The following is a 114,206-nucleotide window of genomic DNA, read 5'->3' as shown; positions in this document are numbered from 1 at the left end:
GCTGAGCCGAAGCCGGTCGGCCGGTCGGCCGGTGAGGTGATGTACGCAGTCCTCGAGCTCGAGGACTCCGAGCTCGCGCACGTAATGACCCAGGTAGCGGGAAAGGTGCCCCAAGCCCTCGGGTGCGGCCGGTCCCCGACGAGCAGCGCGTCGCTGCCGCCCATGTGTCCGGGATGCACCATGATGGCGCGCACGTTCTCCTCATGGCCGACGTGCTGCAAAATCGTGGTGGCAAACAGATCCCGGCGCAGCAGGTCGAAGAACACGGCCACCGGCGCGACGCCGCTCTCGTCGGCGATCTGATCGATGGTCTTGCCGACGTACCGGTCCAGTTCCACGTTGGCGACGCCGCTGATCTGAATGGTCTCCCACTCGACGGTAACGCCGTGGCAGCCGTCGGAGCCGTTCACATCGACGTCGAGGGCGATTCGGGCGCGCAGCGCTGGGTCGTCGATCCTGGCCAGTGCCGCGTCCGGTCCACCGGACATGGCCCAGCTCGGCAGCAGCGCGGACAGCGTCGTCGCGCCGGGCAGATATGGGTAGGTGTCCAGCGTGATGTCGCAGCCTTCGGCACGAGCGGCGTCGACCAGCGCGAGAAACTCCGGTGCCCGACCACGATTGACGCCGAAGTTCATGGTGGCGTGGGTGAGATGCAGCGCGCAGCCGGTGCTGCGCGCCAGCTCGATCATTTCCGAGTACGCCTCGAGTGCGCCCGCACCGTAGGAGCGGGTATGCGGGGCATAGAACCCACCGAAGTCCGCGACGACCTCGCACAGCGCGGCCAATTCACCGGTGTCGGCATACATTCCCGGGGTGTAGGTGAGCCCGCTCGACATGCCGACCGCACCCTCGCGCAGACCCTGCGCGAGCAGCTCCTGCATCCGGCGGACTTCGGCCACGGTCGCCGCACGCTGCTCACTGCCGACGACGAGCAGCCGCAGCGTGCCCTGCGGCACCAGGTAGGCGACATTGGGCGTGATGCCCTGGTCCAGGCGCTCCAGATACTCGGCCACGCTGCGCCAGGAGAAGTCCAGATTCGCGGGATTGCCATTCCACCCGGCGATCTGACGCCGCAGCACCGCCAGGGTGGCATCGTCGATCGGGGCGTAGGACAACCCGTCCTGTCCGAGGACCTCGGTGGTGACGCCCTGGCTGATCTTCGGGAAGTGATCGGGGTCGGTCAGCAGATGCAGATCCGAGTGCGCGTGCATGTCGATGAAGCCGGGGGCAAGCACCGATCCCGGTGCGGCGTCGACGATCCGGGCGGCGTTGAGCGTGCGCGGCCCGGCGATCTTGGCGATCCGGCCCCGATCGATGAGCACGTCACCGCGGAAACGTGGTGCGCCGGTGCCGTCGACGATGTCGATATCGCGAAACAGTAAGTCGGTCATGGGCATCAGAAGAATGTGTGCAGGAGGTCGACGACCCGCGGACGTTCGGCGTCGGCATCGTCGATCACCGGAATGAGCCGCCATTTGTCGAAGGCGGTGCACGGATGCGAGAGGCCGAGGCGCACCACACTGCCGACGGGCACCTCCGCTGCGGTGCTGCCGGGCAACCGCAGGAAGGCGTGCTGATCGTTGAGCGCCGACACCGTCGCGGCCGGATTCAGTGAGCCCTCCTGTCCCGCAACGTGTTGCGGGACAGGAAGCCCCTCATCGAAGGGAAGATCGCGCTTCCCCGCGTCCAGTAGCGCGAGCTCCGGCTCCGGTCGCGACACGGTGCGCGCCCAGCCGTGCATCGCCGAACGCAGCGGCCGCTCGCTTCGCGGTACGGCCAGCGGTGAAATGCCTGCGTAGAAGCCGTCGTCATGGATGATGTAGGCGCCGGAGCGCAGCACAATGGTGGTCGGAATACCCTGTGCACCTTGCTCATCGGCTAATCCGGCCAGGCACTCGACAACCAGGTCGGGGTAGGCGCTGCCACCCGCGGTGATGATCGCGCCGTCGCGGTAAAGGCCGTCGGCGGCGAGTTCGCGGTGCAGTTTTGCGAGTTCGTCGAGATAGTGGCGGACGGCCGTAACAGCGTCCGGGGCGCGGTCGTGAGCAAGCGCGCCCTCGTAGCCGCCGACGCCCGCCAGGGCGAGCCGGGCCGAGCGGTCCACCGCAACGGCGATGGCCTTGGCTTCCGCCACTGTCCGCGCACCGGTGCGGCCATGCGGACCACCGAGTTCGACGATCACCCGGATCTCGGCCTGCCCCGGTGCCGAGCGCAGGTGCTCGTCCATCAGCGTGACCGTCTCGACGCTGTCGGCCCAGCAGACGAACTCGAAGGACGGGTCTTGCGCCAATTCCGCGGCGAGCCAAGGTAAGCCGACCGGATCGACGAGGGCGTTGGCGAGCACGATGCGACCGACGCCGAAGAAGCGCGCGAGCTGGACCTGCCACACGGTGGCCAGCGTGATGCCCCAGCTGCCCGCCACCAGCTGCTGCGCCCACAGTTGCGGAGCCATGGTGGTCTTGCCGTGCGGAGCCAGGCGCACGCCCGCGGCCTGCGCCCAGTCGGCCATCACCGCGACATTTTCGGCGACCGCCGCCCGATCCACCGTCAGCACCGGCGTCTCGAACTCGTCGAGATGTGGACCCGAGTCGAGAAACTCCCGGACCGTCCGGCCCCACGCCGCGGGCGGCAGACTCTTGTGCTCTGGACCGAGCACTCGATCTTCCAGTGCGGCAACGGCTTTCTCGTCGATCGTCACGGCATTCCTTCCCTCGGACGGGGTCCGCAGTTCATGCCCCCGAGTTCGCGCTCATTTCATACCATTCGCGCATTGCATATTTTGCAACGCATGTTGCATATCCTGTTCAGTGTGGTTATTCTGCACGGGATGACCATTGGCCGCAAGAGCAGAAAGGAGATCGATGTGATGTGGCGTACATCGACCCGCTCGCGGGCGGTGACCATCGGAGAAGGGCTTGCCGTCCTGGTGGCGCGACCCGGCCCGCTCGAGGACTCGGACATCTTCGAGCGCACCGCGGGCGGTGCCGAGTCGAATGTGGCCACTGTGCTGACCCAGCTGGGCATCGACGCCGCGTGGATCTCCCGAGTGGGCGATGACGGGTTCGGCCGGTATCTGGTAGGGCATCTCGCGGATCGCGGCGTGGACGTGTCCGCGGTCGTCACCGATCCGACCCGCCCGACTGCGGTCTATGTCAAGGAACGCGGCAGTGGTTCGGGCAAGGCGACAGATCTCGCCGAGCGAGCCAGCCGGATGCTGTACTACCGCACCGGGTCCGCGGCCAGCGCGCTGTCCACGGCCGATCTCGCGGCCACCGCCGCGACCCGCGTGCTCGACACCTGCGAGATCGTGCACTTCACCGGGATCACCACCGCACTGTCGGAGTCGGCTACCGAGCTCACCGAGGCGCTGATCGCGATGCCGCGCCACGGCAGACTGGTCAGCTTCGACCTGAATTTCCGACCGGCACTATGGGCCGGGCGGCTCGAGCGGGCGGCGGATGTGCTCGCTGGGCACGTGCGCGGCAGCGACGTGGCCTTCCTCGGCGCCGACGAGGCAGGCGAGGTGTTCGATGTCGACGACGCGGACCGATTGCGCGCCCTGTTCCCAGAGCCCGAGCACCTGGTGGTCAAGAACAACGAGCACTCGGTGACCGGATTCTCCGGCCACGAGCGGGTGGAGGTGCCCGCGCTCGGACTCGACATCACCGAGCGGATCGGAGCGGGCGACGCGTTCGCGGGTGGGTACCTGGCGGCACTGCTGCAAGGGCGTCCACTCGCCCAGCGGCTGCGGTTCGGGCATCTGTGCGCAGCCGCGGCATTGACCGGCACCGGCGATGTCGCGGAACTACCGCCGCCCGAGGTACTGCAGTCGCTGGCGATTCTCGACGAGACCGCCTGGGCCGGAGTGCATTACGCCGACGCGGTCGTGGCCCACAATGTGGCGTTATGAGCGTTAGGGCAAAGTCATGAGCCAGAGTCTGTTACGTGCGTTGACCATTCTGCTGTCACTCGGGGAGGATTCGCGCTCGCTCGAGCAGTTGGCGACCGAGCTCGGCGTGCACAAGTCGACGGTGTTGCGCCTGCTGCAGACCATGGAGTCGCAGCGCTTCGTCACTCATGACAGCCGGCATCAGTACGTCTTGGGCTCGAGGCTGTTCGAGTTGGCCAATCGGGCGTTGGAACAACGTGACGTCCGTACCATCGCACGTCCGCACCTGAGCGCACTGAATTCGGCTACGGGTCAGACGATTCACCTCGCCACCTACGAATCGGGCGAGGCGATATACATCGACAAGTTCGATGCGATTCAGAGCGTGCGCATGTACTCCCGGATCGGGCGGCCCGCTCCACTGCACTGCACAGCCGTCGGCAAGGTGCTCGTCGCCGCGCAGCCGCGGGCGGAATGGCGGGCCATCGCGGAGCGCCTCGACTACCGCGCGTTCACCGAGCGCACCATCCGCACTTCCGAGCAGTACCTCACGGAGCTGGAACTCGTTGCCGCGCAAGAGTATGCCGAAGACCACGAGGAGCACGAGAGCTTCGTCAACTGCATCGGGGTTCCGGTGCGTAATGGCACCGGCGCGGTGGTCGCCGCGGTATCGATGTCGGTGCCCGACATGCTGCTCGACCACGATCAGGTGCTTGCCGAACTGCCGCGGCTGCGGGCAGCGGCAGCAGCCATTTCCACCGAGCTCGGCTGGTCCGCCGGCCGGGTCGCCACCCCCATCTGAGACCACTACAGGAGAGGCAGACCATGAGCGACAAGATCGCCATTCGTACCACCGAAGCGCCCGCCCCCGCGCACACCTTCTCCCAGGGTGTCCGCAAGGGACCGTTCGTCCAGGTCTCGGGCCAGGGACCGGTGGACCCGGTGACCAACGAATATCTGTTCCCCGGTGATGTTGCGGCACAGACCATTCGGACGCTGCAGAACGTGAAGGCGATCATCGATGCCGGCGGCGCCACCTTCGACGACGTGGTGATGCTGCGCGTCTACCTCACCACCCGCGACGACTTCGCCGCCATGAACGACGCCTACGGCGAATTCGTCACCGCCAACACCACCGGCGATGCGCTGCCCAGCCGCACCACTGTCTTTACGGGGCTGCCGCGTGCCGAGATGCTCGTCGAAATCGACGCTCTTGCCATCGTCACCGAATAGGCACGACCAGAGCCTCTTTCGAAGTCGAACCGCAACAACACCTCGTGTGATCTCGAAATCCGTACGCCGCCACAGCCAGTCCTCACGCTGGGTACCTGACGTCACGCCGCGAACTGAATCTCTACAACGCCACTACAGCCGGTCCGCACGCCGGAAACCGACACCACGCAGCCCAAATCGAATCCCGAAACACCACCACAATCGATCCGCACGCCAGTAGCCGACGCTACCTCCCTCGAGTTGAATCCCTGCAACGCCACCACAGCCAGTCCTCACGCCGGAAGCCGTGTGCCTGCCTACCCAGGTTGCGGAAGAGAAAGCCGGGTACGGCACACGACGTGCCCAGCACTGCCCTGAGAACCACCCCAACGCAACCTGCGCACCCGAACCGGGCCCGAGCGGGGTGCGTTCCGGGAACCAACCCACCACGATGCCGTCCTGGAAAGATGTGCCTACCCGGGTGCTACCGGGCAGTGCTGGGCACGACGGGTACCGTCCCCGACTTACCTCCCGCAGCCAGGTGCGCGGTGTCGAGTTCCGGCGTGGTCATGTGGCTGTGGTGCCGTTCTCGAGAACCCCTTCTCGAACGAGCGTAGTCAAATGGTGGTCGGAGCTGGGAGTACGAACCACCATTTCACTACGCTCACCGTTTGGTATCGGGTGTTGGAATATCGACCCGCTAGCCGGAGTTGCGTAGGGCGGTGGCCAGGCCGTTCATGGTTAGTAGGATGCCGCGTTTTACCAATTCCGAGTCGTCGCCGGCGCGGATGCGGCGCAGCAGCTCTACCTGCATTTGGTTCAGTGGTTCCAGGTATGGGAAGCGGTTGTGGATGGACTCCGCCAGGCTCGGGTTGTCGGCGAGCAAGTGGTTGTTGCCGGTGATGGCGGCGTGCATGCGGATGGTTCGGGTGTGCTCGTCGCGGATCATGCCGAAGATCTGCTCGCGCAGGGCGGCGTCGTCGACCAGTTCGGCATAGCGGGCGGCGATGTCGAGGTCGCTCTTGGCCAGCACCTGGGCCAGGTTCGACAGCACGGTGCGGAAGAACGGCCAGCGGCGGTAGAGGTCGGCAAGGGTGGCCAGGCGGTCGGGGTCGCCGCCGATCCAATCCTCCAACGCCGATCCGGTGCCGTACCAGCCGGGCAGCATCACACGCGCTTGGCTCCATGACATCACCCAGGGGATGGCGCGCAGATCGGAGACCGAATTCGTCGGTTTGCGCGAGGCGGGCCTGCTGCCGATATTCAGGTCGGCAACCTCGGCCACCGGCGTCGACTGGCGGAAATACTCCACGAAGCCCGGTGTTTCGTGCACCAGACGCGAGTATGCGGCGCGGGCGCGGGCAGCCAAGTCGTCCATGAGCTCGTAGGAGGGCTCGGCTTCGGTGCCCAGGCCCTCGACGTCGAGCAGCGTCGATTCCAGCGTGCCCGCAATGAGCGATTCCAGATTGCGGTGCGCGGCACCGGGTTCCGCGTATTTGGCGGCGATGACTTCACCCTGCTCGGTCAGCCGCAACGAACCGTGCACCGCGCCCGCGGGCTGGGCCAGAATGGCGTCGTAACTGCGCCCGCCGCCACGACCGACGGTCCCGCCGCGACCGTGGAAGAGCCGCAGGCGAATTCCGGACTTGCGCGCCACTTCGACCAGGTCGAGTTCCGCGCGGTACAGCGCCCAGTTGGCGGCCAGGTACCCACCGTCCTTGTTGGAATCGGAATAGCCGAGCATCACCTCCTGCCGCATTCCCTTGGCGGACACCAGCTCTCGATAGACCGGAACGTCCAGCGCGGCGGCCAGGGTCGCCGCACCCGCGCCGAGGTCCTCGATGGTTTCGAACAGCGGCACGATGCCCACCGAGCAGCTCGGCGGCCCGTCCGGCTCGCCGGGATCGAGCAGCCCACCCTCCTTCAGCAGCAGCGCAGCCTCCAGCATGTCGCTGACCGAGGTGCACATGCTGATGATGTAGTTCGGCACCGCCTCCGTGCCGAGGGTCTGCACCACATTCCGTGCGGCACGAACGATGCCGATCTCCTTGGTCGCGAGCTCACTGAGCCGGGCGTGCGGGCCGAGTAGGGGGCGGCGGGTGCGCAGCTCGGCGGCCAGCAGATCAACCCGCTCGGCTTCGGACAGGCTCGGATAGTCCGGATGCACACCGGCCCAGGCCAGCAGCTCCGCGACGACCTGTTCGTGCACCTCCGAGTTCTGGCGCATGTCCAGGCCCTGCAGATGGAAGCCGAAGGTTTCGATCGCATACCGCAATGCGGCGAGCCGATCATCGGCGAGCAGGCCGTCACCGCTGGCACGCAGCGATGCGTCGATCGCATCCAGGTCGTCCAGTACCGCTTGCGGCGTCGGATACGGCTGCGCGGCAACGGCTGCCGCGCTACTCGCCACACTCGATGACGGTCCCACAGCGCCGACGACCCGGGCCGCGCTCGACCGGGCTCCACCCTGCGACAGGTCCCCTGACCCCTCGACCGATTCGTCCGGCACCACACCGAGCGCGTGTCTTGCCGTTGCGGCCACACGCAACCGAATCCCGTGCAGGGCACGGCGATACGGTTCATCCGCGTGCGTTGCCGGGTCGGGATAGCCGGTCGCGGCGAGCGCGGCCACCTCCGGTGTCACCGGGACCAGACGCGCAGACTGCGACAGCGACTTCTCCAACTCCACCAGTTCGCGCAGGTACCGACCGAATGCGACGGACGCGGCCTGGTGCGCCGCAGTGCCGACCACTTCCGCTGTCACATAAGGGTTTCCGTCGCGGTCACCACCGATCCACGAACCGGGACGCAGGATCGGCCGCGGCAAGAGCTCGACACCGGGCCAGCGCGACCGCAGCGCCGCCCGCACCTCGGCGTTTATCGCCGGGATGACATCGAACAGCGTGAGCTCGTAGTAACGCAGCCCGACCGCGATCTCGTCCTGAATCCGCAAGCGCTGCAATCGGATCAGCGCGGTCCGCCACAGGGTGAGCACCTGGCGGCGGATCTTCAGCTCGAATGCGGTGCGCTCGCGTTCGGTCTCGGTGTAGCGCTGCCGCAACCGCATCAGTTCGGTGATGCGGGTCTGTACGTCGAAAACGGTGCGGCGACGGGTTTCGGTCGGATGCGCGGTGATCACCGGCGACACCAGCGCATCGGCGAGCAATCCGGCGACTTCGGCGCCGTCCAGCGCAGCCGCGTCGAGTTTGCGATAGGTGGCTGCCAGCGACGAATCCTGCGGCGGCTCCCCCGCCGCCTCGTGCACGGCCCGGCGACGGTCGCGCTGGATGTCCTCGGCCAGATTGGCCAGCAGCACGAAATAGCTGAACGCGCGGATCAGCGGGAGCGCGACAGCGATGTCGACGCCGTCGAGCATCTCGGCGACCGCGCTGCGTTCGACCTCCTCGCGACGCACCCGAAAGGCCTCGATGCGCACCCGCTCGATGAGATCGAATACCTCGGGCCCCTCATGATCACGAATGGTGTCGCCGAGGACGCCACCGAGAAACCGGATGTCGTCCCGCAGCGGCCGGGTCGCGTCCTGCTCCGTCTCGATCCGCGCTTCGCTCATGAACCTGACACTACTGCGCCGACATCAGCGCATTGCGGTGATGTCGGCCGCACTCTTCCCGGGCTCCAAGCTGCCCATCACGGTGCTGACTCGCGCTATCGGCTGAGCAGCGTCCGCGTTCGGTTCCCAGCACCGCCGAGTACTGATGGCAGCGACGGGAACCGACCCGCGCGTCGTACCGGTGGCTCAGCCCCGAAGCTGGGAGAACCGGAGATGGTTGCCCCACGGGTCACGGAAACCGCAGTCCCGCACACCGTACGGCTGGGTGATCGGCTCCTGGGTGACCTCGACGCCGGCGTCACGCAGGCGGGCGAAGGTGTCGTCGACGGCCTCGGTGGTGAAGATCAGCGTGCCTTGCGCGCCGCTGGCCAGTCGGGCACGGGCAGCCGCGGCGGCCGCCTCGTCCGGCACCATGTCGGGGACCTCCAACAGGAATTCGATGCTCGGCTGCGACGCGGGCCCGACGGTCAGCCAGCGGACGCCGCCGAACGGCAGGTCCTGGCGCACTTCGAGGCCGATGACATCACGGTAGAACTCCAGCGCCTTCTCCTGGTCCGCGACCAGCACCGCGACGTGGGTGAGTGCGAGATCTTTACCGTTGCTCATGGGTTTCGCCTTTCCGTCGAACTCATGGGGACAGTACTGATGACGAACTCTCGATCAAAAAGTAATCGGTGTCGCTGCTGATGTCCGGCTAGCGCTTCGGCCAGTGCCAGGACGGCTCCGCCACTATCCCCTGCCCGGCGACCGCGGTCGCTGCGGACTCCTCGACCAATTCGATGGTGCGGGCATCGCAGGCCCCGTCGGACAGTGCGGTCACCGACGTCTGTGGCCGGCACAGCTAGCCGACGTCGCGAGCCTGGAGTCGAGGGGCCGACACGCGGTGCAGGAGGACCTGTTCGAGGAGTGCCACCAGGACTGCTTTGACCGATTCACGTTGGCGGGCATCACATTCCAGAACCGGGATCCAGTCGTCGAGATCGAGCGCCTCGCGGACCTCGTCGAGGTCGAACTGGTCGCCGTGCTCGAATCGGTTGACCACGACGACGAACGGGGTGCGGTGCTCCTCGAAGTAGTCGAGAACCGGGTAACAGTCTTCGACTCGGCCGGTGTCCACCACGATCACCGCGCCGATTGCGCCGTCGACCAGGTCGTCCCACAGGAACACGAAGCGATCCTGGCCCGGGGTACCGAACAGATAGAGGATCAGCGAGCTGTCCAGGGTGATCCGACCGAAGTCGAGAGCGACGGTGGTCTGTGTTTTGTCCGCACTCCTGCCGGGATCGTCGACGCCGACCGCGACCTCGGTCATCGCGGCCTCGGTTACCAGCGGCTCGATCTCGGAGATGGCGCCGATGAAGGTTGTTTTGCCGACACCGAATCCGCCGCTGATCACGATCTTCACCGACGAGGGCATCCGCCCGGCGGTGGCTGGTGTCCGAACTTCAGAGTGCCCGTACAAGGTCCCTTATCCTCTCGATGGCTGCGGTGGACAGTTCCGGGGCGTCGCGCACCGCGACATGGCCGGCCGCCGCGAGATCGCTGACAATGACTTTCGCGACGCCGACCGGCACGTGCAGTGCGGTGCCGATCTCGGCGATGGAGTGAGGTCGTTGACACAGCCGCACCACGGTGCGCTGCTCGAATTGCAGTGGCGCGGAAAGGGCGGCGGGCGGAGCGTGCACAAGGGTCTCGATGCGCAACCCGTCCAGCAACGGTGTGGTGCGCCCTGCGGTGACGACGAAAGGGCGGACGAAGCGGTCGGCGTTCTGATCCTGGGCGACTGCTTCGTCGGTACGATCCCGCGGCTGGTCCGGTGCGAACCAGCCGACGAACCGATTCACCGGGATCATCCTCGGGTCCGGCAGCCGCGGCCGGTCTGGATCTCTCATCTGCGCAACGTCTCACGCAATTCCGAGATCAGGACCGGGTCCAGTAGCGCGCCCGCACGCTCCGCCAGCACCGCCATCTCGTAGCCGACGAGACCGATATCGCAACCGCCGTCCGCGATCACGCCGAGGCAGCTGCCGTCACCGAGGGCGGAGACCAGCAGGAACCCGCGCTTCATCTCGATCATGATCAGCTCGAGGCCGTCGAAGGAATAGCTGCGCGACGCACTGCGCGCCAGGCTGGACAGGCCCGAAACCATCGCGGCAAGCCGGTCGGCACCGGGCCGGTCCAAGCCGTCGGACATCGCGATGAGCAGTCCGTCCGAGGACACCGCGACGGTGTCGCGGACACCGTCGGTGTCGCGGACGAAGTTGGCCAGCATCCAGTTGAAGGTGTGCGGGTCGGCGCTCTGCATGTGGGTGGTCACCGAATCTCCTCTGCGGTGGTTGTGGCGGAACCTGAGGTCTGCACCAGATCCGTGGCGCGCGTGTCGGTATCGGGAAATCCGGCAACGTGGGCGTGCGGCGAAACGGAGTGCGCCGAGTCCGGCCCGCCCCGCTGATGGCCGGCGCGGAACGACGACAGCATGCTGCGAACCTCGTCGGGCGAACGCTCCGTCACCGGCGCGCTCGGCTGCGCCGATCCGCTGCGCGGTGCGCTGCCTGCCGTTTCGGACGCGCGAGTTCGCTTGTTGCGCTTGACCAGTCCGTTGCGCGTGCGCCGCACGCCCGCTACCTCGACAGGCGGTTCGCCGGATTCGACGGACGTGTCGCCGGTTTCGGGGATCAGCCACATCGACTGCTCCGACGCAGGCAGCAGGTCCGCGGGCGCACCCGCCTCGAGACCGTCCTGCGCATGCCCATTCGTAGCGGCATCTCCTGACGATCCGGCGATCCCGGCCGCGGAGCCGTTGGCGGCAGGCATCGACGCGTGCATCACGGAGGCATCGGATGCGGACAGCAAGTGCGTGAACGGCGCAGGCGCAGGTCTCGGCGATCCTGATCCCACCCTGGGATGAGCGGGGCCCGTCATTCCCGGGGTGCGGCTTCCCGCTGAGCCGGTGAGCGTACTCCGGTCGGTGTCGCGCGCAGATCCCGATCGGCTGATCATGTTTATCTGCGCACCAGCTACTTCGGGCGCTGTGTGCGTGGGCAACCGCCCTGTCATCGCGGCGACAGCGGCGCCATTGTGTCCTGCGCCGGACTCCGACCACGAACCGGCGACTGCGGCGGCAATAGCCTGTGCACCCGTCGTCGCGGTGACCTGCTCGGATGCCGCCGGTTTCGCGACCGTCCGTCCCGCGGGCGGCGCAGGATGCCGATCCTTGTCGCCGGCAAGAATATTCGCGGGCAGCAGCAAGCGGGCAACGATCCCGCTGACCGGCGACACAATGAGTTCGACATCGATGCCTAGCCGCTGCGCCAACCGCCCGACCACGTAATGCCCGAGGTAGCGCGTCGGCGCGACAACGAAGTCCTGCTCACCGCGCAGCCTGGCGTTGGCCGCGGCCAACTGCGGCACCGGCATGCCGACGCCGTGGTCCACCACGGCGAGCAGATAGCCGCCGGGCAGCTTGCGCCCGTAGATCTCCACCTCGAGATCCGGTGGGGAGAAGGCGAGTCCGTTCTCGATCAGTTCGGCGAGCATGTGCGCGAGCTCGCTGACCACCGCGCCGGTGATGGCGATGTCGTCCACCCGGCGCAGCACGACGCGGCGGTAGTCGTCCACCTCCGACAGTCCGGCCCGGATCACGTCGGTGAGCGGGATCGGCTCGGCCCAGCGCCGCGGGCTCACCTCACCGACGAGGACGAGCAGGCTTTCGGCGTTGCGACGCATGCGGGTTGCGAGGTGGTCGAGCTCGAACAGGTTCGACAGCGCCTTGGGATCGAGTTCTTCTCTTTCGAATTCGCTGATCAGACCGAGCTGGCGGCGCACCAGATTCTGGTTGCGGCGCGCCAGGTTGGCCATCGACTCGGTGGTGTTGCGGCGGACGAGCGCCTGCTCGGAGGCGAGTTCGAAGGCAGTGCTCTGCACCCGGTCCAGTGCGCCTGCCACGGCCGCGATCTCGATGGTCGCGCCGCGCGGTGTGCGCACCGGCGGCGGCGGATCGGGCGATGTATCACCGGAAACCTGCCAAGCCGCAATGACATCGGGCAACCGTCGGGTCGCCACCTCGTCGGCCTCGGCCGCCAGCGCGCCCAGTGGGCGCACGATGGCTCTGACGCTGGTGATCACCAGCATGACCTCCGCGAGAATGGCGAGCAGTGCGGCGAGCAAAAATCCGCCGAGGGTCAGCGCGGCGTTCTTGCGCAACACGGCGGCGCGCTGCCGGACATCGTCACCGACCGTCTGCTGCACCGCGCGCTGCTCATCGATGACGCCGGTCATCTGCGACCACCAGGTGATCGGATCGACCGATCGCACCAGCGGACCCCTGCTGGACGCGATCGCGATATTTTCTGATTCCATTGCTCTGGTGGCGTTTTCGCTGCGCATCGCGGCCTCGAGGAGCGTCTGCTCGGCCGCGGTGGCATCACGCGCAAAGGCAGCAAGACCGGCAACCTTGGCGGCGCGGATGTCGAGGAACTGCACGTACTCGCCGGGACCGAATTCATCGGCGGCGAAAACGCCATTGAGGAATCCGCGTTCCTTGGCTGTGTGCTCCTTGGCGTCGCCCAGCGCGTACAGCGCTTGCAAGCCATGGCGGACCTGCGGGTCACCGGCCTGATCGAGGCCGAGCGCAAGGCGATTCAGTGCGGCGATGCCATCGGTGTAGAACTGGAAGGCGGCTTGCCGGGTGGTCCGCCGGGTGTCGACCTGCGTGCGGGTCGCGGCGAGCGCACCGAACTGTCCGACCGCCGAATGCACCTGGGCCGCACCGGGCGGACCTCCGGCCAACGCGTCATCGAGCAGCCTCAATGACCGGTCGGTGCGGGCGCGTTGCTCGGCGACGGGCTGCTGCAGCCGGGTGTCGCCGCTGAGCAGGCCGTTGCTCAGCCCGCGTTCACGCTGCGCTTCCTGCACCACGTCCTGCACCGCGAGCGCCAGCGACACCGCACGCACCGTGTCGCCACTACGCCGGAAGGCATCGATTTCGCGGGCGATGGTGATGCCGAGCAGTGCGAGCACCAAAGTCAATGAGAGAGCGAGGATTCGGGCCAATTGCCCCCGAATGGTGCGTGCCCGCACCATTCGACTGCTCGACACCTGCCGTTCATCTCTCGTCTCGGTTCGGGTGAGTTCCGGTGTGCCGCCGGATAATTCCGGTCGTCGACGTACACGCACCACCCTGCTCCTCCGCTGCCGGCCGTGCCAGCTCCACGGCGAGCACACGGAAAGTCAGGAGCAAGCTTCCCCAGGGCGCATCGCGGTGTCAACGCGAAAACTCGACAAATCGGACATCGGGCACATTTGTATACATGCTGGTAATCAACCGTTTCCGAGGTGTCGGTCCGCTCACACGCCGACCCAGAGCACTGTGACTTCGCGCGAGCGGAAACCGACGGTCCACCACTTTCGAATCCGAGACCGCGGCGGTCGATCGGCGACAGCAAAAACCGCGCCGGACACACCGGCGCGGTTCGAGAAATGCCGAGTCAGTTCGTGGCTTCGGCGAGAATGCCGAGCACCACATCGGAGGTGTAGAAGGGCTCGAGGCGCTCGCGGATCAGCTTGCCGAGCACGCCGTTGCGCTTGGCGCCCTCGATCACCGCGGGACCGTAGCGCAGGATCTCGGTGGCGATGTCGTCGCCGGACAGGCCGAGCTCGGGCAGCATCGCCGCGAGGGTGTAGTCGCCGTACTTGGTGAAGAACACCTCGACGCATTCGTCGACGAGCAGGCCGAAGTACTCCTTTTCCCGCGTAGTGATCGCGATCTCATAGCAGATCAGCACCAGCTCGTTGAGGTCCTTCTGAGTGAGGTAGTCGCGCAGGCCGCTGACCGGCTCGTCGGCGTGCAGATCCCAGAATTCCATCGCGGCCGAATGCACCGGCGCATCACGGAGCATTTCGCGAATGGCGTTATTGGTCCGCTTGAGGGCGAACATGGCGCCCTTGCCCGCCAGATCACCGACGAAGGTGCCGTCGGCGGCCTTCTTGGCGCGGTTGGCCGCGGACTGCCCCAGCGACATCAGCGAGGAGACACCGGGGATCTTCTCGGCGCGCTCCCGATTGGCCTGCATGAAGTCGTTGATCAGCTTGTCGACGAACTTCGAGGCGACGGTGGCGACCAGTGGACTCTCGGTGAGGCGGTCCAGGATGCGCTCCTGCGCCTGATGCATCCCGAAGATCTTCTCCAGCAGCGCCTCGACCGGCTCCCGATCGACCACCTGGCCGAGGGTGTAGTCGTTATTGGTCGCGATGTGGTCGTAGATCGAATCGGCGAACACCCCGACCATATCGGCGATGACGGGGCTACCACCGATCAGGTCGATGATCGTGGCCACCGTCTGTTTGGCCTGGTCGAGCTCGACCACGTCCCGGAAGACGAGGGTGTCGGCAACACCGATGACCGCCTCCACATCGCGGGCGATCACTTCCGCGAAGCGGTCGCCGGTCACCTCGGCCAGTAGAAATTCCACCTGGGCGTCCAGTAGTCGGTCGGCGATCTCTCGCGGCTGGCTCATCGAGTTGCACCCTCACATATTCGTTGTCTACTACGCCCGGCAGACTACGGCTCTGTTGTTTCGATGTCGTTGCCGTGCAACGACTTCCGTATCCGATCCAGACGCTCGCGCGCGGCTTTCTCGCGCGCTTCCCACTGTTCGTCCGCGCTGCGGCCCGCCGGGGTCTGCCGGTCGAGCTCGCTCATCCCCTGCGCGGTACCGAAGCGCTGCTCGACCTTATCGCGAACTGACTCGAAAGTAGGGACTCCCTCGGGCGAATATCCACCCACCGCCGCCGACGGCGGGATACCGGTCGGCGGTACCGGTACCGCGGGTACCGCAGAAAGCCCTCCGACCTGCCCGGATGCGCCGAGGTTCGCCGGAGACTCATGCGAGGGCGATGGATCGGTGTCGGGAGTCACATCGACAATGGCATCATCGGTTGCCGCTGCCGTACCGAGAACCGCATGCACCCCGGTTAGCGTCGGATGTTCGGCCGTCGCGGCGCGTAGCACGGCCAGCAGCTCGTCATCCGACAATGCCGCCAACCGGGCGACAATCTCGCTGATATCGCTCATACGGCCAGGTTACGCAGCGTGGCGTCGACTAAGGCTGCCCCGAACCGATCCCAACCGGAACAGGCTGTCGGTCCAGCAGGTCATCCACGGGATTCGGCTCCGACGGCGGCACCGCGCTCGCCTCCTGCGCGGTCTCCTCGCGCTCCTTGACGACCTCGATCCGATAACCGATCAGGATCGAACCGACCAGCGCCGCCGAGATGATGCCCTCGGCGATGAAGAAGGAAGCGAAGTCGATGATCGAGCCGATCGGCGGGGCGCTCGGCACGGCGTTGCGCAGCGGAATGAGCGCGAACAGCAGCGCACCCATCATCGAGCAGGCCGGGAATATCAGGCCGCGGCGGCCATCGACCAGGTAGTAGGTCGCGACCGCGGCCGCGATTGCGATGGCGAGCATCAACACCATGATGAACAGCGCAAAGACCAGCGAGGGTGTGGACCGGGTGGCATGCAGAGTGAGGTCGACGCCGTCGATCTGGCTGTCAACCGCCTCAGGGGCCTCCGAGACCGCGAAGAAAGTGTCACCGCTGGACACGGCGGCCGCGACGGGAACGTGCTTGTCCCCACTGATCATGTCGAAAGCGAGTACGGCCTCGTACTTGTCGAACGGGTAATCGGTGAACGTCCCCGACATGGCGATCTTCACCTCCGCGGCCGAGATCGGTTCGCCCGCCTTGATGGTGATCGGTTCAGACTTCATCCCGGAGGTATAGAGGATGGCGTCGCCGGCGAAGAAACCGAGCCGATCGGCATAGACGCCGTGCGGCCGCGCCGTCACCTCCACCGACACCGCTTGTGCGGCTGGATCGATCTTGCCGATCCACACTCCGAGATCGACCCGATCGGACTTGTCGACGTCACCGAAGGGGTGCACCGCCGCCGTTCGAGCCTTGCCTGCCTCGTACATCGACAGGCTCACGGCCAGCACCACCATCAGTGCGATCACCGCCACCAGCGCGGGCAACACCGCGCCGCGCTTCTTTTTCACATTTTGTCCCACACACCAAAAATACTGGGGCCCAATCACCTTCGATTTCGCCACCACGGGAAGCTACGTCGAGACTATGCCTGCGGCATCGGCCCAGTCGCGAATGGTGCCCGCCCAATCCCAGCCGCACTGCATGATGAGGTCGTTGTGCCCGGCACCCGGCACGACCAGCAGCCGCTTCGGTTCCGGGGCCGCGGCATACAGTCGCTCGGCGTGGCGCAGCGGTAGCAGTTCATCCTGGTCACCGTGTATGAGCAGCACGGGCGCGCGCAGCGTCGATATCCGCCGCAGACTCGGGTAGGCGTCGGGGACCAACGGCCGAGGCAGGAACGGGTACACCGACCTTGCCGCATCACGGATGCCGGTGAAGGTAGACATCAGGATCAGCCCGGCGGGTGGATGCGCGGTCGACAGCTCGAGCATGACCGCGCCGCCGAGCGACTTCCCCAGATACAGCACCCGATCGGCGTCGACACCCGGCTGCTCGAACAGAACGCGCCGCGCCGCGCGGGAATCGAGGTAGGTGCCATGCTCCGTGGGCCGCCCGGTGCTGCGCCCGTAGCCCCGGTAGTCGAACGCGAGCACATCGAAACCGGCCTCCGTGAGCAGCGCGAATATCGGCACCCGGTCACCGATATTGCCGGCGTTCCCATGCGCGAACAGCACATGCCCGATCGACCGGCGAGCAGGCACCCACCAGCCGTGCAGCGTCTCGCCGTCAGCGGTCGCGATGGACAGCTCGGTGTACTCCAGCCCCAGAACGGCCGGAGTCTGCGCGATCTCCCGTTGGGGCAGGTAGGTCAGCGCGTGCAGGATAGGGCTCGCAGGATGCCGCATGCAGCCCTTCTTACTCGCTGCCCACGTGGCGCTGCGCTCGGGCCTCGTCGATGACCGGCTTCGGGCCGCACGCCCGCACGGCGGGCCCGATGACGCCGCTGCGCAGTTCGATCGCGATGTTCGGGAAACTGGCTCGCCTGCACAAAATCCGCGGATCGCGAGGCAGCCGCACGACGATGACGAATTCGACGAGCTCACCGATCGTCAAACACTGAACACGTCGAGACCGCGCGGCCACGATGACCGCGCGGTCTCGACGTCGGAACGGTCAGGCGCGCAGGACCGCGCCGACGGCATCCGCCGCGGCCGCTACCGCAGCGTCGCGGGCGGCGCTGGCCTCGTCCTCGGTGAGGGTGCGGTCGGTGGCGCGGAAGCGCAGAGCGTAGGTGAGAGACTTGCGGCCCTCGCCGGCTTGGGCACCCTCGTAGACATCGAAAAGGGCGATGTCTTCGAGCAATTCGCCACCGCCGGAACGCAGTGCCGATTCCACCGATGCGGCGGCCACCGCCTTCTCGACACTCACCGATACGTCCTGCAAGACGGCAGGGAACGGGGAAACCACCGGTACCGGGCGGGATTCGCGCAGCGGCAATGCGTCGAGGTCGAGTTCGACGGCGCAGGTGCGCGGCGGCAGGCCTGCGCGTTCCAGCACGGCGGGGTGCAGTTCACCCGCGTGGCCGACGATCTCGCCGTCGACGAGCAGTTCGGCGCAACGCCCGGGATGCCACGGCAGGTGCGCAGCGGCCTTGCGTTCGATGGTCACGCCCGCCGCGTCGGCGACGGCGTCGGCGAGGGCGAAGGCGTCGGCGGCCTCCACCGCACGACCGGGGCCCCACGGACCGCGCGGGTCGCGGCGACCGGTGAGCACGGCGGCCACATGCACCGGCTGCGCGGGCAGCGAGCCGATCAGTTCCGCGATCTGCTCGTCGGTCGGGCGGCGGTCCACCGGCAGCGCTGCGATCGGCGCGACGTTCGCGCCGGTCAGCACCACCTGGGCGATGCCGTAGACCGCAAGGTCACGCGCACCGCGCGAGATGTTGCGGGCGGCAACTTCCAGCAGGCCGGGCAGCAATGTGGTCGCCAGTTCGGGACGCTCCGCATCGAGCGGGTTCAGCACCCGGGTGGTGGCGCGGCGCGGGTCGTCGGCGTCCAGGCCCCAGGTGTCGAACACACCCGGCGGCAGGAACACCGGCGGCGGCACCTCCACACAACCGGCGAAGGCAAGCGCCCTGCTCACCGCGCGACGGCGGCGCTGGGTCGGGGTGAGTCCACGTCCGGCGGGTGCGGTCGGGATCACCGAGGGGATCTGCTCGAGCCCCTCCAGCCGCAGCACCTCCTCCACCAGGTCGGCGGGCTGGGCCAGGTCGGGCCGCCAGCTCGGTGGGGTGACGACCAACTGGCCGTGCCCGGCCTCGCTGACGCCGACATCCACCTTGGCGCCGATCTGGGCCAGGCGCCGCGCCGAGGTACCGGTCGGGTAGGTGACGCCCGCGACACGATCGGCCAGATCGATATCCATCCGGATCGGGTCGGCGGCCGGCACCGGCACTCGAACATCGGTGAGCACGGATTCGACAGTGCCACCGGCGATTTCGGCAAGCAGCGTGGCGGCGCGATCCAACGCGATGACATTGATCTCGGGATCGACAACCCGCTCGTAGCGCTTACCCGCCTCCGAGGAGAGCTTGTGGCGCCGCGAGGTGCGGTAGACGAGCAACGGATTCCAGGTGGCGGCCTCGAGCACGATATCGGTCGACGCGGCGCCGACTTCCGTTGTCGCACCGCCCATGACGCCCGCCAAGGAGATGACGCCCGAATCGTCGGCGATCACCACATCCTCGGCATCGAGCACGCGCTCGGTCTCGTCGAGGGTGCGCAGTGTCTCGCCGGTGTTGGCGGTGCGCACCACCAGGCCGCCGGTGAGCTTGGCCGCGTCGAAGGCATGCAGCGGCTGGCCGAGTTCGAGCATGACGTAGTTGGTGACGTCGACAGCGGGCGAGATCGGGCGCACGCCGGCCAGCAGCAGCCTGCGCTGCAACCACCAGGGGCTCACCGCGTTCGGGTCGATGCCGGTGACCCGGCGGACCGCGAAACGCGTGCACTTCGAGTCCGGTTCGAGCCGAACCGGCCAGGCATCCTGCTCGTCGTCGGGCAAGGTCCGCACGGCGGGGTCGGCGTATTCGAGGTCGTAACCACACGTCAGTTCGCGAGCGAGACCGCGTACCGAGAAGCAGTAGCCGCGATCCGGAGTGATGTTCAGCTCGATGATGGTGTCGTCGAGGCCGAGCAGCTCGTTGGCGTCGGTCCCGGGCTCGGCGGTGCCCGGCTCGAGCACCAGGATGCCCGAATGGTCCTTGCCGATACCGAGTTCGGCCACCGAGCAGATCATGCCGTTGGAGATATGCCCGTAGGTCTTGCGCGAGGCAATGGCGAAACCGCCGGGCAGCACCGCGCCGGGCAGCACCACGACGACCAGATCACCGACAGCGAAATTGGTTGCGCCGCAGACGATCTCCTGCAGATCAGGATTGCCGACATCCACTTTGCAGAACCGGATCGGCTTCTTGAACTCGGTCAGCTCGGTGATCTCGGCGACCCGGCCGACTACGAGCGGCTTCTCGATATCACCGGTCACCCGCTCGAGCTTGTCGACCTCTTCGACCTCCAGCCCGACACGGACGAACCCTGCGTCGAGCTCCTCCGGCGTCACCGACCACTCGGGGGTGGTCCGCCGGATGATTTCCGTCAGCCAGGACTGCGCTACTCGCACTTGACGTTTCGCTCTCTCGATCGAAGGAAGTTCTTGAATCGCCCAGCTCAGGACCGGATACCGAAGGGCAGCGTGAAACGCACGTCACCCTCGACGATGTCCCGCATGTCCGGAATGCCGTTGCGGAACTGCAGCGTCCGCTCCAGACCCATACCGAACGCGAACCCGCTGTACACCTCGGGGTCGATCCCGCTGGCGATCAGTACCTTCGGGTTCACCATGCCGCAGCCGCCCCATTCGACCCAGCCCGCGCCGCCCTTCTTGTCCGGGAACCACACGTCGACCTCGGCCGACGGCTCGGTGAACGGGAAGTAGTTGGGGCGCATGCGGGTTCGGGTCTCGGGCCCGAACAAAGCCCGCGCGAACGCGTCCAGAGTGCCGCGCAGGTGCGCCATGGTCAGGCCCTTGTCCACGGCCAGCCCCTCCACCTGGGAGAACACCGGAGTGTGGGTGGCATCGAGTTCATCGGTGCGGAACGTGCGGCCCGGGCACACGACATAGATCGGTACCTCGCGCTCCAGCATCGAACGCACCTGCACCGGCGAGGTGTGCGTGCGCAACACCTGCCGCGAACCCTCCGGCGCGATGTGGAAGGTGTCCTGCATGGTCCGGGCCGGATGGTCGGGCAGGAAATTCAGCGCGTCGAAGTTGAAGTGCTCGGTTTCGACCTCGGGCCCCTCGGCGACCTCCCAGCCCATCGCGACGAAGACATCGGCGATCTGCTCGGAGATAACGGTGATCGGGTGGCGCGCGCCGACCTGATGCCTGCCCGCGGGCAATGTGACGTCGATCGCCTCCGCGACGAGCACCGCGGCATCACGCTCGGCCAGCAGCACCGCACGTCGCGCTTCGAACGCCTCGGAGACCCGCGCCCGCGCGATATTGACCCGTTTGCCCGCGTCGGCCTTCTCGGCCTTCGGCAGGCCGCCCAGCGCACGCTGCGCGAGGGCGAGCGGCGCTTTGCCGCCGAGATGCTCGGTTTTCGCGACGGCGAGCGCATCGAGGTCGGCGGCAGCGGCAAACGCCTTCTCGGCCGCCGCAGCGGCGGCGGCCAGTGCCTCCTCGGTGAGCACCGCGCTCTGCTCGGCTGCTGCGTCGTTGTCGTCGGCCACGATCGTTCGACTCTCCCCTGGGGATCGGTTCGAGGGTCCGCATGATTGCCTACCCACATTGCTGCTGGTCGAATCGTATTCGATCCGGCATGGCCGATTCACCCGGATTACCGCTCCCCCGCTTGCCGGGCGTGTGCTAGCGGCCGACTTCGCATGCCGGGGAGGCGAACGCGGCGATGCCACATCGACCGGATCAGCACCGAGGCCGGTCTCGGCCGCCGCCGGAATACCGCGATGACGTGCTGCGTCCGGTGCGATGGCAGGCAGGGCATACGAACAGCTGTGCCCCCTGCTCCGATCAGAAACCGGAGCAGGGGGCACACCCATACCGCTCAGCGAACCTGAGTGATCTTCCCGGGCAGCAGCCACGCAACCACCGCGCCGACCGCGACAATGCCTGCCCCGACCCACACCGCGGGCACCATGCCGTCGACGAAACTCTGCGGGCTCAGGTAGGAGCCATGTGAGGCGAATACCGACGCCAGCACTGCGACACCCATCGCGACACCCACCTCGCGAATGGTGTTGTTGGTGCCGGAAGCCATCGCCCGATCCTCGGGTGCGGCGCTGGCCATCACGACCGTTGCGCCGGGCGCAAAGGTCAGGCCCATACCGATGCCACCGAGCAGGAACGGCCCGATGAACGATCCGTAGCTCGCGTCGACCGTGGCGATCGCCGCCATCCAGGCCAGCGCAACAGCCAGCGCGGCCTGTCCCGTGGCGAGCAGTGTGCGGGCGCCGACCCGATCGACGATCAGGCCCGCGAGCGGCGCGACCACCATCGGCGCCAGCGTCCACGGCATGGTGCGAATGCCCGATTGCAAGGGGCCATAGCCCTGCACGACCTGGAAATACTGCGCCAGCAGGAAGATCGAACCGAAGACTCCGACCGAGAAGGTGAACACCGTCGTGTTGCTCACCCGGAAGGCGCGGGATCGGAACAACCGCAACGGCAGCATCGGGTCCGGAGTCTTCAGCTCCCAGGCGATCAGGCAGCCGAGCAGCACCGCGCCCCCGAGCAGCGCGGACAGCACACCAGTGGAGGTCCAGCCGTCGTCGGCGCCGTACACCACACCCCACACCACCGCGAGCACACCGCTCGCCGACAGCGCGAGCCCGAGCGGATCCAACCGCCGCTTACCTCCGTAGGACTCGGCCAGCACCCGCGCCGCGAAGGGCACCACCAACACGCCGATGGGCACGTTGATCCAGAAGATCCACTGCCAGCTCAGACCCTCCACCACAGCACCGCCGATGAGCGGACCGAGCGCAACGCCGAGGCCCGAGATTCCGCCCCAGATGCCGATCGCGGCGCTGCGCATCTTCTCCGGTACCGCCGAGGACAGCAGGGTCAACGACAGCGGCATCACCGCGGCCGCGCCGAAACCTTGAATTGCCCTGGCGGCGATCAACATCCACGGATCGGCGGCCAGTGCGCAGGCCGCGGACGCGACCGTGAAGAGCGCGATTCCGGAGAGGAATACGCGGCGGCGGCCGAGCCGGTCACCGATGGCTGTCGCGGTGAGCAGCAGCGAGGCGAAGGCGAGCGTGTAGGCGTTGACGAACCATTGCAGGTCGCCGAGCGAGGCGCCGAGCTCGGTGCGGATCACCGGCAGTGCATTGGTCACCACGAGGTTGTCCAGCGTGACCATGAACATCGGGATCCCGACAGCGGCCAATACGGCGGCGAGGGGTCGGTCGTGGCCCGGACTCCCCGGTGCCGCGACGGGTGCCGACGGATCGGCGACTTCAAGAATCTCGTTCATGTCCAGCCCTTGTTGTAATCGACTGATAACTAACACGATCAAAAGTATGCATCGACTGATAACATGTCAAGGGACGGTCAGATTTGGTAGACAAACCATCGACGGGGACGCCAAGGAGGACGACATGAGTACCGGCACCAGGCTGACCGCCGCGCAACGGAGCGAAGAAGTACTGAACGCCGCCATCACCGCCTTTGCCGAGGGCGGCTACGCGGGCACCAAGACCGACGAAATCGCCCGGCTCGCCGGCGTCTCTCAGCCCTACGTGATCCGACTGTTCGGCACCAAGCAACACTTGTTCCTGGCCGCACTGCACCGGGTCTGCGATCGCATCGAAGAGGCCTTTCGCGCGGCCGACGCCGAACGCACCGATCGCGATGCACCCCCCACGGAGGCATTACGCCAACTCGGCCGCGGCTACAACGTCTTCCTGGCCGAGCGAGAACTCCTGCAGGTGTTCATGCACGGCATCGCATCGAGCTCCGACCCGGTGATCGGCGACGAGGTACGTGCGCGGTTCGGCCAGATCTTCGCGCTGGTGCGCGAGCTCACCGACGCGCCACTGACCGAGGCCCGCCGCTTCATCGCCACCGGGATGCTGCTGACCGTGATGAGCGCCATGCAGGTCGCGGGACCCGACGCCATCCCGGCCGGCTGGGCCGAGGAAATCCTCGAAAACCTGTCCACCGAAGGGCATTAGGCCACTTCACAGCGCGACACAACAGCACTCGGGCGGCGGGAGCTACTTCGCGTGCTGCACGCGTGCACTCGCGTACAGGCAGATGGCCGCGGCGGCAGCGAGGTTCAGGCTCTCCGCGCGACCGTGGATGGGGATGCGCACCCGGTGATCGGCTCGGGCCGCGACCGCGGGGTCGAGTCCGTGCGCCTCATTGCCGAACAGCCAGGCGACCGGACCGGAGAGCAGAGCGTCGACGTCGTCCAGGTCGACCTCACCGTCGGCCGCGGTGGCCAGAATCGTGATACCTGCCGCCGCAATCGCATCCAAGGTCTCGGCGATATCCCGACACCGTGCGATGGGCACGTGGAACAGGCTGCCCGCGCTGGCGCGCACGCATTTGCCGTTGTGTGGGTCGACGGTCTCCCCCGCCAACACCACACCCTGGGCGCCGACCGCGTCGGCAACCCGGATCAGCGTGCCCGCGTTGCCCGGTTCGGCGATCTCGACCGGCACCGCCAACATCAGGGGATTCGCGGCGAGCACCTCGGCGAGCGGCACATCGATCAGCTCGCACACTGCGACGAGCCCTGGCGCGGTGACGGTTTCACCGAGCATCTGCGCGGCCCGGTCGCTCACCAGCGTGGTCCGCACACCACTGCCCGCGGCACCGGCCACCAGTTCGTGCTCGCGCGCCGCGGCGCCCGCCGAATAGAAAAGCTCCTGCACCCGCCCCGTATCAAGGGCCGCCGCAACCGAATTGGCGCCCTCGGCGAGGAACTGACCGGTCTTGCGACGGTTCGCGGCGCGATGGAGCTTGACAGCGGAAACGACCCGCGGATTGCGCTCGGAGAGCGCATCCACGGGTCGCTCCGAAAGGTCTGTCACGTAACCCGAGCTCAGGCAGCCGGGGCGTTGACGTCCTGCGGGAGGGCGGCCTTGGCCACCGCGACCAGGCCGGCGAACGCCTCGGCATCGGAGACGGCAAGCTCGGCGAGGATCTTGCGGTCGACCTCGACACCGGCAGCCTTCAGGCCCTGGATGAAGCGGTTGTAGGTGATGTCGTTGAGGCGCGCCGCGGCGTTGATGCGGGCGATCCACAGCTTGCGGAAGTCACCCTTGCGCGCCCGGCGGTCCCGGTAGGCGTAGGTGAGCGAGTGCAGCTGCTGTTCCTTGGCCTTGCGGTACAGGCGCGAGCGCTGTCCGCGGTAGCCCTTGGAGGCCTCGAGGATGGAACGACGCTTCTTCTGAGCGTTGACGGCCCTTTTGACGCGTGCCATGGGTCAGTCCTTTGTCGATCTAGGGGGCGTCTGCGTGCGCCCCGGAGTTGGTCGGTGGTCGGCGTCCGGAATCCGGATCGCGGATGCTACTGGTCTCAGAGACCGAGCAGCCGCTTGACGCGGGGGACGTCAACGGACGCGACGGACTCCGTGCCATCCAGACGACGAGTCCGACGAGTGGACTTGTGCTCGAGCAGGTGGCGACGGTTGGCCTGCTGGCGCAGCAGCTTGCCGCGACCGCTCACCTTGAACCGCTTCGACGCGCCGCTGTGGCTCTTCATCTTCGGCATGGATTCCTCTATCTGTGTCGTACCGGCGGTCCTGCGCGGACCGCCGGTGCTGATCGTTGTTACTGCGACTCGGCCGACTCGGCCGGTGCCGCGGGGGCCGCCGCTGCAGGAGCGGCTTGCGTGTCTGCGGCAGGCGCAGCGGCGCGCGGGGCAGGCTGCGACCGGGCCGCCGACTCTTCCTGCGCCTTCACACGCGTCTTCGCACCCTTGTGGGGCGCGAGGACCATGGTCATATTGCGACCGTCCTGCTTGGCGGAAGTCTCGACGAAACCGAGCTCGGCGACGTCGGAGGCCAACCGCTGCAGCAGTCGGAAGCCCAGCTCGGGGCGCGACTGCTCACGGCCACGGAACATGATCGTCACCTTGACCTTGGAACCGGCCTCGAGGAAGCGCACAACGTTGCGCTTCTTGGTCTCGTAGTCGTGGTCGTCGATCTTGGGGCGGAGCTTCTGCTCCTTGATGACGGTCTGCACCTGGTTCTTCCGAGACTCGCGCGCCTTCTGCGCCGTCTCGTACTTGAACTTGCCGTAGTCCATGATCTTGCAGACCGGTGGACGAGCGTCTGGAGCCACCTCGACCAGATCAAGATCGGCCTCGAGGGCGACGCGTAGTGCATCTTCAACACGCACGATCCCAACCTGTTCACCGCCGGGTCCGATGAGTCGAACCTCGGGAACACGGATGCGATCGTTGATGCGGGTCTCAGTGCTGATGGGGCCTCCTAGGTCAAGCGATATCGTCTGACAACCGCGTGCACAACCCCTTGTTCAACACAAAAGCCCCGGTGCGGTATTTCTCCGCAACGGGGCCCGAGTCGACCGGCCACCGACATCGCGCGCCAACGGCGCTCGCGTCGACCCCTGTGCTCATCAGCTCCTCCGCGGCGAATCGCTCTCCGCGCAAAGCATCCCTGCACAAGAAACCCGCCCAGGAAGGGCGGGTGACCGGACCGTATGACCTGTACGATTGCTCGTCGGCAACGGTGGGAGTCGGGCTCCACTTATCAGCCCAAGGCAAGCCGAGGGCGGTCGTCGGCGAGAAGTCTAACATTCCCGCTCGCTATCGCCGAATCGCCCCGTTGATCACTTGCCCGCGTCCAGCCGTCGTGCCGCAGCGTCTCGACGTGGAGTTCCCTCAGCGACCAGGCCATTGCCGTGGCTACGCGGCCTGCGCACGGACTGGCTCGGCGTACCGAGCAGGCCCACAGAGCGACTTGGACAAGCCCTCCGCGTATCCATGGCCCGTCGACGCGGCGCTGACAATGGCACATCCGGCCGGCTGGGTGAACGCCGAACCGATGAAGAACGCCGCCGAGATCGGCCAGCTCCGACTGCTGCGGACAGCCTCGCTAGCCTGATCCCATGACTGAACAGCCCGACACCACCGTCCGCGAACTGGCCGACATTCCGGCGGTCGAGGTGATCAGCCGCGCCGCGATGATGCTGATGAGTGCGGCGGCGGAGAAGCTCGGGCTCGGCGACGCGGACCCGGACACCAGCCCGCACCGCGATCTGGACGAGGCCCGCCGTCTGATCACCGCCCTCGCCGGCCTGGTCACCTCCTCCGTCGAGTACTTCGGCCCGCACGCCGGCCCCTACCGCGACGGCCTGCAGTCTTTGCAGCGCGCCTTCCGGGAATCCTCTGCGCATCCCGACGAGCCGGGCAAAGGGCCCGGCGAGAAGTACACCGGCCCGGTTTACTGATCCAGCACCTCAATAATTTTGCCCGACGGGAAATTTTGCCCGTCGGGCACTTTTATCGGTATGCTGATGTCATGCCGGAGGAACAGGTACTCGGTCTGCGAGAGCGCAAGAAGCTCGATACCCGCAAAGCATTGAGCGACGCCGCGCTCGAGCTGGCGATGGAGCGTGGCCTCGGGAACGTGACGCGCGACGACATCGCGGCACGAGCGGGGGTGTCGGTGCGCACCTTCAACAACTACTTCACCGGCAAGTATGAGGCGCTGGCCTATCGGCAGGTCGAGCGGATCCAGCGCAGCCTGATCGCGCTGCGGAATCGTCCTGCGGGCGAACCACTCTGGAGCGCGATCGGCGCGGCAGTGTTGGAGCCGTTGGAGGCCGACGGTGTCGGGGCCGCGCCCCCGACCACCGAACAACTATCGATGGTTCGTGAACTGCTCGATGCACCGGAGACCCGAATCGCGGTGTCCAAAGGCGTATTCGACGACTGGGTCGAGGTGATCGCGGAGCGCACCGGCACCGATCCCGAGCGTGACCTCTATCCGCGGTTGGTTGCGGGCGTGCTCGGCGGCGTCTATCAGGCCGCGACGGAGACATACATACACGCCGATCCACCGCTGCTGCTCACCACCCTCCTACGCCGCGCCATCGAACAGGTCGCCGCCGGACTACCCGAACCTGCTGTCCACGGCTGACCGCGCCGCACAGCAAGAACCGCAACACACAAATTCAGTGACAAAGAGGTGTATTCGTCATGCCCGAAATATCTGTCGACGTTGTTGTTTCCGGTGCCGGACCGAACGGGCTCATGCTCGCGTGTGAGCTCGCCTTGGCCGGTGTGCGCCCGATCGTGCTCGACAAACTCACCGAGCCGAGCGCCGAGCCGAAGGCCAACGGCCTTGTCGGCCAGGTGATTCGGCTACTCGACATGCGCGGCCTGTACCACGAGTTCGGCGGTGCGCCCGGCGCGCCGCAGCCGATTCCCGGATATGGATTCAGCGGCATACCGATTTCCTTTGCCACGCTGCAAGACAATCCGATGTACGCGATGCTGCTCCCCCAGCCCAGGCTGGTGCGGCTACTGGAAAAGCGGGCGCTCGGGCTCGGCGTGGACATCAGGTGGGGGCATGAACTGACCGAGCTGACCCAACAGGACGGCCGCGTCACGGTCGGCGTGGCCGGCCCCGAGGGTCACTACGAGCTGACAACCGCATTTTTGATCGGGGCCGACGGCGGCAAGAGCTTTGTGCGCAAGTGCACCGGAATCGATTTCCCCGGAACCACATTCGCCACCACACTGACCCGGTTGGCGCATGTGAGCCTGCCTGCGGAGCTGCGCTCGGCCGACGGTGGCCTCGAGGTTCCCGGATTCGGCCGACTGCCGGTCGGACACAACCGCCTCGAGCGCGGCGGGTTCGTCTTCGCCGAGCTCGACCCTGGCAGGCCGCTCATCGCAACCATGGAGTTCGACACCGAGCCGGTCCAGGAGAACACCCCGATGACGCTGGATGAGCTGCGTGCGAGCACGCGCCGAGTCCTCGGTGTCGACCTACCGATCCAACCGCCCATCGGTGCCGGCCCGCACGCGCTGCGCAGGATGGACGGTCAGAACACCCGCCAAGCCGACCGCTACCGCGACGGGAATGTATTCCTGGTCGGCGATTCCGCCCATGTGCACTCCGCCATGGGCGGGCCGGGGCTCAATCTCGGACTTCAGGACGCGGCCAATCTCGGCTGGAAACTCGCCGGACACATCAACGGCTGGGCCCCATCAGGTCTGCTCGACAGCTACCAGACCGAGCGCTACCCGGTCGGCGAACGTGTCATGATGCAGTCGCTCGCCCAAACCACCTTGATGGCGCCCGGCCCCGAGATCACCGCGCTGCGCACGCTGCTCGGCGAACTGCTCGAATCGCCCGACAACATCGCACACCTCGCCCAACTACTCGCCGGATCCGACGTCCGCTACGACGTGGGCGACGGTCATCACCTCGCCGGACGAATGGTCCCGGAGCTGGTCATCGAAACATCGCACGGCAGTACGCGAGTCGCCGACCTACTGCACAAAGCGCGCCCCGTGCTGCTCGACCTGACCGCTGGCACCGAGTTCGCCGACGCCGCGCACGGCTGGGCCGACCGGGTCGACATCGTCGCCGCAACCGGTCTCGACGCCCCTTCGGCACTGTTGATCCGACCGGATGGATACGTCGCCTGGGTCGCGAACGAGGCCGGACGCGGCAACGCGGATCGCCTGCGTGACGCGCTGCTTCGGTGGTTCGGTTCGCCGCGACACCCCTGATACAGCGGGCGGTTTCCGAACCGGCCACCATCGCCGCGGTGCCGCCGAAGCTCAGCAAACGCACCGAACGTCTTGCCATCGCCTCGTCGCTGATCTGCCGTAGCTTCACCGCTGCCGTCGGCGACCAGATGCGTGATGCGGACGCGCCTACAATGCTCGACGAGCGCGTCCGCATCGGTGCCGACTAACTCGAACTGCCGACCGGCCACTGGCCGATGTGGTCGAAGCACAAGGAACTCGCCGACCTGATCCATACCGTCGCAAACCGCTGATCTTGCTCGTCCGCCACTGGTGCCGGTTGGAGGGTCGTGAAATTGTGGCTCGGAGCAAGACTCGTTGCCAGCATTTCACTGTCCTCGGACTGCCCGATCGTCAGCGCAGTGCGGCAGCCTTGCGCGAGGCGCGTTTGGCGGCGGCGCTCGGGGCGGCGATCTTGGTTGTTGTGGTTTTGGCCGGCGCGGCTTTGCTCGACGCTTCCTTGGCCGCGGCGGCCTTGGTCGGTGCTTTCCTCGCGGCCTTCTTGGCCGGAGTCTTCGGCGCCGTCGCGTCGGTCAGCGCGTGCTGCAGGAACTGCCCGGTGTAGCTGTCGGTAACGGCCGCAACATCTTCCGGAGTCCCTTCGGCCACTACGGTGCCGCCACCGGAGCCACCCTCCGGGCCCATGTCGATCACCCAGTCCGAAGTCTTGATGACGTCCAGGTTGTGTTCGATGACGATGACGGTATTGCCCTTGTCGACCAGGCCGTTGATGACGAGCAGCAGCTTGCGGATGTCTTCGAAGTGCAGGCCGGTGGTCGGCTCGTCGAGGATGTAGACGGTGCGACCGGTGGAACGCTTCTGCAGCTCGGCGGCCAACTTCACCCGCTGTGCCTCACCGCCGGACAGGGTGGGCGCGGACTGGCCGAGACGGACGTAGCCGAGGCCCACGTCCACCAGTGTCTTGAGGTAGCGGTGGATCGAGGTGATCGGCTCGAAGAATTCGGCGCCCTCCTCGATGGACATGTCCAGCACTTCGGCGATGGTCTTGCCCTTGTAATGAACCTCGAGGGTTTCGCGGTTGTAGCGCGCCCCGTGGCACACCTCGCACGGCACATACACATCCGGCAGGAAGTTCATCTCGATCTTCAGCGTGCCGTCACCCGAGCACGCCTCGCAGCGACCGCCCTTGACGTTGAAGGAGAATCGGCCCGGCTGGTAGCCGCGCACCTTCGCCTCGGTGGTCGCCGCGAACAACGTCCTGATCTTGTCGAACACGCCCGTGTAGGTGGCCGGGTTCGAGCGCGGCGTGCGGCCGATCGGCGACTGGTCCACCTGCACCAGTTTGTCCAACTCGTCGAGACCATTGATCCTGGTGTGCCGGCCCGGCACCTGTCGCGCACCATTGAGCTTGTTCGCGAGCACGGTCGCCATGATGTCGTTGACCAGGGTGGACTTGCCGGAGCCCGACACCCCGGTCACCGAGGTGAGCACGCCGAGCGGGAAGCTGACGTCGATCCCCCGCAGGTTGTGCTCGTTCGCACCGACCACGGTGAGCTGACGCTTCTTGCTGACCGGGCGCCGCACCAGCGGCACCTCGATCCGCTCCCGGCCCGAAAGGTAGGCGCCGGTCAGCGAATTCGGCTCGGTGAGCAGTTCCTGGTACGGACCGCTGTGCACTACCGTGCCACCGTGTTCGCCCGCCAGCGGACCGATGTCGACCACCCAGTCCGAGGCACGGATGGTGTCCTCGTCGTGTTCGACCACGATGAGGGTGTTGCCGAGATTGCGCAGCCGCGTGAGGGTTTCGATGAGCCGACGATTGTCGCGCTGGTGCAGTCCGATCGAGGGCTCGTCGAGCACGTAGAGCACACCGACGAGGCCGGAACCGATCTGGGTCGCCAGCCGAATGCGCTGCGCCTCACCACCGGAGAGCGTGGCCGCCGCCCGCGACAGCGACAGGTACTGCAACCCGACATCGAGCAGGAACCCGAGCCGTGCCTGCACCTCCTTGAGCACCTGCCCGGCGATCGCGGTCTCCCGCTCACCGAGGGTCAGCGAATTCAGGAAGTCGGCGCAGTCGGCGATGGACAACTCGCTGACATCCGCGATGGACTTCCGCTCGCCGCCCGCGGCGATGGTGACCGCGAGGATCTCCGGGCGCAGCCGGGCGCCGTTGCAGACCGGGCACGGCACATCGCGCATGTACCCGTCGTAGTGCTCCTTCATCTGCTCGGACTCGGTACTCTCCATGCGCCGCTGCAGGAACGGCATCACGCCCTCGAAATCGGCGTAGTACGAACGCTTCCTGCCGTAGCGGTTGGTGTAGGAGACGTGCACCTGATCCGAGCTGCCCTCCAGCACCGCCTTGCGCGCCTTGAGCGGCAGGTCCTGCCACGGCGTGTCCATGGAGAAGCCGACGGATTCGGCCAGGCCCGACAGCAGCCTGTTGAAATATTCGGCGGTCTGGCCGCGCGACCACGGCGCGATCGCACCGTCGGCCAGGCTCAGCTCCGGGTCCGGCACCACCAGATCCGGGTCGACCTCCTTGCGGATGCCGAGACCGGTGCAGTCCGGGCAGGCGCCGTAGGGCGAGTTGAACGAGAACGACCTCGGCTCCAGGTCCTCGATATCGAGCGGATGCCCGTTGGGGCAGGCCAGGCGTTCGGAGAAGCGGCGCTCGCGGTCGTGTGCGTGCTCGTCGCGATCGACGAAATCGAGCACCACGATGCCGTCGGCGAGCCGCAGCGCCGTCTCGATCGAATCGGTCAGCCGCTGCTTGGAATTCGGCTTGACCGAGAGCCGGTCGACCACGACCTCGACATCGTGCTTCTCCTGCTTCTTCAGCTTCGGCGGATCCGACAGCGGATGGACAACACCGTCGACCCGGACCCGGGAGTAGCCCTGGGTGTTCAACTGATCGAACAGGTCGACGAATTCGCCCTTGCGGGTGCGCACCACCGGCGCGAGGACCTGGAACTTGATGCCCTCTTCCATGGCGAGCACCTGGTCGACGATCTGCTGTGGCGACTGCTTGGCGATGAGCTCGCCGCATACCGGGCAGTGCGGAGTGCCCGCACGCGCGTAGAGCAGGCGCAGGTAGTCGTAGACCTCGGTAATGGTGCCGACGGTCGAGCGCGGGTTGCGGTTGGTCGACTTCTGGTCGATGGACACCGCGGGTGAGAGACCCTCGATGAAGTCGACATCCGGCTTGTCCATCTGCCCGAGGAACTGGCGAGCGTAAGCGGACAGCGACTCCACGTACCGGCGCTGGCCCTCGGCGAAGATCGTGTCGAAGGCCAGGCTCGATTTGCCCGAGCCCGACAGTCCGGTGAACACGATGAGACTGTCGCGGGGCAAGTCGAGGTCGACCCCCTTCAGGTTGTGCTCCCGAGCTCCGCGCACAGTGAGGCGTTCCGCCACCAGGTGTCCCTTCTCCGTGTTCAGACGTGTTCAGACGTGCCCCCGCCGCCATGCTAGGCCCGCCCACCGACAAGTTTCGCCGAGCGCCGGACCGGGGCCGGTTCCCACCCAGCTCAGCGCCCTGATCGAGGCCGCTCGCCGGACAGTCCGAGCAACTGCCAGCCATCCCTGTCGACGGTGACCGTCAGCACATCCGAGCCCACGCGCAGCCCGTTGACCCGCAGCGGCAGGTACCGGTCCGGCACCGCGGGCGCGATCGAGGCCGGGCCCGGTCCGGTCGAACCACCACTGCCCGGCTCCAGTCGCAACATGCTGCGCAGAAACAGCAGCGGCGCCGCGGCCGCCCATGCCTGCGGCGAGCACGATGTCGGATAGGGCACCGGCGCCGCGAACTCGGTGCGATCGAAGCCACAGAACAACTCGGGCAGCCGATGCCCGAACCGGCTCGACGCATCCAGCATCCCATCGATCACCCGGTTCGCCTGCTCGGTGTACCCGTAGCGCATCAGCCCGGCGGCGCAGATGGCGTTGTCGTGCGGCCATACCGAGCCGTTGTGGTAGCTGACCGGGTTGTATGCACCCATGGTCGTTGCCAGCGTCCGGATGCCCCAACCGGTGAACATTTCGGGCGCGAGCAGGCGGTCGGCGACCAGGCCCGCCTTGTCGTCATCAACGATCCCGGTCCACAGGCAGTGTCCGATATTGGAGGTCAGCGCATCGATCGGCCGCTTGTCCCGATCGAGCCCGATCGCATACCAGCCGTGTTCCGGCAGCCAGAATGCCTTGTTGAAGGCGGCTTTCAAGCGGCCTGCCTTCGCGCGGAGTCGATCCGCGGTGGCGTGGTCGCCCGCGTCGAGCGCCAGCTCCGCCCGTGCCAGGTAGGCCGCATAGACATACCCCTGCACCTCGGCAAGCGCGATGGGCGCATCGGGCAGGGTGCCGTCGATGAAGTTCACGCCGTCCCACGAGTCTTTCCAGCCCTGGTTGGCCAGCCCGTGTTCGGCGGACCGCTGATATTCGACGAAACCGTCTCCGTCGGCGTCGCCGTAGTCGTCGATCCAGTCCAGCGCCCGATCGGCGTGCGGCAGCAGCTCAGCGCGGGTCCCGGCATCGAGCCCCCAGCGATGCAGCTCGCCGAGCAGCATGACGAACAGCGGCGTGGCGTCGGCGGTGCCGTAGTAGACGGTGTCACCACCGAGCAGCAGTGTCGACGCCCGCCCGAACCGCACCTCGTGCGGAATCCGGCCGGGCTGTTCCTCGGTGGCCGAACGAATCTCGTTGCCCTGCAAGCCCGCCAGGCTCTGTAGGGTGCCAACGGCGAGCCTGCGATCCAGCGGCAGCACCATCCACGAGGTGAGCAGCGAGTCGCGGCCGAACAGCGCCATGAACCAGGGCGCGCCCGCGGCGACCACAGCCCGCTGGGGATGGCCGGGATCGAAGATACGCAAGGCCCCGAGATCGGTGACGGCGCGCTGCAACACCGCGGCGAGGGTTTCGTCGTCGGTGTGCACGGTGGGTGAATTCTCATACCAGTCGCGTAAGCGCTGCGCGGGCTCGCTGAGCGAGACGGAACTGCCGCACACATACCGCGGCGTCACCGGGTCCGCGCCGAGCGCGGGCCGGTACTGGATGCACGCGGTCCATTCGCCACGCCCGGGAAGGTCCACCTGCCAGCGCAATTCGCGATTGCGCGCGGTTGCTCCCGCCGCGGCGACGGTGACACCCACCTGCAGATCGGCCCTGGTGATCTCGATCGCTCCGTCGACGGCGCTGCTGCTGGTGACCACGCCGTCACCGGTCCTGCCATCCTTCACCTCGAACAGGTCCGCGAAATCGGCGTCGACTTCCAGCGCCACCACGCAGCGGACGGGTTCGCCGGACAGGTTGCGCACAGTCAGGTCATCGCGCATGCCGTCGCCGACGTGGCGCCCGACGATCACCAACGCCGTGCTGTCGGCGCGGCCCGGGCTCGGCGCCGTCCTGGCCAGGATGGTCGCGCTGTAGGGGTCGGCATACTGAACGGTGAGCGGCTGTGGCAGCACCCCATCGATCGTGAGCCGCCACCGCGACAACACCCTGGTGTCGCGGACGAACAATCCCTCCTGACGATGCGGGCTTATGCTGCCACCGGTTTCGCTGATACAGAATGTCGAGCCCTCGACGAGGGTGACGCCTGCCTCGACCGCCCCGGGCTCACCCGGACCCGCACCTTCCCCCCAGGGGCTGCTCACACCTACAGCCTACCGATGCTCGGCTTCGTGCGGCGGGCAGACAGCGGATCCGCTGTCTGCGCCCCGCTCATGAGTAGCGGCGCCGTTGGCCGAATATTGCTGAAATCCAGTGTCGCCGAATTGCGCTCCGCTATCCCAACGCGCGCCCGGCGAGTTACCTTGAGCAGGTGGCACAACGGGGCGCGCAGGCCCCGCCGAGCAGGGCGCGGGAAATCCCGCGAGCGAGGGAGGAGGCGGCGTGATCAAGGTGTTCCTCGTCGACGACCACGAGATCGTCCGCCGCGGCCTCATCGACCTGTTGGACAGCGACCCCGAGCTCACGGTCATCGGCGAGGCGGGCGATGTCGCGCAGGCCATGATCGGCATCCCCGCGCTACGGCCGGACGTCGCGGTGCTCGACATGCGGCTGCCCGACGGCAACGGCATCGAACTGTGCCGCGATCTGCTCGCCGATGTCGAGGGCCTGCGCTGCCTGATCCTCACCTCCTACACCGACGAGCACGCCATGCTCGACGCGATTCTCGCCGGCGCGAGCGGATACGTCGTCAAGAACATCAAGGGTATGGAATTGGCCGCGGCCATCAAGGAAGTCGGCGCGGGCCGCTCGCTGCTGGATAACCGCGCAGCCGCCGCGCTCAAAGCGCGCTTGCACAGCAGCACCGAGAACGATGGGCCGCTCGCCGGACTCACCGAACAAGAACGCAGACTGCTCGCACTGCTCGGCGAAGGGTTGACCAATCGCCAGATCGCGGCGCGAATGTTCCTGGCGGAGAAGACCGTCAAGAATTACGTTTCCCGACTACTGGCCAAACTCGGCATGGAACGCCGCACCCAGGCCGCGGTGCTGGCCACCAAACTGCGCGACAGCTAGGCGAAGACCTACCCGGCTACTCGGTGCCCGCCGGGACCACAATCGTGAGGTCGCCATCGTATCGGCGATAGAGCAGTCGGCCACGGCCGCTACCCGGATCGGTGAAGAACAGGAACGGCAGTCCCCCTCGACACAACCGCGCCGCCGCCTTGTCCTCGCTCAGTGCGGGCGCCGGTTCCGAATGCACGGTGAGCGGAAGGGAATTCACCGTCAATGCCACCTCTGCCGCTGCCTGCGGCGCAGCCGTCCCGTACTGTCGCGACAGCCGCACGCCCAGCGACTCCTCCCAGTGCACGATCGCGTCCTCACCGGTTTCCGAATCGGTGAACAGGTAGGCGTCGTAGTCCATTGCGTCCAGCACTGCCGTCGCCTCGGCCGGGGTTCCGGTCAAAAGCGCGCAGAACTTCCTGCGAACGATCGGGCGCAGCTCGGTAACCCTGGCCAGTGGTGGACGAGCCGGATCGGGGAAAGGGCGCGCCTGACTGGTCGCCAGCCGGGCGATCTGCCGGTCCAGCCGTTCGACGGCGAAGGTGACGGCGAACCCGCGCGGTCCGGTGACCTGCACCCGGGTCGGAGTGTCGTGGAAGCGGATGTTCGCCTGTACCAGTGTCGGTTCGGTGACATCGGGCGGCACCGTGACCCGCACCCGCGCCGCCGAATCGACGTGATGGCGGCGCAACACCCGGCCGATCGCCCGCACCGCCCGTGTCACGTCTGCTGGGGGCACCGCACCACACGTCGTCACCGCGAGTTCCGGGTCGGCCGCGGTCGCCCACAGCTCGGTCGAACGCAACAGCTCGGTCCTGCCGAACATCTTCGACCCGCCGACCGATTTCGGCCCGCCCATGAGCTCCGGAACACCGACCAACTCGGTCTCGCCCACCAATTCCGACGCTCTCACCAGCTCCGACGAATTCATAGGACATCCCTACTTTCTATTCCCGGTGCGCCCACCTCATCACCGTAAGGTCACGGTGAACAGAGCCGAAAGTCCTCGATCGGCCAACTAGACTGAGAAAAGCGCTGTGACGCGCCCGCACGGACAGGAAGCCGAGATGACCGAAGAAAACGGCAGCGGCCCGTATTCGGTGCGCGACACGTTGTCGCAACTTCGGCTCCGGGAGCTGCTCTCCGAGGTCAGGGAACGCGTCGAGTTGATCATCGATTCGCGCGACCGGATGGACGGTCTTGTCGAGGCGATGCTCGCCGTCACCTCCGGACTCGATCTCGACGAAACCCTGCGCACCATCGTGCACACGGCAACCAGCCTCGTCGACGCCCGCTACGGTGCGCTCGCGGTGCGCGGCCACGACCAGCAGGTGACCCAGTTCATCGATGAGGGCATGGACGACGAAACCCGCGACCGGATCGGCAGGCTGCCCGCCGGGCACGGTGTGCTCGGCGTCGTGTTCAACCAGCCGAGACCGCTTCGCCTCGACGAATTGTCGAATCATCTTGCGTCGGTGGGGTTTCCGCCACACCACCCGCCGATGCACACCTTCCTCGGCGTCCCCGTGCGCATCCGCGACGAGATCTTCGGCAGCCTGTACCTCACCGAGAAAGCGGGCGGACATCCGTTCACCGAGGATGACGATGTGCTCGTCCAGGCCCTGGCTGCCGCGGCGGGCATCGCGGTGGATAACGCCAGGCTCTACGAATCCGCCCGCACCCGGCAGGCGTGGATCGAGGCGACCAGAGACATCGCCACCGAATTTCTGGCCGGGACCGAACCCGATCTGGTCCTCGCCCATGTGGTCGACCACGCCCGCACCCTCACCGGCTCACACCAGTCCTTCCTGGCCAGCGCCGGGAGGGCCGACGGCAGGCTCGGCGAGGTCACCGAGTTGTCGATCACGCAGTGGTCCGGGCCGAGTGCGGGCCACGACGGATGGACCGTGCACACCGAGGGCACCGCGCTCGGCGAGGCCTTCACTCGGCGCACGCCGCTGCGCTTCGACGATGCCGCGCAGGTCGATCTCGGCGCGCCACTGCCCGATGTCGGCCCTGCGCTGATCCTGCCGTTGTGCACGCCTGATGCCACTCTCGGCGCGTTGGTCACCGTGCGCCCGGCGGGCTCCGCGCCGTACCCGGACGAATTGGTCGAGCTGACCGCCGCATTCACCGATCAGGCGGCGCTGGCCATGCAACTGGCCGACACTCAGCGCCGCATGCGTGATCTCGACATCCTCGCTGACCGCGACCGCATCGCGCGCGACCTGCACGACCACGTGATCCAGCGGCTCTTCGCGATCGGGCTCACTCTGCAGGGCGCGGTGCCACGGACCGAGGCTCCAGGCGTGCGCGAGCGTCTGGCAAACGTGATCAACGATCTGCAGGAGGTCGTCCAAGAGATCCGCACCTCGATCTTCGACCTGCACGGCGGCGGCCAGAGCACCGGGCTGCAGCAGCGGATCGAAGCGGCGATCCGGCAGCAGACCGCCGACACCGAACTGCGGGCGACCATTCAGGTGACCGGACCGCTGTCGGTGTTGGAAGCCGAGCTCGCCGATCACGCCGAGGCGGTGGTGCGGGAAGCGGTGACCAACGCGGTGCGGCATTCCGGCGGCGATCTGGTCGCGGTGGAAATCGGTGTGGCCGACGATCTGACCATCGTGGTGACCGACAACGGTTGGGGCATACCGAATCACGTGATCCGCAGCGGGCTGCGCAGTCTGGAGCAGCGGGCCGAGAAGTCGGACGGACAGTTCACCATCGGGCCCGATATCCGCCGCGCCGACGATCCGGATGACCGGCTACCGGGGACCCGCCTCAGCTGGTCGGTGCCACTGCCATGAGCCGGGCTCACACCGGCCCGAGCACCACCATCGAATTGTTGCCGCCCATGCCGAGCGACAACTTCACCGTGACACCACTCTCGAACTCCGTCGGGCCGTCGAGCAACCGCTCGTACGCGGACGCGACGATCGGCGCGGCGGGCACGACGCCCCGCTCGTATCCCAGCGCCGCCGCGGCCACCTCGACCGCCGCCGCCGCGCCCTGACAGTGGCCCGCGAGTGGTTTCACCGCATAGACGTGCGGGCGGTCGCCGAACAGGTGTGTCAGCAGATGCCGCTCGGCGACATCGCATTGTTTGGTCCCGGTGCCGTGCGCGTTGAAATACCGGACATCCGCGGGGGCGACATCGGCGGCGGCCAACGCCATGCGTGCGCAGTCGAAGATCTGATCGTGGCCGGGGTCCACCGAAACCACGTGGTACGCGTCGTTGGTCATCCCCCCGCCCAGCATCGCCGCGTACGGGCGCCGCACCGAACGGCTCAGCACGAACGCCACCGACGCCTCACCCATGCTGAAACCGCGGCTACCCGTCTGGAAGGGACGGCAGGCATCCAGCGGTTCGGCATCGCCGACCGCGGCGCCGAGGCGGACGAAGTGCTCGAGCATGTCGGGCGTCGCGGACATATCGGTGGCAATGCAGATCACGTCGTCCGCTACGCCCGCGTCCAACCACAGCTTCGCGGTGATCAGCGCGACATTCGCCGAGCTGCACGCCGCCGAGATATTCATCGCAGGACCGTGGAAGCCGAATTCCTGCTGCAATACCGAGATCGGAGTCGAGGGAAGTAGTCGCATGTAGTCGCGGGAGCGGCGATGGCCGTGGTCGACAAGGTAGAAGTCACGCCAGTTCGTGACGTCGCCGAGCACGATCGCGTGCAGCACGCCGACGGTGCGGCCCGGCCGCCAGCCACGCGCGTGCGCATCGGCGATCGCCTCGCGCGCCGACTCGTGTATGGCGCGCCCGTAGCGGCTGTTACTGACCGTGTAGTCGCCGCCGTCGGGCACCAGCGACGCCCAGGCGTGCTCGTCACGGTCGAGACCGTAACCGGGTTGCAGGTTCGCTGCCGACTTGCCGCTGAGCAACCCCTCCCACAGAGTCTCGCGGCCCCAGCCGTACCCGCTGACCGCCCCGATTCCGGCGATCGTCATATGATCTTGGTATTGCGCTTCGGTCTGCGCGACTGAGCCAGGCATAGCTTCGCTCCTTCGCCGGTCCTCCGGTCCGACCAGCATGTCGGCTCGAGATGTGCGCGGAGAATCGGGTTTGTAATGATCATCAGATAAGGCCCGATGAAGTGCCCGAACTGTGATCGAAGCAATAGCGTCGACGGTGTGATCTTGTACACCTCGAGGTCAGAATAATCCCATGTTCCAATGGCCATGATTGGGTCGACGATCGGGGGTTCGAGTGGGTGAGAACAAGGCAGACGGCGCAGTAGCGGCCGAGCAGCTGGCGCAGCGCTACCAGTCCCTGGTCGAGCACACCCCGGACGGCATCTGTGTGCACGCACGTGGCACCGTCGTCTACGTCAACCGGGCCATGGCGCGGATGCTCGCAGCCGGCAGCATCGACGATGTGATCGGCAAACCGCTCACGCAGTTCGTCCATCCACACTCGGTGCTCGGCATGATCGAGCGGATCAGCACGCTGACCAACTCCGGCGACGCCTCCGATCGCGCCGAGATGACGCTGATACGTCTCGACGGCGGCACCGTCCCCGTCGAAACGATCTCCGTACTCACCGCCTGGTACGACCATCTCGCCTACCAGGTAGTCGTACACGATCTGACCGCACAGCGCGCCGCAGAGGACGCGCAGCGGCGCGCCGAGCAGTACTTCACCACCGTCGTCTCCCAACTGGAGGAGGGCGTGGTGGTGATCGACCGCCACGGCCGCATCGAATCGGCCAATCCGGCGGCCCGGCGGATCTTCGGCACCGACGAACGCGCCCGCGATCTCATCGGCGCGACGATCGACGAACTGCCGCTGCTGCTGCTGGATGCCAACGCACAGCCACTGCCCGCGACCCGCCACCCGATCGCGCGGACCCTCGCCACCGGCGAAACCATCACCGGCTACGTCTTCGGCGTCGACCGCCACGACGGACAGCGGCGCTGGTTGTCCGGAAGCAGCCGGCTGCTCAACCCCGGCGACCCGGCCTCCCCGGCCGTATCCTCCTTCGCCGACATCACCGATTTCCGCGCCAGCAGAAGGCAACTGGAGTACCAGGCCACGCACGACTCCCTGACCGGACTTGCCAACCGCTCGCTGATCCTCTCCCAGCTCGCAGGCGCGCTCGCCACCAGCGAGACACTTCCGGTATCGACCGTGCTGTTCATCGACCTGGACGGGTTCAAGGCGATCAACGACACCCTCGGCCACGCGATCGGCGACACCGTGCTGCAGATCGTCGCGCAGCGGCTGCAGCGCGCACTGCGCGGCGATGACCTGGTCGGCAGGCTCGGCGGCGACGAGTTCCTCGTGCTGCTTTCCGGACCGGCGCGGCGGGTCGACATCGACACGCTGGTGACTCGGCTGCGCTCGTCCATGGCCGAGCCGATCATCGCGCGCGGACACCGCATCGAGGTGAACGCCTCGATCGGCGCCACCGAGCTCAGCCCCGGCGACCACCGCACACCGGAGGCGGTCCTGCACGACGCGGACCTTGCGATGTACCGCGCCAAGCCGGCCGGGCACCGGGACAGCGGCACCCCCCTCGGCCGCATGCCGAACAACACCCACGCCTCTTGAAGGTCATCGATGATTCTCGAACACGCGCTGCTTTCCGTCCGTCCCGAACAGGCCCAAGACTTCGAGGCCGCCTTCGCCGAGGCGAAGCCGATCATCTCGACCATGCCGGGATTTCGGTCGCTCTCGCTCTCGCGCGGTATCGAGACGCCCGACACGTATCTGCTCCTGGTGGAATGGGAGCGACTGGCGGACCACGTCGAAGGATTTCGCGGCTCCGCGGGGTATCAGCGCTGGCAGCAGCTGTTACACCACTTCTATGACCCCTTCCCGGTTGTGCAGCACTTCGCCCCGATAGTGGGCGACGCGACATCAGATACCCCACCTGCGGTTACGGCGAGCACACCGAACCGGCAGTAGACTCGACAACTCTGTTTTCTACAGAGTTCGCGTGCACTCGTCCGCTGCGGGTGCGCAGGTTCATCGCGGTGACTAAGGAGTTCAGTTTGCCCGACCGTCTCACTCAGGATCGTGCCGCGCACGACGGCGCATCCGAGCGAAACCGCGAAATCGAGCAGGAGCAGGCCTACCTGTCTGTGCTCTACGACCGGCTCGACGGCATGCGCGACTATGCCAACAACCGCTTGCGCACGGTGCTGCTGGAAACCGGCGGCACCCCGCAGGCACGCAGCGAGCGGGAATCGTTCAGCGCGCTCTACCACGAGGACCTTGCCAAGTACGACGCCGCCGAACACGGCCTGTGTTTCGGCCGGATCGACCTCGATGGCGATCAGGACGGCGAATACCGCTACATCGGCAGGCTCGGAATCCTCGACGAAAAAGACGACTACGAGACGCTGCTGCTGGATTGGCGCGCACCGCTTGCCCGGCCGTTCTATTTGGCCACCACCGCGACGCCCGACGGGGTGACCCGCCGCCGTCACATCCGCTCGCGCAATCGCACAGTCACCGCGGTCAACGACGAATACCTCGATCTGGAAGCGGCGCACCAGGCCGGCGTCACCGGCGCGGACGGCGGCGTCGGCAGTGAGAGCGCGCTGCTCGCGGCGCTCAATGCCGCGCGCACCGGCCACATGAACGACATCGTCGAGACCATCCAACACGAGCAGGATGCGATCATCCGCTCCGAGCACAAGAGCGTGCTGGTGGTGCAGGGCGGTCCCGGCACCGGCAAGACCGCTGTGGCACTGCACCGCGCGGCCTTCCTGCTCTACACCTACCGGCAGCAGCTGGCCAAGTCCGGCGTGCTGATCATCGGCCCGAACGCCACTTTCCTCGACTACATCGGCCAGGTGCTGCCCTCGCTGGGCGAGACCGGCGTGCTGCTGTCCACCATCGGCGACCTGTATCCCGGGGTGAAAGCCACTCGGGAGGACTCGCTGCGGGCCGGCGAGATCAAGGGCTCGCTCGCCATCGTCGAGGTGCTCAAGCAGGCGGTGCGCGATCGGCAGGAGATACCCGCCGAGCCGATCCGCCTGACCTTCGACGGCTACCCGGTGATCCTGGATCGCAAGATCACCACCCGCGCCCGCGGCCGGGCCCGCTCCTCGCGCCGCCCGCACAACCTGGCCAGGCCGATCTTCGCAAGCTCGGTGCTGGACGCACTGACCGATCAGCTGGCCCAGACCATGGGCGCCGACCTGTCCGGCGGCCAAAGTCTGCTCAGCCGAACCGATCTCGCTGAAATCCGCGACGAGATGCGCACCGATCCCGCGATTCAGGCCGCGATCGGTCGGCTCTGGCCGATCCTGTCGCCACAGGACGTACTCGCCGACCTGCTCGCCGACCCCAAGCGGCTCGATCGCGTGGCCGGCAGCCTCGATCCTGCCGACCGTGCCGAGCTGGTGCGGTCGGATAATGGCGAATACAGCGCGGCCGACGCACCACTGCTCGACGAGCTCGCCGAGTTGCTCGGTGTCGACGACGCCGAGGAACGCGAACGCGCACGGCGCCGCTGGCGGGCCCAGCTGGCCGAGGCGCAGGACGCGCTCGACATCCTGACCGGTTCGGCGCCACAGGATCTGGAAGACGAGCTCGATCCCGAGATCCTGATGGCCTATGACCTGATCGATGCCGGCCAGCTCGCCGAACGCCAGAATGTGCGCGCCAGTCAGACCACCGCCGAACGCGCCGCGGGCGACCGCACCTGGACCTACGGTCACGTGATCGTGGACGAGGCGCAGGAGCTTTCGGAAATGGCGTGGCGAATGGTGATGCGCCGCATCCCGAATCGCTGGATCACCGTCGTCGGCGACGTAGCGCAGACCGGCGACCCCGCGGGCGCTTCGTCGTGGCAGGCGATGCTGGAACCGTATGTGGCCAAACGCTGGAAGCTGACCGAGCTCACGGTGAACTACCGGACCCCGGCCGAGATCATGGACGTCGCCGCCGGCGTGCTGAGCGCGATCGACCCCACCGCGGCGGCGCCGCGATCGGTGCGGGAGTCCGGGCAGCCACCACGCGCCTACGCGGTCACCGCGAACCGATTGCGTAGCGAGGTCGAGCGATTGGTGGGCACCGAGACCGGACCGGGCACCACCGCGGTGATCGCTCCGCACGACCTGGTCCCGGATTTCGCCGAGCTGGCAGGCGAATCGGTGCGCGTGCTGACCGTGCACGACGTGAAGGGCCTCGAGTTCGACGCGGTGTATCTGGTCGAACCCGCGCAGATTCTCGCGGAGTCTCCGCGCGGCCTCAACGATCTGTATGTCGCGCTGACCCGCGCGACCCAGCGCCTCGGCGTCATCCACATCGGAGAGCTGCCGCCGGTGCTGCACGCACTGGCATAGGGCACACATGAGAAACCCCGTCGTTGCGGCTTCGGCCGGAACGACGGGGTCGGGTCTGTCGACACGAACTGCCCGGAGCGGGCGAGGTTCGCGTTGCGCGGGACTACCTTCAGCGCACGGTGTGCACGATCAGGACGTCGGAGCGCGATTTGCGGGCGACATCGGAAGGCACCGAGCCGAGCAGGCGGCCCGCCAGGGTGTTCAGACCCCGGTTGCCGACGACGAGCAGATCGGCCTCCACCTCCTTGACGAGAGCGAGCAGCGATTCGACCGGCTCGCCGACGATGGAGCGCTCGACAATGTTCTTGGCGCCGACGGCGGCGGCCTTGTCCCTGGCGGTGCGCAGGATCTCGTTGGTCGGCGCGGAGCCGCGCACCTGGTAGGCCTCGTCCTTGAGCACATCGGCCGCAGCCGCGACATCGCGATCGTCGGTCGGGTAGTACGCGCAGGCCACAACCAGCGTCGTTTCCCCCTCGCCCGCCAGCGCGGCGGCCTTTTCGACGGCGACATACGACGAGTCCGAGCCATCGGTACCGACGACAATGGTCCGGTAGGCGGTCATCTCTCCTCCAACTATGCGGTGGTCGGGTGCCTACGTCCGGCACCACCATCAGTCGTGGCACCGGCGCGGCGACTGGGCTCGACCCTAGCGGCAAAACCGTCGGAAATATCAGAAATCGCAACACATCACACTCGGGGTGTTCGGGCATTCCGAACACCGGTTCGCTCGGCGAATGCTCGATGACCTTACCGACCAGGGCAGATTCAATTTCTCGACCCGAGTTCTGTGATCGATCACAACTCCTGCGAACGTTCTTGTGTGCGTGGGAGATTCATCACAGTCATCCGAGATGGAATAGCGGCCCGGTGATGGTCAATCCGAGTTCGTCGACATGCGCGAAGAAAGCGAACAGCATCAGCGACGCACCGGCGAGGGCGAGATCCTTGTTGAAGTGGATCATCTCGCCCTGTTTTGTCTCCGGATCGGTCTCCGACCAGAACCGATGCATCAGGAACGCGGTCGGCAGCAGCACGATCACCAGCAGCAGCGCACCCAGATCCGCCCAAATCCCCAGCAGCACACTCGCCGCACCGAGCGCCATCAGCACACCCGCGGCGAGCACACCGGCCTTCGGCGCCGGCACGCCGCGGCTCTGCGCGTAACCCGTCATCGCCTCGGTCTGCGTGAAATGCCCGACTGCCGAGCCGAAGAACAACACGACGAAAAGCACCCGCCCGATCAAAACCACGACGTCCATGTCCTGCTCCCTCGTTGGCGATGGGTACACGAGGTCTTATTCGATTGCCGGCACTGCGGCTATTTCTCGGTAGGAAGAACTTTCGAAGTGACCTCGTTGCGCGAGCGTATCGAATTCTTGGCATATTCCAGCGGAGCCATTCCGACCTCAGCGGCGAACTCACGAGAGAAATGCGCCTGATCGAAGTAGCCGAGCTCCGCGGCGAGCGCAGCCAGGTCTTCGATGTGGCCGCGCGCAAGTAGATCGGCGCCGTCCTGCAGGCGATAGCGGCGCAGCACCCATTTCGGTCCGGCCCCGATGTATCTGCGAAACATCCGCTGCAGGGTGCGGATCGGCACGTCGAACCGCTCGGTGACCTGATCGACCCTGGTCAATTCCGGGTCGTGCTCCATCGCCTCGACGATGCGCAGCACCAGTCGATAGGTCGGGTCGTCGTCGGTCTCGCGGCCGGCGAAGAAATCCTCGATGATGGTACGGCGCTGGAGATCCGACGACACCGCGAGCACGCGCTCGGTCAGCCCATCGGCCTCCGGCAGCACCTGGGCCAGTGGCACGGCCGCGTCACGGAACGAGCCGACGTTCAGGCCCGTGAAAGCACCGAAGCCGCCCGCACGGAAGCGAACCCCGAACGTCTCCCCCATCTCGCTGAGCTCACGGATGTATCTGGTCGTGGAGACGCCGTTGACGAAACCGCCGGTGCGAGTTGCGGTCTGCTCGAAGGTGACATTCACGCACGGATACGACAGCACCTCGGCGTAGTACGGCGGACGGCCACGCAGATCCCAGCGGACCGACCAATACCACTCGACGAACCGGCCGATCTCGGGTCCGGCGGGTAGCCGGGCCAGCGATCGATGCCTGGCCTGCTCGTCCGGGTGCAGGATCCCCTTCACGTCGTCGAGGGCAGGAGCACCTGCCGGTTCCGGTCCTGCCACCACCTGGTCAGTACCCACGGGCATGGTGTCGCTTTCTTACAAGACCCTGGTCGCGCGATCGACGAGGGTAGTCGGCATGAGCGAAACAGTGAACCCCATCGCCGACGGCTACCACTCGATCACCTGCTTTCTCGCGGTGTCCGACGGCAATAAAGCAATCGACTTCTACACGGCGGTATTCGGCGCAGAAGTGGTCGGCCGCAGTGACCTGCCCGACGGCCAGCCCGCGCACGCCGAACTGAAGATCGGCGACTCGACCCTGCAAGTGGGCATGCCCATCCCCGACAACAACGTGCTCGCCCCGAACGGCGACTGGGTGCACACCTCGATCGTGCACTACTGCCCGGACGTCGACGCAGTCATCGAACGCGCCATCGCGCACGGCGCCCGCAGTGCCGAACAGCCGCAGACCTTCGTCACCGGCGACCGGTTCGGTGTCGTGATCGATCCGTTCGGTCACCGGTGGGCAGTGATCACCAAGGTCGAAAACGTCTCCCGCGAGGAAGCCGAGCGCCGCGTCAACGAATGGATGGCGACACAGTCCTGAGCCCGCCGCGGCCGAGCTGCCGGACACCGCCGGGCCCGGCCTCAACTCAACCCGGCGGCGTCCATGCCGCGCAGTTCCTTCTTGAGATCGGCGATTTCGTCGCGTAGTCGTCCGGCCAGCTCGAACTGCAGATCCCGTGCCGCACTCATCATCTGCGCGGTGAGTTCCTTCACCAGGTCCGCGAGCTCGGCACGCGGCATCGATTTGACGTCGCGGCCCTCGTAGATGCCCGCGCTCACCGCGCGACCCGGCTCACCCTGGGCCCTGCGGCCACGACTGGCGTTACGACCGGAACCGCCGACGGCGACCTCGCTGTCGTCGGCCTCCTGGTACACCTGATCCAGGATGTCGGCAATCTTCTTGCGCAGCGGCTGTGGGTCGATGCCCATTTCTTCGTTGTAGGCAACCTGTTTGGCCCGGCGCCGCTCGGTCTCGCTGATGGCGAACTGCATCGAGTCGGTGATCTTGTCGGCGTACATGTGCACCTCGCCCGACACATTGCGCGCAGCACGGCCGATGGTCTGGATCAGCGCGGTCGTGCTGCGCAGGAAGCCTTCCTTGTCGGCGTCGAGGATCGCAACCAGCGACACCTCCGGCAGGTCGAGGCCCTCACGCAGCAGGTTGATGCCGACGAGCACGTCGTACTCGCCGAGCCGCAGCTGCCGCAGCAGTTCCACGCGCCGCAGCGTGTCGATCTCGGAGTGCAGGTAGCGCACCCGGATGCCGAGGCCGAGCAGGTAGTCGGTCAGATCCTCGGACATCTTCTTGGTGAGGGTGGTGACCAGCACGCGTTCGTCGCGCTCGGTACGCTGGCGGATTTCGTGGATCAGGTCGTCGATCTGTCCCTTGGTCGGCTTGACCACGACCTTCGGATCGACGAGCCCGGTCGGGCGGATCACCTGCTCGACGACCTCACCGCCGGCCTGCCCGAGCTCGTAGGGACCCGGCGTGGCCGACAGGTACACCGTCTGCCCGATTCGATCGGCGAATTCCTCCCAGGTGAGCGGTCGGTTGTCGACCGCGGACGGCAGCCGGAAGCCGTATTCGACGAGGTTGCGCTTGCGCGACATATCGCCCTCGTACATGCCGCCGATCTGCGGCACGGTGTTGTGCGACTCATCGATGACGAGCAGGAAGTCTTCGGGGAAATAGTCGATCAGCGTGGCAGGCGCGGTGCCGGCCGCACGGCCATCGATGTGGCGCGAGTAGTTCTCGATGCCGGAGCAGAACCCGACCTGCCGAATCATCTCCAGGTCGTACTGGGTGCGCATGCGTAGCCGTTGCGCCTCGAGCAGCTTGCCCTGCCGTTCCAGCTCGGCAAGCCGCTGCTCCAGCTCCATCTCGATATCGCCGACCGCGCGCTCCATGCGCTCCGGACCCGCCACGTAGTGGGTGGCCGGGAAGATCCGCACCGTGTCGACCTGTCGGACCACATCACCGGTCAGCGGGTGCAGGTAGTACAGCGCCTCGATCTCGTCACCGAAGAACTCGATGCGCACCGCGAGCTCCTCGTAGGAGGGAATGATCTCGACGGTGTCGCCGCGCACCCGGAACGAGCCACGGGTGAACGACATGTCGTTGCGGGTGTATTGCACGTCGACCAGCAGTCGCAGGAACGCGTCGCGGTCGAGCTCGGTGCCCACCTCCAACTGCACCGACCGATCCAGGTACGACTGTGGTGTGCCGAGGCCGTAGATGCACGACACCGACGCGACCACCACCACGTCCCGGCGCGAGAGCAGGCTCGAGGTGGCCGAGTGGCGCAGCCGCTCGACATCGTCGTTGATCGAGCTGTCCTTCTCGATATAGGTGTCGGTCTGCGCGATGTACGCCTCGGGCTGGTAGTAGTCGTAGTACGAGACGAAGTACTCGACGGCATTGTTGGGCAACATCTCTCGCAGCTCGTTGGCCAGCTGCGCGGCGAGGGTCTTGTTCGGCGCCATTACCAGCGTCGGGCGCTGCAGCCTCTCGATCAGCCAGGCGGTGGTCGCCGACTTGCCGGTGCCGGTGGCGCCGAGCAGCACCACGTCGCGCTCGCCCGCCCTGATCCGGCGCTCCAGCTCTTCGATGGCTGCAGGCTGGTCACCGGCGGGCTTGTGATCGCTGACCACGTCGAACCGGCCGTCAGCCCGCTCGATCTCGCCGACCGGCCTGAACTCGGAATGCGCGAGCGGCGTCCCACCGGCCCTGTCCTCGAAGCCTTCCGCTGGGATTTCGGTTGCGAATGCCATGCTCATCAGCCTAAGCCCAGCCACCGACAGATTCCCGGCGGCAGTATTTCAGCGGGAAAGCGCCGGGTCGAGGACCGTGGTCATGACCTTGTGGACAGCAGCGGTCTCCGGCGGCGTGCCCTCCCGGCCCGCGAACAGCAGGTGCCCGGTCCCGATCACCATGAGCGCGAGGGTGTCCACGTCGGCGTCGGCCGCGATGCGGCCGAGGTCGCGCTCGGCGGTCAGGTAGGAGGCGATCATGGCCGCAGCCTCCGTCACTACCGGGACGCCGGGTGGCCGGACCCGGCGCAGCCGGGTGCGCAACTCGTCGCGGAAGGTGACGAGGCTGATGATCGCCACCGCGACCGACTCGAACAGAGTCGTCAGCGCGCCGGTGACGTTCTCGGCGACGGTGCCGGTTCCCGCGGATTCGCGCAGCGCGACGGCCTGATTGTCGATCCGGCCGATGCGGTCGAGCACGAGCTCGGCGAGGAAACCGTCGAAGTCGGCGAAATGCCGGTGCAGGACCCCCTTGGCACAGCCTGCCTCGGTGGTGACCGCCCGGCTGGTCAGCGCGGTCGGTCCGGCACGGAGCAGGATGCGCTCTGCTGCGTCGAACAGCTGTTCGCGCACGTCACGCAGGGCAATGCCGGTCGGCATACCGCGAATCCTTCCCTCGCCCAGCCCTTCTCGATTTACGAGTGGGCATGTGCCCACTATAGTGGGCACATGCCCACTATACCGTCGGAGCAACCGCCCCTTTCCGAGCCCGAGCCGCGCGAGGCGCATCGGGCCCGACACATAGCCGAGTCGTTCGGCTCTGACGCCGAACGCTATGACCGAACCCGGCCGCGTTACCCGGACGCCCTGGTGGCGCGGATAGTCGCCGAGAGCCCCGGCCGCGACGTGCTCGATGTCGGGACCGGCACCGGCATCGCGGCCAGGCAGTTCCAGGCGGCAGGCAGCCGGGTGCTCGGAGTCGAACCCGACTCGCGGATGGCCGAGTTCGCGCGCCGCAGCGGCGTCGAGGTCGAGGTGTCGACGTTCGAAGCCTGGGATACCGCGGGCCGGACGTTCGACGCGGTCGTCGCCGGGCAGACCTGGCATTGGGTCGACCCGGTCGTGGGAGCAGCCAAAGCGGCGCGAGTGCTGCGCCCCGGCGGGCGACTGGCCGTGTTCTGGTACGTATTCCAACCACCGTCGGAACTGGCCGCAGCCTTCGCCACGGTCTACCGCAGGATGCTGCCCGGCTCGCCTTTCGACCGCGCGACGATGCCCGGCCTGGACACCTACTCCACGTTCTTCACCAAGGCGAGCACGGGAATACAGCAGGCCGGCGCGTTCGGCGACGCGGCGCAATGGCGGTTCGACTGGGAGCAGTCCTGCACCCGCGACGAGTGGCTGGAGCAGGTGCCGACCTTCGGCGGTCACAGCCAATTCCCGGCGGACAAGCTGGAAGCACTACTGGATGGCATCGGCGCAGCCATCGACGCGGCAGGGGGCGGCTTCACGATGCACTACACCGCAGTGGCGGTCACAGCGGTGCGAACCGACACCGACCGACCTCCGACAATCGGGTAAGCCCGGAAACCACCCGGAGCGGCCGAACCCACCCGACGTCGCATCCGTGGCCGCCCGGCGCGCCATCGGAGTTCCCGCGAACCGCCACCGGCGAGCGGCAGTGCACGACTTGTTACTTGCCCGAAATGTCCGTTGCCGCAACGATATTCATCACATTCCTAGACAAAGCGCGCAACTCCCGACGGGTGTAGCCTGATTTGGTTATCGATACAGGGTGTTATCGGTACAGGGTGAAGGAAGACTCCATGAGCGCTCTGATTCCATTGCTCGCCGCAGTGCCTGCAATGACCGGGATAGCCGGATACGTCGCCAGGGACATGCGCGGGGTCGCACCAGGTCAACTGACCGCCAGACTCGCGACAGCACCACCGCGACCGCTCGCCGCGACCGCTCCCGCCAAACCGAAGGTCGAGTATTTCAATCTCGCCGATCTGACCAATACCGACGCACGAGGCTTCGTCCGGTCGGTGGAGCGCTATCACGTCGAGCCGTGGGGCCTGTATATGGCCAGGACGGTCAGCGGGCCGGAGTTCCACTACGTCGAGTCATGGCTGGTGCCGGAACTGTCGATCCGCGCGACGATCACCCACCGCAGTCCAGCGCATCACCGAGGGCAGGATTACTGCCTGGACATCGGCGAATTCACGAAGGTCGAACCGAAGCGCTGGAAAGCGATCGACCACTACCTCGACATCATGGTGCAGGGTGGGCGCAAGTCCGAGCTGCGCGGAGTCGAAGACCTACTGGCCGCCCACGCGGCCGGTTTGATCGACACGACGCAGGCACACCGCGCCTTCGAGCGGGCCACCACCGCGATGGACGGCCTTGCCGCGCACGACCACGATGTCGAACGCTGGCTCGCCTCGCATGGCATCGCGCTGAGCTGGATGTAGCGGACGCCACCGCTACAGCACTCGACGCAGGCCCGGCGGCGGTAGATTCTGTGTGCATGACACAGGCACCGTCAGTGGACGTGCATCGCCCGAAGGTGGAGTACTTCGACCTCGCGGCGCAGACCAACACGGATCCGAAGGGTTTCGTCAGGCCGGTCGAGCAGTTCCGCGCGGAGCCATGGGGCCTGTACATGGCGCGTGTTTCCGACCATCCGCAGTTCCACTACATCGAGTCGTGGCTGCTACCCGAGCTTTCCATCCGCGTCACCGTCTTCCACTACCACCCCGAACACAAGCGCGATCAGGACTACTACGTCGATCTCGGTGAGTTCACCCAGGTCGGGCCGAACACCTGGAAGTCGGTGGACCACTACCTGGACATCGTGGTGCGCACCGGCCGCGACACCGAGCTGCTCGACGTGGACGAGCTGCTCGCCGCCCATGCCGCAGGACTGATCGGCTTCGGCGAGACCCAGGCCGCAATCGAGTACGCCGCCGCAACGATCGAGGGCATCGCCGCCAACGGCCACTCCCTCGAGGGCTGGCTCGCCACCCTCGGCATCACGCTCACCTGGCGGTAGCTCCTTTCTCGAGCACCTCTTGACAACGGCCTGCGCTGGCCTTTACTGCCGCCGACGGCACCCCTGACCCGCTGAGTCCAGCGGACGGAGCGCGCGAAGGCTGGGGTCAGTCTGTGGAACGGCTGGGGACCCTGCTGTCGGCAACGCGTCAGCGCTGACGTCGAGCTCACCAAGGTCTGTGCCGGGTCGCGCCCGATTTACCCGTCGCGTTCGCGCCAGGCGCGAACTCGCTCGTACGCGGCGTCGAACCACGGCTCCTTGACCTCGAGGTAAGCGAGCGTCGCCTCCTCGCCGGTCAGCCCGGTCGCCTTGGCTTCGCCTGCCCGTTTCATCTCGAGGTACTCGGCGCGGACTGCGGCATCCGACCGCAGCCAGTCCCGGAAGTCGAGCGCGAACCGCTGCCCAGGCGAACCGGCAACGCGGACATGGACATTGGCGAGCCGGCCGGGGTCGGCGTTGGAATGCAGCCGCTTGGCCCACCGGCCGATATCCGTCCCGGCCGGGTCCGCGCTCGTCGGTTTGGGATTGTCGTGCGTGGCATGTGGTTTCACGGGGAAGCCCGCCGCGCCGAGCGCATCGCGCAACCCATCGGCCGTCGCCATATCGGCGACCGTGATCTGCACGTCGATCACGTCCTTGGCGGGTAGGTCCGGCACGGCGGTCGAGCCGATGTGGTCGATCTGTGATGCGGCCGGACCACAGGCCACCCACAGCCGCGCAATGAGCCGCTGCGCCTGAACCGGCCACTGCGGGTTCGGTGCGACGACACGCACATCCGGCCGCCGCGCGGGCGTCCCGGTGCGCAGGTTGCGCTCGAACGGCACCAGGCGCTCGTCCCACAGCCGGTGCACGATCGGAACGATGTCGTCTGCGGCGCCGCTGTTGTCGAGCAGCACGTCGGCCACCGCGCGCCGCTGTTCGTCGGTGGCCTGGGCGGCAATTCGCGCCCGCGCATCGGCCTCGGAAACACCGCGGAATTCGACAAGTCGCCGAATTCGAATTTCCTCGGGGACGTCCACAATAAGAACAAGGTTCATCAGCGGCGCGAGACCGTTTTCCACTAGCAACGGAATATCCTGGACAAGAATCGAATCCGGCGCAGCGGCGGAAATAAGTTCAGCAGTTCGCTTTCCGACCAGCGGATGCGTTATCGAATTCAGTGTCGCGCGCGCTTCGTCACTGCCGAATGCCTTGGCCGCGAGCGCGGGCCGGTCCAAGCTGCCGTCCGCGGCGAGGATGTCCCCGCCGAAGGCCGACACGAGCGCCGCCAGCCCCTCGGTACCCGGCGCGACCACCTCCCGTGCGAGGACATCGGAGTCGATGACCACCGCGCCACGGTCGGCAAGTATCCGCGCCACCGTCGACTTGCCCGCTCCCATGCCTCCGGTGAGGCCGATCCGCAACATTCGACCAGTCTCGCATCCGCACCGGGCGGGCCGGGCTCCCACCCGAGCGTCGGCGCGGGCCCCCCGGCACCCAATCAGCCCGAATACCCACTCGGACCGACCATTCCACCACCCGCGCCGCTATTTGCCCGATCCGTGACTCCGTCGAGACCATCTCGCAACATTTCCGGCCGATTGCCGTTCGCGGGCGACAACTTTCCGACACGCCGAGGCAATTGCGTGCGCAAAATACTCTGACTCGCCCTTTTGTTCGGCTAATCTTCGCCGTGGCGATCCAGGCCAGTACCAGCAAGCAAAGGAACATCATTGGGCACCAGAAACAACCAGACGGGTCGCCACCGCCTGGGCATGGCGGGTGGTATGCACTGCATACAGATCCCCGCCGTTGCGGCCGCGCTCGCCGAGCACCGCCGCTCATGGTTCACCGCGTTGATCAACCCCGCTCGGCACAGCTTCGCCGCCATGCGAAAACGCTCTGCCGCGGCAGCCACGTATTGGGTACCTGCGACCGCCAGCTGACCCCGACTTCCGAAGTGGCCCAGTCCGAACCGGACTGGGCCACTTTCGGCGTGCTCGGACGATGCCACTCGGCCTGCGTCGGCTACCCGGCTGCTGCTGCGGCATTTCATCGAGCGGCACCGGATACGGAAGGCCCGTGGTCGCCGTGCACAATGCCGGATTCGGGCCGCATTGTGCGGGCGCGGCGGCGACTTTCGGCTTCGGATCGGTCAAGATCGTTTTCGCCGCATTCGGTATCGATCCGAAATCGAACGTCGATGTCATATCTCCGGTGATACCGCGCCGCCACAGCGTCAGGTTCGGTACCTCGACACCGAACCCGGTTTCCAGCAGCCGCAATTGGGATGCGAGGTCGAAGGTCTCGGAGGCAACGAGGCCGCCGCGGCCGTATGGCGAAATCGCCAGTCCCGGAACGCGATAGCCGAGTCCGATCGGGCCGTTGATCCCGCGCGACGAGCTCACAGCGGGCCGACATCGCGGTTGTAGATCTTCCAGCTCACCCCGACGTCGGACATCCCGAAGTTGGTCAGCCGTCCGACTATGCGCGACGGCGGGTAAGTGGCCGCAGCTCAACCAGAATCGGCCATCGAATCCGCGTCGCCGACAGCCCGACGCACCGTGGCGCGAGACGAATATCTGACAGTCACTTGCTTTCTTGCCGGACCGGTTCGTAGGCTGGCTGAAAATATCTGAGAGTCACTCTCAGAAATAGTAAGTGGAGGGGCGATGACACAGCTGACCGTGCTCGAACGGCAGGATCCACCGGACCCCACGCCGCACCTCGGCATCGTTGGACGCTGGGGAGTCACGGTGGCACGGCACCGCCGAATCGTGCTCACCGCGTGGCTGCTACTAGTGATCGCCTGCGCGTCGGCCTACCCCGCCCTGCATGCAAGCCTCGGCTCGCCCGACTACTCGGTCCCCGGATCGGACTCGGTGGCCGTCGATCGGCTTGTCGCACAACACTTCGCGCGGTTCGGCATCGAACAGGACCTGATCGTCTTCCATTCGGCACAGCGCACCGCAGACTCGACGGAATACCGTGCGGTGATCGACAAGGCGATGACCGCGGTCCGCGCCACCGATGGCGTCACCGGTGTGATCGGTCCGTACGAGGGCAACGCCGCCGCCCAGATCTCCTCCGACCGGCATACCGCCTTCGGCCTTGTCGGCGTCGACGGCGGCATGACGGAGCGGGTCCGGATCGCGAAAGAACTGCAGTCCACCCTGGCCGGGCAGTCCGCCGCGGGCGTCGAGGCGATGATCACCGGATTCGCACCGGCACAGGCGGATCTGACCGACATCGAAACCGCCGATCTGCAACGCGCCGAAGGCATCGGCCTGCCGGTGGCCGGCGTGGTGTTGGTGCTCGCCCTCGGCGCGCTGGTGGCCGCGACCGTGCCCATCGCGGTGACCGCGGCAGGCATCGCAGTGGCCATCGGGGCGCTGGCCGGGCTCGCGACCTTCCTGAGCTTCGATTCGCTGGTGCTCTCGGTGGCGACCATGATCGCCACCGGTACCGCGATCGACTACGCGATGTTCATCGTCAGCCGGTTCAACGAGGAACTCACCCGGCGCGGTGTGCGCGATCGGCGCGCGATCGAGGCCATCGTGCAGGCCGTCGGCGCGGCCATGGACACGACCGGCCGGACCATCCTGGCCTCCGGATTGATCGTATTGATCTCGCTGTGCTCGCTCGCCGTTGTCGGTCTTCCGATACTGAACGGGATCGCCATCGGTGTGGTGACGGCGGTCATCGCCACCCTGAGCGCAGCCTTTACGCTGCTGCCCGCGCTGCTGGCGGTGTCGGGTCCGGCCATCAACCGCGGCGCACTGCCCGCCCGACTCCGCCCCGCCGAGGTCGAATCCGCGACGGCCTCGACCGGGTGGGCGCGGTGGGCACGTCTGGTCATGGCGCGGCCGATGTTGTTCGGTGCGGTCGGCGTCGCGGTGCTCACCCTTGCGGCCGCACCGATCGTCGGCATCCGGTACGGCGTGGACATGGGGCTCGGTTCGCTGGCCGACCGTCCGACCGGGCAAGCCACCGCGCTGGTGAAACAGAACTTCGGTCCTGGTCTGCTCGCGCCCATCGAGGTGGTTGCCACCGGACCCGATGGCGCGCCGCTGACCGGCGAATCACGCACGAATGTAGAGGGATTCGTCACGGAGCTGACGCAAGATCCCCGCATCGCGCGGGTAGTGCCGCAGCAGGCCGAAGGCAGGCTGCTCGCGGTAGTGGTGCCCGAGGTTGCCTTCGACTCGACCGATGCCGGCGAGCTGGTGGCCGATATCCGTTCCCGTGCAACGACAATCGACGAGGTGGACATCAGGGTCGGCGGCACCTCTGCCTCGTTCGCCGATGTGTCACAACGGATCACCGCTCGTTTTCCATGGGTGATCATTCTGGTGCTGACCGTTTCGCTGGCCTTCCTCGTCGTCGCCTTCCGCAGTATCGTGCTCGCCGTCAAGGCGATCCTGCTCAACCTGCTGGCCACCGGCGCCGCACTCGGTATCACCGTCGCGGTCTTCCAACGCGGTGTCGGCGAGTCGGTGCTCGGATTCCACAGCACCGGATTCCTGCAGGTGTATCTGCCGATGCTGGTGTTCGCGGTGCTGTTCGGCCTGTCGATGGACTACGAGGTATTCCTGATCCGACGCATGAAGGAAGCCTGGGATCGCAACCAGGACAACGCCGCCGCTGTCGCGGAAGGATTGCAGCGCACCGCTCGGCCGATCACCGCCGCGGCCGCCATCATGGTCGCGGTGTTCGCGAGCTTTGTGACCGCGGATGTACTGGAGCTGAAGCAGATCGGATTCGCCCTGGCCGTGGCCATCACCATCGACGCCCTCATGGTGCGACTGGTGCTGGTACCCGCGTTCATGCAACTGTTCGGTCGCTGGAACTGGTGGCTGCCCCGCAGCCGGCCCCGCAGCCGCGACGCACGCTCGGACCGGGTGACTACCGGAACATGACCTCGATCGCGTCGACGATCGAACCGATCGCCTCGGTATACACGTCTTTGAGTCGCCGGGTGAAACCGGTTGCCGCCCAATGGTCCAGGGCCGCGACACATCCCCAGACGCCGGTCGCGGCGGCCATCCCCACCGTCAGGTCCTCGGGGTCGCGGCCGCTGCGTTCGGCGAACAGCATGCGGAATTCGTCGGCCAGGTCCCGCATCTGCCGTGTCTGGCCGTCCCGGATCTCCGGAATCGTCACCACATACTGCAGCCGCCTGCGGATCCGGCGCTCGGACTCCTCGGTGAGCAGTGATTCGATCAACACCGGCACCAGCAGCCGGGTGACGGCGATCAGATCGGCGGGCGCGATTGTTTCGGCGCCGCCCGCGGTTTTGATCACCTCGAGAATCCGCGGATCCGCCTCGTCGTAAAGGACGAGCATCTCCTTGGTGCCGAAGTACCGGTAGATCGAACTGGCTGACACGCTCGCCGCGGTCGCGACCCGGTCGACGGTCACGTTGCGGTACCCATGCTCGTCGAACAGATCCAGTGCAACCTGCTGGATTCGGCTCATCGCCTCGATCTTCCTGCGTTCCCACAGGGTCGAGGAAAACTCCACGGCGGACTCGGACATCAGTTGCGAGGATACCCGGGCCCGACCTCGATCACGGCTTCGGTGCGAATGCCTCCACCACGGCGGTCAGCTGGGCGATCACGCCGGACAATGCGGCCGAGTCGCCGCCGAGTTGGAACGATTTCAGTTCGGCGGGGGCGGGCAGCTTGGCGACGATCTCCGGCAGCGACTCGACCAGCTGTGCCTGGATCGCAGTGGCACTGCGCTCATTGGCGGTGTCCACTCTGATGTGGTCGCGCTCCAGGTCGAGCAGGGCGGCTTCGTGTGCCGCGCGGGTCCGGGCCGCCGCGTCGGCCAGCTCGCCGTCGCGTTCCAGCTGCCGCAACTCCTGGGTCCGGCGCAGGTTTTCGGTGCGTTCGGCGTGCTGTTCACGTTCCAGCCGTAGCGCGTGCAATGCGGTCTCCTGAGCAAGATCGGCGACGGTGCGCTCGTCGTCGTGCTGACGGGTGGTGCGGCGCAACTGTTCGGCGGTCTCCCTGTCGAACCGCGCCGCCTCGTTGCGTGCGCGTAGTTCGGCCAGTTCCCGCTCGTTCTCGATACGCCGCTCCTCGGCGGTCCGACTCGCCTCGGTCTCGCGCGCCGAAATCACTTCCTGGGTCGCCAGTTCCGCGAGGCGGGCGATCTGGCTCTGTTCGCTGCGGTAGGGCTTCTGCAAGTTCTCCCAGAGCGTGGACGAGCTGACCACCGCTTCCTTGATCTGTACGGTGACAATGCCGAGGCCGAGCCCTCGGTCGCGGCCGTCCCCTGCCGCATCGCCGGATCCCTCGGCCACCGCTCTGAGCCTCGCCGTCAATTCCTCGATGATCGGCTGCTTGTCGCTGAGCACATCCCGCACCCCCATGGTGGACACCTTGTCCTTGATGGCGGCCTCGGCCTGTTCGCGCAGCTGAATGTTCACCAACCGCATCGGATCCTCGCCGTCGGAGAAGTCGAGCTTGCGATAGGCGGTGGCGAAATCCTCGATGATCCACTGCACGTACCCCTGGACCAGCACACCCTGCAGTTCGCTGCAAATGCAGTAGGCGTTGATCAGGATCGTCTGCATGGCGCCGGGCACCACGAGATACGCATCGGTCGCGGGGTTGAAGCGGAAGGAGACGCCGAGCCCGATGTGCAGCGGTTCGCTGCGACCACGCCGGGTGTGCACGACAAATGCGTTGGGCGGCACCAAAACCGTGCGCCACCGCCAGAATCCGGTGACCCTGACCTCCACCGGCCCCGGCCCACTGCCCTGCACAGCGGGCCCAACTCGATCGGCCCGCTTCGCCATAGCACCGCGACGCACCTGCTGCGCCGGTCCACCGGGCGCGGCCGGCGGTGCGGGCGCAAACGCCTCCGCCGCCATCGGCTTGCGGGTGCGCAAGTCACCTTCGAGTGCGGCCTGCTGGGCAACGACCTGCTCGAGGTAGTCGTTGCGGCCCGAATTGCTCCCCATGCCCGGCACCCTACCGCCGAACGCGACCCTCGACAGCCCGAATTCGGTTACCCCCGAATCGATCCCGCGCACTGTCACTGGAACCGATCCCCGGGGTCTACCGCGCCGCCGCCAGCAACGGTCCACGCTCTGTGGCCGGTCACGAGATCGAACCAATTGTCATGGATGGACGGGGATGAGCCACAGATCGAACGCCCGAGGCCTCCCGCCGGCAATCGGGAGGCGACGTGCGCGCGAAGACGGCGGTGCCGGCTACGGCGCCGGCCGGCCCGGGTCGGCTCGGTCTTCCCCGGTCGACCGGCTCTGCTGCGCAGGATCCGGAATCACGAGTGTCAGCACGAGCAGCACCATGGTCAGCGGGAGAGCCCAGATCAGGGTGTCCGCAATGGCATCGGCCGTAGCCGTAGCCGAGGCGGGTTTTCCGGCAAGTTCGTGGCCGAGGACACCGCCGTAGATTGCGATGCCGAGCGACATACCCAGACCGCGCAGAGCCAAAGCGGCGGCGGTGACCGCACCGAGTTCCGTTGCGGCGACGGCATTCTGCGCAACTGTCACCAGCAGCTGCACGATCATGCCGATGCCGCAGCCGAGCACGATCAGCCCCAGCGCCACGACCAGATAGCTCGACTCCGCATCGAGCCGACCGAGCAGGACGAATCCGAAGACGATCACCGCCGCGCCGCCGATCAGGAAGGGCCGGTATCTTCCCGTTTTGCTCGCAAGGCTGCCGGAGAGGAACGAGGCCACCATGAACGCGACGACATACGGATTCAGCGCCAGGCCTGCCTCGGTCGCGCTCATGTCGAAGGCACTGCGCAAATAGGTCGGCAGATACACGATCGACGAATACATCAGTACTCCGAGTACCAATGTCGCGGGCAGGATGACGCCGGTGACCCGGTTGGTGAACAGCCCCAACGGGATCACCGGATCCTCGGTGCGGCGTTCCCGCCACACGAACGCGCCGAGCATGATGACCACCGCGGCACCGAGGCCGAAAATCAGCCCGACCCCTGCGTGTTGCGCACCGCTGGACCATTCACCGATCAGCAGAACTCCGACCACCGAGCCGACCAGCAGCACCGAGCCACCGACATCCAGCCGGCCGGCGAGGCCGCCGCGCGGCAGCCGTAGCGCAGCTCCGACAAGTGCCATCGAGATCAAGCCGAGCGGCACATTGATGTAGAAGATCCAGCGCCACCCCACGGTGTCGGTGATCGCCCCGCCGACCAGTGGGCCGCCGACGGCGGCAAAGGCGAAAATCGCACCCACCGCGCCCTGTACCCGGCCGCGCAGGGCGACAGGGAACAGCTCGGCAAGAGCGATCGTCGGAATCGTGAACAATGCGCCGGCGCCGATCCCCTGCACGGTGCGCAACACCACGAGCTCGGTCAGCGTGCCTGCCATACCGCACAGCGCCGATGCGATGGTGAATATGCCCACGGCGGTGAGGAAGACCGGTCGCCTGCCGAATCGATCGCTGAGCCGGCCGTACAGCGCGCCCGTCGCCGTGGAGGCCAGCACATAACAGGTCACGATCCAGCGCAGCGAGCCGACATCGCCGAGGTCACCCGCGATATCCGGCAGCGCGATGCTGACGATTGTCTGGTCGAGAACCGAGAGCAGCATGCCGAGCGCAAGCCCGGCAGCGGCGAGCGGGATATTACTGGTATGCGCAGCCGGTCCAGCCGCGGTCGTGGTGACGGACACGACTCACTTCTCCTGTGCGGTAAAGGGATTCGGCAGCTGGAAGTCGACGCTGACCAGGTCTTGATCGAGCACACTGCCGGCGACGGTCCCGCTGGCGGCGGCCGCGACGACCGCGGCCAGTGGAACCGGGATCGTTGCTCGTCGGGCCATATCGCCCGCCGCATAGACGCCGGGCACGCTCGTCCGGTGAAATTCGTCGACCTGCACGGTGCAATCCGGGAACGTGGCGCAACCGAGCAGACCGGGTAGCGGAGACCGCTGGGTCCAGGTGCTGCTGACGAAGGCGACTTCGCGTGGCAGCGCCGGTCCGTCCTGGAACGCCAGCGCATGGAGCTTGTCACCGGCCGCCTCGAACCCGGTGATGCGTTCGCGGCGGACCGTGACACCGGCCGCCGACATGGCCTGGGCCGCGGATGGCGGAAAATCGGCGGGTCCGTTGGTGCACAGGACGACATCCGCGCTGAACCGGCTCAGATGCAGCGCGAGCCGCATGCGGTCGGGTTCGCCGCCGATCACGGCGATCGGCCGCTGACTGCTCTCGAAACCGTGGCAGTAGGGGCAGTGGAATACCGCCCGCCCCCACAGCTCGGCGATACCGGTGATGTCGGGCAACTGGTCGACCAGGCCGCTGGCCAGCAGCAGCCGCTTGGTGTCGACTTTCGTACCGTCTGCGAGCTGCACGATGAAACCACGATCGTCCTGGGCGACCCCGGTGGCCGCACCGTCGCGAACCTCGACCGTGGGATACATCATCAGCTGGTCGCGGCCGATCGCTCGGAGATCGGCGGGCGGCACGCCGTCACGGGTGAAGAAATTGTGGACGGCAGCGGCGGGTGCGTTACGGGCGTGGCCGGAGTCCAGCACCAGAACGCGTCGGTTGGCGCGGCCCAGGGTCAGTGCGGCCGACAGTCCCGCCGGCCCGCCGCCGACGACGATTACCTCGAACATTTGGTCCTCCTCGTGATGACATCGCCTTGACATCACGGACCACTCTGCATGTTAATGTGAACATGAAGTCAAGCCCCGACGGCGATGTCCACTCCCCCGATCCCACCGGCGAGCTCACGATCGGCGCGCTGGCGGCACGCTTCGGCCTGGCCACACACGTGCTGCGGCACTGGGAGTCGATGGGCTTACTGCAACCGGCCGGGCGGGTGAGCGGCCGACGACGCTACGTCCAGGATCACGTAGTCCGGGTCGCGATGATCGTGCGAGGCAAGGCGGCCGGGCTGAGCCTGGAGCAGTTGCGCGAAATGCTCGACGCACCGGACCGTGCCGCGCGCCGAACCGTGCTGGCCAGACAATACGAGGAGCTCGGCGTCCGGATCGCCGAAGCGCAGGCCTCGCAGCGGATGATCGAGCACGCGATGGCGTGCAAAGCAGAGGACTTCACGCAATGCCCGACATTTCGACAGCTGGTCGCGGCGGTGGCCGAGGGTAACCACACCCCACTCGGGTAGCGGCTACCCCGAAATACGCAAAAACCCCGCACCCAGAGGGTGCGGGGCTTTACCAAGCTGCGTCGATCAGATAGCGCGGACGTCCTGGGCCTGCGGGCCCTTCTGTCCTTGGCCGACCTCGAACTCCACGCGCTGTCCTTCTTCAAGGGACTTGAATCCCGAGCCGGACACGGCGGAGTAATGAACGAAGACGTCAGGGCCGCCACCGTCTTGCGCGATAAAGCCGAAGCCCTTTTCGCTGTTGAACCACTTCACACTGCCTTGAGTCATTGCTTACTTCATTCTTTTCTGTAGATGAGCCAAGCGGATCACGTCGATAAGCCTGATCTCACTGAACAACCATGCCATGGATCCGGGGCAAATGACGAAGAGTGTGAGCCAACCAACCCTCGGCACCGGGTACGGCCGCGGCGCGGCGGCCTCCGCGATGCGCCGATCAAGCGATTCCGCCACGCGGGTCGACCTCGGAGTTGGACCATAGATGCACGTGGTGCAGTGAGGGCCGCGTTCTCTTCCCGTTGTGTTCAGCGATCCGTCTACGCCACACAGGAGGAACGAATCCATGATGACCACTCGGAATCATCACCGCACTGTCCGGACCGCGACCGTCTTCGCATCGATGGGCGCCGCCTTGGTGCTGACCGCTGCCCCTGCGCTCGCCGCCAATACCGTCGACATCACCGTTGCAGCACCGAGCAGCGTCGGCGTCGAATACAACTGCGGCGCCGACGCCGGGGTGACAAGTATCAAGGTGATGGCGGGCGAACCCACCGCAGAGCGCCCTGCGGCCCTCGGCACCCAGAACGACGTCGCCTGTGACGGCAGCCAACACGTCGCCACCGTCTCCTTGGCAGGAGCCGCCGGGGAGGCGCCGTTGGCGTCGGGTGCGGTTGTGCAGATACGCGCGGCCTTGGTCGATCAGAACGACGTCGTGATATCCGGGCAGGCGAAGGTGCTCACGCTGCAGTAAAGCCCTGGGTGATCAGGAGCCACAGCGGCAGCAGGACCAGCGCGATGACGGAGGTCTTCGCGACGATCGCTGCCGCGAGATCGACGTCGGTGTCATAACGCTGCGCGAAGATGAACAAGTTCTGTGGCGCGGGCATAGCGGCGATCACCACCAGGTAGGTCAGCCATCGGCCGGTGATGCCGAACACGTACTCGGCCACGACGAACGCCAGCAGTGGGAGCGCAACACATTTGCAGGCGATCAGCGCGTATTCGTCGCGAGCGGCTCCGCGCAGTCGCAAACCTGTCCCGCCCAGGTGCAGACCGAGTGCGAACAAAGCCACCGGCGCGGCCGCGTTGCCGCTGAAAGCCAGCGCATCACCGACCCACTCCGGCACCGGAACATCTGCCACATTGGCGGCGACGCCGAGGTAACAGGCGATAACAATCGGCGTACCCAGCGCCGCAGAAATGCCACGTATCACGGCAGCGCGCGTCGGACGGTCCTGGTCGTCCTGCGCCGCACCGTATTCCATGATGGCGATGACGACCACTGTCAGTACACAGACCTGGAGCAGGATCGTCGGAAAGACCGGCGCGGCATCATCGAACAGGAGCACGAAGACCGGTATGGCGAAGTAGGTCGTGTTGACCTGTACCCCCGCCATGATCCGCAACGCAGTGCCCCGAACATCGGCGCCGATCACCCGGCGCGCGGCGAAGCCCACGACCACCATCCCGACAAGCACCGTTGCCAGGTACGCGGCGATCGCCACCGGGTCGAACACCTGCCCCAGATCGCTCGCATACAGCGAACCGAACAAGTAGCACGGAATTGCGAAGAGAAAAGCGAAGTCGGAGAAGGCCTTCGAGCTCTCCGCTCCGATGATCTTGCGCCGCGCGAATACCACGCCACCGCCGAACACCACAACGACCGGCGCTAGTTTCGCCGCGGTGCCGGCAAGGCCGCTCAATCGTCCCCCGTTGTCGTGGCCTCCTGCGGTGGTGTGGCCACCGGGAACGGCCTTGCAGTACCCGACGCTGTCGGATCGAGATGCTGACCGGTCACCAGGAAGAGCCTAGAGACAGCCTGCGCAGGCTGCGAGCCGGCCAGAGGAACCTTCGCGCACACTGACGTGGAAGCTTGTTTCTACCCCACGGCGCACAAACGGGAAGGCCCCGGTCCGCGAGCGGATCGGGGCCTTCCTCGTAACGTGCCTATCAGGCGTTGCCGGAGAGCTTCTCCCGCAGAGCCGCCAGCTGCGCGTCGCTGGCCAGCGAACCACCGGCCGACTCGGGCGAGCTGGAGGAGGACGCCTGCGAACCGCTCTCGGAGGAGTAGTTCGACGAGCCGCCACCGTTCGCGGCCTCGGCCGCGGCGTCGGCCGCCATCTTCTCCATCTGCGCGGTGTGCATCTTGTGGCGACGCTCGGCCTCGGCGTAACGGCCTTCCCACTCTTCACGCTGCTTGTCGAAGCCTTCGATCCAGTCGTTGGTCTCGGAGTCGAAGCCCTCGGGGAAGATGTAGTTGCCCTGCTCGTCGTAGCTGTCGGCCATGCCGTACTTCGACGGGTCGAACTCGGCGTGGTAGTCCTCGTTGGCCTGCTTGAGGCTCAGCGAGATCCGGCGACGCTCCAGGTCGATGTCGATGACCTTGACCATCGCGTCGTCGCCGACGGCGACAACCTGGTCCGGGACCTCCACGTGGCGCTCGGCGAGCTCGGAGATGTGCACCAGGCCCTCGATGCCCTCTTCGACGCGCACGAACGCACCGAACGGAACCAGCTTGGTGACCTTACCCGGGACGATCTGGCCGATCGCGTGGGTGCGGGCGAACTGACGCCACGGGTCTTCCTGAGTCGCCTTGAGCGACAGCGAAACCCGCTCGCGGTCCAGGTCGACGTCGAGCACCTCGACGGTGACCTCGTTGCCGACCTCGACAACCTCGGAGGGGTGGTCGATGTGCTTCCAGGACAGCTCGGAGACGTGCACCAGGCCGTCGACGCCGCCCAGGTCCACGAAGGCACCGAAGTTGACGATCGAGGAGACCACACCCTTGCGGACCTGGCCCTTCTGCAGCTGGTGCAGGAACTCGCTGCGGACCTCGGACTGGGTCTGCTCGAGCCACGCGCGGCGGGAAAGGACCACGTTGTTGCGGTTCTTGTCCAGCTCGATGATCTTGGCCTCGATCTCCTTGCCGACGTACGGCTGGAGGTCGCGGACGCGACGCATCTCGACGAGCGAGGCGGGCAGGAAGCCACGGAGACCGATGTCGAGGATCAGGCCGCCCTTGACGACCTCGATGACGGTGCCCTTGACGGCCTCGTCCTTCTCCTTGAGCTCCTCGATGGTGCCCCAAGCGCGCTCGTACTGAGCCCGCTTCTTCGACAGGATCAGGCGGCCTTCCTTGTCCTCCTTGGTGAGAACGAGAGCCTCGACCTCATCGCCCACGGAAACGACCTCGTTCGGGTCGACATCGTGCTTGATGGAGAGCTCGCGGGAAGGGATGACGCCTTCGGTCTTGTAACCGATGTCGAGCAGGACCTCGTCGCGGTCGACCTTGACGATGGTTCCTTCGACGATGTCGCCGTCGTTGAAGTACTTGATCGTGGCGTCGATGGCGGCGAGGAAATCCTCGGCGGAGCCGATGTCGTTGACGGCTACCTGCGGCGAGGTGACGGTGGTGGGCATGTGTCGGTTTGCTCCGGACGGATTGTGGTCGGTTGCGGACATTGGAACTTTCGGTACGCTGCGAACTCACCGCGATGACGCGACGTGACGGACATAATGAACGTACCGCACGGCAAAGCTTGTGAAACTCAGCGCGGGTGCTCTGTTACCTCACCTGTTACTTCAGCCCCTTCTGAGGACATCGGTACGGCAGTACAGAAGGCACTCGCGCGTTCAGCGTACGCGACCTTGGTCCGGCCGGGCAAACCGGTCTCGACGCCACGCCGGACTACGCTAACCGCGTGTCGGAAGATCGCCATGCGCAAGCAAACACACTGCTCGGAACGGCCGGGACCGCGCGCACCCGGATCGGCTCGGAAGCCAGCCAGCAGGCCAGCAGACGCTGGTGGGATGCCGATGCCACCCAGTATCACGAGACCCACGCCGATTTCCTCGGCGTGGATTCCCCCGACGGCGAGTTCGTCTGGTGTCCCGAGGGCTTGCACGAGGGCGACATGCATTTCCTCGGCGAGGTTGCCGGCAAGCGGATCCTGGAGATCGGCTGCGGTTCCGCGCCGTGCGCACGCTGGCTCGCCGGACAGGGCGCGCACGCGGTCGGCCTGGACTTATCGATGGGCATGCTCGAGCGCGGCCTTGCCGCCATGGCCCGCGGCGGACCCCTGGTTCCCCTCGTGCAGGCCGGCGCCGAATCGTTGCCTTTCGCCGACGCCACCTTCGACCTGGCCTGCTCAGCCTTCGGCGCCATCCCGTTCGTCGCCGACTCGGCGCAGGTGATGCGCGAGGTCGCCCGGGTGTTGCGCCCCGGCGGGCGCTGGGTGTTCTCGGTGAACCACCCGATGCGCTGGATCTTCCCGGACGATCCCGGCGAGGCCGGTCTGACCGCCTCGATCCCCTATTTCGACCGCACCCCCTATGTAGAGGTCGACGGCGAGGGCGAGGCCACCTACGTCGAGCACCATCGCACCATCGGCGACCGGGTCCGCGAGATCGTCGCCGCGGGCCTGATCCTCGAAGACATCATCGAACCCGACTGGCCGGAGTGGCTGGACCGCGAATGGGGCCAATGGAGCCCGTTGCGCGGCGAATTATTCCCTGGCACAGCCATTTTCGTCACAAGTAAGCCGGCAGCCCGATAGCGCCACCGCGCTGAGCCGATCACGCCCGGTTGACCACCCGAAAACCTGTGCGCCGTCGAGGATTCCAGACCCACCGGCGACGCACAGGCTTCAAGAACGTCAGATCGGCCGCACGTTTTCCGCCTGCGGGCCCTTCTGGCCCTGGGTGATGTCGAACTCGACCCGCTGGTCGTCGTTCAGGCTGCGGAAGCCCGTGTCGGCGATCGCGCTGAAATGGACGAAGACGTCCGGCCCTCCGTCATCCGGAGCGATGAAACCGAATCCCTTGTCCGCATTGAACCATTTGACAGTGCCCTGCATCATCACTCCCGCCGTTGGAATCTATGACCGAACGTCCTGATACTGCCTGGTCCACCCGCAGATTCCCAGCATTTGGCGCCGTCTCCGCGGTAGGAATTCAGCGCGAAGGCGCGATGACAGGCTCCGACCGGCCGAATTCCGCCGGCAATGCGGCGCGTGCGGCGGCGATATGCGCGCCGAGATCGCCGCCGGAATTCAGCCAGATCTGGTATCCCACGAAGAAGCAGGACATGCCGACCTTGGCCCAGAGCAGCGGTCGCACGTCCGCACCGACATCGACGCCCATCCGGCACGCGAGATGCTCGCCGACGAGCGTTTCGACTGCGTTGCGCTTGGCGAGTTCCCTGGCCTGCAAGGCCGGGTTGGCGGCGATCAGTGCGTCTCGGGCGCGGGCATCGGCAAGGCGGTTGGCGAAACGCAGGACCATCGGGCCGATCACCGCGGCTCACCGTAGCGGCGAGTTCCGAGCACCCATGACAGCAGCAGCGGCAGCACCTCCGACGACAGGCGAGCCGTTGCCGATGCCCACCCACCCCACCGAGTCGCCTGTCCAGGCTCGGCGTGGCCTTGCGGCACACGCCGCAACGCAACAGCACGCCGAAAGGCCCCGCCACCAGAGGGTTCCAGCGTTTGTGCTGGTAGCTCCGGGGACGGGACCACGTGGCCGGAACTCGCCGCGGTCACTTCGGCTTTCGGCCTGCCTGTTCCAACGCTCGCCGCAGGGCGTATTCGATCTGTGCATTGATGCTGCGCAGATCATCGGCCGCCCATTTGGCGATGGCGTCGTGCACTGCCGGGTCGAGGCGAAGTAAGAGCTTCTTCCGTTCAGCCATCGCCGCGGCTCAGGAGTAGATCGATCCGGTGTTGACCACGGGCTGGATGGCCCGGTCGCCACACAGGACAACCAAGAGGTTCGACACCATGGTGGCCTTTCGCTCCTCGTCGAGTTCGACCGTGCCCTGTTCGGCCAGCTTCTCCAGCGCAAGACCGACCATGCCGACAGCGCCCTCGACAATGTGGGTGCGCGCGGCAACCACTTGCGCGGCCTGCTGCCGAACGAGCATCGCCTGGGCGATCTCGGGGGCGTAGGCGAGGTGGGTGATCCGAGCCTCTAGCACCTCGATGCCCGCCATTTCGGTGCGCTCCCGCAGTTCGACGGTCAGTTCCCCGGCCACTTCGGCACCATCGCGCAGGCTGGTGCGATCGGCGTCGTGCGCGTCGTAGGGATGTGTGGTCGCCAGATGCCGGACCGCCGCCTCGGACTGGGTTTCCACGTACTCCTCGTAGTCGTCGACAGCGAAAGCGGCCTTGAAGCTGTCGACCACCCGATAGACAACAACCGCGGCGATCTCGACCGGGTTGCCGTCGGCGTCGTTGACCTTCAGCTTCTGCGTCTCGAAATTACGCACCCGCAACGAGATGCTGCGCCGATCGGTGAGCGGCACCACCGAGAAGAACCCGGGTTCGCTCACCGAGCCGATGTAGCGGCCGAAGAACTGCACCACCTTCGCCTCGTTCGGATTGACCACGGTCAGACCGGTTGCGAGCAGGAGCAGCACGACCACGATGACCGTCGCGACAATCGCCGCGACCAGTGCAGGCGCATTGCCGTTGCGCCCCGCGATCACGTAGCCGAGCACGGCACCCCCACCGAACAAGATCGTGAGCACCAGCCAACCCAACAGCACCGAAAAGCCGTTCAGGCGGAATGCGTCCCGAAACTTCATAACATCCTCCGAAGTATCAAAGTGATATCATAATGCTAGCAGAGGAAGCCGGGGGCAACCGGTTCAGTGGGCCGGGGTGATGTTGCGGTTGAAGCGGAACATGTTGTGGGGGTCGCGGTTTGCCTTCAGGGTGGCGAGGCGGGTGTAGGTGTCGGGGGTGTAGCCGGTGCGGGTCTGGTCCTCGGTGGCGGCGGCGCCCGCACCGTAGAGGAAGTTGAGGTTGTGGCCGAGGGTCCAGGGTGACAATGCGGCGCGGACCGCCGCGTGGCCGGCGGGAGCTGTTGCGGCACTGCCCGGTTCGGGCAAGGTGATGACGCGGACGAGGTAGCCTGCGTCGCGATGGTCAACGGCGATTCCCGCGGGGCCGGGCCTGCGCAGCGCTCCGCCGAGGTGGCGAATGTCGACTACGGCCTGGATCGGTGCGCCAGGGCCGGTGACCGCAATCAACGCCGACCGGGTTTCCGGAGTGAGGTCGGAGAGTAGGGCGTTGGTCGCCGCATAGGCGTGCGGGTGGTCGGGGTCGCTGTGAATGGTGTGCGACTCGGTGTAGGGCATCGCGCGCAGGTCATCCTGCAAGCGGTTGCCGATCGCGCGAAGCGGGGCGACCAGCTTCTCCCCCTCGTCGGCGGGTCCGTTGAAGGCGATCCGAAACGACGCCACGTAGCGGCCGCGCAGCGGCTCGGGGACCTGCGGAATGTTCGGAAAGGTCAGCATGCTGACGGTCGAAGTCAGTTGCTCAGGGACCGTTTCGGTCCACGCCCGCCACACACCGAGCGCCCGCTCGACCAACGCCGTGTCGAATACCAGCTGACCGCCGTACACAGTGGTCACCGGAACCAGCTCCACTTCCATAGCGGTCACTACGCCGAAGTTGCCGCCGCTGCCGAGCACCGCACCGAATAGCTCGTCGCCGGGAACCAGGGTGCGCATCCGTCCGTCGGCAGTGACCAGCTCGATGACGCGCACATGATCGGCCGCGTAGCCGAATTCCCTTGCCAGCAGGCCGAGTCCGCCGCCGAGGGTGTAGCCGACAACGCCGACCGATGGCGACGAACCGTTCAGCGGCGCGAGACCGTGCCGTGCCGCCGCCTCGACCAGCGCGCCCGCCCGGACCCCCGCCGCGACCCTCGCGGTTCCGGCGACGGGATCGATGCGGATGTCGGTCATCCGCCGGGTGCTGACCAGCACGCCACCATCAGCGGCGACCGACAGCCCGTGCCCGGTGGCCTGAACGGCCACCGGAAGTCCCTGGCGCGCCGCGTACTCCACTGCGCTGCGCACGTCCGCAGCGTGCACGGCCCCGACGATGAGCGCGGGCCGGTGCGAGTAGGCGGTCTGGAAGCCCGCGATCTCGTCCTCGTACCCGGCGTCGCCGGGGTAGTAGACGGGGCCGGCGAAGGTGTCGATATCGATGATCCGAGCTGCGGCGTTTCCCATGACTCACACGATGCCCGCGCTCGAATGAGAAGTACAACAGATAGTTCTGCTTGCTTCTAGAATCATTGATTATGGAACTGCGTCAGCTCCGCTACTTTGTCAGCGTCGTGGAGGAAGCCAACTTCACCCGTGCCGCGGCCCGCCTGCACCTGGCCCAGCCCGGGCTCAGCGCCCAGATCCGCCAGCTCGAACGCGAGCTGGGTCAGCAGCTGCTCGATCGCAGCGGCCGTTCAGTGACCACGACAGAGGTGGGTGCGGCAGTGCTGCCGCATGCGCGAGCCGCACTCGCCGCGACCGAGCAGATAATGCAGACCGTGGACGAATTCACCGGCCTATTGCGTGGGCACGTGCGCGTCGGCTGCATCTCGGGCACCGCCACCGAGGACTTCGACATCTCCTCGGCACTGGCGGACTTCCACGACGATCACCCACAGGTCGGTATCAGCCTGACCGAGAACACCTCCGAACAGATGCTGGCCGCGGTGCGGCACGGCGAGCTGGACATCGCCCTCGTCGGATTGACCGGAGCGGAACTCGATGCCGATCTCGGTATCGACGTCGTGCTCGACACTCCGATCGTCGCGGCCGTCGCGCTCGACGGACCGGACCGGACACACATCCCGCTCGGCGAGCTCCGCGACCACTCACTGATCTGCCTGCCACGCGGCACGGGCATTCGCGGCGTCTTCGACCGCGCCTGCGCCACAGCGGGTTTCGAGCCGGATGTGGCGTTCGAAGCGGCCGCGCCGCCACTGCTGCTCCGCCTGGCCGCCCGCGGCCTCGGCATCGCGGTGGTACCCGCGCTGAACCCCGAGGAAGCCGCGGCGTTCGGGGTGCGGGTACTACCGATCAGCGAGCCGCAGCTGCACGGCAAGCTCGCACTGGCCTGGCGGCGCGACCGGCCCGGCAGTCCTGCCGTCAAAGTCCTGCTCGGTCAGCTCCGAATCAGTCTGGCGCGCACCAGGACTCCGTAGCCGGTGCGCGGGGCGGCGCTACAGCAGTCGCGACAGGAACGCTTTGGTGCGGGCTTCTTGCGGGTTGGCCAACACCTCACGCGGCCTGCCTGCTTCGACGACCACGCCGGCGTCCATGAACACCAATTGATCGGCAACCTCACGCGCGAAACCCATTTCGTGCGTGACGACCACCATCGTCATGCCCGATGCCGCCAGCTCGCGCATGACGCCGAGCACCTCGCCGACCAGCTCCGGGTCCAAAGCCGAGGTCGGCTCGTCGAACAGCATGAGCTTCGGATCCATGGCCAGCGCCCTGGCGATCGCGACGCGCTGCTGCTGACCGCCCGACAGTTGTGCAGGATAGGCATTTGCCTTGTCCGCCATGCCGACTCGCTCGAGCAGCTCGTGTGCGCGAGCCACCGCAACGGATTTGCGCACCTTCTTCACCTGAGTCGGTGCCTCGATGATGTTCTCCAGCGCCGTCCGATGCGGGAACAGATTGAAATGCTGGAACACCATGCCGATATCGCGGCGCTGCTTGGCCGCATCGCGCGGATGCAACTCGTAGAGCTTGTCGCCCTTCTCGCGGTAGCCGACCAGGTCGCCGTCCACATAGAGTCGTCCCGCGTTCACCCGCTCGAGGTGATTGATGCAGCGCAGGAAGGTCGACTTTCCCGAACCCGATGGGCCGATCAGGCACAGCACCTCGCCGCGCGCGACCTCCAGCGAAATCCCCTTGAGCACCTGTAGCGCACCGAAGCTCTTGCACACCTGGTCCGCGACGATCATCGGCGGCCGGTCGGCCGTTTCGACGGCGGAGTCCTTGTCGACGTCGACGGTCATTTCGCCTTCACAATCTGTTGCGCATCGGCCAACTCCTGCAACTGCTTCGCAGTCAACTGCCGCGAGACACCACGCGAGTAGTAGCGCTCCAGGTAGAACTGGCCGACCATCAGCACGCTGGTGATCGCGAGATACCAGGTGGCAGTGACCAGCAGCAGCGGAATCGGCTGAAAGTTCACACCGTAGATATCACGCGCCCTGCCGAAGAGGTCGGTGGTCAGCGGTAGCGCGGTGACCAGCGACGTGGTCTTGAGCATGCCGATCAGCTCGTTGCCGGTCGGCGGGATGATCACCCGCATCGACTGCGGCAACACCGTCCTGCGCATCGTCTGCGACCAGGACATGCCGAGCGCGGTGGACGCCTCACGCTGCCCCTCGCCGACGGAATTGATTCCGGCACGGACGATTTCGGCCATGTACGCGGCCTCGTTGAGGCCGAGTCCGATCACGGCGAAGGTAAATGCCGCCTGCAGATCCTGCACGTCCAACTGCAGCAGCTGCGGCCCGAACGGGATGCCGAGGGCAATCTGCTTGTACAGGGACGGGAACAGGCCCCAGAAGACCAATTGCACGAAGACCGGTGTGCCACGGAAGATCCAGAGATACACCCATGCCGTCGCCCGCAGCACCGGGTTGGGCGAAAGGCGCATCACGGCGAGCACCGTGCCCAGCGAGACGGCAAGAGCCATCGCGAGGATGGTCAGCTCCAGTGTGACCACCGCGCCGGAGACGATCCGGCTGTCGAACAAGTACTTTCCGTAGGTGTCCCACCGGTACGCGGGATTGGTCTTGGCGCCGTACACGAACAGGCCGACCAGAATCAGAATGATCGCCGCGGCGATCCATCGACCCGGACGGCGCAGTGGCACCGCCTTGATCGGATCGGGCTGGGACGAAGCGACCTGCCCACCGGCCCCGGCGTCCTCGCCGGGCGCCGACGGGGTGTTCTGTGCGGTCATCGATCAGCTCTCTGCGCCGTTGATGACCGACTTGGTGATCGCGCCTTCCTGTACGCCCCAGTTCTTGGTGATCTCGAGGTACTTGCCGTTGTCGATCAGGTGCTGCACCGCGGCCTGCAGTGCCTTGCCGAGCGCCGAACCCTTCGGGATCGCCCAGCCGTAGGGCGCGGAGTCGAAGACCGGACCGGCGGCCTCGATCTTGCCGTCGCTCTTCTTGATGCCGTACGCGGTCACCGGGGAGTCCGCCGACATGGCGTCGACCTGGCCGAGCACCAGAGCCGTCGTGGCCGCACTCTGCTCATCGAAGGACTTCTTCTCGATGGCGGGCTTGCCCTCGGCGACGCACTTCTCACTGCGCTTCGGGATCTCGTCGGTGTCCTGAACCGTGGTGGCCTGGACCGCGACCTTCTTACCGCAGGCGTTGTCCGGGTCGACCGGCTTACCGGTCTGCTGCGCCCACTGGCTGCCGGCCTTGAAGTAGGTGGTGAAGTCGACGCTCTGCTCGCGTTCCTTCGAGTCGGTGATCGAAGACATACCGACGTCGTAGGTACCCGCCTGAATGGAGGGGATGATCTTCTCGAAGGATGACTCGAGGTACTCGGCCTTCACGCCGAGCGTGGCGGCGACCGCGTCCATCAGGTCGACGTCGAAGCCGACGATTTTGCCGCTCGGGTCCTTGTACTCGTTGGGCTGATACGGAACGTTCACGCCGACGACGAGCTTGCCGGACTGCTTGATCTTGTCGGGAAGTTGCGCGGCGATCGAGTCGACCTTGTCGACACCTGCCACCTTCGCCACCTCGGGGTTGCTGTCCTCCGAATTACTACAGCTGGATAGCACCAACACGCCGCCAGTGACGACGCACATCGCCTGCAGGGCGCGCCTGCCAAAAACCGATCGAACAGACACAGCAGCCCTCCACATTTCGGATTCACTAAACCCGGGTGTCACCACCCGTTTGGCAATCTAAGCGACCGGGACGCTTCGTGCTGGACAGTAATGAAAGAACGACACGAAGTCGTTGCGAACTCACCACTGCCCAGGGCGCCGGCACGCCGCCGAGACACCCTACCCCCTCACAGTCTGACCAGCAGCTTTGAGGGGCAGCGACCGCCGTGTCCTCTGACACACCCCGGTCGCCGATACCGTCCGCTTCGCGACACTGTCGGCCCCCCGTGCGTCGATGGCCCGACCCGCAACGACTACCGCTCAGCGGCGACCAGAGCCCGGAACCGGCTGGGAACATCCGGCGATGCCGCGTGTCGCGCGGACGGCGGGCGAGACACCGCGTCTCGACGCATCCTGCAATGCCATGACCGCGCGTGGTCTGTTGTGGCCGCGGTCGGTGCCGCGGAACTGTGTCCAACCCTCGAGCACGCTTCGGGCGAGAAGCAGCGACGCCGCACGTGGTTGGGCCGTTCGCTCGACAGACTCCCGTCCGGCGGACGGAGGCCGGTCGGCGGCGGGGTTTCGGTTCGGTGGACAGGGGATTCATTGAGGGCGTTCGGACCAGAATTCGCAGTGGTGCTCGGCGGCGAAGTCGTGGGACATGGTGCTGCCGGTTGCCCGCATGGTCAGTACCGGCCCGTCGGCGCTTTGCCCGGTCGGTTCGGGCCAGGCCGACCATGGGGGTGAGCCGGGCCCGTTCGGGTTGCCGGTGTGGGCGAAGGTAGTCCACCATCGCTGCATTTGTCGGGCGAAGGCATCGGACGGTCCGGTCCATGGGATCGGCAGGCTCATCAGGCTGGTGAACAGGTAGGGCAGTTCACCGGCGTGGAAGGCGCCAGGCAGCAGGGGGTTGGCATCGCCGAATGGGGCCTCGTCGAATTCGTACTGCCACACCGGATGTCCGGTGTCGCGGGCGATGCGGCTGACGAACAGTGCGGGGCAGGCGAACACGCCGTCGGTGATGACTGCGGATTGGGCGGCCGCGGGTGAGGGGTACTGGTCGAGTGGGTATTGGGCGAGTACTCGGTCGGCGTAGGCGCCGAATGATCGGCGGACGTAGCGCTCGTAGCTTGCGGCATCCGGGATGCGGCCGCGGGCATAGTCCGAGTCGACGATGAACAGTGCGCCTTCGTTGCTGTTGTTTCCGACGATGAGGGGTATCTTTCGGTCAGCTGCTCGTGCGAGTGCGGTGTCGAGTGTTCCGGTGACGACGACGCCGTCGATGCTGGGTATCCAGGTCGGTAGTCCGTCGAATTGGGCGGTCGGTGATTCCAGGAGTTTCGCGGCGGGTAGTGCGCGCAGGCATGCCAATTGTGTTGCGGGATCGCCGCATCCGACGCTTTCGGCGTATTGCTGTGACCGTGTGAAGGAGTCGTCGCGGTTGCGGGGCATCAAGGATGATCGGACGCAGGATCCGCTTTGGATGACGGCTTTGTTGTAGAGGCCGTCGGAAGCGGGTGCGGCGAAGTGTGTGCAGATACTTCCGGCGCCGGCCGATTCACCGAAGATCGTCACGTTGGATGGATCGCCACCGAAGGCGTGGGCGTTGTCGTGCACCCAGCGTAGGGCGGCTTGTTGATCCTGAATGCCGACTGTTCCCGTGGCGCCACCGGACTCGGCAGCCAACTCTGGTAGCGACATGAATCCGAACGGTCCGAGGCGGTAGTTGGGGACGGCCACGATGACGTTGCCTTCGGCGACCATCCGGGTGGGCGCGTCGTATTGGCTGTTGGAGCCGTCGGTGTAGCCGCCGCCGTGGAAGAACACCATGACCGGCAAGTTTCTGTCGCGGGCGCCGTCGGGCACGTATAGGTCGATACTCAGGCAGTCCTCGCTGGTGGGGCCTGTCGGTAACGGGTCGGGCAGCAGTCCGGTCTGCGGACACTGTGGTCCGTGACCGTGAGCCTGCCGGATGCCGGGCCACGGCGGTGCGGGCCGTGGCGGGCTGAATCGCGCTTCGCCGCCGGTGGGTGCGGCGAAAGGGATTCCCAGGTATTTGGTGATTCCGTCGGCGGCGAAGCCGGAGATCTCGCCGCCGGTCACGACTACATCGGGTGGGGTCGCCGCGACGGGCGCCGGAGCACCCGCGAACGCGAGGCCGGTTCCCGCCATCATGCAGATCGCGGATCGCATGATCGAGTGAATCATTGCTGCCCAATCTCTTCGATGTTGTCGCTGCGGTCGGTGGCGATGGAGCTTGCGACGGCGTCGGGACGCCGCGGTAGCTGGCGTTGATCGGCTGGATGTAGAGCTGCACTCTGGTGTCGGGATCAGCCGGACTCGAAATACTGCGAAACTGCGGCGCTCAAAGCTTCAGCCGCCTGACCACTGCACACCCACGGGACTCCCCCACTTGTGATCGACTCGCGGGTCGAGTGGTTCAGGCCGAGTGTGCGGTCTGGTTGATTATTTCAAACTCGACCGGGGTGAGTTTGCCGAGTCGTTTCCGACGGCGTTTCGGTGGCACGATCCGGCTGGAGTTGTCGTTTCGGATCCGCTGCACTCGGATCGACTCGAAGACTTGTTAGTTCTCTGGTACGCGACTGCCGTCGGCGATAACCTTGGCGCAACGGACCACGGGAGGACAGCACCACCTGGTCGAGCACATCGCACAACGCGGCGGCCCGTGGCCACCGAGGCGGCAACGCAACGCGGCTGCGTACGGTGACCCTTCAACTCATGAACTCGCTGACATTGCGAATCGCCGCGATTCGCGGGTCGGTAACGGAAGATCAATCCGATCCGTGCTGATACCCGAGCGCAACACGCTGATCACCGGCGGTGGACCCTGGCGCAAACCTGCTCGGTGAATTCACTCGTCGACGCGAGACCGCCCAGGTCAGCGGTCGCAATACCGGCCTCGAAAGTAGCCGCAACCGCACGCTCGATGCGCTCCCCCGCGTTGCGCAACATCCGATCGGCGTTGCGAGTCCCCAACCAGTTCAACAACATTGCCGCCGACAGCTGCAGCGCCGCCGGATTCGCGCGATTGCGTCCCGCCAAGGTCGGCGCGGCGCCGTGCACCGCCTGCGCCATCGCACGGGACTGCGAGCAGTTCAGCGAAGCCGCCATGCCGAGTGATCCACTCAACTCTCCCGCCAGATCGGAGAGGATGTCGCCGAAAAGGTTCTCGGTGACGAGCACATCGAAATCGCGGGGCGCGCGGACCAGATGGGCTGCGGTCGCGTCGACATGCTCGTCGATGACCTCGACACTCGGATAATCGAGAGCGACCTCATAGCAGACATCACGGAACAGACCCATCGTCATCGGCAGCACATTGGCCTTGTGCACGATGGTCACCCGCTGACGACGCGTCGCGGCCAGCCGGAACGCCTCCTGGGCGATCAGCTCACAAGCGCGGCGGGTGACGACGCCGACGGCCATCGCGACATCGGGTGTCGGCCGGAACTCCCCCGACCCGGCGAACATATTGCGGTCGGCATAGAAGCCCTCGCTGTTTTCCCTGACAATCACCAGGTCGATGAACGGCGCGGCCGCACGCACACCCGTGAATGCCCGCGCAGGCCGGATATTGGCGTACAGCCCGAACCGCTTGCGAATGGCGCCGCCGGGCGCGACCGCCGCACGATGCACGTCCGGGTAGGACGCATTGTCGTGCGGTCCGAGGATCCACGCGTCGAGTCCCGCCAGACCGGTCAAGGTCGCCTCGGGCAGCGGCTCGCCGAATTCTTCGATCGCGCGGTGACCCATCAGCAACGGAACCCACTCCACCGGATTCGCACCGGCGGCAGCCATGGCCTCGTCGACCACTGCCCGCGTTGCCCGCACGACCTCGGGGCCGATCCCGTCGCCGTCGATCAGGCCGAGGCGGAGTGTCGAACTGTCGCGTTGTGTCGCATCGTTCACCAGGTCATCCTCCCGCCGCAGGTCGGCTGCGACCGAATCGCCCCACGGACACGCCGGAGGGCGCTACTTTCTGGGGACCATGGTGCAGTCGGTCGAATTACTGTTGGACGACGCAGCCGATGCGGAGATCCGGCGGCAGTGGCAGTTGCTCGCGGACGCGGGCATTCCCAGTGTCGCGTCGAAGACCGCCGAGACCACGCGCCCGCACATCACCGTAGCGGTCGCCAGGCAGCTGTGGCCGCGCATCGACCACGTCCTCGAGCAGCAGAGTTTCCGGCCCTTCCCGGTACGCCTCGGTGGGTTGCTGGTGTTCGGCGCGCGCCATCCGATCCTGGTCAGGGCGGTCGTTCCGTCCGAGCAACTGCTCGCGTTGCACCGACGGATCTTCAGCATCGTGGCGCAGTGTCCCGGCGTTCCGTCGAACCTGCACCCGGACGAGTGGACGCCGCACGTGACGCTGGCACGCCGCGTCTCCCATCAGCAACTCGGCGAGGCCGTGCACGCTGTCGCAAGAGACCGTGATTTCCCGGCAAGCATCGTGGGTATCCGGCGTTGGGACGGTGACCAACGGCGCGAGTGGCCGGTGGCCCGTGGAAGATAAAGAGAACGCCGGACGTTACAGCTGGCAATGAAACGACATGAGAGGACGTCATGGCCACCCAGACGCTGACCCAGCAGAACTTCGACGAGGTAGTCACCGGAAGCGACGTGGTACTCGTCGACTTCTGGGCAGAGTGGTGCGGCCCGTGCAAGAGCTTCGCGCCGACCTTCGAGGCCTCTTCGACCAAGCACCCCGATGTCGTCCACGGAAAGGTCGACACCGAGGCGGAGCAGGGCCTGGCCTCCGCGGCGAACATCCGCTCCATCCCGACCATCATGGCCTTCCGCGAGGGCGTATTGGTGTTCGCGCAGCCCGGTGCGCTCCCGCCCGCCGCACTGGAGGATCTCGTCACCCAGGTGAAGGCCCTGGACATGGACGAGGTTCGCAAGCAGCTGGCCGAGCAGTCGGAGCAGACCGCAAAGTAAGGCGCGCACACCCAGGGGCGGACCGTTCACGTTCGAGTGGTGAACGGTCCGTTGCGATTTCGGGGCTTGCGAGCCGTCGGGTCTACCCGGTCAACGAGCAATTCGGTTGACGCAGGCGATCATCGCGCGAATCGTCGACTCGGCGCCGTCATCGGCCATGGCCGCACCCCAGCCGCGCCTGCCGTTCACCTCACATTGCACGAAGGTGGCGGTGCCTGCCTCGGTGCGGCGCTGGTGGAACTGCAAGATCTCGACCGGATAGCCCGCGTCGTAGAGTGCGGAGGTCATCGCCGCCACCGGACTGCCGGTGGTGCTGAACGTCCGCAACTGGTCGGCGAACTCCAGCGTCGCGACGCACTCCGCGCTCCCGTTACCGGCGAGCGACCAGTCGCTGAGCCGAATGTGTCCGGTGTGTTCGCAGTAGCGGTCGTAGAACTGCGCAGGCGTCAGGCCGCCGCATTCGGCCCGCAGGCCCTTGGGTGCGGCGGCGATGAATGCGCGTGTGTCGAGAGTAAGGATCGTCATTGCAATTCAGGTCTTCCCGAAGAGAATCGGCGGAGGGGACCAGCACTAACAATCAACAGCCCGCAGCGAGGGGACCGGTCCGAATCAGACCCCGCTACGGCGGGTTACTACGAGGAGAAGTCGCCGGGCAGCCACCATCGCGGTAAGCGGAATTAGCGCTGCGCTGTCGCGGTCTGCGACATTCAGCACGGCGCTGTGGCGGTCGGCGGGATTCGGCACGCGGTACACGATAGGGGCATCTCGACGCAATCGCAACCTTATTAGCACCCTCGGTGCGCCTACTCGTGAGTATCGTTTGCGCAGCTCACGGGATATGCGGCCGGACGGAGGCCGCAGCGTCGTGGCAGCCGATTTCACGGCGTCCAGGTATCGCGGCGCAAATGGTGTGGGCGCGGGTACCTTCGACCGCATGGGCCTGCTCGTTGCCATGACAATTCCCGGACTGGCGATACTGCTGATGATGCTCGCCGCGGCCGAGGTGCTGTGGAGCCGCTTGACCGGCAGTCGCATCCTCCCATGGTTCGCGGACCGCGCGGGCCGCCCGGTCGCGGCCGCCGGTTTCGAAGAAGTCGCCGCCGTTTTCCAGGGCTCCAAGCGCCACGAGTTCGAGCAGCGCCAGACCGTGCTGATGCACAAAGAAGACAAGTCCGATGGCGCACCGCCGCGCGACGAGATTGATCTGTCAGCAGGTTCGGCGCGACTGGTGCGCCATCGGGAGTAGCACTGGTGCGCTCGAGTCCGACGTCGGAGATTCCCGGCAGATCTGTGAGCAGAGCGGTCGCCACCGACCCCGGAGACCGTCATGCTGGCGAATAGGTTCCGCCATTGATGGATTTCGATAGTCGTGTCGCCGGCACCGGCTGGAAGCCGACGGTCTCCATTGCATGGCGGCGACACAGTACGAGCTACTCGCCTACGAGCGCTGAAAAGCTGGGCAGCACAAGTGGTTTCCGCTGCCCAGCCCCATAGCCGCCGTCGTGGTCACCACGTCACGCAGCTTTTGCGGCCGAACGCACTGAGGGGCCCGGCTCGGCCACCGCATGTTCAACGGCGGCCTCCGCCCTCAGTGTGCTGCGGCATCCCAGCTGCGACCGGTGCCGACCGAGACATCCAGGGGCACCGACAGTGCGATGGCCGAGGACATCTGGTCGCGGGCCAGCGTTTCCAGTGCCTCCCGCTCGCCGTCGGCGACCTCGAACACCAGCTCGTCGTGAATCTGCAGCAGCATCCTCGACCGCAGTCCCGCGACCGTGATCGCCTTGTTCACGTTGATCATCGCGACCTTGATGATGTCGGCGGCGGTGCCCTGGATAGGAGCGTTCAAGGCCATGCGTTCGGCGGCCTCACGGCGCTGACGATTGCTGGAGTCCAGGTCGGGCAAGTAGCGGCGGCGACCGAAGAGGGTCTCGGTGTAGCCGACCTTGCGGGCCTGCTCGACGACCTCGTAGAGATAGTCACGGATGCCGCCGAACCGGTCGAAATAGACATCCATCTGTTCCTTCGCCTCTTGCGTGCTGATCTTCAGCTGCGCGGAGAGACCATAGGAGCTCAGACCGTAGGCGAGGCCGTAGGACATCGCCTTGATGCGGCGGCGCATCTCGGGATTCACCTCCGACAGCGGGATGTCGAAGGCCTTGGACGCGACGAAGGTGTGCAGATCCTCACCGGAGTTGAAGGCCTCGATCAGGCCCGCGTCGGCGGAAAGGTGCGCCATGATGCGCATCTCGATCTGGCTGTAGTCTGCGGTCATCAGCTCGGCGAAGCCGGAACCGACAACGAAGGTGTCGCGGATCTGGCGGCCGGTGTCGGTGCGGATCGGGATGTTCTGCAGGTTCGGCTCGGTCGAGGAGAGCCTGCCGGTCGCGGCGATGGTCTGGTTGAACGTGGTGTGGATGCGACCGTCGTCGGCGACGGACTTGAGCAGGCCGTCCACCGTGACCTTCAGGCGGGTGGCGTCGCGGTGCTCGAGCAGATGCTGCAAGAACGGGTGCTCGGACTTCTCGAACAGCGATTCCAGCGCGTCCGCGTCGGTGGTGTAACCGGTCTTGGTGCGCTTGGTCTTGGGCATGTCGAGCTCGTCGAACAGCACCACCTGCAGCTGCTTCGGCGAGCCCAGGTTGATCTGCTTGCCGATCACCTCGTAGGCCGCGTTGGCCGCTTCGTTCACCTTGTCGGCGAACTGGCGCTGCAGCGTCTCCAACTGGTCGACGTCGACGGCGATGCCCGCGTCCTCCAGGGTGGCGAGCACGCCGAGCAGCGGCAGCTCCATATCCTCAAGCAGCGGAACGGATTCGATCTGCTGGAGTTCGGTGTCCAGCGCCGCAGCGAGGTCGACGACGGCCCTGGCGCGCAGCATTTCGGTCTGTGCGACCTCCGCGTCGACGGTGTCCTCGTCGTCGAGCAGCGAGAGCTGCGGAGTCTCGTCGGTTTCGGCACGCAGCTCGCGGCGCAGGTACCGCAGCGACAGGTCGTCGAGGTTGAAGCTGCGCTGGCCGGGGCGCACCAGATAGGCGGCCAGTGCGGTATCGCTGGTCAGCCCGGCCAGGGTCCAGCCGCGGCCGCGCAGCGCGTGCATCGCGGACTTGGCCTCGTGCAGCGCTTTGGGCACGGCCGGGTCGGCCAGCCACACGCCGAGCGCGGCGTCGTCCTCGGGGGTCAGTACCGTGACGTCGATGTAGCCGCTCTCGCCGTCGCCCCCCGCGATCGCGAGCGCGCGAACGTCCCCGTTGCCGGGAGTGCCCGATCCGACCACCGAAACACCGTGCCGGACACCGGCTTTCGCATGCTCGGCGAGCCAGGCCGCGACCGCGCCCACTTCCAGCGCACCACCGCTGATCTCGAAGCCCGCCTCGGCTTCCGGCTCCGGCGGCGCCAGCGTCTCGAACAGCCGGTCGCGCAGCACCCGGAATTCCAGATCGTCGAACAGCTGGTGGATCTTGTTGCGATCCCAGGGCTGCTGAGCCAGTTGATCGGGGGTGTAGGGCAGCGGCACATCGCGCACCATCTCGGTGAGCTGCCGGTTGAGTACCACGCTGCTCAAATTGGCCCGCAGCGCATCACCGACCTTGCCCTTCACCTCGTCGACCTTGTCGACGAGGGTGGCGAGGTCACCATATTCGCGAATCCACTTGGCGGCCGTCTTCTCCCCCACACCCGGAATGCCGGGCAGGTTGTCGCTCGGGTCGCCGCGCAGGGCCGCGTAATCCGGATACTGGGCCGGCGTGAGCTGATACTTGGCCATCACCTCATCCGGGGTGAACCTGGTCAGATCGGAGACGCCCTTGCGCGGGTAGAGCACCGTGACGTTGTCGTCGACCAGCTGGATCGAGTCGCGGTCACCGGAGACGATCAGCACACGGAAGCCCTCGGCGACCGCCTGGGTGGTGAGGGTGGCGATCAGGTCGTCGGCCTCGAAACCGTCGATCGCCATCACCGGAATGCCCATCGCGCCGAGCACGTCCTTGGTCAGCTCGACCTGCCCGCGGAACTCGTCGGGCGTGGCACTGCGATTGGCCTTGTACTCCGGGTACGCCTCGGTGCGGAATGTCTTGCGTGACACGTCGAAGGCCGCGGCGATATGGGTCGGCTTCTCGTCGCGGAGCAGGTTGATGAGCATCGCGGTGAAGCCGTACACCGCGTTCGTGGTCTGCCCGGTGACCGTCTTGAAGTTCTCGGCGGGCAGCGCGAAGAACGCGCGATAGGCGATCGAATGCCCATCCAGCAACAGCAGAGTCGGCTGCGGACCGGCCGCATCGGAGCCGGCTGCAGAGACGGAGCTCGAACGCTGATCAATGGTCGCTGGGGTCACGGTGAAGAGTCTAGGGAGGCCCACCGACATCTCACAGCGGCGGCTCCCACCCGCCGCGAGGCATCGAGTGTTACGTCCGATTTCCGCCGGACCGGGCCGCGGCTTGCGCCCAATATTTCCCCGTGACCACAACAATGTCCGCTTTGCAGCGGTTCTTCGCAGCGGAAGCCGCCTACATCACCACGGGCGGCGACTTCACCGGTATGGCGGCCTGCCTTGCCCCCGATGTCGTGATGTATCAGGCCGCCAACCTGCCCTACGGCGGCGCATGGCACGGCAGGGACGGCATCGAGCGGTTCATGGCCGCGATGAGCGAAACCTGGTCGTCACTGGAGTTCCTCGAGCAGCGGTTCGTGGTGGACGGCGACGCGGTGGTCATCTACAACGTCGGCAGACTGCGAGCGCGCACCACCGGCCGCGTGCTCGATACCTCGGTGATGCAGCTGATCACCTTCCGCGACGGGCTCATCAGCGAGATCCGGCCCTTCTACTTGGACACTGCGGCCGTCATGGCGGCGGTGTCCGACACCGGGACGGCACTGTCCGATGCTGCGGTGGCCGCGACCCGCAACTCGGGCAGTGACGGGCCTGGCCACTGAGCACTCCGAAGAGGGTGGCTGGTCGGCCAGACCCGTCAGCTCATCATCTATCCGACGCCCAGATAGGCCGACTTCACCGCGGGATCGGTGAGCAGGTCGCGACCGGAACCGGACTTGGTCACCTCCCCTGTCTCCAGGATGTAGGCGCGGTCGCTGCGGGCTAGCGCTTGCTGAGCGTTCTGCTCGACGAGCAGCACCGTGGTGCCCTGCTTATTGATCTCCGAGATGATCCGGAAGATCTGCTGAATCACCATGGGCGCCAGCCCCATCGACGGTTCGTCGAGCAGCAGCAGCCGCGGCCGCGCCATCAACGCGCGGCCGATGGCCAGCATCTGCTGCTCGCCGCCGGACAGCGTGCCGCCGACCTGCTTGCGCCGTTCTTCGAGCCGAGGAAACATGCCGAACACCCATTCCAGGGTGGTGTCGTATTCCGATTTCGACTCGAACGGCCTTGCGTAGCAGCCCATGTCGAGGTTTTCCTGCACCGTCATGCCGGGGAAGACGCCGCGGCCTTCCGGTGCCTGGATCAACCCCAGCTTGACGCGCTCGTGCGCCTTCATATGAGTGATGTCGTGGCCCTCGAACAAGATGCGGCCGCGGGTCAGCGGCAGCAGCCCGGAGAGAGCGCGCATCGTGGTGGTCTTGCCCGCGCCGTTCGCGCCGAGCAGTGTCACCAGCTCGCCGGGCGCCACCTGCAGCGAAATCCCGTGCAGCGCCTGGATTCTGCCGTAGTTGACGACCATGTCCGTGACTTCGAGCAGCGGGCCCGATGCGTCGCCGGGGCTGTCGGATTGCCTGTGTGATGCCATCGCCGTCCCTACCCGTCCGTCCCGTGTGTGTCGTCCGCTGTCCCCGGCTGGGCGCCCTTGTCGGGCGCACCGGCACCGTCGTCGGGCACACCGAGATAGGCATTGATCACATCGGGATTCTCGCGGATGTCGGCGGGCAGCCCGTCGGCGATCTTGCGCCCGAATTCCAGCACCACGATGCGGTCGGTCACGCCCATCACCAGCCGCATGTCGTGCTCGATCAGCAGGACGGTGAACCCGTCGTCGCGGATCTTGCGGATCAGATCCATCAGCGCGGACTTCTCGCTGGGATTGAATCCGGCGGCGGGCTCGTCGAGGCAGAGCAATTTCGGCTCGGTGGCCAGCGCGCGGGCGATCTCCAGCCGGCGCTGGTCGCCGTAGGACAGATTGCGCGCCTTCTCCACCGCGCGCGGTGCGATGCCGACGAACTCGAGCAACGCCATGCCGCGTTCGATGGCCTCGTGCTCCTCACGGCGATGCCGTGTGGTGCGGAAGATGGCGCCCGGCACCGAGGTTTTGTGCCTGGCGTCGGTGCCGACCACCACGTTCTCCAGCGCGGTCATCTCGGCGAAGAGCCGAATGTTCTGGAAGGTGCGTGCGATACCGAGGCGGGTGATGGCATTGCGCTTGGTCTTCGTCAGCGGCTTGCCATCGAAATAGACCACGCCCGACGACGGCCGGTACACACCGGTGATCGCGTTGAAGCAGGTGGTCTTGCCCGCACCGTTGGGCCCGATCAGCCCGAGGATTTCGCCGCGGCGAATCTCGAAACTCACGTTGTCCAATGCGGTGAGGCCGCCGAACTTCACGGTCAATCCGTCGGTGCGCAGCAGCGCTGCACCCACCGGCGTCTCGATCTCACGGCTCGGCGCGACCACCTCCGCGACCGCCTCCGCGTCGCCGAGTTCCGGCAGCACGGCCGTCACATCGACAACGCCGGCGCTCGGCGTCGCTTCCGGTGCGGCGGCATAGCCGGCCGACATGTCCTCGTTGTCGAATAGCGCGTCACCCGCGCCCGGCCCGGTCATGCCTGTTCCCCGATCACTTCGTTGCCGAACGGTTTGCGCACGGCCCGATATACCTGCCGCCCGTAGGCGAGCAACTTCTGTCGCACGGGGAACAACCCCTGCGGCTTGAAAATCATCAACACGATGAGCGTGATCCCGAAGAACAGGTACTTGAAGTCGCCGAGCGACTGCGCGCCCTGCTCATGGAATTTCAGCACGTTCCCGAGGACGATCAACATCCCGATCACCACGACGATCGCGCCGGCAAGATAACCGAGACGCACCGGCCGCTCCAGATCGCGTGCCCAGCGCTTCCACCCGACGATCATCGCGATGATGCCAACGATGGCCAGTCCGAGCAACACGTAACCGACAACGGTCTGCCCGACCAGCTGCACCGACAGCAGCCGGTTCGGCAGGTACACGATGATGAACGCACCGACGATCACGCCGAGCTTGTTGCCCTGACCACCGATAACGACCGCACAGAGGAACAGCATCGAGTTGATGATGTTGAACCCGCTCGGATTCACGAACTGCACCTGGCCCGCGTACAGCGCACCGGACAGGCCGCCGACCGCGGCGCCGATCATGAATGCCCACAGCTTGAACTTGAAGGTGGGCACCCCCATGATCTCGGCGGCGTCCTCGTCCTCACGGATCGCGACCCAGGCCCTGCCGACCCGACTGCGCTCCAGATTGCCGACGACCAGCAGCACGATGATCACCAGAACCATGCCGACCCAGAACCACCAGATGCCGGAGTTGGCCCTTGCGAAGATGTTCGAGGCTTCCGAGTCGCCGACGTTGCCCGCGGAGAACACACCGTTGGGCCGCTCCGCGGATTCACCGACGCGGGGATAGGCGATGCCGGACAGGCCGAGGCTGCCGTTGGTGAGGTCGCCGAGATTGTCGGCGAGCAACCGGACGATCTCGCCGAAGCCGAGCGTCACGATCGCCAGATAGTCGCCGCGCAACCGCAGCGTCGGTGAACCGAGAATCAGACCGGACACCGCGGTGACCGCCGCCGCCAGCGGCAGGCAGGCCAACCAGGCCCAGTCCTCACTCAGCCAACCGCCGTCGGTCTGGTTCCACGGGCTGTTGGGACTCGTCAGCAGACCCACCGTGTACGCGCCGACGGCGTAGAAGCCGACATACCCGAGATCGAGCAGACCAGCCTGTCCGACAACGACATTCAGGCCGATGGCGAGCAGCGCGTACATCGCGAACTGGGCCATCACGCCGCCGAAGCTGGTACCGGGAGTATCCAGGAACGGCGGCGGGTACAGCGGCAGCAGTGCCAGCAGAATGATGGCGGGCACGCCGACGCCCCACTGGGCGGGCCGCGACAGCCCGGCCCACCAGGTCCGCAGTGCATCACCGACGCCGTGCTCGGAGGTCTCTTCCGGCCCGCTCTGCCGTGGCGGCGGGCTCTTTACCGTGTCGGTCATGCGCGCGCCTTTCCGAGACTCTCACCGAGGATGCCGGTCGGGCGAATCATGAGCACCAGAACCAGGACAACGAACGCGACCACGTCACGCCATTCGGTACCGAAGAGGATCTGGCCGTAGTTCTCCGCCAGCCCGAGCAGCAACCCGCCGAGCAGCGCGCCCCGCAGATTGCCGATGCCGCCGAGCACCGCGGCGCTGAACGCCTTGATGCCCAGGATGAAGCCGCCCGAGTAGATGATCCCGTTCGGAATCTTGAGCGCGTACAGCAGCGCGGCCGCACCGGCGAGCACGCCGCCGATCAGGAAGGTCAACATGATGATTCGCTCCCGCGAAACACCCATGAGCGTCGCGGTGTCGGGATCCTGTGCCACCGCCCGAATGCCACGACCGAACTTCGTCCGGTTGATCAGCACCTCGGTGGCGATGGCGAGGATGACGGCGGCGACGATGATCACGATCGTCACATTGGTGACATCCGCGCCGCCGAAGCTGAACTGCTTGGTCGGCTCGACCAGCATGATCGGCTTCTGTGCGTTGGTGCCGCCCAGCTTCGGCCACACCTTCGGCACCACGAAGTGCATGATCTCCTGGATCACGAAGGAGGCGCCGATGGCGGTGATCAGAAAGATCAGCGGTTTGGCTCCGCGCTTGCGCAGCGGTCGATAGGCCACCCGCTCCAATCCGACTGCCGCGGCACCGGATACGGCCATACCGAAGATCATCGCCAGTGCGAGATAGGTGACGGTGAGAACGATGCCTTGGGAGTAGACATCACCGCTCGGTGAAAACCCGAGCAGCATAAGCCCGACATACTGCCCGAACAGGCCGAGCATGAAGATTTCGGAATGGGCGAAATTGATCAGCCGCAGTACGCCGTAGACCAGGGTGTAGCCGACAGCGACGAGTGCGTAAATCGCACCGTAGGACAATCCGTCGACGGTCAGTCGCCAGAAATCGTCGATCACTCCTTGATAGTTGAAGTCGATCGAGCCGCCGGCTAGTTGTACAGCACCGGCCAATACTGTTGAAGTCATTCGTAATTCGCCCTCATTCATTCGCGCTCACGAAACAGCAGCACGTACAGGGATTCGCGCGAACCCCCATACGTGCTGCGCGTTTCGTGGGTGCGGGTTACTTGACTGTGTAAATCCAGATCAGTGCATTGGACAGTTCGCCGTTGGGGTTCCACTTGTACTGACGCGCCAGACCGGGACCGTCATAGGACCGCACGTACTCGAGCAGTTCGGGACGGGTCACCTTGCCGCTGTCGATGCCCTTGCTCAGGATCGTGGCCAGGTCGTAGGCCTCGACCGAGTAGACGCCGGGCGCTTGACCGTTGAGCGCCTCGTAATCCTTCGCGAACTTCTCCGGGGCCGGACCACACGGGCAGGTCAGCGTCGCGCCGTTGGCCGAGCTACCCGCCTGCGAAAGGAACTGCGGATCGTTGACGCCGTCCGGGCCGACGAAGACGGCCTTGACGCCACCGGACTTCAGCTGCTGCGCCAGCGGTGCGCCCTCGGCGTAGTAACCCGAGTAGAAGACCGCGTCCGCGTTCGCGCTCGCGATCTTGGTGACGGTGGCGGAGAAGTCCTTGTCACCGGTCTTGATGCTGGCCGCGCAGCTCGGATCCGCTGCGGCGCCGAGTCCCTCGGTGATGCTCTTGGCCAGGCCGGTGCCGTAGTCGCTGTTGTCCTGGACGACGCAGATCTTCTTGTAGCCTGCGCTGCCGACGAGGTACTTGGCGACCGACGGACCCTGAATGTCATCGTTGGCCAAGCCGCGGAAGAACGTATTCCAGCCGTTCTGCGTGAGCGTGGCATTGGTGGCCGAGGAGGTGACCGAGACCAGGCCCGCATCACTGAGGATCTTGCCGGTCGCCTTGGTCTCACCGGAGAACGCGGGACCGACCAGGCCGATAATCGACTTGTCGTTGACGATCTGCGGGATGACCTGGGTGGCCTTCTGTGGGTCGCCCTCGGTGTCGAACTGCTTGAGCTCGATCTTGCAGCCCGCGTTCGCCTTGTTGTGCTGATCGAGCGCCAGCTTCACGCCCGACACGATATTGATGCCGAGAGCCGCGTTGGGGCCGGTCAAGGCGCCTGCGAAAGCAATCGTGGTGCCGGCCGGACAGGTCGCCTTGCCGTCGCCCGCCGGATCTGCGGCCTTGGCCGGGTCGGTCTTCGGGACCTGCTTACCGTCGATGTCCACCTGCGCCACCGGCTGGATGGACAGGCTTCCCGCACCATTTGTGCCGGATGAACCCGATTCGTTGGTCGATTTGTCGCTGCACCCCGTCAACACGAGTGCGGCGGCGGCACCGACAACCAATACACCTCGAGTCGAACGACTGCGCCATATCGAACTAAGCACGTCTCACCTCTACGTCCTGTGCTCCCCCGGCTCGCCGAGGGGGCCGACCACGTCGGCCCGGTCAGAACATAGCGTTGCCACGTTAGATTCGCATCACATTCGCGTCATGCGAACGACATTGTTTCGAATTCTTCTTCGTGAATGCGTTTCAACGAAGTAAATTTTCCGGCCGCGACCCGGCCAAGGCCCTCATCGGGTCACTTCGGGGCCAGGTTCTCCAGCACCACCTCGGCTACCGCTTTCATGGTAGTCCGGCGGTCCATCGCGGTGCGCTGAATCCACTTGAATGCCTGCGGCTCCGACAGCCCCTGCGTCTGCATGAGCACACCCTTGGCCCGCTCCACCAGTTTGCGCGTCTCCAGCCGATCGGAGAGATTGGCGACCTCGCTCTCCAGCGCGGTGATCTCATGGAAGCGACTCGCCGCCAATTCGATGGCGGGCACCAGATCAGATTTCGTGAACGGTTTCACCAGATATGCCATCGCGCCCGCGTCACGCGCCCGCTCGACCAGATCGCGCTGACTGAATGCGGTCAGAATCACCACCGGCGCAACGCGTTTCGACGCAATTTCGGCCGCGGCGTCGATGCCGTCGCGGCGCGGCATCTTCACATCCATGATGACCAGGTCCGGCCGATGCTCCACCGCGAGATCGACGGCCTGCTGACCGTCACCCGCTTCGCCGACAACCTGGTAGCCCTCTTCGGTCAGCATCTCCACCAGATCCATACGGATGAGCGCCTCGTCCTCCGCGACGACGACCCGCTTCGCCCCGGCGTCCCGCTTCGTGCCGGCGCCCCCTGCTGTACTGCTCATAGGTAGACCCCTCTGGTTCCGATGCCTGTCCCGACACGCCGAAGGGTGGCCGTGGCCCATGTGCCGGTCCATCGGCCCACCGTTGCGCTGTCGAGTGATGTAAAGAGTACCTTTCACTTCGGCATAGAACCCATATACCCTGCGCAAACCGCCCGTCCACGCCGCAGAGGGGAACCCATTCGCGTTCGACGCCACCCACCCGCTATGCTTTGCAACCGGTGCGCCGATTTGGCGGAACTGGCAGACGCGACGGTCTCAAAAACCGTTGTCCGAAAGGACGTGTGGGTTCGAGTCCCACAATCGGCACCAACACAGCAGGCGGCCTGTGCTCCTCACGAGCACAGGCCGTTTGTCTTGCCCACACCCCGGCTCGCACGGTCGAACCGGATTCCGACTCACCGCGTATTTCCCGCGTAGGGTGAGCAGCACACACCTCGGTTTCGGAGGTCCCCAGCATGCGAGTGAACAGAACGACAGTCGATCTGTCCGAGTATCCGGACCTGGTAGTCGTCTACCTCGGCATGCGGGTGCGCCGACCGCGCGGGATCCTGCGTCTGCTCGGGCTCGGGCCGAAACTCTATAAGTCGCACAAGGATCAGCCCGAGGGGCTACTACTGCACGAGGACGTGGTCTGGGCGCTGTTTCCGCCGCACTGGGGGGCGCGGCAGTACTGGCGCGATCTCGACAGCCTGGAGCGGTGGACTCGCTCGGCGCCGCACCGCGATTGGTGGCAGAAGTTCCTGCGCGACTCCGGCGGCACCGGGTTCTGGCATGAGGCCTATTTCCTGCGCGGCGGGATCGATGCCATGTACGACGATATGGAGACCGCCACCGGGCTCGCGCGCTTCGCGCCCGTCGTCGCCTCGCGCGGCCGGAGGTTCTCCACCCGCGGCCGCGTGCACGACGAGGCGGCCAAGGTGGCGCCGGTGATCGACGAATCCGATTACTACGGAACCGAATCCGGCTGAGAGCCGCACCTTGCCGACGGCGGCGACTTCCCAGCGCTGACGATATCGGTCGCCGAGATCATGATTGAATTCATTCATATCGGGTAACAACGCGAATACGCCCAAACCTCGATGACGGTCGGCCACCGGTCGGCAACGCCCGTCGAGCGTCTCTCCGAACACGAGGGCGTACTTCGTGTACGCCGCGCAACGCACAGATGAATATGTGCTTGTGGCGGTGTGATTCGCGGCCTGGCCGCTTCTGAATCGTTATCTGCCGTCCTACCGTGTCCCCATGCACGTCCTGTTCGTCTGCAACGGCAATGTCTGTCGTTCGGTGATCGCCGAGCGGCTTACCCGCGCCCTCGCTGTCGAACACCACCTCGCCGGCCTCACCGCGGAGAGCGCGGGAACCCGTGCGCTGGTCGGCTTCCCCGTGGAACCACTCGCGGCTCAGACCATCTCGGGCCTGGGCGCGGACCCCGACAACTTTCGCGCGCGCCGCCTGGAGCCGGGCATGATCGACCGCGCCGACCTGGTGCTCACGATGACCGAGCAGATCCGCGACCAGGCCACGTCGATGGGTTTCGGCGCGGGGCCGCGCACCTTCACCCTGCTGGAGGCGCACCGGATCGCCAAAGTGACCGGCGCGCGCAGCATCGCCGATCTGCATCGCGCCCGCCACGACCTCGCACTGGTCGGCCGCGAGAACATCGCCGACCCGGTCGGCCTGTCCGAGGCCGCATTCTGTGAGGTCGGCGATCGGATCGCCGAGGCGCTGGTGCCGCTGCTGCTCACGCTGGCCCCCCACGAGCAGCACAAGCGAGTCGACGACGAACGTCCCGGTCTCGTGGTCGCGCCGGGAGCCGCGCCCGCACCGCTCGCGGCATTCCTGGCGGCGCACCGGATCCCGTGACACCGGGTGCGGTGCGCCGGACGCGTCCGCGCGAATTCGGCCCTTGCTGTGTTCATCATGTGCATCGAGGGTTTAAACTCCCCGCGAACAACATTCCGCCGTTGCTGGTTCGACACACGACAGGAATCAGACATGCCGAAACGAATTTCGGATGTTTCGCTCCATGTTTATGTGACACCGGAAACCCTGGAGCGCGTCGTCGACTCGGTGCGCGCCGTGGTGGACGACCACCTCCAGGATCGCGAGGTGTTCGCGTGGCGCTTCACGCTGCCTGTCGACTCCGACGCACCGGACCACATGATGCTCGAAACCCAGTGGCGGGTAGACCATCCCGGCCAGGAGCCGGATGGCCGCCGCACCTATGAGATCGCGCTGAGCCTGGTGGGGGCCGCGCGCGATCTCACGGCACCGAGCCTGGCCGCCCTGGAGCGCAGGCTGATGCTGGAAACCTCTTGCGGCCCCACCCGATTGGCCGTCCCTCGAACCATCCGGGTACAGCGGCGCGACAGCTTCGACTTCGAGACCGAGCGCGAGCCGCTCTAGCTCAGGCCCGCGACGGGAAGTGGCGGATCAGGCCTTCCTGCACCACGGTGGCGAGCAATTCGCCGGTGCGCGAGAAGAACTTGCCCGTCGCCAGCCCACGGGAGCCCGCGGCAACCGGGGATTCCGTGGCGTACAGCGCCCACTCGTCGAAGCGGAACGGGCGGTGGAACCAGATCGAATGATTGACCGTCGCCGCGATGATCCGGTCGAGGCCCCAGGAAAGACCGTGTGTGGTGATGATCGAGTCGAGCACCGTGGTGTCCGACGAATAACCAAGCGTCGCAACATGAATCAGCGGATCGTCGGGCAGCCTGCCGTCGGCGCGCATCCACACCCGGTTGTGATTGAGCCGCTCGCCGGTGCCCTTCATGATCCAGGCCGGGTCGTTGGTGTAGCGCATATCGATCGGATGCGGGGCCTTGATGAACATCTCCAGCTTGTCTTCCAAGCCTTCGAAGCTCTCCTCCACCCGCGGCAGCGTTTCCGGATCCGGAACGACCGGCTGGGTGGCGGAGTGCTCGAGACCCTTGCCCCAATCCTGGAACGCGGCAAGCATGACGAACAGCTCCTGGCCGTCCTGGCTTGCGGTCACCGTGCGGTTGGCGAACGAGCGCCCGTCGCGGTGGCGGTCGACCCGGTATTCGATCGGCTTCTTCACATCGCCACCGCGCACGAAGTGCGCGTTCACCGCGTGTACCGGACGGTCACCGACCGTCCGCCCCGCCGCCATGATCGCTTGCGATACGAGCTGCCCGCCGAACGTGCGGCTCCACACCTTCTCCGGATGCTGGCCGACGAAGACATCCTCGTCGACCTGCTCCAGATCGAGCAGTCCGAGCAACACCCGCAGATCGGAACCCTCCGTCGACGTCGAACCGACGCCGACGGCACCACTCAGGGAAGCGGTCACTCTAATGGTCCTCCTCACCGATACGGTGCACATGGATCAGGTTGGTCGACCCGACGGTACCGGGCGGGGAGCCCGCAACGATTACCACCAGATCACCTTTCTGATATCGCTCCATCGACAGCAGTGCTACATCGACCTGATGGATCATCGCATCGGTGCTGTCCACTGTCGGCACAATGAAGGTTTCGGTGCCCCAGGTCAGCGACAGCTGGCTGCGCACCTCCGGCAGCGGAGTGAACGCCAGCAACGGCAGCGGGGTGTGCAGCCTGGCCAGCCTGCGCACCGTGTCACCGGACTGGGTGAACGCCACCAGCGCCTTGGCGTTGAGCCGCTCACCGATGTCGCGGGCCGCGTAGGAGATGACACCGCGCTTGGTGCGCGGCACGTGGGTCAGCGGTGGCACCCGCGTCGATTCGGTCTCCACTGCGTGCACGATGCGCGCCATGGTGCGCACCGTCTCGATCGGGTACGCACCGACCGAGGTTTCGCCCGACAGCATCACCGCGTCGGCGCCGTCGAGCACCGCGTTCGCGACGTCGGAGGCCTCGGCCCGAGTCGGGCGCGAGTTCTCGATCATCGACTCCAGCATCTGGGTCGCGACGATGACGGGCTTGGCGTTCTCCCGTGCCATCTGGATGGCGCGCTTCTGCACGATCGGCACCTGCTCGAGCGGCAGCTCGACGCCGAGGTCACCGCGAGCGACCATGACCGCGTCGAAGGCGAGCACGATGGCCTCGAGGTTGTCGATCGCCTCCGGCTTCTCCAGCTTGCCGATCACCGGCACGCGGCGACCGACCCGGTCCATCACGTCGTGTACGAGTTCCACATCCGAGGGCGAACGCACGAACGACAGCGCGATGAAGTCCACGCCGAGCTTCAGTGCGAACTCGAGGTCCTCGATGTCCTTTTCCGACAGCGCGGGCACGGAGACATCCATACCCGGCAGCGAAACACCCTTGTTGTTGCTGACCGGTCCGCCCTCGGTCACCCGGCAGACGACATCGTTGCCCTCGACGCCGGTGACCGTCAGCCCGATCTTGCCGTCGTCCACCAGCAACCGGTCTCCCGGCTTGGCGTCCTTGGCCAGTTCCCGGTAGGTGGTCGAGACACGGTCGTGGGTGCCGACGATGTCGTCGACGGTGATGCGGACCTCTTCACCCGTCGCCCACACCGTGCGGTCCTCGATGAACCGGCCGAGCCGGATCTTCGGACCCTGCAGGTCGGCGAGAATACCGACCGCACGACCGAGGTGGTCGGAAGCGGCCCGCACCTTCTTATAGTTCTCGGCGTGGTCGGCGTGTTCGCCGTGGCTGAAATTCAGCCGCGCCACGTCCATGCCGCTTTCGACGAGTTCTCGAATACGGTCCTCGGTGGCAGTGGCCGGGCCGAGAGTGCACACAATCTTCGTCCGTCGCATCACGAGTAGAGCCTAGTCCCGCCGGGTGTAGTGGTCTTGTCGTGGCCTCGGTGAAACCTTGGTGAAAAATTTGCACACAAGTTGGTGGAACATACGAACGAGCGGTCATCGCGCGACATGACGGCTCAATCGCGTTTCCAGCCGAGTCTGCCCGAAACCGAGGACCAGGCAGATCGCCCAGTAGTAAAGCGCCGCGACACCATAGAGGGCGAAGAAATCGAAGGTCGGGGCGGCCGCGATCTGCGCGGTCCGCAGCAACTCGGTGACCAGAATGGTCGAGGCGAGCGAGGTGTCCTTCACCAGCGAGATCAACGTATTCGACAGCGGTGGCACCGCGATCCGCGACGCCTGCGGCAGGATGATCAGCCGCATCATCATCGGATACGACATGCCGAGCGCCTGGGAAGCCTCCCACTGCCCGTCGGCCACGCTCAGAATCGACGCGCGCACCACCTCCGCCGCGTAACCACCGACATTGAGACTGAAGGCGATCACCGCCGCCGGAAACGGGTCGAGCACGATGTGGAACTGCGGCAGCGCGTAGAAGACGATGAACAGCTGCACCAGCAGCGGCGTACCCCGGATGATCGAAATGTAGAACCGGGCGGCCGCCTGGACCGGCCACACCGGTGACATCCGTGCCAGAGCCACGAGCAGCGCAATGGCCAGACCGATGACGAAACTGACAGCCGTCAGCGGAATGGTCTTGGTGATCGTGGCCTGCAACATCGGCCACAGGTTGTGCCAAATGAGTTCCCGCGTAGCGGCATCCATGGCAGGGCGCTGCTACTTGCTGATGTCGGTGCCGAAGTACTTCTCGGAGATCTGGGCCAGTTTGCCCTCGGCGCGGAGTTGATCGAGCGCCTTGTTCACCTCGGCGACCAGCGCGTCATCCTTGCGGGCCGCGAAAGCCTGGTGGCTGGTTTCACCGGTCTTGCCCGACACCTTCACGCTGGTGTCGCCGGTCTTCTTGGTGTACTCGGCAACGGCGAGGGTGTCATTGACGGTGGCGTCGACGCGGCCGTTCTTCAGCAGCTGGATGGCCTGCACGAAACCTTCGACCGCTTCGACTTTCGCGCCTGCGCCGGTGGCGACCTTGCTCCAGTTGCTGGTGGCCGACTGAGCGCAGGTCTTGCCGTTCAGGTCGGCGAGAGTGGTGATGCCGTTGTTGTCGGTGCGCGTGACGATGACGCCCTCGGAGGTGGTGTACGGCTGCGACAGCGAGTACTTGGCCTTGCGCTCATCGTTGACAGTCACCTGGTTGGCCACCAGATCGAAGCGCTTGGACTCGAGGCCGGCGAAGATCGCGTCCCACGGTGTCTGCACGAACTCGACCTTCTTGCCGAGCTTGTCGGCAACAGCCTGCACCACCTCGATGTCGTAGCCGGTGAGCTTGCCGTCGGAGCCCTGGTAGCTGAACGGGGAGTAGGTGCCCTCGGTGCCGACCTTGATCACGTTCGGGTCGTCACTGCTGCACGCGGAAAGCCCGGTGGCGGCGACGATGGCGAGCATGGCGGCGGCGAACAACTTGCGACGCACGAAATCCCTCTCTTCGGTGCGTGGAGTGTCCACACACAACACACAGATCGACCGACGTTACGCCGGGATCGTTTCGAGGAACAGTATCGCGATCATGGTAATCGGAACTGGCTTTAGCACCCGAAATACCTGTCGGGCCGCCGCACCGGTGCGGTGCGGCGGCCCGACAGGGTGAAAAGGCGTGCTCAGTCGCGCAGTGGACGGCCGTCGCTATCGGGCACCTTGCCCACCAGCATCATGATGCCGTCGACCAGCGGCCAGATGCCACCGATGCCACAGGTCAACCAGGTGACCGCGATCTGCGCGATGGCGATGCCGGTATAACCGGTGTAGAAGCGGCCGACACCGAACGCGCCGAGGAAGATCTGCAGCAGCCCCGCGATCAGCTTCTGCTTATCCGAGAAGGGCACACCGAACTGGTCACGCCCGTAGGGCGCTTCCGGATCGTTCGGGTTGTATCCCTGTGTCTGCTGGTACGGCGCGGGTGGGTAGCCACCCGGCTGCCCGTAGCCACCCGGCTGCCCGTAGCCCCCCGGCTGCTGCTGTGCGTACGGGTCGGCGGGCTGACCGAACTGCGGCTGGCCGTACGGATCGGCCTGCGGGTACTGCGGCTGGCTCGGGTCCGCCGACTTGTTCAAGTCCGGCCCCGTACCGGGCGGGCCGTACTGCGGTCCTGGGTTGTAAGGGTCGGTCACTAAATGTCCTCCTCATTTGTGCGGGCACCCTGTGCTGGCCCCCGGCCGTGCGATCTGCCGAGCGAGCAACTGCCGCGACGATCACGAGACATTCTTGCCGGAACCGACATGATTTGTCGCGCTGGCGAATCGGCCACGGCCGTCCGGCGACCGAGGTTGCTCGTCTCGGTAGATATCGCGGACAGTGCCCGCGATGTTGCCGTGCGCGCAGAATTGGGGGCTACTTCTGCTCGGCGGCAGTGTCCTTCTGCTCCACAGCAGTGCCGGTAGTCGGCGCCGCGGGCGATTCCTGGTCGGCGAACCGATCCGGCTCGGTGGACTTCTCGCAGCTGGCGGACTCAGTGGACGGGATGTCCTTGGCTGCGTCGGTTGCCTTCTCGGGCTCCGCAGTCTGCTCGGACTTGTCCAACTCGACGGCGTTGTGCGAATCGTCTGCCGTGATCGCCGCCGCATCCTTGTCGGCGTCGCCGTCGGTGTCCTCTGTCGATTCCGTGTCCTTGTCGGTCACCGCGTCCCGCTGCGGCGCCGCGTCCTCGTCTGTCGCCGCGGCATCGGAGGTCTCGGCCGTCGCCTGCTCCGCTGCGGCAGCGCGCAGGGCGGCGATCTGCCAAGGCCACGGGCGCGATCCGGTGCTGGGTTGCAGCTGCTCGGCGGTCTCACGGCCCTTCGTCGCGAGGACGAAATAGGCGACGGCGGCCAGGAATACCAGGGCCGAGGTGAACGAATTGATCCGGATGCCCGCGATCTTGGTGGCCTCGTCGGCGCGCATCAGCTCGACGAAGAAGCGGCCGACGCAGTAACCGGCAACGTACAGCGCGAACAGCCTGCCGTGGCCGATTCGGTAGCGTTTGTCGATCTGCACCAGCAACACCACGATCAGCAGGTTCCACAGCAATTCGTAGAGGAACGTGGGGTGCACGACCTTCTCGACGACGCCGGTGGAGACACCGTTCATCGGGTCGAGCTTGCCGTCGTCGTCGAAGCGCAGGTAGATCTCCAGGCCCCAGGGCAGGTCAGTCTCGCGCCCGTACAGTTCCTGGTTGAAGTAGTTGCCGAGGCGGCCGATGGCCTGCGCCAGCAGGACCGGGGGGGCGATCGCATCACCCAAGGCGGGCAATGGGATTCGGTAGACCCGGCAGCCGATCCACGCACCGACACCGCCGAGGAACACCGCACCCCAGATGCCGAGGCCGCCCTGATAGATCTTCAGCGCATCGATCGGATGGCCGTCGGCGCCGAAGTACTTCTGCCAGTCGGTGGCCACGTGATATAGCCTGCCGCCGACGAGGCCGAAGGGCACCGCGAACATCGCGACATCGAGGATCGCGCCGGGCTGCCCGCCCCGTTCGCGCCAGCGCCGCTCGCCCCACCAGATGGCGATGACGATGCCGAGGATGATGCACAGGGCGTAGGCCCGGAGCGGAAACGGCCCGATCTGCCACACACCCTGCGCGGGACTGGGGATGTAGGCCAACACATCAGCGGTGACGCCACCATTGCTCAGGACGCTGTCTGCGAGGACTCGTAAGGTCACGGGGCCAACCGTAGCGGAGCGTTATGTGCGACGTTGCCACCACCACACCGCGGCGCCGATGCCGAGGCTCAGCAACCCAGCCCCGATGGCCGACAGCGCTTCGACAACGACCGGCTCGGTCCGGGTCAGCGCCGCAACACAAGGTGCGAGAACAAAGAATACGAGCAGGCTCGCCACCACGGGTCGCGGCGAAGGCGACCGCTTCGGTGCGCTCATGCTTGTTCATACGATGGCGCGAGTCAGGCGGTTCAGCGCTGCTTGTCCGATCGGACACCGGGCGCTGACTGCAGCACCGAACTGTCGGTGCTGCAGCGAAGCTCACGAGCGGCACGGCTCACTCGTGGCGGTGCGGCAGCGGCCGGTCGAGCGGCCCGATGCAGTGTGTCAGGAAGCGACGGTCGCGGACCGGACGCCCTCGGCCAGTTCCTCGGTCAGCGCGCGCACCGCGTCCAGCCCCTCGGCGGCGGCGCTCACCAGCGCCGAGCCGACAATGACACCATCTGCGTACGAAGCGATTTCGGCCGCTTGCGCACCCGAGCGCACGCCGAGACCGACGCCGATCGGGATATCGGAATGGGACCGAATCCGCGCACACAGCGCGGGCGCCGCGGAAGACACCACATCGCGGGCACCGGTGACACCCATGGTCGACGCCGCGTAGATGAACCCTCGGCTCGCTTCCAGCGTCTTCACCAGGCGTTCCTCGGTGGAGGACGGCGCGACCAGGAAAATCCGATCCAGGTCGTGCGCGGCCGAGGCGACGAACCAGTCGTCGGCCTCGTCCGGGATCAGATTCGGGGTGATGATGCCTGCCCCGCCCGCCGTGGCCAGATCGCGCGCGAACTTGTCGACCCCGTACTGCAGCACCGGGTTCCAGTAGCTCATCACGACGGCCTTGCCGCCCGCCGCGGTGATCGCCTCGACCACCGAGAACACGTCGCGCACCCGGACTCCGCCGCGCAGCGCCTGCTCGGCGGCGGCCTGGATGGTCGGCCCGTCCATTACCGGGTCGGAGTACGCGACGCCGACTTCGACAATGTCGCAACCTGATTCGACCATGGCACGGACGACCTCGATGGATCCTGCGAGGTCCGGATAACCCGCGGGCAGATAGCCGACCAGCGCGGCGCGGTTCTCGGCGCGGCAGGCGGCGAAAGTGTTGGCGAGGCGGGACTGCTGACTCATTCGACGCTCTCCTTGTCGGCGCCGGGTTCGTCGAAGAGCCCGAACCATGTCGCCGCGGTGTCCATGTCCTTGTCGCCACGACCCGACAGGTTCACCAGGATGATCGCGCCCTTGCCCAGTTCCTTGCCGAGCTGCAGCGCACCGGCCACCGCGTGCGCGGACTCGATGGCCGGGATGATGCCCTCGCAGCGGCTGAGCAGCAGCAGCGCGTCCATCGCCTCGGTGTCGGTGATCGGTCGGTACTCGGCGCGCCCGATGTCCTTGAGGTAGGCGTGCTCCGGGCCGACGCCCGGGTAGTCCAAACCCGCAGAGATGGAGTGCGATTCGATGGTCTGGCCATCGTCGTCCTGCAGCAGGTACGAGTAGGCGCCCTGGAAGGCGCCGGGCGTACCGCCGGTGAAAGTGGCCGCGTGCCTTCCGGTTTCGACGCCGTCACCGGCCGCCTCGAAGCCGATCAGCCGGACGCCGGCATCGTCGAGGAAGGGGTGGAAGATGCCGATCGCGTTGGAGCCGCCGCCGACACAGGCCACGACCGCGTCGGGCAGCCGTCCGGTCGAGGACTGCACCTGGGCGCGAGCCTCCAGGCCGACGACGCGCTGGAAGTCGCGCACCATCAACGGGAATGGATGCGGGCCCGCTGCGGTGCCGAAGCAGTAGTACGTGTCGTCCGCGTTGGACACCCAGTCGCGCAGCGCCTCGTTGATGGCGTCCTTGAGGGTTTGCGAGCCGGTGGTCACCGACACCACCGCGGAGCCGAGCAGCCGCATGCGGGCCACGTTCAGCGCCTGCCGTGCGGTGTCGACCGCGCCCATGTAGATGACGCATTCGAGGCCGAGCAGCGCGCACGCGGTGGCGGTAGCGACGCCGTGCTGGCCCGCACCGGTTTCCGCGATGACCCGTGTCTTGCCCATTCGCTTGGCGAGCAGTGCCTGACCGAGCACATTGTTGATCTTGTGCGAGCCGGTGTGGTTCAGGTCCTCGCGCTTGAGCAGAATGCGGGCGCCACCGGCATGCTCGGCAAGCCGGGTGCACTCGAAGACCGGCGAAGGCCGGCCGGTGTAGTCGCGCTGCAGCCGGTCGAGCTCGTCCAGGAACGAGGGGTCCAGCCTGCACTTCTCGTACTCGGCGGTGACCTCCTCGATCACCGCCATCAGCGCCTCGGGGACATGCCTGCCGCCGTACACGCCGAAGTGTCCGCCGACGTCGGGCTCGTGGGCGCTCTTGTGCGCGACGCCGGCGCTGGCCTGCGGTAATGCCGTCACCACTGTCACCGGCCCCGCCGCGCGGGCTTCGGGCAGGACGGGTGGGTGCCCGCGGTCACCAGCTCGGAGACGGCGGCGCGGGGATCGCCACTGGTCACCAGGCCCTCGCCGACCAGCACGGCATCCGCACCCGCACCGGCATAGGCCAGCAGGTCGCCGGTGCCGCGGATACCGGACTCGGCGATCCGGATGACCTCGGTGGGCAGGCCGGGCGCGATACGCGCGAACACGTCCCGATCGACCTCGAGCGTCTTGAGGTTGCGGGCGTTCACGCCGATCACCGAGGCGCCCGCCTCGAGTGCGCGGTCGGCCTCTTCCTCGGTGTGCACCTCGACGAGCGCGGTCATGCCGAGCGATTCGGTGCGGTCGATGAGCGAGGACAGCACGTCCTGCTCGAGTGCCGCAACGATCAGCAGGATGACATCGGCACCGTGCGCGCGGGCCTCATGGATCTGGTACGGCCCGACGACGAAATCTTTGCGCAGGATCGGGATGGTCACCGTGGCGCGGACGGCATCGAGGTCGTCGAGCGAGCCGTGGAAGCGGCGACCTTCGGTCAGCACGCTGATGATGCGCGCGCCGCCGTCTTCATACGCCTTGGCCAGACTGGCCGGGTCCGGGATGTCCGCGAGCTCCCCCTTGGAGGGGCTGGCCCGCTTGACCTCGGCGATGACGCCGATGCCGTCCTCGAGGAGTGCGGCGCGGGCGTCCAGCGGCGAAGGCGCCGCCGCGGCCGCGGCCTTGATTGCCTGGAAGTCCAGGAGGGCTTCCCGAGCGGCGACATCCGCGCGGACCCCGTCGAGAATCGAGTCGAGTACCGTCATCTGGCTCGAATCCTTTCTGGGGAGACGCAACTTGCTGCCTGAGAATCCCCTCAGGCGCTGTCTCACCGATGCTGACAAAGAATAAATGGCTGCTTGCGGCGCTCTTGCGCCGGGGTTTGTCGGAACCTGCCCAGACACTTCACTCGGCATGTTTGCCCTGATCATCACGCGGCGAACCGGCCTCCTCGGTCGGGTCGGTGCCCGCGTCGAGCGCGTCCCACAGCACACGCTCGGAAAGCTGTCCCGAGGCCGAATTCGCCCCGGCGGCAGCGTCTTCCGCCCGTCGCTGCGTCACCTGTTCGGTGGCGGCAGCCCGCCGGAACACCGGGTTGTCGTATTTGCCGGACAGTTGCGCGGCCTCCTGGGGCATCCTGGCGAGCAGTACACCGGCCGTAAAAGCCGCCAGCGCACCCAGCAGCGCGAGCACCGCGGGGAAAGGCGCCGTGACCACCTCGGTGACGGTTGCCCGGCCGGGTAGTTCGGCCAGGGTGCCGGCGCGGGCCGCCGTCGCGCCGGACTTGGTCAGCAGGGCGAAGGCCGGTACTGCGGTCACCGCGGCGACCAGGCCGATCAGCACCCCGACCATCCGGCGCAGCCAGCCACGAGTAGCGAGCACTGCCGCGATCGCGGCGAGCAGCACCAGCGCCAGCGGGGTCAGCGCGCCGAACCAGACACCGCCGTTGAGATGGTCGGTGCGCGGCTCGGTGAGCCCGTCCGTGGACGACACCGTCACCCAAGTCAGCCGCGACGAACCCCAGAGCGCGGCCGCGGCGATCGCCAACAACACGATCGCGCCGATCGGGTACTTGCGCCGGGGCGCGGCCACATCGACCGCGATCGCCTCGGCATCGGTCCCCTCGTCGTTCTGATCCGCTGCACTCATCCCGCGCTGCCGTTCTCGCTTCCCGGCTCGGTGCCGTATGCCCGAACCGTCTTCGCGGCCGCGACCGCCTTGAGCACCGCCATCGCCTTGTTCCGGGATTCGACATCCTCATAGTCGGGATCGGAGTCCGCGACCACGCCCGCACCCGCCTGAACATAAGCGGTGTCGTCCTTGAGCAGCGCGGTGCGAATGGCAATGGCGGTATCGGCGTCGCCCGCGAAATCCAGATAGCCGACAACACCGCCGTACACGCCGCGCCGGGTCGGCTCCAGTTCTTCGATGAGTTCCATCGCGCGCACCTTCGGCGCGCCCGACAGCGTGCCCGCCGGGAAACAGGCGCGCACCGCGTCCAGCGCGATCTTGCCGGGCGCTAGTCTGCCGTGCACGGTCGACACCAGGTGCATGACGTGGCTGTAGCGCTCGATCTGCCGATACTCGGTGACCCGCACAGTGCCCGGCTGACACACCCGGCCGAGATCGTTGCGGCCGAGATCGACGAGCATCAGGTGCTCGGCGTTCTCCTTCTCGTCGGCGAGCAGCCCCTTCTCCAGCAGCAGGTCGTCCTCTTCGGTGGCGCCGCGCCAGCGGGTACCCGCGATCGGATGTGTCGTCGCCACACCGTCCTTCACGGTGACCAGGGCTTCCGGGCTGGAACCGACGATGGAGAACGCGGTGCCGCCCGCGCCGTCGGGGATGTGCATCAGATACATATACGGACTCGGGTTCGAGGCGCGCAGCATGCGGTACAGATCGATCGGGGCGCCGTCGTAGTCCATTTCGAAGCGCTGCGACAGCACCACCTGGAAAGCCTCGCCCGCCTCGATCTCTTTGACGAGACGACGCACTCCGGCGCCGAACTCCTCGGAGGTGCGTTTGCGCCGATACTGCGGCTCGGGCTGGTCGAAGACCGACACGGTGGACTCCGACGGCGCGGCGAGCGCGTGGGTCATCCGATCCAGCCGGGCGACCGCGTCGTCATAGGCCTCGTCGACCCGCTCGGCGGTGCCGTTCCAGTTGACCGCGTTGGCGATGAGGGTGATCGCGCCCTCGTGGTGGTCGAATGCCGCCAGATCGGTGGCGAGCAGCAGCACCATCTCCGGCAGTTCCAGATCGTCGAGGGCGAGGCTGGGCAGCCGTTCGATCCTGCGCACCGCGTCATAGCCGAGGTAGCCGACCATGCCCCCGGTCAGTGGCGGCAGGCCGGGCAGCCGCTCGGTCTCGAGCAGTTGCAGGGTCTCGCGCAACGCGACCAGCGGATCGCCACCCGAGGGCGCGTCGACAGGGATGTTGCCGAGCCAGGCGGCCGCGCCGTCGACGACGGTCAGCGCCGACGGACTGCCCGCGCCGATGAACGACCAGCGCGACCAGGAGCGTCCGTTCTCCGCGGATTCGAACAGGAAGGTGCCGGCCCGATCGCCGGCCAGCTTGCGATAGGCCGACAGCGGAGTTTCGGAGTCCGCCAGCACTTTTCGGATCACCGGAACCACCCGATGTTCCGCGGCGAGCTGGTGGAACTGTTCGCGGGTCGTGGTGGTGGGAGTGGACGCGCCAGGCATTGCTCCATCATCCCAGGCCGCTATGACACCGACTCAGCCGCCCTTCGCGGGCCCAACCGGCCGTAAACCAGCCGTCCGGTTCGCACGCGAATTCCGGGGCTGTGGGCGGCGTCACTACACTCGCTGCGTTCCATGTCGCACGCGGTATCCACTTCGAGAGGAGACAACTGATGTACCCCTCGCAACCGGTTACGCCGGAGGGTCGGCACACTGCCGGATCGGGCACATCCCAGCGAATGGTCGGCCTGAGCTCGATGGGCAGATCCCAGAACTCCACACCGCTGAACGCGCTAGCGTCCTTCGTCACCTATGTGAAGGCCTTGGAGGCCCTGGACAAGCACCACTTTCCGGACGAGTACGCCATCCACAGCGACCGCATCAAGGAACTCGAGCCGCTGCTGCGCGCGCACGGCATTCTCGATGTCATGGAGATCAAGAACCCCGAGATCGCCGCACTCATCGGCGTATAGCGACCGAATCTACCGTCCCCGTCATCCCAGGCTTCTCCTGTCGATCCAGCGAAAGCCGGAATACGACTCGTACACCCCGCCGCGTACAGGGCGACATGGGGCGAAAGCACGGGTGGCGGGGATCTGGGCAGGCATCGTGGCACCCCGAACCGACGCATCGCCCGGTACTGTCGCCGATATGAAGATAGGCCAGCTCGCACCGCAGTTCGAGCTCCCAGATCAATCCGGCACACCACGTTCGCTCGACGCCTTGCTCGCGAACGGCCCCGTGGTGCTGTTCTTCTATCCCGCCGCCAATACTCCGATCTGCACGGCCGAGGCCTGCCACTTCCGCGATCTTGCCGCCGAATTCGCCGCGGCGGGCGCCGCGCCGGTTGGCATCAGTGCCGACAACGTCGACACCCAGGCCGGATTCGCGACCAAGCAGAATCTCGGCTATCCCCTGCTCTCGGATGTCGAGGGCACCGTCGCCGCGCAGTTCGGCGTCAAGCGCAGCCTGCTCGGCAAACTCTCGCCGGTGAAGCGGCACACCTTCGTCATCGACCCTGATCGCACCGTCCGCAAGATCATCACCGGTGAGTTTCGGGCCGATGTGCATGCCGACGAGGCGTTGAAGTTCCTACGCGAACGCGTCTAGTAAGCCGACCGACGCCGAATATTCGAGACGGCCGTCTCGAAACGCCGAGTCGATGATCACATCACCACAGATGGCCCGGCCTACGCTGAATTCATGACTTCGAGCGAGGTTCGGCCGGACGGGCAGAAATCCACGCCGGCCACGTGGCGCACGAGGATTCTCGGCGGCCTGGCGGTCATCGCCGTGCTGGTCGTCGCCTACTTCATCCTTGCCGCCTTCATCCCACGGTGGTGGGCCCAGCGCATCGCAGAGCTGGTGAGCGGCAGTTTCAGCAAGGGCATCGGCTGGGGTCTCGTCTTTGGCGGATTGTTCACGGCCATACCGCTTTTCCTGATGTTGCTGGCGGCACTCGTGTGGCGTCGCCGCGCGGGCAAGGTGATCGCGGGCGCGGCAGGCGGGCTCGCGGTGATCGCCGCGATCCCGAATCTCATGACGCTGAGCATCGTGCTCGGCGGCAACAGCGCCGCCCACGCCGGGCAGCGGATTCTCGATGTCGATGCGCCCGCCTTCCGAGGCGCGTCATTGGTCGGCGCCATCGTCGCACTGGTCGTCTTCCTGCTCGTGGTGTTCGTCGTCGTCCGGCGCGGATGGCGGCGCAAGCATCCCGCTAAGCCGGTGACGTCGACTCCGCCGTCCCAGTCCGCCGCGCCCGGGTCACCGAAGCTCACCCAGAAAACGACACCGACACGCCACGATGGCATGTGAGTGACCTCACGTCACGCAGCAACTTCATGACGGTCGAGCGAAGTCGTGGCAAACTCATTGTCGCGAGTGACTGTGAATATGACTTTCAATAAATCGCTAGACTCACTAACAAAACACGTCACTTGGCTCGAAAGAAGGCAACCAGTGACGAAGTGGCTCGATCCCGTCGAACAGCGAGCTTGGCGTGCGATCGTGGCGCTCATGACCCGCCTACCAGGCGCGTTGGACACCCAGTTGCAGCGCGAGTCCGGGATCACGCACTTCGAATTCTGGGTGCTGACCCTGCTGTCCGAAGAACCCGGCCACCGATTGCAGATGAGTGATCTGGCCCACAACGCAAATGCATCGCTATCGCGATTGTCGCATGTCGTGTCGAAGATGGAGCGGATGGGCTGGGCCGAGCGGTCAGCGACCATCGGGCGACGCGGTGTGCAGGCCGTTCTCACAGACACCGGCTATTCGAAGGTGGTCGAGGCAGCTCCCGGCTATCAGGATGCCGTGCGCCGGCTGGTGTTCGATGGTCTCGATCCGCATCAGACAGCACAGCTGGCCGACCTCAGCGAAGTGCTGTCGACACAGCTGGCCGATGCATTGAGTCACGGTGATGCTTCGCCCTCCACCGAGGACCGAACCGAGCAGCCGCCGACGTCGTAGCACCGGCCGTCTGCCGATCTGCCCGAGAGCGGACGCGGACAGTTCGTGCCGTGTTCCCGACGAGTGGCGACTCAGGACTTATCGGCGAGCAGCACGTCGGAGTCGAAGCAGGTGTGCGTGCCGGTGTGACAGGCCGCGCCCTCCTGGTCGACGACCAGCAGAATGGTGTCGCCGTCGCAGTCGAGGCGGACCTCGTGGACGTACTGGGTGTGGCCGGAGGTCTCGCCTTTGACCCAGTACTGCTGACGCGAACGCGAATAGTAGGTCGCCTTGCGCGTTTCCAGCGTCCTGGCCAGGGCTTCGTCGTCCATCCAGGCGACCATCAGCACATTGCCGCTGCCGCGCTCCTGCGCGACCGCGGACACGAGGCCCGCGTCATTGCGCTTGAGCCGGGCGGCAATGGCAGGGTCGAGAGTCATGCCACCGTTATACAGGGGCAGGGCCCATTGCTCGGCACGCGCCTGCGCTGTGGGCCGAGGCTTTACCGGCACTATCCGGCTGAGACAGACGAGTTACGGCGCAGCGCCTCGGCGACACCGTCCGGCGCGTCGAGTGCGGCGGTCAGGGGTTTTCCGGTAGGTCCCCCGCGCCGCCCGATGGCGCGCACGGCCCTCGTCGAGTTCGTAGATGTCTCAGACAAGGAGAGCAACGACGATGATGATGACGATCAGCGCCACAATGCCGAGGACGACCAATGCCGTTCCCCCCGAACCGGAGCCGGGCGGTGTCTGGTGGCCATACGGCGGCGGGCTCGCCGAGAAACCAACGGGTTGCCCGGTGGGAGTGGGGTATCCGGGCGCGGCCTGAGGCTGCGGACCTGGGTTGTGCGGATTCAGGGGAAGCTGGGGGCTCGGGTGGGGCTGTGAGCCCTGGTAGGGCTGCGGATGAGGCTGCGAGGTCTGCATGCTCGGATAGGGCTGGGAGCCCTGCGAAGACTGCGGGCTCGGATAAGGCTGCACGCTCGGATAGGGCTGCGAGCCGCGGGAGGATTGCGGGCTCGCATATGGCTGCACGCTCGGATGAGGCTGCGAGCCCTGGTAGGGCTGCGGATTCAGGTGCGGTTGCGCGCCTGCGGAGCCCTGCTGGCTCGGGTAGGGCTGCATGCTCGGGTAAGGCTGCGAGCCCTGAGAAGACTGTGGGCTCGGGTAGGACTGCGGATTCAGGTGCGCATGCTGCTGCGCGGGCGGGTGTTCGGGGATCGGCGCTGCGGTCGCAGCCGGGCCGGGCCGGCCTGTTACGGGCATCGCGTGGGGGGCCGACATATGCAGTGCTCGGTACACCGCCTCCGCGAACTCGGTGCAGGAGCCGTAGCGGTCGGTGGGGCGTTTGCCGAGGGCCCGGATCAGCACCTCGTCCAATGCCGCCGGCAGATCGGCGCGCCGTGCGGTGACGCGGGGCGGCGGGACTTGGAGGTGACCCTGGATCACCGCGGGCGGGCTCGGCGCTTCGAACGGCGCCGCGCCGGTCAGCAGCCAGTGCAGCGTGCAGGCCAGCGCGTACTGGTCCGCGCGGCCGTCCATCGGGGCACCGGTCAGCTGCTCGGGTGCGGCGTAAGCCAAAGTGGCGGTGAAGGTTCCGGTCAATGTCAGATGACCGGCGTCGTCGCGCAACCGGGCGATGCCGAAGTCGGTGAGAAATACCCGCTCCTGACCGCCGGTCGCGCGGGCGAGCAGAATATTGGCCGGCTTCACATCACGGTGCAGGACTCCGCTGCCGTGCGCGAAATCCAATGCCTTCGCGGTTTCGGCAACGATCTGGGCCGCCCGCGTCGCCGGCAGCTTGCTCCGATCGATCGTCGAGGCGTCGATGCCGTCGACGTACTGCATGGAGATCCACAGCTGCTCGTCCTCGACACCGCGATCGAACACAGTGACGATATTCGGATGGTCCAGCTGGGCGACCAGATCTGCTTCGCGTTCGAACCGGGCCCTGATCTCGTTGTCGCTGAACAACTCCGGGTTGAGCAGCTTCAAGGCCATCGAGCGCGGCAACCGCGGATGCCCGGCCAGATACACCGACCCCATGCCGCCCTGGCCGAGCAGGCGTTCGATGCGGTATCCAGCGAACAGCTCACCTTCACCCAGCACGCCGTTCCTCCGATCGCAGACCTTGATCGAGCAGCAAAACCCTAGCTCGAGGCATTGCCCATAGCCAGGTCGGCAAAACCTACCTGACGACGATGCCCTCGGTCCGCATGGCGCGTTTGACCTGTGGGATGGTGAGGTCACCGAAGTGGAATACGCTGGCGGCCAGCACCGCATCGGCGCCCGCGTGCACGGCCGGGGCAAAGTGCTCGATCGCGCCGGCTCCCCCGCTGGCGATCACCGGCACCGTCACCGCGGCGCGCACCGCGCGGATCATGGGCAGGTCGAAGCCCGCTTTGGTGCCGTCGGCGTCCATCGAGTTGAGCAGGATCTCCCCGACGCCGAGTTCCGCGCCGCGCACGGCCCATTCGACAGCGTCGATGCCCGTGCCGCGCCTGCCGCCGTGCGTGGTGACCTCCCAGCCCGACGGGGTGTCGGCCCGGCCCGGCGGGACGGTGCGGGCATCCACCGACAGCACGATGCATTGGGAACCGAACCGCTCCGACATTTCGCGCAGTACCTCCGGCCTGGCGATGGCGGCGGTGTTGACCGAGACCTTGTCCGCGCCCGCGCGCAGCAGCCGGTCGACATCCTCGACCGTGCGCACCCCACCGCCGACGGTGAGCGGGATGAAGATCTGCTCGGCAGTGCGCGTCACCACATCGATCATGGTGCCGCGGTCGCTCGTGGATGCGGAGACGTCGAGGAAGGTCAGCTCGTCGGCGCCCTGGAGGTCGTAGGCGGCGGCCAGTTCGACCGGATCGCCGGCATCACGCAGGTTTTCGAAGTTGACGCCCTTGACCACCCGGCCCGCATCGACATCGAGACACGGAATCACGCGTACGGCCAACGTCATCGGCTCACCCTTCCTCGGAAACTACAAGTACTGCTGCGGCTCATGCTTCGTCGGCGACCGTGCAGATCATGTCCAGGAGTTCTTCGTGGACCCCCGGCGCGGCGGCGAGCACCGAACCCGAGGTGATGGTCCACGGCTCGCCTGCCAGATCGGTCACCACGCCACCCGCGGCGCGCACCAATGCCACGCCCGCGGCGTTGTCCCAGGGATGGTGCCCGAACACGATCGCGCCACCCAGCACACCGGACGCGGTGAACGCCAGGTCGATACCCGTCGAGCCGTGCATCCGCACCCGCGAGGACAACCTGCTCAGCGGGCCGAGCAGATCGAAGCGGAAGCGACCGGGGATGCGCCCGTTGGAATCCACGTTGAACGCGCCGAATCCGATCATCGCCTCGGCCAGTTTGCCGCGCGGCAAGGGCGGCAACGGCTTTCCATCGAGCAATACCGGACCGCCGGACATGGCGGCGTACCGCCGGTCGAGTACCGGCAGCCAGGTCAGCCCGAGCAGTGGTTCGCCGTCGTGCACCAGCGCGAGCAGCATGCCCGAAAGCGGATGCCCGGCGGAGTAATTGAAGGTGCCGTCGATCGGATCGAGCACCCATGCGGTGCCGGAGGTCAGCTGCGGGCCGCCGAATTCTTCACCGTGCACCTCGATTCCGGTCTGCTGCTCGAGCCGCGCCGAGATGGTGCGCTCCAACTCCAGATCGAGTTCGGTGGCGAAGTCGTTGCGGCCCTTGGCAACCGCGCTCGGCGCGCCGACGCCCTCGACGAAGCGCGCACTGGCGGCATCGAGGATCTCGCTCGCGAGAGCCAGCAGAGACGAAAGTTCGGAATTCGAGCGGGCGGCAGCCATCGGGTCGCAGGCTCAGCGCACCGCGGCCAGCGCCTCGGGCAGCGTGAAGCGGCCCGCGTACAGCGCCTTGCCGACGATCGACCCCTCTACACCCTCGGGCACCAGCTCGGAGATCGCGATCAGGTCCTCGATGGTCGACACGCCGCCCGAGGCGATGACCGGCGCGTCGGTCGCGGCGCAGACCTCGCGGAGCAAGTCCAGGTTGGGGCCGGTGAGCGTGCCGTCCTTGGTCACATCGGTGACGACATAGCGGGTGCAGCCGTCGCGTTCCAGGCGCTCGAGCACCTCCCACAGGTCGCCACCGTCGCTGACCCAGCCGCGACCGCGCAGCCGGTGCTCACCGTCGATGATGCGCACGTCGAGGCCGACGGCGATACGCTCGCCGTACTTGGCGAGGGCGCGGGCGCACCACTGCGGGTCCTCCAGCGCGGCGGTCCCGAGGTTCACGCGGGCGCAGCCGGTGCCGAGTGCGGCCTCGAGCGATTCGTCGTCACGGATGCCGCCGGACAGCTCTACCTGCACATCGAGCTCGCCGACTACCTTGGCGAGCAGTTCCCGGTTGGAGCCACGCCCGAAGGCCGCATCGAGATCGACCAGATGCACCCACTCCGCACCGGCTTCCTGCCACGCCAGTGCCGCATCGCGGGGCGAGCCGTAGTTGGTTTCGCTGCCCGCCTCCCCCTGCACGAGGCGCACGGCCTCACCATTGGCGACATCGACAGCAGGTAGCAGCACAAGACTCACGCCAGCAGCTTAGTTGCTTGCTCCGCGCCCCCCACCTCCGGCCTGCGGATATGTGCTCGGAGATCACCCACCCGAGCAATCTCCCCGCAGCTGCGGCCTGGGTGTCGGATGGTCGTCGATCAGACGGCACGTGCAGTATGGCAACGCTGGTCACCCGCGCCAGCAGCAGCGGCGGCGCGCGACTCGATACAGCCGGTCGTCGAGAAGGGAGCGGCGATCATGGGCAAACAGAATCGGCGACGCCGAACCGGGCGGGCGGCGCGCACCGACGGTCCGGCGCTGGACGCCACCGCAGTGTCATCGGATCCAGAGCGGATCGCCGACGCGATCACGGCGGCGGCCGTGGCGTCGGCGCAAGGTAATGCTGTTGCGGTGCAGCGCTTCATCGAACAGCTTGCCGGCTCCGGTCCGTTGACGTATGAGCTGGCGGACGGCGTGCGACTGGCTGGTCAGCGCATCGTTGATCGGGTCTTCCGATACGGCTGGCTGCCGATGGACGTCCATCAGGTGGCTCGTCGGCGCGTCGACGAGTTCGCGGTCGGCTATCTCACCGACGTGATGGCCGCCCACCTCGCGCCTTTCGCGCCCGAGCTGGTGGATGAGACCTGGCGCGCCCAGCTCGACGAGCTGGCGGCCCGCACGTGGTGGGCGGGAGCGCAACCGCATCTCATCCAGTGGGCGACCCGTCAACTGCTGAGCAACACCGAAGCGGTGACGACTGTCGTGGCGGCGCTCGCGCTGCTGGTCGGGCTGCCGAAGTTGGAACTGATTCGGCCGTTGCCCGGCTCGGCGAATGTGCACCCGGCCACGCACCACGGCGTCGACGAGAAGGTGCTCGGCCGCGTCCGCGGCCTGCTCGCGAAGGCGGAGTCGACCTCGTTCCCCGAGGAGGCCGAGACCCTGTCGGCCAAGGCTCAGGAACTGATGACCAAATATGCCCTCGACCGCGTGCTCGTTGATGCGGACACCGCTGTGCCCGATCTGCCCGGTGCCCGCAGGATCTGGCTGGACACCCCCTATGTGGAAGCCAAGGCGCTGCTCGTCGAGGTGGTCACCCGAGCCAACCGATGCCGCGCGATCTTCGTCGCGGCGTGGGAGTTCATGACCGTGGTGGGCGAGGACAGCGATCTGGACGCCGTCGAACTGCTGGCGACGTCCCTGCTCGTACAGGCGACCAGGGCGATGATCGCCACCGGTAACCAGACCATTCGCAGCGACGAGTCGCGGTCGCGTGCCTTCCGCAAGGCGTTCCTCACCGCGTACGCCACTCGGATCGGTGAACGACTCGCGGCGGCGAACGAGAGCACGATCGCCGAATCCGCCGACCCCGCACGGCTGCTGCCGGTGCTCGCCTCCCGTCAGCGGACCGTGGACGAGGCTTTCGACACCCTCTATCCCGCGGTGCGCAGCCGTGGCATCACGATCCGCAGTGCCGAGGGATGGGAAGCGGGGCTCGAGGCCGCCGACCGGGCCCGATTCCAAGGCCACTCTGCGAAGCGCTAACCGGGCCGATCAGCCGCATATGCGAAATACCCTCTCCCCCACAGTGTTTCAGTAGCACCGGCCTCGCCTCAGTGCTGCCCCGACAAACCTGCGCAACCGCAGTCGCGCACAGAATATTGCCTGGTGAGCTCGTACCCGCGTCCGCCGGACTCGCATCGCAGCACCTCGAGGCGCGGACACCGGAGGGGAAGATGCCGGCGATCGTGCTCACCCGCGCGCGTGATCGTCGAGGATCTTGGTCAGCAGACGGACCAACTCGGCACGCTCTGGGCTCGAAAGAGCGGCGAGGAGTTCATCCTGGGCACCGTCGAGTCGCTGATCCAGCTCCGCAAGATGACGAGTGCCCGCTGCGGTGAGGGTGACTGTATTCCGGCGGCGGTCGGCAGGATCCGGGCTGCGCTCGACGAATCCACGCTCGGCCAGGTCGTTGAGCGCGGCGACGATGTCGCTGCGATCAATGCGGGTGCGTCTGCCCAGATCGGCCTGACTGGCCGGGCCGAATTCCCGCAGGGCGACGAGCAGGGCGTAGTGGTGGCGGCGCGATCCCGTGGTTTCCAAGGCCCGCTCGGCCGCCCGGTCGGCCACGATGGCCACCTGGTTGACCAGCCTGGTCGGGAGGGTGCGCAGCCTGCGCGGTGCACCTTCGTGCGCGATGTCCATCCGGCCAATCTAGCAACACTTGTTGGCTGCACCCACGATCTGATAACGTTGGCGCCACCAACATTGGATTTACCAACATATATTTCGAAAGGACTCTCAATGACCGTGTCAAGCCGTGGTGACCACCGATGCCGGGTTTTCGGCGCTGAATTCGCGTCCGTCGCGCAGCAGTGCCCACAAGACATCGACCAGCCGTCTGGCCAGCGCTAGCAGGG

General features: G+C 66.4%; 107 protein-coding genes, 1 tRNA gene and 3 pseudogenes (1 of these 111 running past the window's edge). 36 read left to right on the top strand and 75 right to left on the bottom strand.

Annotated elements, in window-relative coordinates:
- Together ACLMAL_RS20620 and ACLMAL_RS20615 are read right to left on the bottom strand one after the other, a co-directional pair.
- Positions 1-1,391, bottom strand: a pseudogene (locus tag ACLMAL_RS20620) (N-acyl-D-amino-acid deacylase family protein); it reaches 219 nt to the left of the window's first position.
- 5 nt (positions 1,392-1,396) lie between these two features.
- Positions 1,397-2,698 carry an amino acid deaminase gene (locus tag ACLMAL_RS20615; protein WP_412000563.1) on the bottom strand — a complete coding sequence of 434 codons (1,302 nt, stop codon included), beginning with the start codon at positions 2,696-2,698 and terminating at the stop codon, positions 1,397-1,399.
- 129 nt (positions 2,699-2,827) lie between these two features.
- On the opposite strand from ACLMAL_RS20615, the gene ACLMAL_RS20610 reads away from it, so the two are divergent.
- From ACLMAL_RS20610 to ACLMAL_RS20600, 3 genes are read left to right on the top strand one after another with little or no spacing between them, the layout of a single operon-like run.
- Positions 2,828-3,910: a sugar kinase gene (locus tag ACLMAL_RS20610; protein ID WP_412000562.1), complete on the top strand. Its 1,083-nt coding sequence runs from the start codon at positions 2,828-2,830 to the stop codon at positions 3,908-3,910.
- 16 nt (positions 3,911-3,926) lie between these two features.
- On the top strand, positions 3,927-4,691 hold the full coding sequence (locus tag ACLMAL_RS20605; protein ID WP_412000561.1) for an IclR family transcriptional regulator: 765 nt from the start codon (positions 3,927-3,929) through the stop codon (positions 4,689-4,691).
- 23 nt (positions 4,692-4,714) lie between these two features.
- The gene (locus ACLMAL_RS20600) at positions 4,715-5,122 is read left to right on the top strand and encodes a RidA family protein (RefSeq protein ID WP_412000560.1); all 408 of its coding nucleotides are present in this window, start codon (positions 4,715-4,717) and stop codon (positions 5,120-5,122) included.
- 679 nt (positions 5,123-5,801) lie between these two features.
- Here the strand turns inward: ACLMAL_RS20600 and ppc are convergent.
- The 15 genes from ppc to ACLMAL_RS20525 form a co-directional block, all read right to left on the bottom strand.
- Positions 5,802-8,672, bottom strand: a complete 2,871-nt coding sequence (gene ppc, locus ACLMAL_RS20595) for a phosphoenolpyruvate carboxylase (RefSeq protein WP_412000559.1) — start codon at positions 8,670-8,672, stop codon at positions 5,802-5,804.
- Positions 8,673-8,858: 186 nt separating this feature from the next.
- Positions 8,859-9,278: a VOC family protein gene (locus ACLMAL_RS20590; protein ID WP_412000558.1), complete on the bottom strand. Its 420-nt coding sequence runs from the start codon at positions 9,276-9,278 to the stop codon at positions 8,859-8,861.
- An 88-nt stretch (positions 9,279-9,366) separates the two neighbouring features.
- Complete coding sequence (locus ACLMAL_RS20585) at positions 9,367-9,492, bottom strand: hypothetical protein (protein ID WP_412000557.1); 126 nt, start codon at positions 9,490-9,492, stop codon at positions 9,367-9,369.
- Positions 9,493-9,513: 21 nt separating this feature from the next.
- Positions 9,514-10,068: a GTP-binding protein gene (locus ACLMAL_RS20580; protein WP_412000613.1), complete on the bottom strand. Its 555-nt coding sequence runs from the start codon at positions 10,066-10,068 to the stop codon at positions 9,514-9,516.
- A 49-nt stretch (positions 10,069-10,117) separates the two neighbouring features.
- Positions 10,118-10,525 (bottom strand): DUF742 domain-containing protein, encoded by a 408-nt coding sequence (locus ACLMAL_RS20575; protein WP_412000612.1) that lies wholly within the window; start codon positions 10,523-10,525, stop codon positions 10,118-10,120.
- A 35-nt stretch (positions 10,526-10,560) separates the two neighbouring features.
- The gene (locus tag ACLMAL_RS20570) at positions 10,561-10,977 is read right to left on the bottom strand and encodes a roadblock/LC7 domain-containing protein (protein ID WP_412000611.1); all 417 of its coding nucleotides are present in this window, start codon (positions 10,975-10,977) and stop codon (positions 10,561-10,563) included.
- An 8-nt stretch (positions 10,978-10,985) separates the two neighbouring features.
- Positions 10,986-13,769 (bottom strand): nitrate- and nitrite sensing domain-containing protein, encoded by a 2,784-nt coding sequence (locus ACLMAL_RS20565; RefSeq protein ID WP_412000556.1) that lies wholly within the window; start codon positions 13,767-13,769, stop codon positions 10,986-10,988.
- A 389-nt stretch (positions 13,770-14,158) separates the two neighbouring features.
- Positions 14,159-15,187 carry a hypothetical protein gene (locus tag ACLMAL_RS20560; RefSeq protein WP_412000555.1) on the bottom strand — a complete coding sequence of 343 codons (1,029 nt, stop codon included), beginning with the start codon at positions 15,185-15,187 and terminating at the stop codon, positions 14,159-14,161.
- Positions 15,188-15,231: 44 nt separating this feature from the next.
- A complete protein-coding gene (locus ACLMAL_RS20555; RefSeq protein WP_412000554.1) occupies positions 15,232-15,744 on the bottom strand; it encodes a hypothetical protein in 513 nt (170 codons plus the stop codon).
- Positions 15,745-15,772: 28 nt separating this feature from the next.
- Positions 15,773-16,732: a DUF4436 family protein gene (locus ACLMAL_RS20550; protein WP_412000553.1), complete on the bottom strand. Its 960-nt coding sequence runs from the start codon at positions 16,730-16,732 to the stop codon at positions 15,773-15,775.
- A 63-nt stretch (positions 16,733-16,795) separates the two neighbouring features.
- A complete protein-coding gene (locus tag ACLMAL_RS20545) occupies positions 16,796-17,569 on the bottom strand; it encodes an alpha/beta hydrolase (protein WP_412000552.1) in 774 nt (257 codons plus the stop codon).
- A gap of 10 nt (positions 17,570-17,579) precedes the next feature.
- A complete protein-coding gene (locus tag ACLMAL_RS20540) occupies positions 17,580-17,777 on the bottom strand; it encodes a hypothetical protein (protein ID WP_412000551.1) in 198 nt (65 codons plus the stop codon).
- A 60-nt stretch (positions 17,778-17,837) separates the two neighbouring features.
- The gene (pheT, locus tag ACLMAL_RS20535) at positions 17,838-20,339 is read right to left on the bottom strand and encodes a phenylalanine--tRNA ligase subunit beta (protein WP_412000550.1); all 2,502 of its coding nucleotides are present in this window, start codon (positions 20,337-20,339) and stop codon (positions 17,838-17,840) included.
- 47 nt (positions 20,340-20,386) lie between these two features.
- Positions 20,387-21,451, bottom strand: coding sequence for a phenylalanine--tRNA ligase subunit alpha (pheS, locus tag ACLMAL_RS20530; RefSeq protein ID WP_412000549.1), 1,065 nt, complete (start codon positions 21,449-21,451; stop codon positions 20,387-20,389).
- 332 nt (positions 21,452-21,783) lie between these two features.
- On the bottom strand, positions 21,784-23,217 hold the full coding sequence (locus tag ACLMAL_RS20525; RefSeq protein ID WP_412000548.1) for an MFS transporter: 1,434 nt from the start codon (positions 23,215-23,217) through the stop codon (positions 21,784-21,786).
- Between the two features lie 124 nt (positions 23,218-23,341).
- Between ACLMAL_RS20525 and ACLMAL_RS20520 the strand changes: the two genes are divergently transcribed.
- Positions 23,342-23,917, top strand: coding sequence for a TetR/AcrR family transcriptional regulator (locus ACLMAL_RS20520; protein WP_412000547.1), 576 nt, complete (start codon positions 23,342-23,344; stop codon positions 23,915-23,917).
- Positions 23,918-23,959: 42 nt separating this feature from the next.
- Here the strand turns inward: ACLMAL_RS20520 and ACLMAL_RS20515 are convergent, their stop codons facing one another.
- The 4 genes from ACLMAL_RS20515 to infC all read right to left on the bottom strand — a co-directional run bounded on the left by ACLMAL_RS20515 (position 23,960) and on the right by infC (position 26,200).
- Positions 23,960-24,757, bottom strand: a complete 798-nt coding sequence (locus ACLMAL_RS20515; RefSeq protein WP_412000546.1) for a TrmH family RNA methyltransferase — start codon at positions 24,755-24,757, stop codon at positions 23,960-23,962.
- A 35-nt stretch (positions 24,758-24,792) separates the two neighbouring features.
- Positions 24,793-25,173, bottom strand: a complete 381-nt coding sequence (gene rplT / locus ACLMAL_RS20510; RefSeq protein WP_014983432.1) for a 50S ribosomal protein L20 — start codon at positions 25,171-25,173, stop codon at positions 24,793-24,795.
- Positions 25,174-25,268: 95 nt separating this feature from the next.
- Positions 25,269-25,463, bottom strand: a complete 195-nt coding sequence (gene rpmI, locus ACLMAL_RS20505) for a 50S ribosomal protein L35 (protein ID WP_328411703.1) — start codon at positions 25,461-25,463, stop codon at positions 25,269-25,271.
- A gap of 59 nt (positions 25,464-25,522) precedes the next feature.
- Positions 25,523-26,200: a translation initiation factor IF-3 gene (gene infC / locus ACLMAL_RS20500; protein WP_412000610.1), complete on the bottom strand. Its 678-nt coding sequence runs from the start codon at positions 26,198-26,200 to the stop codon at positions 25,523-25,525.
- A 624-nt stretch (positions 26,201-26,824) separates the two neighbouring features.
- Here infC and ACLMAL_RS20495 point away from each other — a divergent pair.
- The 4 genes from ACLMAL_RS20495 (at position 26,825) to ACLMAL_RS20480 (ending at position 29,650) form a co-directional block, all read left to right on the top strand.
- Positions 26,825-27,166 (top strand): recombinase RecA, encoded by a 342-nt coding sequence (locus ACLMAL_RS20495; protein WP_328411700.1) that lies wholly within the window; start codon positions 26,825-26,827, stop codon positions 27,164-27,166.
- A gap of 71 nt (positions 27,167-27,237) precedes the next feature.
- Positions 27,238-27,858 (top strand): TetR/AcrR family transcriptional regulator, encoded by a 621-nt coding sequence (locus tag ACLMAL_RS20490; RefSeq protein WP_412000545.1) that lies wholly within the window; start codon positions 27,238-27,240, stop codon positions 27,856-27,858.
- Between the two features lie 59 nt (positions 27,859-27,917).
- On the top strand, positions 27,918-29,462 hold the full coding sequence (locus ACLMAL_RS20485; protein ID WP_412000544.1) for an FAD-dependent monooxygenase: 1,545 nt from the start codon (positions 27,918-27,920) through the stop codon (positions 29,460-29,462).
- Entirely contained in the window at positions 29,435-29,650 is a 216-nt protein-coding gene (locus ACLMAL_RS20480) for a hypothetical protein (protein ID WP_412000543.1), read from the top strand. The genes ACLMAL_RS20485 and ACLMAL_RS20480 overlap by 28 nt, the downstream gene beginning before the upstream one ends.
- 184 nt (positions 29,651-29,834) lie before the next feature.
- Here the strand turns inward: ACLMAL_RS20480 and uvrA are convergent, their stop codons facing one another.
- Positions 29,835-32,861, bottom strand: a complete 3,027-nt coding sequence (uvrA, locus tag ACLMAL_RS20475; protein WP_328411691.1) for an excinuclease ABC subunit UvrA — start codon at positions 32,859-32,861, stop codon at positions 29,835-29,837.
- Between the two features lie 113 nt (positions 32,862-32,974).
- On the bottom strand, positions 32,975-35,092 hold the full coding sequence (locus tag ACLMAL_RS20470; protein ID WP_412000542.1) for a glycogen debranching N-terminal domain-containing protein: 2,118 nt from the start codon (positions 35,090-35,092) through the stop codon (positions 32,975-32,977).
- 238 nt (positions 35,093-35,330) lie between these two features.
- Between ACLMAL_RS20470 and ACLMAL_RS20465 the strand changes: the two genes are divergently transcribed.
- A complete protein-coding gene (locus tag ACLMAL_RS20465) occupies positions 35,331-35,963 on the top strand; it encodes a response regulator (RefSeq protein ID WP_412000541.1) in 633 nt (210 codons plus the stop codon).
- A 16-nt stretch (positions 35,964-35,979) separates the two neighbouring features.
- Here ACLMAL_RS20465 and ACLMAL_RS20460 read toward each other — a convergent pair whose 3' ends face one another.
- A complete protein-coding gene (locus ACLMAL_RS20460) occupies positions 35,980-36,882 on the bottom strand; it encodes a sigma 54 modulation/S30EA ribosomal C-terminal domain-containing protein (RefSeq protein WP_412000540.1) in 903 nt (300 codons plus the stop codon).
- 136 nt (positions 36,883-37,018) lie between these two features.
- Between ACLMAL_RS20460 and ACLMAL_RS20455 the strand changes: the two genes are divergently transcribed.
- Positions 37,019-38,758, top strand: coding sequence for a GAF domain-containing protein (locus ACLMAL_RS20455; protein WP_412000539.1), 1,740 nt, complete (start codon positions 37,019-37,021; stop codon positions 38,756-38,758).
- Between the two features lie 7 nt (positions 38,759-38,765).
- On the opposite strand, the gene ACLMAL_RS20450 is transcribed toward ACLMAL_RS20455, so the two are convergent.
- Positions 38,766-39,953, bottom strand: coding sequence for a beta-ketoacyl synthase N-terminal-like domain-containing protein (locus tag ACLMAL_RS20450; protein WP_412000538.1), 1,188 nt, complete (start codon positions 39,951-39,953; stop codon positions 38,766-38,768).
- A 214-nt stretch (positions 39,954-40,167) separates the two neighbouring features.
- On the opposite strand from ACLMAL_RS20450, the gene ACLMAL_RS20445 reads away from it, so the two are divergent.
- From ACLMAL_RS20445 to ACLMAL_RS20435, 3 genes are all read left to right on the top strand, one after another.
- Positions 40,168-41,511, top strand: a complete 1,344-nt coding sequence (locus ACLMAL_RS20445; protein ID WP_412000537.1) for a diguanylate cyclase domain-containing protein — start codon at positions 40,168-40,170, stop codon at positions 41,509-41,511.
- A gap of 9 nt (positions 41,512-41,520) precedes the next feature.
- A complete protein-coding gene (locus tag ACLMAL_RS20440) occupies positions 41,521-41,868 on the top strand; it encodes an antibiotic biosynthesis monooxygenase family protein (protein WP_412000536.1) in 348 nt (115 codons plus the stop codon).
- Positions 41,869-41,954: 86 nt separating this feature from the next.
- Positions 41,955-44,258 carry a HelD family protein gene (locus ACLMAL_RS20435; protein ID WP_412000535.1) on the top strand — a complete coding sequence of 768 codons (2,304 nt, stop codon included), beginning with the start codon at positions 41,955-41,957 and terminating at the stop codon, positions 44,256-44,258.
- 109 nt (positions 44,259-44,367) lie between these two features.
- Here ACLMAL_RS20435 and ACLMAL_RS20430 read toward each other — a convergent pair whose 3' ends face one another.
- From ACLMAL_RS20430 to ACLMAL_RS20420, 3 genes are all read right to left on the bottom strand, one after another.
- Complete coding sequence (locus ACLMAL_RS20430; RefSeq protein ID WP_412000534.1) at positions 44,368-44,820, bottom strand: universal stress protein; 453 nt, start codon at positions 44,818-44,820, stop codon at positions 44,368-44,370.
- Between the two features lie 280 nt (positions 44,821-45,100).
- The gene (locus ACLMAL_RS20425; RefSeq protein ID WP_328411674.1) at positions 45,101-45,517 is read right to left on the bottom strand and encodes a DoxX family protein; all 417 of its coding nucleotides are present in this window, start codon (positions 45,515-45,517) and stop codon (positions 45,101-45,103) included.
- A gap of 59 nt (positions 45,518-45,576) precedes the next feature.
- Positions 45,577-46,470, bottom strand: a complete 894-nt coding sequence (locus ACLMAL_RS20420) for a DUF6597 domain-containing transcriptional factor (protein ID WP_412000533.1) — start codon at positions 46,468-46,470, stop codon at positions 45,577-45,579.
- A gap of 58 nt (positions 46,471-46,528) precedes the next feature.
- Between ACLMAL_RS20420 and ACLMAL_RS20415 the strand changes: the two genes are divergently transcribed.
- Entirely contained in the window at positions 46,529-46,999 is a 471-nt protein-coding gene (locus ACLMAL_RS20415) for a VOC family protein (RefSeq protein ID WP_412000532.1), read from the top strand.
- Positions 47,000-47,040: 41 nt separating this feature from the next.
- On the opposite strand, the gene uvrB is transcribed toward ACLMAL_RS20415, so the two are convergent.
- The gene (gene uvrB, locus ACLMAL_RS20410) at positions 47,041-49,230 is read right to left on the bottom strand and encodes an excinuclease ABC subunit UvrB (RefSeq protein ID WP_412000531.1); all 2,190 of its coding nucleotides are present in this window, start codon (positions 49,228-49,230) and stop codon (positions 47,041-47,043) included.
- A 48-nt stretch (positions 49,231-49,278) separates the two neighbouring features.
- Positions 49,279-49,869: a TetR/AcrR family transcriptional regulator gene (locus tag ACLMAL_RS20405; protein ID WP_412000530.1), complete on the bottom strand. Its 591-nt coding sequence runs from the start codon at positions 49,867-49,869 to the stop codon at positions 49,279-49,281.
- A 69-nt stretch (positions 49,870-49,938) separates the two neighbouring features.
- Between ACLMAL_RS20405 and ACLMAL_RS20400 the strand changes: the two genes are divergently transcribed.
- The 3 genes from ACLMAL_RS20400 to ACLMAL_RS20390 all read left to right on the top strand — a co-directional run bounded on the left by ACLMAL_RS20400 (position 49,939) and on the right by ACLMAL_RS20390 (position 52,264).
- On the top strand, positions 49,939-50,790 hold the full coding sequence (locus tag ACLMAL_RS20400) for a class I SAM-dependent methyltransferase (RefSeq protein WP_412000529.1): 852 nt from the start codon (positions 49,939-49,941) through the stop codon (positions 50,788-50,790).
- 245 nt (positions 50,791-51,035) lie between these two features.
- The gene (locus ACLMAL_RS20395) at positions 51,036-51,683 is read left to right on the top strand and encodes a DUF402 domain-containing protein (RefSeq protein ID WP_412000528.1); all 648 of its coding nucleotides are present in this window, start codon (positions 51,036-51,038) and stop codon (positions 51,681-51,683) included.
- 56 nt (positions 51,684-51,739) lie between these two features.
- Positions 51,740-52,264, top strand: coding sequence for a DUF402 domain-containing protein (locus ACLMAL_RS20390; protein ID WP_412000527.1), 525 nt, complete (start codon positions 51,740-51,742; stop codon positions 52,262-52,264).
- A 197-nt stretch (positions 52,265-52,461) separates the two neighbouring features.
- Here ACLMAL_RS20390 and coaE read toward each other — a convergent pair whose 3' ends face one another.
- Positions 52,462-53,670 carry a dephospho-CoA kinase gene (gene coaE / locus ACLMAL_RS20385; protein WP_412000526.1) on the bottom strand — a complete coding sequence of 403 codons (1,209 nt, stop codon included), beginning with the start codon at positions 53,668-53,670 and terminating at the stop codon, positions 52,462-52,464.
- Positions 53,671-53,976: 306 nt separating this feature from the next.
- On the opposite strand from coaE, the gene ACLMAL_RS20380 reads away from it, so the two are divergent.
- Positions 53,977-54,189 carry a hypothetical protein gene (locus ACLMAL_RS20380; RefSeq protein WP_228000985.1) on the top strand — a complete coding sequence of 71 codons (213 nt, stop codon included), beginning with the start codon at positions 53,977-53,979 and terminating at the stop codon, positions 54,187-54,189.
- 57 nt (positions 54,190-54,246) lie between these two features.
- Here ACLMAL_RS20380 and ACLMAL_RS20375 read toward each other — a convergent pair.
- Positions 54,247-54,651: pseudogene (locus ACLMAL_RS20375) on the bottom strand (alkaline phosphatase family protein); the annotation flags it as partial.
- 264 nt (positions 54,652-54,915) lie between these two features.
- On the opposite strand from ACLMAL_RS20375, the gene ACLMAL_RS20370 reads away from it, so the two are divergent.
- A complete protein-coding gene (locus ACLMAL_RS20370; RefSeq protein ID WP_412000525.1) occupies positions 54,916-57,162 on the top strand; it encodes an MMPL family transporter in 2,247 nt (748 codons plus the stop codon).
- On the opposite strand, the gene ACLMAL_RS20365 is transcribed toward ACLMAL_RS20370, so the two are convergent.
- From ACLMAL_RS20365 to ACLMAL_RS20350, 4 genes are all read right to left on the bottom strand, one after another.
- Positions 57,149-57,781, bottom strand: a complete 633-nt coding sequence (locus tag ACLMAL_RS20365) for a TetR/AcrR family transcriptional regulator (RefSeq protein ID WP_406238102.1) — start codon at positions 57,779-57,781, stop codon at positions 57,149-57,151. The two genes, ACLMAL_RS20370 and ACLMAL_RS20365, sit on opposite strands and share 14 nt — an antisense overlap.
- Before the next feature lie 31 nt (positions 57,782-57,812).
- Positions 57,813-59,216: an SPFH domain-containing protein gene (locus ACLMAL_RS20360; protein ID WP_412000524.1), complete on the bottom strand. Its 1,404-nt coding sequence runs from the start codon at positions 59,214-59,216 to the stop codon at positions 57,813-57,815.
- A gap of 252 nt (positions 59,217-59,468) precedes the next feature.
- Positions 59,469-60,926 carry an MDR family MFS transporter gene (locus ACLMAL_RS20355; RefSeq protein WP_412000523.1) on the bottom strand — a complete coding sequence of 486 codons (1,458 nt, stop codon included), beginning with the start codon at positions 60,924-60,926 and terminating at the stop codon, positions 59,469-59,471.
- Between the two features lie 3 nt (positions 60,927-60,929).
- The gene (locus ACLMAL_RS20350; protein WP_412000522.1) at positions 60,930-61,874 is read right to left on the bottom strand and encodes an FAD-dependent oxidoreductase; all 945 of its coding nucleotides are present in this window, start codon (positions 61,872-61,874) and stop codon (positions 60,930-60,932) included.
- 62 nt (positions 61,875-61,936) lie between these two features.
- Between ACLMAL_RS20350 and ACLMAL_RS20345 the strand changes: the two genes are divergently transcribed.
- Positions 61,937-62,386 carry a MerR family transcriptional regulator gene (locus tag ACLMAL_RS20345; RefSeq protein ID WP_412000521.1) on the top strand — a complete coding sequence of 150 codons (450 nt, stop codon included), beginning with the start codon at positions 61,937-61,939 and terminating at the stop codon, positions 62,384-62,386.
- Positions 62,387-62,452: 66 nt separating this feature from the next.
- Here the strand turns inward: ACLMAL_RS20345 and ACLMAL_RS20340 are convergent, their stop codons facing one another.
- Positions 62,453-62,656, bottom strand: coding sequence for a cold-shock protein (locus tag ACLMAL_RS20340; protein WP_327114982.1), 204 nt, complete (start codon positions 62,654-62,656; stop codon positions 62,453-62,455).
- Positions 62,657-62,948: 292 nt separating this feature from the next.
- Here ACLMAL_RS20340 and ACLMAL_RS20335 point away from each other — a divergent pair, with 292 nt between their 5' ends.
- Positions 62,949-63,356, top strand: coding sequence for a hypothetical protein (locus ACLMAL_RS20335; protein ID WP_412000520.1), 408 nt, complete (start codon positions 62,949-62,951; stop codon positions 63,354-63,356).
- Here the strand turns inward: ACLMAL_RS20335 and ACLMAL_RS20330 are convergent.
- Together ACLMAL_RS20330 and rpsA are read right to left on the bottom strand one after the other, a co-directional pair.
- Positions 63,343-64,308, bottom strand: a complete 966-nt coding sequence (locus ACLMAL_RS20330; protein WP_412000519.1) for an AEC family transporter — start codon at positions 64,306-64,308, stop codon at positions 63,343-63,345. The two genes, ACLMAL_RS20335 and ACLMAL_RS20330, sit on opposite strands and share 14 nt — an antisense overlap.
- 247 nt (positions 64,309-64,555) lie before the next feature.
- A complete protein-coding gene (rpsA, locus tag ACLMAL_RS20325) occupies positions 64,556-66,025 on the bottom strand; it encodes a 30S ribosomal protein S1 (protein ID WP_328411654.1) in 1,470 nt (489 codons plus the stop codon).
- Between the two features lie 281 nt (positions 66,026-66,306).
- Here rpsA and ACLMAL_RS20320 point away from each other — a divergent pair, with 281 nt between their 5' ends.
- Positions 66,307-67,161 carry a methyltransferase domain-containing protein gene (locus tag ACLMAL_RS20320; RefSeq protein WP_412000518.1) on the top strand — a complete coding sequence of 285 codons (855 nt, stop codon included), beginning with the start codon at positions 66,307-66,309 and terminating at the stop codon, positions 67,159-67,161.
- Positions 67,162-67,260: 99 nt separating this feature from the next.
- On the opposite strand, the gene ACLMAL_RS20315 is transcribed toward ACLMAL_RS20320, so the two are convergent.
- The 5 genes from ACLMAL_RS20315 to ACLMAL_RS20295 form a co-directional block, all read right to left on the bottom strand.
- The gene (locus tag ACLMAL_RS20315) at positions 67,261-67,464 is read right to left on the bottom strand and encodes a cold-shock protein (RefSeq protein ID WP_366527555.1); all 204 of its coding nucleotides are present in this window, start codon (positions 67,462-67,464) and stop codon (positions 67,261-67,263) included.
- A 94-nt stretch (positions 67,465-67,558) separates the two neighbouring features.
- The gene (locus ACLMAL_RS20310) at positions 67,559-67,900 is read right to left on the bottom strand and encodes a hypothetical protein (protein WP_412000517.1); all 342 of its coding nucleotides are present in this window, start codon (positions 67,898-67,900) and stop codon (positions 67,559-67,561) included.
- 241 nt (positions 67,901-68,141) lie between these two features.
- A complete protein-coding gene (locus ACLMAL_RS20305; RefSeq protein ID WP_378678767.1) occupies positions 68,142-68,294 on the bottom strand; it encodes a toxin-antitoxin system HicB family antitoxin in 153 nt (50 codons plus the stop codon).
- 9 nt (positions 68,295-68,303) lie between these two features.
- Positions 68,304-69,188, bottom strand: coding sequence for an SPFH domain-containing protein (locus ACLMAL_RS20300; RefSeq protein WP_412000516.1), 885 nt, complete (start codon positions 69,186-69,188; stop codon positions 68,304-68,306).
- Positions 69,189-69,251: 63 nt separating this feature from the next.
- Positions 69,252-70,625, bottom strand: a complete 1,374-nt coding sequence (locus tag ACLMAL_RS20295; RefSeq protein WP_412000515.1) for an FAD-binding oxidoreductase — start codon at positions 70,623-70,625, stop codon at positions 69,252-69,254.
- A gap of 71 nt (positions 70,626-70,696) precedes the next feature.
- On the opposite strand from ACLMAL_RS20295, the gene ACLMAL_RS20290 reads away from it, so the two are divergent.
- Positions 70,697-71,599: a LysR family transcriptional regulator gene (locus tag ACLMAL_RS20290; protein WP_412000514.1), complete on the top strand. Its 903-nt coding sequence runs from the start codon at positions 70,697-70,699 to the stop codon at positions 71,597-71,599.
- An 18-nt stretch (positions 71,600-71,617) separates the two neighbouring features.
- Here the strand turns inward: ACLMAL_RS20290 and ACLMAL_RS20285 are convergent, their stop codons facing one another.
- The 5 genes from ACLMAL_RS20285 to ACLMAL_RS20265 form a co-directional block, all read right to left on the bottom strand.
- The gene (locus tag ACLMAL_RS20285) at positions 71,618-72,424 is read right to left on the bottom strand and encodes an amino acid ABC transporter ATP-binding protein (RefSeq protein ID WP_412000513.1); all 807 of its coding nucleotides are present in this window, start codon (positions 72,422-72,424) and stop codon (positions 71,618-71,620) included.
- On the bottom strand, positions 72,421-73,383 hold the full coding sequence (locus ACLMAL_RS20280) for an amino acid ABC transporter permease (RefSeq protein ID WP_412000512.1): 963 nt from the start codon (positions 73,381-73,383) through the stop codon (positions 72,421-72,423). Before ACLMAL_RS20280 ends, ACLMAL_RS20285 begins: the two co-directional genes overlap by 4 nt.
- Positions 73,384-73,386: 3 nt before the next feature.
- Positions 73,387-74,250, bottom strand: coding sequence for an ABC transporter substrate-binding protein (locus ACLMAL_RS20275; RefSeq protein ID WP_412000511.1), 864 nt, complete (start codon positions 74,248-74,250; stop codon positions 73,387-73,389).
- A 624-nt stretch (positions 74,251-74,874) separates the two neighbouring features.
- On the bottom strand, positions 74,875-76,464 hold the full coding sequence (locus tag ACLMAL_RS20270; RefSeq protein WP_412000510.1) for a carboxylesterase/lipase family protein: 1,590 nt from the start codon (positions 76,462-76,464) through the stop codon (positions 74,875-74,877).
- A gap of 639 nt (positions 76,465-77,103) precedes the next feature.
- Complete coding sequence (locus ACLMAL_RS20265) at positions 77,104-78,201, bottom strand: isocitrate/isopropylmalate dehydrogenase family protein (RefSeq protein ID WP_412000509.1); 1,098 nt, start codon at positions 78,199-78,201, stop codon at positions 77,104-77,106.
- Between the two features lie 79 nt (positions 78,202-78,280).
- Here ACLMAL_RS20265 and ACLMAL_RS20260 point away from each other — a divergent pair, with 79 nt between their 5' ends.
- Both ACLMAL_RS20260 and trxA read left to right on the top strand, forming a co-directional pair.
- Positions 78,281-78,802, top strand: coding sequence for a 2'-5' RNA ligase family protein (locus tag ACLMAL_RS20260; protein WP_412000508.1), 522 nt, complete (start codon positions 78,281-78,283; stop codon positions 78,800-78,802).
- 50 nt (positions 78,803-78,852) lie between these two features.
- Positions 78,853-79,227 carry a thioredoxin gene (trxA, locus tag ACLMAL_RS20255; RefSeq protein ID WP_412000507.1) on the top strand — a complete coding sequence of 125 codons (375 nt, stop codon included), beginning with the start codon at positions 78,853-78,855 and terminating at the stop codon, positions 79,225-79,227.
- Positions 79,228-79,317: 90 nt separating this feature from the next.
- Here the strand turns inward: trxA and ACLMAL_RS20250 are convergent, their stop codons facing one another.
- Positions 79,318-79,752, bottom strand: coding sequence for an alpha-isopropylmalate synthase regulatory domain-containing protein (locus ACLMAL_RS20250; RefSeq protein WP_412000506.1), 435 nt, complete (start codon positions 79,750-79,752; stop codon positions 79,318-79,320).
- Positions 79,753-80,092: 340 nt separating this feature from the next.
- Here ACLMAL_RS20250 and ACLMAL_RS20245 point away from each other — a divergent pair, with 340 nt between their 5' ends.
- The gene (locus tag ACLMAL_RS20245) at positions 80,093-80,473 is read left to right on the top strand and encodes a DUF6191 domain-containing protein (RefSeq protein ID WP_412000505.1); all 381 of its coding nucleotides are present in this window, start codon (positions 80,093-80,095) and stop codon (positions 80,471-80,473) included.
- Between the two features lie 342 nt (positions 80,474-80,815).
- Here the strand turns inward: ACLMAL_RS20245 and polA are convergent, their stop codons facing one another.
- Positions 80,816-83,590 (bottom strand): DNA polymerase I, encoded by a 2,775-nt coding sequence (gene polA, locus ACLMAL_RS20240; RefSeq protein WP_412000504.1) that lies wholly within the window; start codon positions 83,588-83,590, stop codon positions 80,816-80,818.
- 92 nt (positions 83,591-83,682) lie between these two features.
- Between polA and ACLMAL_RS20235 the strand changes: the two genes are divergently transcribed.
- Positions 83,683-84,159 (top strand): nuclear transport factor 2 family protein, encoded by a 477-nt coding sequence (locus ACLMAL_RS20235; RefSeq protein ID WP_412000503.1) that lies wholly within the window; start codon positions 83,683-83,685, stop codon positions 84,157-84,159.
- Between the two features lie 47 nt (positions 84,160-84,206).
- On the opposite strand, the gene ACLMAL_RS20230 is transcribed toward ACLMAL_RS20235, so the two are convergent.
- The 6 genes from ACLMAL_RS20230 to ACLMAL_RS20205 form a co-directional block, all read right to left on the bottom strand.
- On the bottom strand, positions 84,207-84,968 hold the full coding sequence (locus tag ACLMAL_RS20230; RefSeq protein ID WP_412000502.1) for an ABC transporter ATP-binding protein: 762 nt from the start codon (positions 84,966-84,968) through the stop codon (positions 84,207-84,209).
- Positions 84,969-84,976: 8 nt separating this feature from the next.
- Positions 84,977-85,996, bottom strand: coding sequence for an ABC transporter ATP-binding protein (locus ACLMAL_RS20225; RefSeq protein ID WP_412000501.1), 1,020 nt, complete (start codon positions 85,994-85,996; stop codon positions 84,977-84,979).
- Positions 85,993-87,426 carry a branched-chain amino acid ABC transporter permease gene (locus tag ACLMAL_RS20220; RefSeq protein ID WP_412000500.1) on the bottom strand — a complete coding sequence of 478 codons (1,434 nt, stop codon included), beginning with the start codon at positions 87,424-87,426 and terminating at the stop codon, positions 85,993-85,995. Before ACLMAL_RS20220 ends, ACLMAL_RS20225 begins: the two co-directional genes overlap by 4 nt.
- On the bottom strand, positions 87,423-88,460 hold the full coding sequence (locus tag ACLMAL_RS20215) for a branched-chain amino acid ABC transporter permease (RefSeq protein WP_412000499.1): 1,038 nt from the start codon (positions 88,458-88,460) through the stop codon (positions 87,423-87,425). The genes ACLMAL_RS20220 and ACLMAL_RS20215 overlap by 4 nt, the downstream gene beginning before the upstream one ends.
- A gap of 97 nt (positions 88,461-88,557) precedes the next feature.
- The gene (locus ACLMAL_RS20210; RefSeq protein ID WP_412000498.1) at positions 88,558-89,754 is read right to left on the bottom strand and encodes a branched-chain amino acid ABC transporter substrate-binding protein; all 1,197 of its coding nucleotides are present in this window, start codon (positions 89,752-89,754) and stop codon (positions 88,558-88,560) included.
- Positions 89,755-89,993: 239 nt separating this feature from the next.
- Positions 89,994-90,611, bottom strand: a complete 618-nt coding sequence (locus ACLMAL_RS20205) for an ANTAR domain-containing response regulator (protein WP_378678818.1) — start codon at positions 90,609-90,611, stop codon at positions 89,994-89,996.
- A 222-nt stretch (positions 90,612-90,833) separates the two neighbouring features.
- Here ACLMAL_RS20205 and ACLMAL_RS20200 point away from each other — a divergent pair.
- The 4 genes from ACLMAL_RS20200 to ACLMAL_RS20185 all read left to right on the top strand — a co-directional run bounded on the left by ACLMAL_RS20200 (position 90,834) and on the right by ACLMAL_RS20185 (position 93,017).
- Positions 90,834-90,920, top strand: a tRNA-Leu gene (locus tag ACLMAL_RS20200).
- 146 nt (positions 90,921-91,066) lie between these two features.
- The gene (locus ACLMAL_RS20195; protein ID WP_328411610.1) at positions 91,067-91,579 is read left to right on the top strand and encodes a phenylacetaldoxime dehydratase family protein; all 513 of its coding nucleotides are present in this window, start codon (positions 91,067-91,069) and stop codon (positions 91,577-91,579) included.
- Between the two features lie 274 nt (positions 91,580-91,853).
- Positions 91,854-92,474, top strand: a complete 621-nt coding sequence (locus tag ACLMAL_RS20190; RefSeq protein WP_412000497.1) for a low molecular weight phosphatase family protein — start codon at positions 91,854-91,856, stop codon at positions 92,472-92,474.
- A 132-nt stretch (positions 92,475-92,606) separates the two neighbouring features.
- On the top strand, positions 92,607-93,017 hold the full coding sequence (locus ACLMAL_RS20185) for a hypothetical protein (protein WP_412000496.1): 411 nt from the start codon (positions 92,607-92,609) through the stop codon (positions 93,015-93,017).
- Between the two features lies 1 nt (position 93,018).
- On the opposite strand, the gene ACLMAL_RS20180 is transcribed toward ACLMAL_RS20185, so the two are convergent.
- The 12 genes and pseudogenes from ACLMAL_RS20180 to ACLMAL_RS20125 form a co-directional block, all read right to left on the bottom strand.
- Positions 93,019-93,927 (bottom strand): acyl-CoA thioesterase II, encoded by a 909-nt coding sequence (locus ACLMAL_RS20180; RefSeq protein WP_328411604.1) that lies wholly within the window; start codon positions 93,925-93,927, stop codon positions 93,019-93,021.
- 1 nt (position 93,928) lies between these two features.
- Entirely contained in the window at positions 93,929-95,347 is a 1,419-nt protein-coding gene (pyk, locus tag ACLMAL_RS20175; RefSeq protein WP_328411602.1) for a pyruvate kinase, read from the bottom strand.
- A gap of 102 nt (positions 95,348-95,449) precedes the next feature.
- Positions 95,450-96,118 (bottom strand): amino acid ABC transporter permease, encoded by a 669-nt coding sequence (locus tag ACLMAL_RS20170; protein ID WP_412000495.1) that lies wholly within the window; start codon positions 96,116-96,118, stop codon positions 95,450-95,452.
- A gap of 12 nt (positions 96,119-96,130) precedes the next feature.
- Positions 96,131-96,883: an amino acid ABC transporter substrate-binding protein gene (locus tag ACLMAL_RS20165; protein WP_412000494.1), complete on the bottom strand. Its 753-nt coding sequence runs from the start codon at positions 96,881-96,883 to the stop codon at positions 96,131-96,133.
- 185 nt (positions 96,884-97,068) lie between these two features.
- A complete protein-coding gene (locus ACLMAL_RS20160; RefSeq protein ID WP_412000493.1) occupies positions 97,069-97,578 on the bottom strand; it encodes a TM2 domain-containing protein in 510 nt (169 codons plus the stop codon).
- A gap of 418 nt (positions 97,579-97,996) precedes the next feature.
- Positions 97,997-99,082 (bottom strand): annotated as a pseudogene (gene lgt / locus ACLMAL_RS20155) (prolipoprotein diacylglyceryl transferase); the annotation flags it as partial.
- Positions 99,083-99,133: 51 nt separating this feature from the next.
- Entirely contained in the window at positions 99,134-99,328 is a 195-nt protein-coding gene (locus ACLMAL_RS20150) for a hypothetical protein (protein ID WP_412000492.1), read from the bottom strand.
- A 168-nt stretch (positions 99,329-99,496) separates the two neighbouring features.
- Positions 99,497-100,297, bottom strand: coding sequence for a tryptophan synthase subunit alpha (gene trpA, locus ACLMAL_RS20145; RefSeq protein ID WP_406238042.1), 801 nt, complete (start codon positions 100,295-100,297; stop codon positions 99,497-99,499).
- Positions 100,294-101,568: a tryptophan synthase subunit beta gene (trpB, locus tag ACLMAL_RS20140; RefSeq protein WP_412000491.1), complete on the bottom strand. Its 1,275-nt coding sequence runs from the start codon at positions 101,566-101,568 to the stop codon at positions 100,294-100,296. The genes trpA and trpB overlap by 4 nt, the downstream gene beginning before the upstream one ends.
- On the bottom strand, positions 101,565-102,383 hold the full coding sequence (gene trpC, locus ACLMAL_RS20135) for an indole-3-glycerol phosphate synthase TrpC (RefSeq protein ID WP_328411591.1): 819 nt from the start codon (positions 102,381-102,383) through the stop codon (positions 101,565-101,567). The genes trpB and trpC overlap by 4 nt, the downstream gene beginning before the upstream one ends.
- A gap of 139 nt (positions 102,384-102,522) precedes the next feature.
- The gene (locus ACLMAL_RS20130) at positions 102,523-103,266 is read right to left on the bottom strand and encodes a TIGR02234 family membrane protein (protein ID WP_412000490.1); all 744 of its coding nucleotides are present in this window, start codon (positions 103,264-103,266) and stop codon (positions 102,523-102,525) included.
- Positions 103,263-104,822 (bottom strand): anthranilate synthase component I, encoded by a 1,560-nt coding sequence (locus tag ACLMAL_RS20125; protein ID WP_412000489.1) that lies wholly within the window; start codon positions 104,820-104,822, stop codon positions 103,263-103,265. Before ACLMAL_RS20125 ends, ACLMAL_RS20130 begins: the two co-directional genes overlap by 4 nt.
- A 170-nt stretch (positions 104,823-104,992) precedes the next feature.
- Here ACLMAL_RS20125 and ACLMAL_RS20120 point away from each other — a divergent pair, with 170 nt between their 5' ends.
- The 4 genes from ACLMAL_RS20120 to ACLMAL_RS20105 all read left to right on the top strand — a co-directional run bounded on the left by ACLMAL_RS20120 (position 104,993) and on the right by ACLMAL_RS20105 (position 107,288).
- Complete coding sequence (locus tag ACLMAL_RS20120; protein ID WP_412000488.1) at positions 104,993-105,292, top strand: hypothetical protein; 300 nt, start codon at positions 104,993-104,995, stop codon at positions 105,290-105,292.
- Between the two features lie 178 nt (positions 105,293-105,470).
- The gene (locus tag ACLMAL_RS20115) at positions 105,471-105,929 is read left to right on the top strand and encodes a peroxiredoxin (protein ID WP_412000487.1); all 459 of its coding nucleotides are present in this window, start codon (positions 105,471-105,473) and stop codon (positions 105,927-105,929) included.
- Between the two features lie 93 nt (positions 105,930-106,022).
- Positions 106,023-106,634, top strand: coding sequence for a permease (locus ACLMAL_RS20110; protein ID WP_412000486.1), 612 nt, complete (start codon positions 106,023-106,025; stop codon positions 106,632-106,634).
- A gap of 144 nt (positions 106,635-106,778) precedes the next feature.
- A complete protein-coding gene (locus ACLMAL_RS20105; protein WP_412000485.1) occupies positions 106,779-107,288 on the top strand; it encodes a MarR family winged helix-turn-helix transcriptional regulator in 510 nt (169 codons plus the stop codon).
- A 71-nt stretch (positions 107,289-107,359) separates the two neighbouring features.
- Here ACLMAL_RS20105 and hisI read toward each other — a convergent pair whose 3' ends face one another.
- From hisI to priA, 5 genes are all read right to left on the bottom strand, one after another.
- On the bottom strand, positions 107,360-107,707 hold the full coding sequence (gene hisI / locus ACLMAL_RS20100) for a phosphoribosyl-AMP cyclohydrolase (RefSeq protein ID WP_406238026.1): 348 nt from the start codon (positions 107,705-107,707) through the stop codon (positions 107,360-107,362).
- 213 nt (positions 107,708-107,920) lie between these two features.
- A complete protein-coding gene (locus ACLMAL_RS20095; RefSeq protein WP_412000484.1) occupies positions 107,921-109,375 on the bottom strand; it encodes a protein kinase domain-containing protein in 1,455 nt (484 codons plus the stop codon).
- A 79-nt stretch (positions 109,376-109,454) separates the two neighbouring features.
- Positions 109,455-110,228 (bottom strand): imidazole glycerol phosphate synthase subunit HisF, encoded by a 774-nt coding sequence (gene hisF, locus ACLMAL_RS20090; RefSeq protein WP_412000483.1) that lies wholly within the window; start codon positions 110,226-110,228, stop codon positions 109,455-109,457.
- A 40-nt stretch (positions 110,229-110,268) separates the two neighbouring features.
- On the bottom strand, positions 110,269-111,084 hold the full coding sequence (locus ACLMAL_RS20085) for an inositol monophosphatase family protein (protein WP_328411573.1): 816 nt from the start codon (positions 111,082-111,084) through the stop codon (positions 110,269-110,271).
- A gap of 12 nt (positions 111,085-111,096) precedes the next feature.
- Complete coding sequence (priA, locus tag ACLMAL_RS20080) at positions 111,097-111,828, bottom strand: bifunctional 1-(5-phosphoribosyl)-5-((5-phosphoribosylamino)methylideneamino)imidazole-4-carboxamide isomerase/phosphoribosylanthranilate isomerase PriA (protein ID WP_328411571.1); 732 nt, start codon at positions 111,826-111,828, stop codon at positions 111,097-111,099.
- Between the two features lie 219 nt (positions 111,829-112,047).
- Between priA and ACLMAL_RS20075 the strand changes: the two genes are divergently transcribed.
- On the top strand, positions 112,048-113,331 hold the full coding sequence (locus ACLMAL_RS20075; protein WP_412000482.1) for a DUF2786 domain-containing protein: 1,284 nt from the start codon (positions 112,048-112,050) through the stop codon (positions 113,329-113,331).
- Positions 113,332-113,538: 207 nt separating this feature from the next.
- On the opposite strand, the gene ACLMAL_RS20070 is transcribed toward ACLMAL_RS20075, so the two are convergent.
- Positions 113,539-113,991 (bottom strand): MarR family winged helix-turn-helix transcriptional regulator, encoded by a 453-nt coding sequence (locus tag ACLMAL_RS20070; protein ID WP_412000481.1) that lies wholly within the window; start codon positions 113,989-113,991, stop codon positions 113,539-113,541.
- Positions 113,992-114,206: the final 215 nt, after the last annotated feature.

It is taken from the genome of Nocardia sp. CWNU-33 (genome assembly GCF_046764895.1).
GTDB lineage: Bacteria > Actinomycetota > Actinomycetes > Mycobacteriales > Mycobacteriaceae > Nocardia.
This window is presented reverse-complemented; position numbering and strand designations above follow the sequence as displayed.

Excerpts from the sequence above, each read along its gene's own strand:
- ACLMAL_RS20285 (WP_412000513.1), bottom strand. The coding sequence starts at position 72,424 with ATGACCGTCGACGTCGACAAGGACTCCGCCGTCGAAACGGCCGACCGG.
- ACLMAL_RS20195 (WP_328411610.1), top strand. The coding sequence starts at position 91,067 with ATGCGAGTGAACAGAACGACAGTCGATCTGTCCGAGTATCCGGACCTG.
- ACLMAL_RS20455 (WP_412000539.1), top strand. The coding sequence starts at position 37,019 with ATGACCGAAGAAAACGGCAGCGGCCCGTATTCGGTGCGCGACACGTTG.
- ACLMAL_RS20490 (WP_412000545.1), top strand. The coding sequence starts at position 27,238 with ATGCCGGAGGAACAGGTACTCGGTCTGCGAGAGCGCAAGAAGCTCGAT.
- coaE (WP_412000526.1), bottom strand. The coding sequence starts at position 53,670 with ATGTTGCGGATCGGCCTCACCGGAGGCATGGGAGCGGGCAAGTCGACG.
- ACLMAL_RS20275 (WP_412000511.1), bottom strand. The coding sequence starts at position 74,250 with ATGTGCGTCGTCACTGGCGGCGTGTTGGTGCTATCCAGCTGTAGTAAT.
- ACLMAL_RS20350 (WP_412000522.1), bottom strand. The coding sequence starts at position 61,874 with ATGTTCGAGGTAATCGTCGTCGGCGGCGGGCCGGCGGGACTGTCGGCC.
- ACLMAL_RS20590 (WP_412000558.1), bottom strand. The coding sequence starts at position 9,278 with ATGAGCAACGGTAAAGATCTCGCACTCACCCACGTCGCGGTGCTGGTC.
- rpsA (WP_328411654.1), bottom strand. The coding sequence starts at position 66,025 with ATGCCCACCACCGTCACCTCGCCGCAGGTAGCCGTCAACGACATCGGC.
- ACLMAL_RS20150 (WP_412000492.1), bottom strand. The coding sequence starts at position 99,328 with ATGAGCGCACCGAAGCGGTCGCCTTCGCCGCGACCCGTGGTGGCGAGC.
- ACLMAL_RS20130 (WP_412000490.1), bottom strand. The coding sequence starts at position 103,266 with ATGAGTGCAGCGGATCAGAACGACGAGGGGACCGATGCCGAGGCGATC.
- polA (WP_412000504.1), bottom strand. The coding sequence starts at position 83,590 with ATGTCGGTGGGCCTCCCTAGACTCTTCACCGTGACCCCAGCGACCATT.
- ACLMAL_RS20260 (WP_412000508.1), top strand. The coding sequence starts at position 78,281 with ATGGTGCAGTCGGTCGAATTACTGTTGGACGACGCAGCCGATGCGGAG.
- hisI (WP_406238026.1), bottom strand. The coding sequence starts at position 107,707 with ATGACTCTCGACCCTGCCATTGCCGCCCGGCTCAAGCGCAATGACGCG.
- ACLMAL_RS20270 (WP_412000510.1), bottom strand. The coding sequence starts at position 76,464 with ATGCGATCCGCGATCTGCATGATGGCGGGAACCGGCCTCGCGTTCGCG.
- ACLMAL_RS20115 (WP_412000487.1), top strand. The coding sequence starts at position 105,471 with ATGAAGATAGGCCAGCTCGCACCGCAGTTCGAGCTCCCAGATCAATCC.
- ACLMAL_RS20290 (WP_412000514.1), top strand. The coding sequence starts at position 70,697 with ATGGAACTGCGTCAGCTCCGCTACTTTGTCAGCGTCGTGGAGGAAGCC.
- trpA (WP_406238042.1), bottom strand. The coding sequence starts at position 100,297 with ATGAGTCAGCAGTCCCGCCTCGCCAACACTTTCGCCGCCTGCCGCGCC.
- trpC (WP_328411591.1), bottom strand. The coding sequence starts at position 102,383 with ATGACGGTACTCGACTCGATTCTCGACGGGGTCCGCGCGGATGTCGCC.
- ACLMAL_RS20555 (WP_412000554.1), bottom strand. The coding sequence starts at position 15,744 with ATGAGCGATATCAGCGAGATTGTCGCCCGGTTGGCGGCATTGTCGGAT.
- ACLMAL_RS20365 (WP_406238102.1), bottom strand. The coding sequence starts at position 57,781 with ATGTCCGAGTCCGCCGTGGAGTTTTCCTCGACCCTGTGGGAACGCAGG.
- ACLMAL_RS20575 (WP_412000612.1), bottom strand. The coding sequence starts at position 10,525 with ATGATCCCGGTGAATCGGTTCGTCGGCTGGTTCGCACCGGACCAGCCG.
- hisF (WP_412000483.1), bottom strand. The coding sequence starts at position 110,228 with ATGACGTTGGCCGTACGCGTGATTCCGTGTCTCGATGTCGATGCGGGC.
- ACLMAL_RS20070 (WP_412000481.1), bottom strand. The coding sequence starts at position 113,991 with ATGGACATCGCGCACGAAGGTGCACCGCGCAGGCTGCGCACCCTCCCG.
- ACLMAL_RS20340 (WP_327114982.1), bottom strand. The coding sequence starts at position 62,656 with ATGACTCAAGGCAGTGTGAAGTGGTTCAACAGCGAAAAGGGCTTCGGC.
- ACLMAL_RS20305 (WP_378678767.1), bottom strand. The coding sequence starts at position 68,294 with ATGGCTGAACGGAAGAAGCTCTTACTTCGCCTCGACCCGGCAGTGCAC.
- ACLMAL_RS20460 (WP_412000540.1), bottom strand. The coding sequence starts at position 36,882 with ATGAATTCGTCGGAGCTGGTGAGAGCGTCGGAATTGGTGGGCGAGACC.
- ACLMAL_RS20495 (WP_328411700.1), top strand. The coding sequence starts at position 26,825 with ATGACTGAACAGCCCGACACCACCGTCCGCGAACTGGCCGACATTCCG.
- ACLMAL_RS20600 (WP_412000560.1), top strand. The coding sequence starts at position 4,715 with ATGAGCGACAAGATCGCCATTCGTACCACCGAAGCGCCCGCCCCCGCG.
- uvrB (WP_412000531.1), bottom strand. The coding sequence starts at position 49,230 with ATGGCATTCGCAACCGAAATCCCAGCGGAAGGCTTCGAGGACAGGGCC.
- ACLMAL_RS20335 (WP_412000520.1), top strand. The coding sequence starts at position 62,949 with ATGATGACCACTCGGAATCATCACCGCACTGTCCGGACCGCGACCGTC.
- ACLMAL_RS20520 (WP_412000547.1), top strand. The coding sequence starts at position 23,342 with ATGAGTACCGGCACCAGGCTGACCGCCGCGCAACGGAGCGAAGAAGTA.
- ACLMAL_RS20205 (WP_378678818.1), bottom strand. The coding sequence starts at position 90,611 with ATGAGCAGTACAGCAGGGGGCGCCGGCACGAAGCGGGACGCCGGGGCG.
- ACLMAL_RS20525 (WP_412000548.1), bottom strand. The coding sequence starts at position 23,217 with ATGAACGAGATTCTTGAAGTCGCCGATCCGTCGGCACCCGTCGCGGCA.
- ACLMAL_RS20295 (WP_412000515.1), bottom strand. The coding sequence starts at position 70,625 with ATGGGAAACGCCGCAGCTCGGATCATCGATATCGACACCTTCGCCGGC.
- ACLMAL_RS20570 (WP_412000611.1), bottom strand. The coding sequence starts at position 10,977 with ATGCAGAGCGCCGACCCGCACACCTTCAACTGGATGCTGGCCAACTTC.
- ACLMAL_RS20075 (WP_412000482.1), top strand. The coding sequence starts at position 112,048 with ATGGGCAAACAGAATCGGCGACGCCGAACCGGGCGGGCGGCGCGCACC.
- ACLMAL_RS20110 (WP_412000486.1), top strand. The coding sequence starts at position 106,023 with ATGACTTCGAGCGAGGTTCGGCCGGACGGGCAGAAATCCACGCCGGCC.
- ACLMAL_RS20395 (WP_412000528.1), top strand. The coding sequence starts at position 51,036 with ATGAGCGCTCTGATTCCATTGCTCGCCGCAGTGCCTGCAATGACCGGG.
- ACLMAL_RS20215 (WP_412000499.1), bottom strand. The coding sequence starts at position 88,460 with ATGACTTCAACAGTATTGGCCGGTGCTGTACAACTAGCCGGCGGCTCG.
- ACLMAL_RS20085 (WP_328411573.1), bottom strand. The coding sequence starts at position 111,084 with ATGGCTGCCGCCCGCTCGAATTCCGAACTTTCGTCTCTGCTGGCTCTC.
- trxA (WP_412000507.1), top strand. The coding sequence starts at position 78,853 with ATGGCCACCCAGACGCTGACCCAGCAGAACTTCGACGAGGTAGTCACC.
- ACLMAL_RS20190 (WP_412000497.1), top strand. The coding sequence starts at position 91,854 with ATGCACGTCCTGTTCGTCTGCAACGGCAATGTCTGTCGTTCGGTGATC.
- ACLMAL_RS20315 (WP_366527555.1), bottom strand. The coding sequence starts at position 67,464 with ATGATGCAGGGCACTGTCAAATGGTTCAATGCGGACAAGGGATTCGGT.
- ACLMAL_RS20430 (WP_412000534.1), bottom strand. The coding sequence starts at position 44,820 with ATGACCGCCTACCGGACCATTGTCGTCGGTACCGATGGCTCGGACTCG.
- ACLMAL_RS20440 (WP_412000536.1), top strand. The coding sequence starts at position 41,521 with ATGATTCTCGAACACGCGCTGCTTTCCGTCCGTCCCGAACAGGCCCAA.
- rplT (WP_014983432.1), bottom strand. The coding sequence starts at position 25,173 with ATGGCACGCGTCAAAAGGGCCGTCAACGCTCAGAAGAAGCGTCGTTCC.
- ppc (WP_412000559.1), bottom strand. The coding sequence starts at position 8,672 with ATGAGCGAAGCGCGGATCGAGACGGAGCAGGACGCGACCCGGCCGCTG.
- ACLMAL_RS20120 (WP_412000488.1), top strand. The coding sequence starts at position 104,993 with ATGTACCCCTCGCAACCGGTTACGCCGGAGGGTCGGCACACTGCCGGA.
- ACLMAL_RS20610 (WP_412000562.1), top strand. The coding sequence starts at position 2,828 with ATGACCATTGGCCGCAAGAGCAGAAAGGAGATCGATGTGATGTGGCGT.
- ACLMAL_RS20560 (WP_412000555.1), bottom strand. The coding sequence starts at position 15,187 with ATGAGCCAGCCGCGAGAGATCGCCGACCGACTACTGGACGCCCAGGTG.
- rpmI (WP_328411703.1), bottom strand. The coding sequence starts at position 25,463 with ATGCCGAAGATGAAGAGCCACAGCGGCGCGTCGAAGCGGTTCAAGGTG.
- ACLMAL_RS20405 (WP_412000530.1), bottom strand. The coding sequence starts at position 49,869 with ATGCCGACCGGCATTGCCCTGCGTGACGTGCGCGAACAGCTGTTCGAC.
- ACLMAL_RS20300 (WP_412000516.1), bottom strand. The coding sequence starts at position 69,188 with ATGAAGTTTCGGGACGCATTCCGCCTGAACGGCTTTTCGGTGCTGTTG.
- ACLMAL_RS20450 (WP_412000538.1), bottom strand. The coding sequence starts at position 39,953 with ATGCCTGGCTCAGTCGCGCAGACCGAAGCGCAATACCAAGATCATATG.
- ACLMAL_RS20390 (WP_412000527.1), top strand. The coding sequence starts at position 51,740 with ATGACACAGGCACCGTCAGTGGACGTGCATCGCCCGAAGGTGGAGTAC.
- ACLMAL_RS20125 (WP_412000489.1), bottom strand. The coding sequence starts at position 104,822 with ATGCCTGGCGCGTCCACTCCCACCACCACGACCCGCGAACAGTTCCAC.
- ACLMAL_RS20185 (WP_412000496.1), top strand. The coding sequence starts at position 92,607 with ATGCCGAAACGAATTTCGGATGTTTCGCTCCATGTTTATGTGACACCG.
- ACLMAL_RS20545 (WP_412000552.1), bottom strand. The coding sequence starts at position 17,569 with ATGCGGCATCCTGCGAGCCCTATCCTGCACGCGCTGACCTACCTGCCC.
- ACLMAL_RS20485 (WP_412000544.1), top strand. The coding sequence starts at position 27,918 with ATGCCCGAAATATCTGTCGACGTTGTTGTTTCCGGTGCCGGACCGAAC.
- ACLMAL_RS20225 (WP_412000501.1), bottom strand. The coding sequence starts at position 85,996 with ATGACCGGGCCGGGCGCGGGTGACGCGCTATTCGACAACGAGGACATG.
- ACLMAL_RS20170 (WP_412000495.1), bottom strand. The coding sequence starts at position 96,118 with ATGGATGCCGCTACGCGGGAACTCATTTGGCACAACCTGTGGCCGATG.
- ACLMAL_RS20400 (WP_412000529.1), top strand. The coding sequence starts at position 49,939 with ATGCCCACTATACCGTCGGAGCAACCGCCCCTTTCCGAGCCCGAGCCG.
- ACLMAL_RS20605 (WP_412000561.1), top strand. The coding sequence starts at position 3,927 with ATGAGCCAGAGTCTGTTACGTGCGTTGACCATTCTGCTGTCACTCGGG.
- ACLMAL_RS20360 (WP_412000524.1), bottom strand. The coding sequence starts at position 59,216 with ATGGGGAGCAATTCGGGCCGCAACGACTACCTCGAGCAGGTCGTTGCC.
- ACLMAL_RS20370 (WP_412000525.1), top strand. The coding sequence starts at position 54,916 with ATGACACAGCTGACCGTGCTCGAACGGCAGGATCCACCGGACCCCACG.
- ACLMAL_RS20425 (WP_328411674.1), bottom strand. The coding sequence starts at position 45,517 with ATGGACGTCGTGGTTTTGATCGGGCGGGTGCTTTTCGTCGTGTTGTTC.
- ACLMAL_RS20345 (WP_412000521.1), top strand. The coding sequence starts at position 61,937 with ATGAAGTCAAGCCCCGACGGCGATGTCCACTCCCCCGATCCCACCGGC.
- ACLMAL_RS20230 (WP_412000502.1), bottom strand. The coding sequence starts at position 84,968 with ATGGCATCACACAGGCAATCCGACAGCCCCGGCGACGCATCGGGCCCG.
- ACLMAL_RS20280 (WP_412000512.1), bottom strand. The coding sequence starts at position 73,383 with ATGACCGCACAGAACACCCCGTCGGCGCCCGGCGAGGACGCCGGGGCC.
- ACLMAL_RS20220 (WP_412000500.1), bottom strand. The coding sequence starts at position 87,426 with ATGACCGACACGGTAAAGAGCCCGCCGCCACGGCAGAGCGGGCCGGAA.
- ACLMAL_RS20415 (WP_412000532.1), top strand. The coding sequence starts at position 46,529 with ATGAGCGAAACAGTGAACCCCATCGCCGACGGCTACCACTCGATCACC.
- ACLMAL_RS20250 (WP_412000506.1), bottom strand. The coding sequence starts at position 79,752 with ATGACGATCCTTACTCTCGACACACGCGCATTCATCGCCGCCGCACCC.